General features: G+C 39.4%; 112 protein-coding genes, 5 tRNA genes and 2 riboswitches (2 of these 119 running past the window's edge). Of the genes, 91 read left to right on the top strand and 26 right to left on the bottom strand.

Translation table 11 applies throughout. The features are described from left to right. A riboswitch (M-box (ykoK) riboswitch) is annotated at nt 1-14 on the bottom strand; it reaches 145 nt to the left of the window's first position. A gap of 219 nt (nt 15-233) precedes the next feature. Further along, on the bottom strand, nt 234-1331 hold the full coding sequence (locus FZC40_RS04000; RefSeq protein ID WP_207706697.1) for an LCP family protein: 1098 nt from the start codon (nt 1329-1331) through the stop codon (nt 234-236). A 120-nt stretch (nt 1332-1451) separates the two neighbouring features. Further along, nucleotides 1452-2627, bottom strand: coding sequence for an LCP family protein (locus FZC40_RS03995; RefSeq protein ID WP_148602617.1), 1176 nt, complete (start codon nt 2625-2627; stop codon nt 1452-1454). Between the two features lie 476 nt (nt 2628-3103). Here FZC40_RS03995 and FZC40_RS03990 point away from each other — a divergent pair, with 476 nt between their 5' ends. The 22 genes from FZC40_RS03990 to FZC40_RS03885 all read left to right on the top strand — a co-directional run bounded on the left by FZC40_RS03990 (nt 3104) and on the right by FZC40_RS03885 (nt 26166). Further along, nucleotides 3104-3592, top strand: coding sequence for a hypothetical protein (locus FZC40_RS03990; RefSeq protein WP_207724216.1), 489 nt, complete (start codon nt 3104-3106; stop codon nt 3590-3592). A 274-nt stretch (nt 3593-3866) separates the two neighbouring features. Beyond that, complete coding sequence (locus FZC40_RS03985; protein WP_148602616.1) at nt 3867-4646, top strand: COG4705 family protein; 780 nt, start codon at nt 3867-3869, stop codon at nt 4644-4646. A 186-nt stretch (nt 4647-4832) separates the two neighbouring features. Beyond that, the gene (locus FZC40_RS03980; protein WP_148602615.1) at nt 4833-6554 is read left to right on the top strand and encodes a bifunctional lysylphosphatidylglycerol flippase/synthetase MprF; all 1722 of its coding nucleotides are present in this window, start codon (nt 4833-4835) and stop codon (nt 6552-6554) included. A 118-nt stretch (nt 6555-6672) separates the two neighbouring features. Beyond that, a riboswitch (cobalamin riboswitch) is annotated at nt 6673-6853 on the top strand. 270 nt (nt 6854-7123) lie between these two features. Continuing rightward, nucleotides 7124-7891 carry an energy-coupling factor ABC transporter permease gene (locus FZC40_RS03975; protein ID WP_148602614.1) on the top strand — a complete coding sequence of 256 codons (768 nt, stop codon included), beginning with the start codon at nt 7124-7126 and terminating at the stop codon, nt 7889-7891. Beyond that, nucleotides 7875-8225, top strand: a complete 351-nt coding sequence (locus FZC40_RS03970) for an energy-coupling factor ABC transporter substrate-binding protein (protein WP_148602613.1) — start codon at nt 7875-7877, stop codon at nt 8223-8225. Before FZC40_RS03975 ends, FZC40_RS03970 begins: the two co-directional genes overlap by 17 nt. A 250-nt stretch (nt 8226-8475) precedes the next feature. Next, nucleotides 8476-9309, top strand: coding sequence for an energy-coupling factor ABC transporter ATP-binding protein (locus FZC40_RS03965; protein ID WP_148602612.1), 834 nt, complete (start codon nt 8476-8478; stop codon nt 9307-9309). 98 nt (nt 9310-9407) lie between these two features. After that, entirely contained in the window at nt 9408-10250 is an 843-nt protein-coding gene (gene cbiQ, locus FZC40_RS03960; RefSeq protein ID WP_243135752.1) for a cobalt ECF transporter T component CbiQ, read from the top strand. Between the two features lie 38 nt (nt 10251-10288). After that, complete coding sequence (hemA, locus tag FZC40_RS03955; protein WP_148602610.1) at nt 10289-11557, top strand: glutamyl-tRNA reductase; 1269 nt, start codon at nt 10289-10291, stop codon at nt 11555-11557. Next, complete coding sequence (locus FZC40_RS03950) at nt 11554-12195, top strand: precorrin-2 dehydrogenase/sirohydrochlorin ferrochelatase family protein (RefSeq protein ID WP_148602609.1); 642 nt, start codon at nt 11554-11556, stop codon at nt 12193-12195. The genes hemA and FZC40_RS03950 overlap by 4 nt, the downstream gene beginning before the upstream one ends. After that, complete coding sequence (hemC, locus tag FZC40_RS03945) at nt 12192-14609, top strand: hydroxymethylbilane synthase (protein ID WP_148602608.1); 2418 nt, start codon at nt 12192-12194, stop codon at nt 14607-14609. Before FZC40_RS03950 ends, hemC begins: the two co-directional genes overlap by 4 nt. A gap of 18 nt (nt 14610-14627) precedes the next feature. Further along, nucleotides 14628-15593: a porphobilinogen synthase gene (gene hemB, locus FZC40_RS03940; RefSeq protein ID WP_148602607.1), complete on the top strand. Its 966-nt coding sequence runs from the start codon at nt 14628-14630 to the stop codon at nt 15591-15593. A 147-nt stretch (nt 15594-15740) separates the two neighbouring features. After that, on the top strand, nt 15741-17030 hold the full coding sequence (hemL, locus tag FZC40_RS03935; protein ID WP_148602606.1) for a glutamate-1-semialdehyde 2,1-aminomutase: 1290 nt from the start codon (nt 15741-15743) through the stop codon (nt 17028-17030). A 26-nt stretch (nt 17031-17056) separates the two neighbouring features. Beyond that, nucleotides 17057-17848: a sirohydrochlorin cobaltochelatase gene (locus FZC40_RS03930; RefSeq protein WP_148602605.1), complete on the top strand. Its 792-nt coding sequence runs from the start codon at nt 17057-17059 to the stop codon at nt 17846-17848. Between the two features lie 30 nt (nt 17849-17878). Next, nucleotides 17879-18637, top strand: coding sequence for a precorrin-4 C(11)-methyltransferase (gene cobM / locus FZC40_RS03925; protein WP_148602604.1), 759 nt, complete (start codon nt 17879-17881; stop codon nt 18635-18637). Continuing rightward, nucleotides 18570-19712 (top strand): cobalt-precorrin 5A hydrolase, encoded by a 1143-nt coding sequence (locus tag FZC40_RS03920; RefSeq protein WP_243135745.1) that lies wholly within the window; start codon nt 18570-18572, stop codon nt 19710-19712. Before cobM ends, FZC40_RS03920 begins: the two co-directional genes overlap by 68 nt. A gap of 41 nt (nt 19713-19753) precedes the next feature. After that, nucleotides 19754-20491 (top strand): precorrin-3B C(17)-methyltransferase, encoded by a 738-nt coding sequence (gene cobJ, locus FZC40_RS03915; RefSeq protein ID WP_148602603.1) that lies wholly within the window; start codon nt 19754-19756, stop codon nt 20489-20491. Continuing rightward, nucleotides 20488-21264: a precorrin-6A reductase gene (gene cobK / locus FZC40_RS03910; RefSeq protein WP_148602602.1), complete on the top strand. Its 777-nt coding sequence runs from the start codon at nt 20488-20490 to the stop codon at nt 21262-21264. The genes cobJ and cobK overlap by 4 nt, the downstream gene beginning before the upstream one ends. Nucleotides 21265-21286: 22 nt before the next feature. Beyond that, entirely contained in the window at nt 21287-22780 is a 1494-nt protein-coding gene (locus tag FZC40_RS03905; RefSeq protein WP_148602601.1) for a cobyric acid synthase, read from the top strand. A gap of 4 nt (nt 22781-22784) precedes the next feature. Further along, nucleotides 22785-23798: an adenosylcobinamide-phosphate synthase CbiB gene (cbiB, locus tag FZC40_RS03900; RefSeq protein WP_243135744.1), complete on the top strand. Its 1014-nt coding sequence runs from the start codon at nt 22785-22787 to the stop codon at nt 23796-23798. Between the two features lie 35 nt (nt 23799-23833). Continuing rightward, nucleotides 23834-24877 (top strand): pyridoxal phosphate-dependent aminotransferase, encoded by a 1044-nt coding sequence (locus FZC40_RS03895; protein ID WP_148602600.1) that lies wholly within the window; start codon nt 23834-23836, stop codon nt 24875-24877. Nucleotide 24878: 1 nt separating this feature from the next. After that, nucleotides 24879-25430 (top strand): bifunctional adenosylcobinamide kinase/adenosylcobinamide-phosphate guanylyltransferase, encoded by a 552-nt coding sequence (gene cobU / locus FZC40_RS03890; RefSeq protein WP_148602599.1) that lies wholly within the window; start codon nt 24879-24881, stop codon nt 25428-25430. A gap of 34 nt (nt 25431-25464) precedes the next feature. Next, a complete protein-coding gene (locus tag FZC40_RS03885) occupies nt 25465-26166 on the top strand; it encodes a DNA alkylation repair protein (RefSeq protein WP_148602688.1) in 702 nt (233 codons plus the stop codon). A 7-nt stretch (nt 26167-26173) separates the two neighbouring features. Here the strand turns inward: FZC40_RS03885 and FZC40_RS03880 are convergent, their stop codons facing one another. Continuing rightward, nucleotides 26174-27232, bottom strand: a complete 1059-nt coding sequence (locus FZC40_RS03880) for a sensor histidine kinase (RefSeq protein ID WP_148602598.1) — start codon at nt 27230-27232, stop codon at nt 26174-26176. Nucleotides 27233-27387: 155 nt separating this feature from the next. Here FZC40_RS03880 and FZC40_RS03875 point away from each other — a divergent pair, with 155 nt between their 5' ends. After that, nucleotides 27388-27888, top strand: coding sequence for an SEC-C metal-binding domain-containing protein (locus tag FZC40_RS03875; RefSeq protein ID WP_148565484.1), 501 nt, complete (start codon nt 27388-27390; stop codon nt 27886-27888). Nucleotides 27889-27917: 29 nt separating this feature from the next. On the opposite strand, the gene FZC40_RS03870 is transcribed toward FZC40_RS03875, so the two are convergent. The 5 genes from FZC40_RS03870 to murC all read right to left on the bottom strand — a co-directional run bounded on the left by FZC40_RS03870 (nt 27918) and on the right by murC (nt 32846). Continuing rightward, nucleotides 27918-29243: a patatin-like phospholipase family protein gene (locus FZC40_RS03870; protein WP_148602597.1), complete on the bottom strand. Its 1326-nt coding sequence runs from the start codon at nt 29241-29243 to the stop codon at nt 27918-27920. 51 nt (nt 29244-29294) lie between these two features. After that, nucleotides 29295-30158 carry a DUF4190 domain-containing protein gene (locus FZC40_RS03865; protein ID WP_186843642.1) on the bottom strand — a complete coding sequence of 288 codons (864 nt, stop codon included), beginning with the start codon at nt 30156-30158 and terminating at the stop codon, nt 29295-29297. A gap of 60 nt (nt 30159-30218) precedes the next feature. Next, nucleotides 30219-30989, bottom strand: a complete 771-nt coding sequence (locus FZC40_RS03860) for a prolipoprotein diacylglyceryl transferase (protein ID WP_148602595.1) — start codon at nt 30987-30989, stop codon at nt 30219-30221. A gap of 93 nt (nt 30990-31082) precedes the next feature. Continuing rightward, nucleotides 31083-31367, bottom strand: coding sequence for a DUF4190 domain-containing protein (locus FZC40_RS03855; RefSeq protein WP_148602594.1), 285 nt, complete (start codon nt 31365-31367; stop codon nt 31083-31085). Between the two features lie 60 nt (nt 31368-31427). Continuing rightward, a complete protein-coding gene (gene murC / locus FZC40_RS03850; RefSeq protein WP_148602593.1) occupies nt 31428-32846 on the bottom strand; it encodes a UDP-N-acetylmuramate--L-alanine ligase in 1419 nt (472 codons plus the stop codon). 265 nt (nt 32847-33111) lie between these two features. Between murC and purR the strand changes: the two genes are divergently transcribed. The 30 genes from purR to FZC40_RS03705 all read left to right on the top strand — a co-directional run bounded on the left by purR (nt 33112) and on the right by FZC40_RS03705 (nt 59451). Further along, entirely contained in the window at nt 33112-33918 is an 807-nt protein-coding gene (gene purR, locus FZC40_RS03845) for a pur operon repressor (RefSeq protein ID WP_148565490.1), read from the top strand. Nucleotides 33919-34268: 350 nt separating this feature from the next. Further along, nucleotides 34269-34592 carry a septation regulator SpoVG gene (gene spoVG / locus FZC40_RS03840; RefSeq protein ID WP_148565491.1) on the top strand — a complete coding sequence of 108 codons (324 nt, stop codon included), beginning with the start codon at nt 34269-34271 and terminating at the stop codon, nt 34590-34592. A gap of 75 nt (nt 34593-34667) precedes the next feature. Further along, nucleotides 34668-36029 carry a bifunctional UDP-N-acetylglucosamine diphosphorylase/glucosamine-1-phosphate N-acetyltransferase GlmU gene (glmU, locus tag FZC40_RS03835; protein WP_148602592.1) on the top strand — a complete coding sequence of 454 codons (1362 nt, stop codon included), beginning with the start codon at nt 34668-34670 and terminating at the stop codon, nt 36027-36029. A gap of 53 nt (nt 36030-36082) precedes the next feature. Then, a complete protein-coding gene (locus tag FZC40_RS03830; RefSeq protein ID WP_148602591.1) occupies nt 36083-37042 on the top strand; it encodes a ribose-phosphate diphosphokinase in 960 nt (319 codons plus the stop codon). 10 nt (nt 37043-37052) lie between these two features. After that, a complete protein-coding gene (gene pth / locus FZC40_RS03825; RefSeq protein WP_148602590.1) occupies nt 37053-37649 on the top strand; it encodes an aminoacyl-tRNA hydrolase in 597 nt (198 codons plus the stop codon). Nucleotides 37650-37743: 94 nt separating this feature from the next. Then, on the top strand, nt 37744-41175 hold the full coding sequence (mfd, locus tag FZC40_RS03820) for a transcription-repair coupling factor (protein WP_148602589.1): 3432 nt from the start codon (nt 37744-37746) through the stop codon (nt 41173-41175). A gap of 63 nt (nt 41176-41238) precedes the next feature. Continuing rightward, nucleotides 41239-42732, top strand: coding sequence for a SurA N-terminal domain-containing protein (locus FZC40_RS03815; protein ID WP_148602588.1), 1494 nt, complete (start codon nt 41239-41241; stop codon nt 42730-42732). 216 nt (nt 42733-42948) lie between these two features. Beyond that, the gene (locus FZC40_RS03810) at nt 42949-44586 is read left to right on the top strand and encodes a putative polysaccharide biosynthesis protein (RefSeq protein ID WP_148602587.1); all 1638 of its coding nucleotides are present in this window, start codon (nt 42949-42951) and stop codon (nt 44584-44586) included. Nucleotides 44587-44606: 20 nt separating this feature from the next. Then, nucleotides 44607-46085, top strand: a complete 1479-nt coding sequence (yabN, locus tag FZC40_RS03805) for a bifunctional methyltransferase/pyrophosphohydrolase YabN (RefSeq protein WP_148602586.1) — start codon at nt 44607-44609, stop codon at nt 46083-46085. A gap of 91 nt (nt 46086-46176) precedes the next feature. Next, entirely contained in the window at nt 46177-46476 is a 300-nt protein-coding gene (locus FZC40_RS03800) for an HU family DNA-binding protein (protein WP_311135680.1), read from the top strand. 85 nt (nt 46477-46561) lie between these two features. Beyond that, the gene (locus FZC40_RS03795; protein ID WP_279233308.1) at nt 46562-46813 is read left to right on the top strand and encodes an RNA-binding S4 domain-containing protein; all 252 of its coding nucleotides are present in this window, start codon (nt 46562-46564) and stop codon (nt 46811-46813) included. A 29-nt stretch (nt 46814-46842) separates the two neighbouring features. Continuing rightward, entirely contained in the window at nt 46843-47136 is a 294-nt protein-coding gene (locus FZC40_RS03790; RefSeq protein ID WP_148602584.1) for an FtsB family cell division protein, read from the top strand. Between the two features lie 29 nt (nt 47137-47165). Then, the gene (locus tag FZC40_RS03785; RefSeq protein ID WP_243135743.1) at nt 47166-48131 is read left to right on the top strand and encodes a Ppx/GppA phosphatase family protein; all 966 of its coding nucleotides are present in this window, start codon (nt 47166-47168) and stop codon (nt 48129-48131) included. A 99-nt stretch (nt 48132-48230) separates the two neighbouring features. Further along, nucleotides 48231-48318: transfer RNA gene (locus tag FZC40_RS03780), tRNA-Leu, on the top strand. Nucleotides 48319-48343: 25 nt separating this feature from the next. Next, nucleotides 48344-48420 (top strand) — tRNA-Met (locus FZC40_RS03775). A gap of 21 nt (nt 48421-48441) precedes the next feature. Continuing rightward, nucleotides 48442-48518 (top strand) — tRNA-Met (locus tag FZC40_RS03770). Nucleotides 48519-48545: 27 nt separating this feature from the next. Next, nucleotides 48546-48620, top strand: a tRNA-Glu gene (locus tag FZC40_RS03765). Between the two features lie 63 nt (nt 48621-48683). Further along, nucleotides 48684-48759, top strand: a tRNA-Val gene (locus tag FZC40_RS03760). Nucleotides 48760-48798: 39 nt separating this feature from the next. Next, nucleotides 48799-50208, top strand: a complete 1410-nt coding sequence (gene tilS / locus FZC40_RS03755) for a tRNA lysidine(34) synthetase TilS (RefSeq protein WP_148602583.1) — start codon at nt 48799-48801, stop codon at nt 50206-50208. 9 nt (nt 50209-50217) lie between these two features. Continuing rightward, complete coding sequence (gene hpt / locus FZC40_RS03750; protein ID WP_243135742.1) at nt 50218-50757, top strand: hypoxanthine phosphoribosyltransferase; 540 nt, start codon at nt 50218-50220, stop codon at nt 50755-50757. 48 nt (nt 50758-50805) lie between these two features. Continuing rightward, nucleotides 50806-52650, top strand: coding sequence for an ATP-dependent zinc metalloprotease FtsH (gene ftsH / locus FZC40_RS03745; protein ID WP_420534731.1), 1845 nt, complete (start codon nt 50806-50808; stop codon nt 52648-52650). Nucleotides 52651-52852: 202 nt separating this feature from the next. Beyond that, nucleotides 52853-53254, top strand: a complete 402-nt coding sequence (locus tag FZC40_RS03740; RefSeq protein WP_148602582.1) for a thioesterase family protein — start codon at nt 52853-52855, stop codon at nt 53252-53254. Between the two features lie 9 nt (nt 53255-53263). Further along, nucleotides 53264-54034, top strand: a complete 771-nt coding sequence (locus FZC40_RS03735; protein WP_148602581.1) for a type III pantothenate kinase — start codon at nt 53264-53266, stop codon at nt 54032-54034. Between the two features lie 9 nt (nt 54035-54043). Then, complete coding sequence (gene dusB / locus FZC40_RS03730) at nt 54044-55048, top strand: tRNA dihydrouridine synthase DusB (RefSeq protein ID WP_148602580.1); 1005 nt, start codon at nt 54044-54046, stop codon at nt 55046-55048. Between the two features lie 513 nt (nt 55049-55561). Continuing rightward, entirely contained in the window at nt 55562-55762 is a 201-nt protein-coding gene (locus tag FZC40_RS03725) for a hypothetical protein (RefSeq protein ID WP_148602579.1), read from the top strand. A 17-nt stretch (nt 55763-55779) separates the two neighbouring features. Further along, a complete protein-coding gene (locus FZC40_RS03720) occupies nt 55780-56091 on the top strand; it encodes a hypothetical protein (protein WP_148602578.1) in 312 nt (103 codons plus the stop codon). Between the two features lie 54 nt (nt 56092-56145). Beyond that, nucleotides 56146-56292 (top strand): hypothetical protein, encoded by a 147-nt coding sequence (locus FZC40_RS17030; RefSeq protein WP_186843641.1) that lies wholly within the window; start codon nt 56146-56148, stop codon nt 56290-56292. A 105-nt stretch (nt 56293-56397) separates the two neighbouring features. Beyond that, nucleotides 56398-56823 carry an EAL domain-containing protein gene (locus FZC40_RS03715; protein WP_148602577.1) on the top strand — a complete coding sequence of 142 codons (426 nt, stop codon included), beginning with the start codon at nt 56398-56400 and terminating at the stop codon, nt 56821-56823. 293 nt (nt 56824-57116) lie between these two features. Then, nucleotides 57117-58670 carry an FGGY-family carbohydrate kinase gene (locus FZC40_RS03710; protein WP_148602576.1) on the top strand — a complete coding sequence of 518 codons (1554 nt, stop codon included), beginning with the start codon at nt 57117-57119 and terminating at the stop codon, nt 58668-58670. Between the two features lie 298 nt (nt 58671-58968). After that, on the top strand, nt 58969-59451 hold the full coding sequence (locus FZC40_RS03705) for a transposase (protein WP_148602575.1): 483 nt from the start codon (nt 58969-58971) through the stop codon (nt 59449-59451). A gap of 285 nt (nt 59452-59736) precedes the next feature. Here the strand turns inward: FZC40_RS03705 and FZC40_RS03700 are convergent, their stop codons facing one another. Together FZC40_RS03700 and FZC40_RS03695 are read right to left on the bottom strand one after the other, a co-directional pair. Further along, nucleotides 59737-61035, bottom strand: coding sequence for a bifunctional folylpolyglutamate synthase/dihydrofolate synthase (locus tag FZC40_RS03700; RefSeq protein WP_148602574.1), 1299 nt, complete (start codon nt 61033-61035; stop codon nt 59737-59739). A gap of 5 nt (nt 61036-61040) precedes the next feature. Beyond that, nucleotides 61041-61613 carry a 5-formyltetrahydrofolate cyclo-ligase gene (locus tag FZC40_RS03695; RefSeq protein ID WP_148602573.1) on the bottom strand — a complete coding sequence of 191 codons (573 nt, stop codon included), beginning with the start codon at nt 61611-61613 and terminating at the stop codon, nt 61041-61043. Nucleotides 61614-61815: 202 nt separating this feature from the next. Here FZC40_RS03695 and FZC40_RS03690 point away from each other — a divergent pair, with 202 nt between their 5' ends. Next, nucleotides 61816-62487 (top strand): DUF1638 domain-containing protein, encoded by a 672-nt coding sequence (locus FZC40_RS03690; protein WP_148602572.1) that lies wholly within the window; start codon nt 61816-61818, stop codon nt 62485-62487. Between the two features lie 4 nt (nt 62488-62491). Here the strand turns inward: FZC40_RS03690 and FZC40_RS03685 are convergent, their stop codons facing one another. Further along, complete coding sequence (locus FZC40_RS03685) at nt 62492-63076, bottom strand: DUF1836 domain-containing protein (RefSeq protein ID WP_148602571.1); 585 nt, start codon at nt 63074-63076, stop codon at nt 62492-62494. Between the two features lie 150 nt (nt 63077-63226). Between FZC40_RS03685 and trhA the strand changes: the two genes are divergently transcribed. The 3 genes from trhA (at nt 63227) to FZC40_RS03670 (ending at nt 67967) form a co-directional block, all read left to right on the top strand. Beyond that, complete coding sequence (gene trhA / locus FZC40_RS03680) at nt 63227-63871, top strand: PAQR family membrane homeostasis protein TrhA (RefSeq protein ID WP_186843640.1); 645 nt, start codon at nt 63227-63229, stop codon at nt 63869-63871. Between the two features lie 183 nt (nt 63872-64054). Next, nucleotides 64055-65659, top strand: a complete 1605-nt coding sequence (locus tag FZC40_RS03675; protein WP_148602570.1) for a CTP synthase — start codon at nt 64055-64057, stop codon at nt 65657-65659. Nucleotides 65660-66014: 355 nt separating this feature from the next. Further along, nucleotides 66015-67967: an NAD(+) synthase gene (locus FZC40_RS03670; protein ID WP_148602569.1), complete on the top strand. Its 1953-nt coding sequence runs from the start codon at nt 66015-66017 to the stop codon at nt 67965-67967. 41 nt (nt 67968-68008) lie between these two features. Here FZC40_RS03670 and FZC40_RS03665 read toward each other — a convergent pair whose 3' ends face one another. Further along, nucleotides 68009-68419: a helix-turn-helix domain-containing protein gene (locus FZC40_RS03665; protein WP_148565511.1), complete on the bottom strand. Its 411-nt coding sequence runs from the start codon at nt 68417-68419 to the stop codon at nt 68009-68011. 253 nt (nt 68420-68672) lie between these two features. On the opposite strand from FZC40_RS03665, the gene FZC40_RS03660 reads away from it, so the two are divergent. Both FZC40_RS03660 and FZC40_RS03655 read left to right on the top strand, forming a co-directional pair. Further along, nucleotides 68673-70355: a DEAD/DEAH box helicase gene (locus FZC40_RS03660; protein WP_148602568.1), complete on the top strand. Its 1683-nt coding sequence runs from the start codon at nt 68673-68675 to the stop codon at nt 70353-70355. Between the two features lie 180 nt (nt 70356-70535). Continuing rightward, nucleotides 70536-71930 carry an MATE family efflux transporter gene (locus FZC40_RS03655; RefSeq protein WP_243135741.1) on the top strand — a complete coding sequence of 465 codons (1395 nt, stop codon included), beginning with the start codon at nt 70536-70538 and terminating at the stop codon, nt 71928-71930. 57 nt (nt 71931-71987) lie between these two features. On the opposite strand, the gene FZC40_RS03650 is transcribed toward FZC40_RS03655, so the two are convergent. Both FZC40_RS03650 and cysS read right to left on the bottom strand, forming a co-directional pair. Further along, nucleotides 71988-72443, bottom strand: coding sequence for a Mini-ribonuclease 3 (locus FZC40_RS03650; RefSeq protein ID WP_148602567.1), 456 nt, complete (start codon nt 72441-72443; stop codon nt 71988-71990). Continuing rightward, nucleotides 72428-73825 carry a cysteine--tRNA ligase gene (gene cysS, locus FZC40_RS03645; RefSeq protein ID WP_148602566.1) on the bottom strand — a complete coding sequence of 466 codons (1398 nt, stop codon included), beginning with the start codon at nt 73823-73825 and terminating at the stop codon, nt 72428-72430. The genes FZC40_RS03650 and cysS overlap by 16 nt, the downstream gene beginning before the upstream one ends. Nucleotides 73826-73967: 142 nt before the next feature. Here cysS and FZC40_RS03640 point away from each other — a divergent pair, with 142 nt between their 5' ends. The 10 genes from FZC40_RS03640 to guaA all read left to right on the top strand — a co-directional run bounded on the left by FZC40_RS03640 (nt 73968) and on the right by guaA (nt 83905). Beyond that, entirely contained in the window at nt 73968-74252 is a 285-nt protein-coding gene (locus tag FZC40_RS03640) for a YerC/YecD family TrpR-related protein (RefSeq protein WP_148565515.1), read from the top strand. A 55-nt stretch (nt 74253-74307) separates the two neighbouring features. After that, nucleotides 74308-75525 carry a pyridoxal phosphate-dependent aminotransferase gene (locus tag FZC40_RS03635; protein ID WP_148602683.1) on the top strand — a complete coding sequence of 406 codons (1218 nt, stop codon included), beginning with the start codon at nt 74308-74310 and terminating at the stop codon, nt 75523-75525. A 44-nt stretch (nt 75526-75569) separates the two neighbouring features. Continuing rightward, on the top strand, nt 75570-75902 hold the full coding sequence (locus tag FZC40_RS03630; RefSeq protein WP_148602565.1) for a PspC domain-containing protein: 333 nt from the start codon (nt 75570-75572) through the stop codon (nt 75900-75902). Then, nucleotides 75902-76363, top strand: a complete 462-nt coding sequence (gene tsaE, locus FZC40_RS03625) for a tRNA (adenosine(37)-N6)-threonylcarbamoyltransferase complex ATPase subunit type 1 TsaE (protein ID WP_148602564.1) — start codon at nt 75902-75904, stop codon at nt 76361-76363. The genes FZC40_RS03630 and tsaE overlap by 1 nt, the downstream gene beginning before the upstream one ends. 1 nt (nt 76364) lies before the next feature. After that, nucleotides 76365-77078, top strand: a complete 714-nt coding sequence (gene ispD / locus FZC40_RS03620) for a 2-C-methyl-D-erythritol 4-phosphate cytidylyltransferase (RefSeq protein WP_148602563.1) — start codon at nt 76365-76367, stop codon at nt 77076-77078. 271 nt (nt 77079-77349) lie between these two features. After that, entirely contained in the window at nt 77350-78312 is a 963-nt protein-coding gene (locus FZC40_RS03615; RefSeq protein ID WP_243135740.1) for a thiamine pyrophosphate-dependent dehydrogenase E1 component subunit alpha, read from the top strand. Nucleotides 78313-78337: 25 nt separating this feature from the next. After that, nucleotides 78338-79324: a pyruvate dehydrogenase complex E1 component subunit beta gene (locus FZC40_RS03610; RefSeq protein WP_148602682.1), complete on the top strand. Its 987-nt coding sequence runs from the start codon at nt 78338-78340 to the stop codon at nt 79322-79324. Between the two features lie 14 nt (nt 79325-79338). After that, the gene (locus FZC40_RS03605) at nt 79339-80706 is read left to right on the top strand and encodes a dihydrolipoamide acetyltransferase family protein (RefSeq protein ID WP_148602561.1); all 1368 of its coding nucleotides are present in this window, start codon (nt 79339-79341) and stop codon (nt 80704-80706) included. A 184-nt stretch (nt 80707-80890) separates the two neighbouring features. Then, nucleotides 80891-82348, top strand: coding sequence for an IMP dehydrogenase (gene guaB, locus FZC40_RS03600; protein WP_148602560.1), 1458 nt, complete (start codon nt 80891-80893; stop codon nt 82346-82348). 24 nt (nt 82349-82372) lie between these two features. After that, nucleotides 82373-83905 carry a glutamine-hydrolyzing GMP synthase gene (gene guaA / locus FZC40_RS03595; RefSeq protein ID WP_279233307.1) on the top strand — a complete coding sequence of 511 codons (1533 nt, stop codon included), beginning with the start codon at nt 82373-82375 and terminating at the stop codon, nt 83903-83905. Nucleotides 83906-84397: 492 nt separating this feature from the next. Here the strand turns inward: guaA and FZC40_RS03590 are convergent, their stop codons facing one another. Together FZC40_RS03590 and FZC40_RS03585 are read right to left on the bottom strand one after the other, a co-directional pair. Continuing rightward, a complete protein-coding gene (locus tag FZC40_RS03590; protein ID WP_243135738.1) occupies nt 84398-84742 on the bottom strand; it encodes a hypothetical protein in 345 nt (114 codons plus the stop codon). Beyond that, the gene (locus tag FZC40_RS03585) at nt 84729-84962 is read right to left on the bottom strand and encodes a helix-turn-helix transcriptional regulator (RefSeq protein ID WP_148602558.1); all 234 of its coding nucleotides are present in this window, start codon (nt 84960-84962) and stop codon (nt 84729-84731) included. The genes FZC40_RS03590 and FZC40_RS03585 overlap by 14 nt, the downstream gene beginning before the upstream one ends. 399 nt (nt 84963-85361) lie before the next feature. Between FZC40_RS03585 and FZC40_RS17025 the strand changes: the two genes are divergently transcribed. The 15 genes from FZC40_RS17025 to FZC40_RS03515 all read left to right on the top strand — a co-directional run bounded on the left by FZC40_RS17025 (nt 85362) and on the right by FZC40_RS03515 (nt 99111). Continuing rightward, nucleotides 85362-85511, top strand: coding sequence for a hypothetical protein (locus FZC40_RS17025; RefSeq protein ID WP_170253793.1), 150 nt, complete (start codon nt 85362-85364; stop codon nt 85509-85511). A gap of 780 nt (nt 85512-86291) precedes the next feature. Continuing rightward, entirely contained in the window at nt 86292-87677 is a 1386-nt protein-coding gene (locus FZC40_RS03580) for a sensor domain-containing diguanylate cyclase (RefSeq protein WP_148602557.1), read from the top strand. Further along, entirely contained in the window at nt 87667-88956 is a 1290-nt protein-coding gene (locus tag FZC40_RS03575; RefSeq protein WP_148602556.1) for a WS/DGAT domain-containing protein, read from the top strand. The genes FZC40_RS03580 and FZC40_RS03575 overlap by 11 nt, the downstream gene beginning before the upstream one ends. Nucleotides 88957-88985: 29 nt before the next feature. After that, entirely contained in the window at nt 88986-90002 is a 1017-nt protein-coding gene (locus FZC40_RS03570) for a DUF3089 domain-containing protein (protein ID WP_243135737.1), read from the top strand. Between the two features lie 184 nt (nt 90003-90186). Beyond that, a complete protein-coding gene (locus tag FZC40_RS03565) occupies nt 90187-90846 on the top strand; it encodes a cobalamin B12-binding domain-containing protein (RefSeq protein ID WP_148602555.1) in 660 nt (219 codons plus the stop codon). Next, nucleotides 90839-91564 carry a GntR family transcriptional regulator gene (locus FZC40_RS03560; RefSeq protein WP_148602554.1) on the top strand — a complete coding sequence of 242 codons (726 nt, stop codon included), beginning with the start codon at nt 90839-90841 and terminating at the stop codon, nt 91562-91564. The genes FZC40_RS03565 and FZC40_RS03560 overlap by 8 nt, the downstream gene beginning before the upstream one ends. 124 nt (nt 91565-91688) lie before the next feature. Continuing rightward, nucleotides 91689-92279 (top strand): CobW family GTP-binding protein, encoded by a 591-nt coding sequence (locus FZC40_RS03555; protein ID WP_148602553.1) that lies wholly within the window; start codon nt 91689-91691, stop codon nt 92277-92279. Nucleotides 92280-92301: 22 nt separating this feature from the next. Continuing rightward, entirely contained in the window at nt 92302-92787 is a 486-nt protein-coding gene (locus tag FZC40_RS03550; protein WP_148602552.1) for a hypothetical protein, read from the top strand. Between the two features lie 314 nt (nt 92788-93101). Then, nucleotides 93102-93719, top strand: coding sequence for a cobalamin B12-binding domain-containing protein (locus FZC40_RS03545; RefSeq protein WP_148602551.1), 618 nt, complete (start codon nt 93102-93104; stop codon nt 93717-93719). Between the two features lies 1 nt (nt 93720). Continuing rightward, the gene (locus FZC40_RS03540) at nt 93721-94848 is read left to right on the top strand and encodes a uroporphyrinogen decarboxylase family protein (RefSeq protein ID WP_148602550.1); all 1128 of its coding nucleotides are present in this window, start codon (nt 93721-93723) and stop codon (nt 94846-94848) included. A gap of 17 nt (nt 94849-94865) precedes the next feature. Then, nucleotides 94866-95669, top strand: a complete 804-nt coding sequence (locus FZC40_RS03535; protein WP_148602549.1) for a dihydropteroate synthase — start codon at nt 94866-94868, stop codon at nt 95667-95669. A gap of 114 nt (nt 95670-95783) precedes the next feature. Further along, complete coding sequence (locus FZC40_RS03530; RefSeq protein WP_148602548.1) at nt 95784-96311, top strand: DUF2284 domain-containing protein; 528 nt, start codon at nt 95784-95786, stop codon at nt 96309-96311. Nucleotides 96312-96664: 353 nt separating this feature from the next. Continuing rightward, on the top strand, nt 96665-97102 hold the full coding sequence (locus tag FZC40_RS03525) for a MarR family winged helix-turn-helix transcriptional regulator (protein ID WP_148602547.1): 438 nt from the start codon (nt 96665-96667) through the stop codon (nt 97100-97102). 30 nt (nt 97103-97132) lie between these two features. After that, on the top strand, nt 97133-98572 hold the full coding sequence (locus tag FZC40_RS03520) for an MFS transporter (protein ID WP_148602546.1): 1440 nt from the start codon (nt 97133-97135) through the stop codon (nt 98570-98572). Nucleotides 98573-98610: 38 nt separating this feature from the next. Further along, the gene (locus FZC40_RS03515; RefSeq protein WP_148602545.1) at nt 98611-99111 is read left to right on the top strand and encodes a leucine-rich repeat domain-containing protein; all 501 of its coding nucleotides are present in this window, start codon (nt 98611-98613) and stop codon (nt 99109-99111) included. Between the two features lie 125 nt (nt 99112-99236). Here the strand turns inward: FZC40_RS03515 and FZC40_RS03510 are convergent, their stop codons facing one another. From FZC40_RS03510 to FZC40_RS03495, 4 genes are all read right to left on the bottom strand, one after another. Further along, complete coding sequence (locus tag FZC40_RS03510; RefSeq protein WP_148602544.1) at nt 99237-100220, bottom strand: linear amide C-N hydrolase; 984 nt, start codon at nt 100218-100220, stop codon at nt 99237-99239. A 76-nt stretch (nt 100221-100296) separates the two neighbouring features. Further along, the gene (locus FZC40_RS03505) at nt 100297-101082 is read right to left on the bottom strand and encodes a hypothetical protein (protein ID WP_148602543.1); all 786 of its coding nucleotides are present in this window, start codon (nt 101080-101082) and stop codon (nt 100297-100299) included. Between the two features lie 4 nt (nt 101083-101086). Continuing rightward, entirely contained in the window at nt 101087-101941 is an 855-nt protein-coding gene (locus tag FZC40_RS03500; protein WP_148602542.1) for an ATP-binding cassette domain-containing protein, read from the bottom strand. Further along, nucleotides 101938-102306: a GntR family transcriptional regulator gene (locus FZC40_RS03495; RefSeq protein WP_148602541.1), complete on the bottom strand. Its 369-nt coding sequence runs from the start codon at nt 102304-102306 to the stop codon at nt 101938-101940. Before FZC40_RS03495 ends, FZC40_RS03500 begins: the two co-directional genes overlap by 4 nt. Before the next feature lie 215 nt (nt 102307-102521). Between FZC40_RS03495 and FZC40_RS17895 the strand changes: the two genes are divergently transcribed. Together FZC40_RS17895 and FZC40_RS03490 are read left to right on the top strand one after the other, a co-directional pair. Then, nucleotides 102522-102698 (top strand): WCX domain-containing protein, encoded by a 177-nt coding sequence (locus tag FZC40_RS17895; protein WP_475638840.1) that lies wholly within the window; start codon nt 102522-102524, stop codon nt 102696-102698. A gap of 875 nt (nt 102699-103573) precedes the next feature. Further along, complete coding sequence (locus FZC40_RS03490) at nt 103574-104356, top strand: arylamine N-acetyltransferase family protein (protein WP_148602540.1); 783 nt, start codon at nt 103574-103576, stop codon at nt 104354-104356. 78 nt (nt 104357-104434) lie between these two features. On the opposite strand, the gene FZC40_RS03485 is transcribed toward FZC40_RS03490, so the two are convergent. Next, nucleotides 104435-106846, bottom strand: a complete 2412-nt coding sequence (locus FZC40_RS03485; protein WP_148602539.1) for an EAL domain-containing protein — start codon at nt 106844-106846, stop codon at nt 104435-104437. 483 nt (nt 106847-107329) lie between these two features. Between FZC40_RS03485 and FZC40_RS03480 the strand changes: the two genes are divergently transcribed. The 3 genes from FZC40_RS03480 to FZC40_RS03470 are packed head-to-tail and all read left to right on the top strand — an operon-like array spanning nt 107330 to nt 109769. Then, the gene (locus tag FZC40_RS03480) at nt 107330-108505 is read left to right on the top strand and encodes a GGDEF domain-containing protein (protein ID WP_148602538.1); all 1176 of its coding nucleotides are present in this window, start codon (nt 107330-107332) and stop codon (nt 108503-108505) included. Between the two features lie 57 nt (nt 108506-108562). After that, a complete protein-coding gene (locus FZC40_RS03475) occupies nt 108563-109117 on the top strand; it encodes a GNAT family N-acetyltransferase (protein ID WP_148602537.1) in 555 nt (184 codons plus the stop codon). 55 nt (nt 109118-109172) lie between these two features. After that, on the top strand, nt 109173-109769 hold the full coding sequence (locus tag FZC40_RS03470; protein ID WP_148602536.1) for a hypothetical protein: 597 nt from the start codon (nt 109173-109175) through the stop codon (nt 109767-109769). A 124-nt stretch (nt 109770-109893) separates the two neighbouring features. Here the strand turns inward: FZC40_RS03470 and FZC40_RS03465 are convergent, their stop codons facing one another. From FZC40_RS03465 to FZC40_RS03455, 3 genes are all read right to left on the bottom strand, one after another. Continuing rightward, nucleotides 109894-110136, bottom strand: coding sequence for a hypothetical protein (locus FZC40_RS03465; protein WP_148602535.1), 243 nt, complete (start codon nt 110134-110136; stop codon nt 109894-109896). 447 nt (nt 110137-110583) lie between these two features. Next, nucleotides 110584-111267 carry an FMN-binding protein gene (locus tag FZC40_RS03460; RefSeq protein WP_243135736.1) on the bottom strand — a complete coding sequence of 228 codons (684 nt, stop codon included), beginning with the start codon at nt 111265-111267 and terminating at the stop codon, nt 110584-110586. 16 nt (nt 111268-111283) lie between these two features. Then, nucleotides 111284-111916, bottom strand: a complete 633-nt coding sequence (locus FZC40_RS03455) for a TetR/AcrR family transcriptional regulator (protein WP_148602534.1) — start codon at nt 111914-111916, stop codon at nt 111284-111286. Between the two features lie 378 nt (nt 111917-112294). Here FZC40_RS03455 and FZC40_RS03450 point away from each other — a divergent pair, with 378 nt between their 5' ends. Continuing rightward, nucleotides 112295-112894: a dienelactone hydrolase family protein gene (locus FZC40_RS03450; RefSeq protein ID WP_148602533.1), complete on the top strand. Its 600-nt coding sequence runs from the start codon at nt 112295-112297 to the stop codon at nt 112892-112894. Nucleotides 112895-112917: 23 nt separating this feature from the next. Further along, a complete protein-coding gene (locus tag FZC40_RS03445) occupies nt 112918-113640 on the top strand; it encodes an NAD-dependent protein deacylase (protein WP_148602532.1) in 723 nt (240 codons plus the stop codon). Between the two features lie 173 nt (nt 113641-113813). Here FZC40_RS03445 and FZC40_RS03440 read toward each other — a convergent pair whose 3' ends face one another. After that, a complete protein-coding gene (locus FZC40_RS03440; protein ID WP_148565554.1) occupies nt 113814-114896 on the bottom strand; it encodes a putative NPN-dependent ornithine cyclodeaminase in 1083 nt (360 codons plus the stop codon). A 163-nt stretch (nt 114897-115059) separates the two neighbouring features. Continuing rightward, nucleotides 115060-115343: the 3' end of a PFL family protein gene (locus FZC40_RS03435; protein ID WP_148602531.1), read on the bottom strand. It continues 1075 nt past the right edge of the window; only the last 284 of its 1359 coding nucleotides appear in the window; its start codon lies beyond the right edge, outside the window; its stop codon occupies nt 115060-115062.

Raw genomic sequence — 115343 nt, 5'->3', positions numbered from 1 at the left:
TACCGTATTTATCCTATATCTTTGATGAGAATATCACTTATTAACGGCGATGTCAACCTGCAAGTGTAAATTTAACATATTTCAAATATGAACTTTGTGATAATGATTGATATCATTATCTGTGATAGCTTAGAAGTTTTCATGTGCGACTTGCTATAAATCACGCTGTTATGTTTTAAACGAATTAATTAGAAGAAAGAGGGATCGTGGTTTTTAAAAAGACTGTAATTTCTTTAGTAGCCAACATACGATGAAATAGCGGCACTGATTTTAAGAAGTCCATCCGTTGGTACATAAGGTGTATCAGTACTAGTTGAACTGTTGGTATTGCTCGTAATATTCGTACTGCTACTATTATCGGGACTTGATGTGGTTCCATCGGTTGGTGTGGTTTGTTGAGAACCATAAATAAATGAATGAAGTGCAATCGCATTATCTGCCAGACTGGTTGGTACCACATAGGAAACACTGTTAATCATGTCATCGCGAACAAATTGATCTGTAGGTACACGGAACTCCAAGAATTGCTTGTTCGTTGATGCTAAGTAAGCCTTGGTATAAGTAGTGATTTCTTTAACGGAAAGGGTTGTTTTAATATAGGGGTAAACCTTGGTTAAGAGGTTTACGTCTGTAAGTATGTCAACATTAAAAGCTTTTTTAACTATTTGTTCAACAACCTCACGTTGACGTTGGGTACGTTCATAATCATTATCACTATAGCGATTTCTTGCATAAGCCAGCGCCTGTACACCGGTAACGGTTTGGGGACCAATAGCAGTAAGGTAGGGATCTTTTCTTCCAACTTTATCATTGACATCATCAATATATTTATTAGTCCAGTCGAGGACTTCCTGGTTTTTGACATTAATTTCAACACCGCCAAGGGTATCTACTATATCCACCATGGCATCAAAATTAACAACTACATAGTCGGTGATGTTTAGATCAAAGTTTTGGTTTAATGTTTTAACAGTCAGCTCTGGGCCACCATAGGAGTAAGAAGCATTGATTTTATCAAATGATTGATTGGTATTATTGGTTGCAGGAATCTGAACCAACAAGTCTCGCATGACGGAGGTAACTTTTATAGAGCCGTCTTTAAAATCCAATGAAACAATCATAATAGTATCTGATCGATCACCTTCGATATCACTTCTACCATCAATGCCAAAAACGGCAATATTGACAGTATCGAGATTTAAATTATTATTTGTATTTAGATTGGTTGTATCCGGTTCAGGTGCCGAAACCATCTCACTCGCTTGGATAATGGTGTTAAAGCCATAAATCAATCCAGTGCCAACGAGTAAGAATGCCAGAAAGAGGGTCACAAAAACTATTTTTTGCTTCATAAATATTCCTTTCGACTTATGAGTTCCATCTACTCAAGTAGAATCATACAAATTTTAACGTATTTGTATCAAGTGTCATGTTATTGTGGTCCATCTGGATTAATTACTTGAACTTTTAAGTGTGACAGCAATTTTTTTACTGATGTTATTGGCTGTGGTTGAAGGGGTATAGTTAGTTTCATAGATAAATGAGTAGAAGGCTTTGATGTTGTCAACCAGAGTATTTGGGATAACATAAGAAACACCATCAATATTTTCCAGCGCATTTGCATCATCGGTTGGCAGTCGATTCTGTTCAATATTCTTATTTGGCATCAGGGCAAGATTTGCGGCATATTTAATGAGTTCAGGTGTTGTCAATGAAGTTTTTATATAGGGAAGTGTTCCCATAAGAAGCTTATATTGATCGATCAAATTAAGGTCAAATGCTTTTGATAAAACCTGCTCAAAGACTGTCCGTTGCCGAAGCGTTCGATCAAAGTCACCATCACCGACATAACGTACTCGACAGTAGGCCAGGGCTTGTGAGCCATCTACTACTTGAGATCCTGTATTTTTTAATGGGGGTGAGGCAGTGTTTACTTTGTCGTTGACATCAATCAGATATTCGTTAACCCAATCCAGTTCATCCTGAGATTCAATATCAATGGTGATTCCTCCAACAGCATTTACCATGAAGACCATGGCAGTAAAATCAATGGTAACATAGTCAGTAATGGCGGTGTCATAATTCTGATTAATGGTTTGCATGGCCAGTGTTGGCCCACCATAAGAATAGGCAGCATTGATTTTATCATAGCCATATTGATCGTTCACATAAACATAAGTGTCACGCATTAGAGAGGTCACTTTAATTTTACTATGTTCGTAGTCGGCTGAGGCAATCATAATGGTGTCGGTACGATTACCTTGAACATCATCACGACCATCAACACCAAAAACAGCAACATTGACAATTTTGTGTTGCTTGGCCATGGTAGCTGCTTCAGAGCTGATGCCATAATTACTGAGATTTCCAGGAAGATCATCAACAGATCCCAGGAAAAATGCATTAACACCAAAACAAGTCCCAACAAAGATGAAAGCAATTATAACAATCGTTTTAAAGAATTTTTTAAAACCACCTTTTCGTTTGGTCTTTTTATTATTTTTAAGACTGACCGGAGGTCTCACAACAGATTGAGAAATTTTCTTTTGATTTGAAGACTCTCTTTTTTGAGGCAGGGGTGAGCTGTTGCGCCTGTTTTCAATAACACTTTTTTTTCGTTTGTTCAATATTGATACCTCACTTGGAAATATTTAACAATAAGCTAAATTTTATAAAGCGGTGTAGATTTGCAAATATTATGAAATGGGGATAGTATAAAGTTGCAAATAAATATGAAAATGATTTCATCATGCTCGGAATATTTAATTGCAATTTGCTGATTATAACATATTTCTCAATAATGTACATAAAATATTTTCAAAATTGGAATTTCGATAACATTTTGATGTAATAATTCAACATGATTATTCTGAAAATTAATAATGATGGTTTAAAATAATAGATTATTAAATTTAAAATATATTGTAAAATAAACAAATAATAAATAAAGTGCTTGTATAATCAAATTGAGAAGAGTAGAAAAATGATTTCGACTGAAAATGATTGGATAAGTATGAAGAGTAAACAATATTTAGCGAAATATTGTTCAATGATTGCAAATTTCTGAAATCGATTCAAGAATAGAATCAAAGGGGGAATTACTGTGAAAACAATAAAAAAAAACAGCCATTTAACCAATCCGAAAATTAAAAATTTAGGGTGTAAACCAGATTCCATTAGAAAATTCAAGAAACATCCCCATGTCATTCATCCAAATGACATAATAAGCAAGGATCGAAAAGGCCTAGCTAAGTTCAATTTTTGGCTGGCAGTGAAAATTACCAATGGTGTTGGCACGATGTGGTGCGCCTATGCTTTCTTTCTTCTTGACCTGTTAATGCTGCCACCCGTTCTTCAGGCTAACAATATAATGATTTGGGTGACCTATATTGCCCAAACGGTTCTGCAATTGGTGCTTTTGCCCATCATCATGGTGGGGCAGAATGTGATCCAGGCTCAAAATGAAGCGAAAGCCGATACTGACCACAAAACATTGACTTACCTAAGTATTTTACAGGATGAGCAGATGCAGGAACTAAAAAATCAAACTAAAATTTTGCTGGATCTTCAAGAAGTTTTATCAAAGAAATAGTCATAATTGGAAAGATAAACATGTGTAGAAACAGAATTCAAAAAACCTGATAGATTATAATTGAATTGAGAATGATAAGACTTAAGCGTCTGGGAATCGTGCCATTAAACTGTTTGATCGTTTTTTATACTTTATATAAGAACTTACTAACTAAGTAAAACAACTGTGTAATGGCAGGAAGTTCAGCAATATGGTGAAAAGGGGCACAAAACGAAAACGAAATCAAAAAACAAAAGAAATGTCGACCTAATATTACTATAAATGAGAAGTGAGTATGAATAAAAATGTATTTCACCCAAAATATGAAGCAAAACCAATCTTAAATAAAGTTCCGGAGATTACATTATTCTTTTGGATAATTAAAATTTTGACTACGGGAATGGGTGAAGTAACATCGGATTACTTAGCTACCCATATTGATCCAGTGATAGCAGTAGCTGTTACTGGACTTTGTCTAATATCAGCATTGGCAGTACAATTATCAATACGTAAATATGTAGCTTGGATTTACTGGTTGAATGTAGTCATGGTAAGTATTTTCGGTACGATGGCTGCAGATGTTTTACATGTAGGTTTCGGAATACCATATTTAGTGTCAACAATGTTTTTTGTGATCGCACTGACAATTATTTTTATCACCTGGTATGTGAGCGAGAAGACCCTGTCCATACATAGCATTTTCACTCGTCGTCGTGAGCTTTTTTACTGGGCAACAGTATTGACCACTTTCGCACTTGGCACTGCGGCCGGAGATATGACGGCCACAACCATGAATTTAGGCTATTTCTTCTCTGGAGTGATTTTTGCTAGTTTGATCGCAATACCAGCTATAGGCTATTGGAAGTTTGGTTTAAATGAGATATTTGCTTTCTGGTTCGCATACATTCTTACCCGACCATTAGGTGCTTCATTTGCAGACTGGATGGGGGTTCCAGTTAGTCGCGGTGGTCTTGGAATTGGTACTGGTGTAGTCAGTTTAGGATTAACAATAATAATATTTTGTCTTGTTGGATACATGGCTCTTACACGTAAAGATATTAAGGAAAATGAATAAAAATCAATGCCGAGGGCAGCTTGAATTTCAAAGAAAAAGATTTAAGACGAGAAATGTACTTTATATGGTATTATTATTTTCGAAATAATTTATCCGAGAAGTGTGGGGAATCCCCACACTTTTCGTTTGCAAATTGGATTTAACCGATTTAGTTTAACCGGTAAGGTTTGAAGGGGTATTAAAAATATGAATACATTCATCAGAAGACAAATTCAAAATTTTGCTATTTTTCTTTTAGTAATCATTGGATTTGGAAATTTGCTTGCAGCATTGCCTTTGAAATTTGCTAAAGCGTTTGAACATTTATATGGCAATGTGATCGATCCGAATGCTGCCGCAATTCACGGAGTATTGTCTTTTTTACTCGGAGCGCTGATGCTTCTGCTGGCTTACAGTTTGTATAAAAGGGTTCGTAATGCCTGGATTCTTGAGGTCATTGTTATTTTTGCAGCTTTGGTTTTAGAGATTGGACATTTTCATAAATTTTCGGTTCCGATTGTTATTATCGAGTTATTTGTTCTGTTTGTGTTAGTGTTTTCTTATAAGGACTTTTCTAGATTACCCAACCGAGTAACCCTGAAATGGGCTTTTATATTTGTTGGGATTTCGTTTGTGTTACTGATTGCAAATGCTTCGCTTGGTTTGTATATCATGAGACCGCATATTAATGATGTGCATACCATTTATAACGCTTTGTTGGGTTCAGTGAATTTACTGATTTTTATGGATACTTCGGTATTGGATATAAAGAATAATGTGGGGCAAATATATGCGGATTCTTTAATAAGTATAAACTGGATTTGCATTTTTGCTTCGGCATTGCTTCTTATGAAGCCGCTGGTATATGATTATATCCATGATAAACATGATAAGGAAAGGGTCCGGAAAATTGTGCTTAAACATGGACAAAACCCGATGTCTTATCTGTCTCTTGAAAATGATAAACGTTATTTTTTCAGTAAAGATGTTAAAGGCGTTTGTTCCTATACCATTGTGGGCAAGGTTTTAGTGTGTTGTGGAGATATTATCTGTGACAAAAAAGATGGCTTCATTTTTTTGACTGAACTGATAACATTTGCCAGGCAAAACGGTCTCGATATTTTATTCCTCAATGTGACTGAGTATTTTCTTGATTTATATAAAACGGCTCAGTTTGGCATTGTAAAATATGGAGAAGATGCCTGTTTTAATCTGTCTGAATACAGTCTTGCGGGAGGAAAAGTGGCAAAGGTCAGGGCCGCAATAAACCATGCTAATAAGGCGGGAATTACGGTTACGGAATATCAACCGAAAATAGCGCATAATCTTGAAATAGAAAAGGAAATATTTGAAATATCCGAAGAATGGTTTAGGAGCAAAAAGATTTCGGAAATGACTTTTATGCTTGGCGGCATTGGGCTTGACGATCCCCTTGACCGACGATATTTCTATGCCCGGGACGCACAAGGAAAAATGCTTGGGTTTGCGGTCTTCTTACCGTATTTAAATGGATCCAGTTATTTAGTTGATGTTACCAGAAGAAAAAGCGATGCGCCGCAAGGGGTTTTGGAAAAAATTAATTACGAGGCATTTATGGTATTTAAAGGTGAAGGGGTGCAATTAGTCAATATGGGCCTGTCACCTCTCTACAATGTGGCATCAGGAGATAAAATAACGATCAATGAAAAACTTTTCGCCTATGTTTACGACAATATGAATGACTCATATGACTTTAAAGCGCTCCATCATGCAAAAGAAAAGTATGCACCTTCTTATTGGGAAGAGCGATATATTGCCTATTCGCCAAAGCCTTTTTCGCCGCAATATGCTTATGCCATTGTAAAAGTTCAAAATCCCGATAATATTTCTAAACTCGTATTGAACCAACTAAAAACGAAGAAAGAGGAGAAGGACAAAAGTAACAAATAGGTTTTGCACAAAAGATCAAACTTCATATATTTTAGCAGTAAATGATGGGATGTTTTGAAAAAAAATAATTCTGTACATTCAAATAAATCATGTTATAATATATTCATAATTGAATAAGAAATGTATAAATTCATTTAGGATGAATAATTTCATTGAGGAAATCTGGTTAGAATCCAGAACGATCCGGTCACTGTAATTAGTTACGTCTCCTTAATATGTCACTGAGCACGTATTGCTTCGGGAAGGCAAGGAGAATAAAAGCTATAAGTCAGGAAACCTACTAAATTGAAGTGCTGAAGTATCCTTCCAGGGAAAAGGGGAATTAGTAACGTTAATAGAAGTTGATTTTTTGATGTCTTAAATTTATAAATCAATTGATAACTGATAATCAAACCTCTTTTTCTGTAGGAATATAGAAAAAGAGGTTTTTTTTCGAGGTGGCACTCAATTGGTTCAAACAGATTAATCGAATAGATCATAGCGTGATATTGAAATGGACAACATGGAATTCTATATTTTGAGGTTGATAAAAAACATTCGGGGGAAAAAGATGAAAAAAGGTATGAATTATGAAGTTAAGTGAAAAGAGAATCATCACATTAGTTGCAGCCTTTGCATTGGTATTCGGAGTTTATCCAGTTGCCAATGCAATGCACATCATGGAAGGATACCTTCCAGTACAATACTGTATCGTATGGGGTGTTGTCTGTCTGCCATTTCTCGTAAGAGGTTATTTTTCCATCAAAAAAGTAGTTTCGCAGAATCGTAAATCTATTACTTTATTTGCAATGGTTGGAGCGTATATATTCATTATATCATCATTAAAGATTCCATCGGTTACGGGAAGCTGTTCGCATATGACCGGAACTGGATTGGGGGCAATTTTATTTGGACCAACTGCAGTCAGTATTTTAGGTCTGATCGTACTTATCTTTCAAGCAATTTTGTTGGCCCATGGGGGTCTTACAACACTGGGGGCCAATACATTTTCAATGGCCATTGCCGGTCCTTTAGTATCTTATGGAATATATATCTTATGTAAGAAGGTGAAGGTGAATAAGCGTGTGGGTATTTTCCTGGCTGCTTCAATTGGAGATTTGTTTACATATTGTGTGACCAGTTTTCAGTTGGCGGCCGCTTATCCATCCGATAATGGCGGAATAACAGCGTCTTTCCTGAAGTTTCTGGGAGTATTCGCGCCGACTCAGATTCCCCTGGCGATTATTGAAGGGATTCTGACGGTTGTGATTATGATTATGCTGGAGTCTTACGCAACATCGGAACTGATTGATATTGGATATCTGAAAGGGGAAATAAATAATGTCAAAGTCAAATAAAAAGACGATTATTGTTTTATTGTTAATTGTTGTAGTGATTGCAATGGTCCCGTTATTTACATTAAAAGGAGCTGAGTTTGGTGGTTCCGACGATGCGGGAAGTCAAGCAATTTCAGAAATTACAGGAACGGATTACCAGCCATGGTTTACCCCAGTTTTAGAAACATGGATTGGCGGAAAATTACCAGCAGAAGTTGAAAGTCTGATGTTCTCCTTACAGACGGGCCTCGGTGCAGGAGTTTTGTTCTTTTTCCTGGGCAGATATGTAGAAAGAAATAAATGGCAAAAAAAGATCCGTGATAAAGAAGAAGAAACTTATGACTCCCTGAATTGATATAAGGTGAACTGTTGTTTGCTTCACATCAGGATATAACGGTCCGAGCTAATCGTACAGATAGCGGGTATAGAAGTCCAATGTTGAATTCCAATCGGATAGTTATGAAATTATCAGATTGGAATTTTCATGCTCATTACAGGAGCTTTCAACTTTTGGTAGAAATGAGATGAACAACAGTTTCATTTAAATAAAAATAGAAAAATAATCAGTACTTACAAATTGGTACTTGATATAAAGAGGATAGGTTATGAAAGAACCAATTTTAAGGGTCCGTGATTTATACTATGTCTATGGAAATGGACAGATAGGACTGGACGGGGTTAATATTGATATCAATGAAGGTGAAAAGATTGCGGTTATCGGTTCAAATGGAGCTGGTAAATCGACGTTTTTTTTAAATGTGAATGGTGTTTTGAAAGCGGAAAGCGGTGAAATTAGTTATCGGGGGACAATGATTAACAAAAAGAATCTGAAGGAACTGCGGAAAAACATCGGAATTGTTTTTCAGGATGCGGACAATCAGATCATCGCCTCAACCGTTCGGGCCGAGGTCGCATTCGGACCAATGAATTTAAAACTGCCAAAAGAAGAAGTTATAAAAAGGGTTGATGAAGCATTGACCTATATGGATATTATGGATTTCAAAGACCGACCACCCCATTATTTAAGTGGCGGTGAAAAGAAAAAAGTCAGTATTGCAGATATTATTGCGATGAAGTCGGAAATTATAATTTTCGATGAGCCCACGGTGGCATTAGATCCATTAAATGCCGAGATGCTTGAGGTGGTTTTATCCAAATTAAGTCGGGAAGAAAAAACAATCCTGATTTCTACACATGATGTGGATTTTGCCTATCGTTGGGCGGAAAGAATTATTGTGTTCTGCCAGGGGAAGATTATTGCAGATGGATCGCCACTGGAAATCTTTCAAAATGAAGAAGTGCTGAAAAGGTCGAATTTGAAGCAACCCATGTTATTGAATGTGTATGAATCTCTGGTCGAGAAACATCTTATCGCGGATGAAAAAATATATCCCCGAAGTATTGAGGTGTTTCAAAAAATGATTCAAGCGATAAAATAGAAGTATGAAAGATCCACAAAATATAGTAAGAAGGGAGGTTTTGTATGAGGGAAATTATTTTATTCGTGCTGGGTGTTCTTGCGGTGGTTGTTTTGCTGATGGCAGTGGTTGGTCAGCACCATTCACAAGATGGCAAGCACCACCATCATAAAATTGGTCATAAACATGGAGAAGGCTTTGTCATTGATATGCATGCTTATGCTTCAAAAATAAGAGGATGGAATCCCACATTTAAAGTTTCTCTGGCGACAGTGTTGCTGATTTTATGCATCGCTCTGAATAACCCCTATGTATCCGTTGCCGTTTTAATTGCCATGGCATACCTGACGATGGTAAAGGGGGGGCTTTCGGTAAATGAATATCTATCGGTCCTGATGATTCCGATTGCCTTTATACTCTTAGGGACGTTGGCAATTGCCATTGAATTTTCTTTTGATCCAATCGGACAGTACCATTTGCACTGTGGCTTTTTCTATATTTACACGTCTCAGGAGAAGCTCAAGGAAATGATTTTCTTGATTTTAAAAGTATTTGCAGCGGTTAGCGCGTTACAGATGATGACATTATCGACGCCATCTTCAGAAATTATTTCAGTGATGCGAAAAGCCCATGTCCCAAAACTGATTATCGAACTGATGAATATTATTTACCGTTATATTTTTATTTTGCTGGATGTCTATTCTAAAATGAAAAATTCTGCAGATTCACGACAGGGATATTGTGACTTCAAGACTTCCTGCTATACATTCGGAGGAATTGCTGGTAATATGCTGATTATCTCACTGAAAAAGGCGAATGCGTATTATGATGCCATGGAGGCCAGGTGTTATGATGGCGAAATAATATTTTTGGAAGAAGAAAAAAAGTTTGAGATAAACCAGATCATTATGGCCGTAATATTTGTTGCCGTTTTATTTCTACTCTGGGGATTTACAAAATAGAAAAAGCATCAAAGAACAGAAGAAGGAGGAATTAACGAATGAAACTAGTGGTAGTCGGTATTAATCATAAAGATACCCCCTTGGAAATTAGAGAAAAGGGATCTTTTATCCATCGAACTCTCAATGAGGGGATTCGAACACTTTTGAATGAGAATGATATTGCTGAAGTGATTATTCTTTCGACTTGTAATCGAAGTGAGATCTATGTGGCCACCCGGAATGTCGATGCCGCCGGAGAAATTTTAAAAGGATTTTATCTCAGCGAAAAATCTGATCAGTTGGAACCCTATCTTTTTATAAAAAAAGAGAGAGCAGCCATGGTACACCTTTATGAGGTGGTCACCGGTCTGGACTCAATGATATTAGGGGAAGATCAGATATTAGGACAGGTAAAGGATGCTCTGGAAAAGTCCCAGGCGATTAAAGGCTGTGGAAAATATTTGACAAAAATGTTCCGTGAAGCGATTACCTTTTCCAAAAAAGTTAAAACAGTATATAAGATTTCGGAAACCCCGTTGTCGTTAAGTTCAACGGCAATTAAGCATATAAAACGGCAGTATCCTGAAAATTATGGAGATAAGAAAATACTCATTATCGGGTCTGGAAAAATGGGGGAGTTGGCGCTGCGCTATATGAAGGCAGAAGGCTTTCAAAACCCATACATGACGAATCGAACCTTTCATAATATGGATAAATGTGAAGCCATCCATGAAAATGTAAAAATGATTCATTATGAAAATCGTTATCAAGTGATACCGGAGATGGATGTTATCATTTCGGCAACGGCATCACCCCATGTCATTTTAAAAGCGGCAGAAATGCCCCGGTTAAATAAACCCCTTATTGTTATTGATTTAGCCCTGCCCCGGGATGTGGAGGAAGCGGTGGGAAATATTCCGGGAACGGAGTTATTGACCATTGATGATTTTAAAGAGATCATTGATGAGACCATGGTGTATCGCATGAAAGTTGCAGAAAAAATTGCCGGGGAAATTCAAGAGGAAATCGACGGACTTATTTTATGGGTTACCCATGCAAAGGTTGATAACATGGTTCAGGATCTTAACGAAACCTCGCGAAAATTAGCGGAAGAGACCATTGAAAATCTTTGTGGTCGGTTAAGTCTTACCGAAAAAGAAGAAACTTATCTTGCAAAGATCGTCCGGTCAAAATTCCGGGAAATGGTAATGCCACCGATTAAACAATTAAAATCACTGGATACGGAAGAAGAAATAATCCGCATGGAAAAAACCGTTGCCTATCTTTTTTCAGGAGTGCAGGAAGTGGCTTTGGGAGATCAAAAATGATGACACCACTGCTGTTTAATTTAAATAATAAAATGGTGCTGGTTGTTGGCGGCGGACAGGTAGCACTTAGACGAATCCGTACGCTCTTGGCAAACGGCGCTCAGGTTGTCTGTGTCAGTCCGGCAATTTCTGAGAATCTTTGCAATATAAAAGAAGCTCGGTTAACTTTGATTCATGAAAATTATGGGAAAGAACAGCTGACCAACATTGATTTAGTCATCGCTGCAACAAACAGTAGGGCGTTAAACCGGCAGATAAAAACAGACTGTCAGTCCCAGAAAATTTGGTGTAATCGGGTGGACGATCCGGATGATTCTGATTTTATTTTTCCCAGTGTGATCAGGAGAGGGGATTTAACCTTATCGGTATGCACCGAAGGGGCCAGTCCTTTTTTAACTAAAAAAATTGTTGCGGATTTAGCCGCAGAGTATGACGAAAGCTATGTAGAAAGAACCGCATTATTACGAGTGCTGCGTAAAAAAAATTTAGCTGGCACGGCATCAAAACAGGAAAATACTGAAAAACTAAAAGCGTTGTCGTTATGCTCCGTTGCGGAGTTGAGGAAAAAACTCGCAGAAATTGAGAGCTCAGTTACGGATGATGAAGCGACAATCGATGAATTGGAGAAAAATAAATGAATATAAAAGTCGGAACCCGAGGAAGTACTCTGGCCAGGATTCAAAGCCAATGGCTAATAGATGTATTGGCTAAGGCCCATCCCCAGATTAATTTTGAAATGGTCATTATAAAAACAAAAGGGGACTTAATCCAAAACAAGCCTCTCGATAAAATTGGCGATAAGGGCTTGTTTACCAAGGAATTGGAAGAAGCTTTGTTAGCGGGCGAAATACAAATGGCCATCCACAGTATGAAGGATATGCCGTCGAGATTGCCGGCGGGGTTGTTACTGACAGTACCGACAAGACGGGAAGATCCAAGGGACGTGTTGCTGACGCTGCATAAAATCAAATCCTTAGCGGAACTGCCTAAAAACGCCGTGGTGGCAACCGGGAGTAAACGCCGAATTTATCAGCTGCAGAAGCTCAGACCTGATGTTGAGATAGTGGGCATCCGGGGAAACATCGATACCCGTATTCGAAAAATGCAAGAACAAAAACTGGACGGCATTATTCTGGCCGCGGCAGGACTGAAACGCATTGGCCGTTTCGAAGATCCCGATTATCAAACGGTAACCTTGCCTGAAACTACTTTTATTCCGGCCCCTGCCCAGGGGATTCTGGCAGTGGAAATCCGAGCGGATAATGAGCTGGCAAAAGATTTAATGGGAGCCATCTGTGATGCGAATACCCTTGTTCAAATGAAGGGGGAACGTAGTTTCCTCAAAGCACTTGATGGAAGTTGCCATATTCCCATTGGTGCTTATTGCGAAATAAAAGAAGCGACCATTAAATTATACGGGCTTTATGGTTTAGAAGACGGTAGCCAGGCAGTTGTACAGACAATTGAAGGTCTAGCGGAGGAGGCAGAAATTTTGGGTGAAAAATTGGCAACAATGTGTTATCAAGAATTGTACAAGAAACCGGGTAAGGTTTATTTGGCCGGAGGCGGCTGCGGAGATCCTGGGCTGTTAACGGTTAAAGCTAAGGAGATTCTGCAAAAAGCGGATGTTGTCGTTTATGATGCCCTGGTAAATGATGTCTTTTTAAACGATGCAAAAGATAAGGCAGAAATCATCTACGTGGGCAAGCGGGCAGGAAATCATGCGATGCCTCAGGAAGAAATCAATGCGTTGCTGGTCCGAAAAGGACAGGAAGGAAAACTCGTTCTTCGTCTCAAGGGCGGCGATCCCTATGTATTTGGCCGCGGCGGCGAAGAGGGCGAGGATCTTTATGATGCCGGCGTACCCTTTGAAGTGATACCGGGGATTACTTCGGTTATCGGCGGCCTGGCCTATGCCGGCATTCCGATTACCCATCGGGATTGTGTTTCCTCTTTTCATGTCATCACCGGACACTTGAAATCCAACGCCTACGACGGTTCCTCAGATTTGGACTGGCCGGTGCTGGGAAAACTCAAAGGCACGATTGTTTTTTTAATGGGGGTTAAAAATTTAAAAAAAATCTGCGAAGAACTGGTCAAAAACGGAATGAATCCGCAAATGCCGGCAGCTGTTGTTTACCGGGCATCGACCCCATATCAGCGGGTGGTGACGGGAAATTTAGAAACGATTTATGACATCGCCACGGAAGCAAAAATAACCGCCCCCAGTTTGATTGTGGTCGGCGAAGTAGTGAATAAACGGGAAAAACTTCGCTTCTTTGATGAAAAGCCATTGTTTGGGAAAAACATCATCGTGACGCGATCCCGGGAACAAAGTTCACAGATGGTTGAAAAAATCGCGGAGCTGGGCGGCAATGCCATTGAGTTCCCAACGATCCGGATTGCACCCATCAATGGAGCGGCCTGCGATGACAAGGTGAAGAAACTGAAAGAATATACCCATATCATCTTTACGAGCATCAACGGCGTTGAAATCTTCTTTGATTCATTGAAACGATGCGGCAAGGATGCCAGAGCCTTTGGAAATATTCATATTACAGCCATTGGCGAAGGAACCAGAAAAGCTTTGTCAGACCGAGGTCTGCAGGCTGATTTTGTGCCGGATAAATATGTGGGCGAAGAATTGGTGAAGGGCTTACTGCCGCTTATCAATAAAGATTCCAAAATTCTGATTCCACGGTCAAAAAACGCCCGGATTTATGTCGTGGAAGAATTATCCAAGGTCTGCCTAGTGGATGAGGTGCAAACCTATGAAACCGTCCGAGAAGATCACATCACCGTGAATCCTCTGGAAATGCTTGAAAACAAAGAGATTGACTACATTACCTTTACAAGCTCCACCACCGTTCAGTTTTTCGTGGAGAAAATAGGCGCGGAACACATCGAAGCAATCAATACAGCCAAATGTGTATCCATTGGACCTCAGACTTCCAAAAAATGTGTGGAATTGGGAATCAACGTGGATATTGAAGCAGAAAAATATACCATTCAGGGAATGGTGGATGCCATTCTGAAGGATGCAGAAAAATAAATTAAGGAGAATAACAATATGTTGCCAACACGATTAAGAAAAAATATAGGCATTCGAAATTTAGTGAGAGAAACACAGCTTTCCATGAATGATGTGGTTTATCCATTGTTCGTCGTGGACGGACAGGGAATTCGCAGGGAAATCGGCGCGATGAAAGACCAGTACCATTTGTCTCTGGATATGCTGGGGGCGGAAATTCTGGCGCTTAAAGAACTGGGAATCCGCTATGTGATTCTTTTCGGCGTGCCGGATGAAAAAGACGGCGAAGCAACGCCGGCTTTTGTCGAAAATGGTCTGGTTCAGGAAGCGATCCGGATTATTAAAAAGACAGATCCCGGGATGTATATCATCACAGATGTCTGTTTATGCGAGTATAAAAGCGATGGTCATTGTTGTTTCTTTGAAGACGATGGCGATATCAAACGAGGAAAAACACTGGAAACTTTAAGCAAAACAGCCCTGAGTCACGCCGAGGCCGGAGCCGATATGGTAGCGCCGTCGGATATGATGGATGGCCGGATCGGTCACATGCGGGAAACCCTGGATCGCGCCGGCTACGAGTCGATTCCGATTATGGCTTATTCAGCAAAATATGCATCAAGCTTTTACGGTCCTTTCAGGGAAGCGGCCAACTCCGCTCCGGCTTTTGGAGATCGAAAAAGCTATCAGATGGACCCGGCCAATTCAAAGGAAGCATTGAAGGAAATCATGTTGGATATTGACGAGGGCGCAGACATTGTCATGGTTAAACCGGCGATGCCTTATCTGGATATCATCGCCCAGGGCAAGGAACTGTCTTATCTGCCGATGGCCGCTTACCAGGTCAGTGGGGAATACGCCATGATCAAGACTGCCGTCGATACAGGCTTAATGGATTCCCGCGTGATTTTTGAGAGCCTGCTCAGCATCAAACGTGCGGGCGCAGATATCATCATCACTTATTTTGCAAAAGAGCTGCAGGCCATGCTGAAGGATTATCAATGACGCTTTTACCCAAATTTTTTTTAAATTTGGTAAGTCACTAAGCGTGAGCGTGTGGCTGGTGTAAAAGCTAACGTAATTTTGGGCTGAATTCATCCTTGTGAAAATCAGGAATTCAGACGAAAAATATGATCATTATTGGAGATAGAGATGAATCGAGAAAAGTCAGAAAAATTATTTATTGAAGCGGAAAAATATATTCCCGGTGGGGTGAACAGCCCAGTTCGGGCGTTTAAATCTGTGGACATGCCGCCGGTTTTTGTTGACCGTGGCAAGGGTGCCAAGATTTATGATGTGGATGGGAATGAATATACGGATTATATTTGTTCCTGGGGACCGCTTATTTTAGGTCATGCTTCACCGGTTTATTATGAAGGCATTCAGGAGGCGTTAGAAAAAGGAACAACCTTCGGCGCTCCCACGGCGATTGAAGTTGAAATAGCCAAGCTGATTACCGAAGCCTATCCTTCCATGGAAATGGTCCGGATGGTAAGTTCCGGAACAGAAGCAACCATGAGCGCCCTGCGGGTGGCCAGAGGCTTTACCAGTCGGGACAAGATCATCAAATTTGAAGGCTGCTATCATGGCCACAGTGACGGACTTCTGGTGAAATCCGGTTCCGGCACCCTGACCTTTGGCGTGCCCACGAGTTCGGGAGTCACGCCCGGTACCGCAAAGGATACGCTGGTGGCGACTTACAACGATATTGAAAGTGTGAAAGCGCTTTTTGCCGAAAATCCCGGAGAAATTGCGGCCGTAATTGTCGAGCCGGTAGCAGGAAATATGGGCGTCGTGCCACCGGATTTGGATTTCATGAAAGGCTTGCGGAAAATCACTGAGTCTGAAGGAACCGTTTTGATTTTCGATGAAGTCATCACTGGCTTCCGGTTAGCTTACGGCGGCGCTCAGGAAGTTTTGGGGATCAAACCGGATATGACCACCCTAGGTAAAATCATCGGTGGTGGGATGCCGGTAGGTGCCTTCGGCGGACGGCGGGAGATTATGGAAATGGTAGCGCCTTTAGGCGGCGTTTATCAGGCGGGAACCCTATCCGGAAATCCCATTGCCATGAAAATGGGCTTAAACACCTTGACTTATTTAAGGGATCATCCCGAAGTTTATGAAGGGCTGGAAGAGAAGGCCAAACGCCTGGAAGCCGGGTTCAAGGCCAACATTGAAAAAACCGGCGTTAAAGCGCAAATGGTTCGCTTCAAGGGAATGACCTGTCTGTTCTTCACCGATCAGCCGATTGACAGCTATGCCGCCGTCATGACCTCCGATACCAAGGCGTATACGCAATATTTCAAAGCCATGCTGGAGGCCGGCAACTTCCTGCCGCCAGCACAGTATGAGGCGATTTTCATTTCCGACGCCCACACGCTCCAGGATATTGAAAAAACCATTGAAGACAATTATCAGGCATTGAAGAAGTTAAAATAAATTAGTCAAAACATAGGAGACGCACGATGGAGAAAAAAGCACTGCTGGTCATCAGTTTTGGAACATCCTACGCTGAAACCCGGACAAAAACCATAGCGGCTACGGAGCAATGCTTGCAGAAAGCATTCCCAGACCATGACTTTTACCGAGCCTTTACTTCACGGATGATCATTAACAAACTGAAGAAACGGGACAATGAAATTGTGGATGTGCCGCGCGATGTATTGAAAAAACTCAAAGAAGCTGGATATACCCATGTTCGCTGTCAAACCACCCATATCATCAATGGTCACGAGTATGAAATCACCTTAAAAGAACTAAAAGCTTTTGAAAATGATTTTGAGTTTCTGACATTGGGAAGACCATTGTTAACCACAGTGGAAGATTACGAAGAAACAGTGGATGTCGTGATGGGTAAAATGCCGAAGCTCAAAAAAGGGGAAGCCCTGGTCTATATGGGACACGGTACCGATCATCAGGCCAATGCCACTTACCCATGCCTGGATTATATGTTTAAGATGAAGGGCTATGAGGATGTCTATGTCGGTACAGTAGAGGGCTTTCCGGAGTTGGAAAACATCGTGCCGCTGCTGCAGGATAAAAAATATAAAAAGATTTATTTGGCACCCTTTATGTTGGTTGCCGGTGACCATGCGCGCAATGACATGGCGAGTGATGATGAAGCGTCATGGAAAACCGTTTTAGAGGAAGAACAATTCAAAGTAGAATGCATTTTGGAAGGTCTGGGGGAATATCCCGGTATTCAGAACATGTTTGTAGAACATTTAAAAAAAGCACAGCCCGTTACAGAAATGTAGGGACATTATAAAGTTTAGGAGAAATTATTTATGAATACTGTTTATTTAGTGGGTGCAGGTCCTGGAGATCCAGAGCTGATTACGGTTAAAGGTCAACGGATTGTCAATGAAGCGGATATTATTATTTACGCCGGTTCACTTGTGAATAAAGCCATTATTGGCGGACACAAACCGGATGCTGAGATTTTCAATTCTGCGTCTATGACTTTGGATGAGGTCATTGCGGTGATTAAAAGAGGAACCGATGAAGGCCAGAAAATTGCCCGGGTACACACTGGAGACCCCTCCATCTATGGCGCCATTCGGGAGCAGATGGACCGTTTAGAGAAACTAGGCATCCCCTATGAAGTTGTTCCAGGGGTCAGTTCATTCGTGGCTTCTGCGGCAGCACTTAAAAAAGAATTCACCCTTCCGGATGTATCCCAAACTGTTATTTTGACACGATTAGAGGGAAGAACGCCAGTTCCGGAAAAAGAAAAATTAGAGAATTTGGCATCTCATCAGGCATCCATGTGTATATTTTTGTCTGTACAAATGATCGATGACGTGGTAAAACAATTAATGACACATTATCCATCGACGACTCCGATTGCCGTGATTCAGCGGGCAACTTGGGAAGATCAGAAAATCGTGATGGGAACACTGGAAACCATTGCCCAGAAAGTTAAAGAAGAAAAAATAACAAAAACGGCGCAAATATTAGTTGGTGATTTTTTAGGGGATGAATACAGCTTATCCAAACTGTATGATCCTTCCTTTAGCCACGAATATCGTCAAGGGGTTGAATAATAAAGTGAACAAAGAAACATGGGCCATTGTCACCTTATCTCAGGATGGCGTTGCTTTGGCAGAACGGCTTGCCCAGCATTTGGAGGATAAGACGTGCAATATTTACACCAGGGAAAAATATGCCAAGAAAACAATACAGGTTTTTGAGTCCGATATTACGACCTTTATGGGGCGCATTATGGGCGAATATGATATTATTTGTTGTATCATGGCTTCAGGCATTGTGGTCAGAGCGATTGCGCCGAATCTGGGGCATAAGTCAACGGATCCGGGAATTCTGGTGATGGATACAAAAGGGGAATATGTTATCAGTTTATTGTCCGGTCATTTAGGCGGAGCCAATGATGCGGCGCGACTGGTGGCAAAACGTCTGGATGCCCAGGTCGTGATTACCACCGGCACGGATGTCAAGGGAACCATGGCAGTGGATGTGCTGGCGGAAAAGTTAAACTGCGTGATTGATAACTTTACTGATGCTAAGGATATTACCGCATTAATTTTAAATAATGAGTCCATCGGCCTGATCAATCTGGAAAATTGCGAATTGGATGCGGTGATACTCCCCCCCAATATAGAGCTTTTAAAAACACTGAGTGAGTTCGAAAAAGGCAATACCGAAAAATATGCCGGCCTGATACTGACTTCATTGAATACAGAAAAGCCAATATTGAACACTCCCTGGGTGCAGCTTATCCCCCAAAAGTTGGTCTTGGGTATTGGATGTCGCCGGGATACACCGGGAGAAAAAATAATTGCCGCGGTTCAGTTGACCCTGGAATCACTAAAATTGAGCAACAAAGGCATTAAAGCCTTGGCAACCATTGGTTTGAAGGAAAATGAATTAGGAATTGATGCAGCCTGCAGCTATTTTAAAGCTAGAAAAGTGATTGTTCCCAATGAAATGGTCCAAATGGTCCAAAGCCGTTTCGAAGGATCAGAGTTTGTTTACCAAACAACGGGACTATATTGTGTCTCTGAACCCTGCGGGTACATTGCCTCGAGCTTTGGAAAATGTCTCTTGGAAAAACAGAAAATGAATGGCATCACCCTTTCGGTGTGGCTGGCAGAAAAATAGAGTAAGAAATTAAAGATGGAATCAGAAGAAGGAGTTGGAAAATGAGTAAAATATACGTTACTGGTATTGGACCTGGACTTTATGAGCATATGACTGAGGCGGCTAAAGCGAGTTTAGCCGATGCCGACATCATTATTGGTTATAAAACCTATATTGATATTATTGCGGATCTGATTGGCGATAAGGAAGTGCTATCATCTGGGATGCGTCGGGAAATTGACCGCTGCGAAAAAGCCTTGGAACTGGCGCAACAGGGCAAAAACATTTGTCTGGTAAGCAGCGGAGATGCCGGCGTTTTTGGAATGGCCGGGATTATGCTCGAAGTGGTTGAATCAAAGCACAGCGATATTGAGGTCGATATTATCCCCGGAATTTCTGCCGCGAATGCAGCGGCAGCAACTTTAGGTGCCCCACTGATGCATGACTACGCCGTTATCAGTCTGAGTGATCTTCTCACTGATTGGGAAGTGATTGAAAAACGGCTCCATTGTGCCGGAGAAGGAGATTTTGTGATCAGTCTTTATAACCCAAAAAGCAAAGGTCGACCGCATAATATTGAAATGGCGCAGGAAATTCTATTAAAATACAAAGCCCCGGAAACGCCCGTTGGGATTGTTCGAAATGCCAAACGCCACGATGAATCGTATGTAATCACCACCTTAAAAAAAATGAATGAGGCAGAGATTGACATGTTTTCGATGGTCATCATCGGCAATTCAAAAACGTATGTTACAAGAGATCAATTAAAAATGATCACACCAAGGGGGTATCAGCTGTGATTCTGGTACTTGGAGGAACGATTGATGGTCGCGAACTGACTGAAGCTTTGCTTGAAAAAGGTAAAGAGGTTTGCTATTCATCGCTCACTGATATTGCCACTGAGAGCATTCAGGAAAAGCCTGGATTGACAAAGATTTCCGGACAATTAGACGGCAGTACCCTGCGGGAAACGCTGACGATTTACAGCATTGATCTTTGCATTGATGCGACCCATCCTTATGCCCGGGAAATATCGGAAAATGCAATTTGGGCCTGCGATGCGATGAATGTTAAATACGTTCGACTGGAAAGACCTTCGCATATTGATGAAGGGGAAGATGTCCTGGCTTATGACACTTATGAAGAGGTCAGAGACTATTTAAATGGTGCGATGGGTAATAATGATAGCAATATTTTATTAACCACCGGAAGCCGACAGTTGGAAATATTTGAAGACCTTCCCAGAGAACGAACCTATGTAAGAGTATTGCCAACCCCAGGGGTGCTGCAAAAATGTCAAAATCTGGGCTATAAAACCAGTAATATTATCGCCATGCAGGGGCCGTTTTCAGTGGAACTGAATGCTGCTATTATGGCAGAATACAATATCGGTTTTGTGGTAACAAAGGATAGCGGGGATGTCGGCGGTGTTGGTGAAAAGGTTGAGGCCGCCCGAAAAGTCGGTGCCAAGGTTTTATTTATCCGTCGACCGGTGGTTGCCTATCCCAAAGTTGTTTCGTCGGCTGACGAAGCAGTGGCTTTGGCAACGGAAGATATCAAGATTTCGGTTTAATGGAAAACGAAAAGGAGAAACAATGGCAAAAAATATTATGTTTATGGGTACTGGCTCTTCGGTTGGAAAAAGTCTTCTGACGGCGGCATTATGTCGAATATTAAATAATAACGGCTATATGGTGGCACCCTATAAATCCCAGAATATGGCGCTTAATTCTTTTATAACCAAGGACGGCAAGGAAATGGGCCGAGCTCAGGTTGTTCAGGCAGAATGTGCCAGAATAGAGCCACAGGTGGAAATGAACCCGGTGTTGTTAAAACCCAATTCGGATATGGGTGCTCAGGTCATTCTGATGGGAAAAGCGGCATTCAATATGGATGCGATGGATTATCATGCCCATAAGCCGAAATTAGTGGATATTGTTGTTTCGGCCTATGATTCATTGGCCGAAGGAAAAGATATCATTGTTATTGAAGGGGCCGGAAGTCCCGCGGAAATCAATTTAAGAGATAATGACATTGTGAATATGGGCTTGGCAGAGCTTGTGGATGCTCCGGTGATACTGATCGGAGATATTGACAAGGGTGGCGTTTTTGCATCCATTTATGGTACAATTATGCTGTTGGAGCCGGAAGAGAAAAAGCGAATCAAAGGCTTTGTCATTAACAAATTTCGCGGTGATGTTGAATTATTAAAACCGGGGATTGAAATGATTGAAGAGAAAATCAATATTCCCTGCCTCGGGGTTATTCCCTACAAACGTTTTGTCATCGATGACGAAGATAGCGTCACCGAACGATTTGACAATCAAAGTGAAGGTTTGATTACCATTGGTGTGGTTTATCTGCCGCATCTTTCTAATTTTACCGATTGCACAGCTTTTGAAATGCATCCGGATGTGAAGGTGGAATATTATCGGAATCAACGGGAATTGCAACTGGCGAATCCTGATTTGCTGGTGATTCCCGGAACTAAAAATACGATTGATGATACCGGTCATCTCATTGAAAGCAAAATGGCAGATGAAATTCGCCGCATGCACGATTGCGGAGTCCCCATTGTCGGAATCTGCGGCGGCTATCAGCTGCTCGGCAAAGAAATTCGCGATCCGCTTGGCATCGAGTCAAACAAAGGAAGCATCGAAGGATTGGGATTATTAAATATCGTGACCACCATTGGTGAAGAAAAACGTACGGTTCGGACAACTGGAAAAGTTCAGGGAAATTTCATGGGAATGGAATTGCTTGATATGATCGTGGAAGGTTATGAAATTCATATGGGGGATAGTAAAGCTTTGGGGAAAGCAAAAGGCTTTGCAATCCTGGAAGACGGTACTGTCGACGGTGTCATTGCTGAGGATGGAACCGTTATGGGGACTTATCTTCATGGTATTTTCGATAATGACGATTTCAGAGAAAAAATTATTGAGGCCATCCGTGCTAAAAAGAATTTGGAAGCCGGGCCGGTTGCTTTCGATTTCAAGGCTTTTAAGGAAGAACAGTACGATCTTCTGGCGGAAACAGTGGAAGCTAATCTGAACATGAAAAAAATAATGGAAATATTGGAGAAATAGAAAATTGAATTTAATTGAAGGACTTCCCCAGGGTTTAGGGGGCGGCTTTTGGTTTTTGCTCATACTATTTGGGGTTGTCCTGGATTGGTTAATTGGCGATCCATCCTGGCTGCCTCATCCCATTGTGGGAATGGGGAAAACCATCAGCTTTTTAAACAAGAAATTAAATCGTGGTAAACATAGAAAAGCAAAAGGTTTTTTGCTTTTATTTTTGGTGCTCGCATTAACCGGGATCATTGTTTTTACGCTGCAATGGATATGTTATAAGGTCAATATCTTTCTATATATCATTTTCAACTTATATCTTATCGTTACTTCTCTGGCAGCAAAAACCCTGGCAACTGAAGTGGAAAAAGTAATGAATGCTTTAAAAGGCGGAGATATCGAAGTTTCTCGTATTCAGGTAGGATACCTGGTGGGGCGGGATACCACAGAACTCAAAGAAAAAGAAATTATCCGCGCCACCGTGGAAACCACTGCAGAAAATACGATTGATGGTGTTCTGGCACCGCTTTTCTACCTGCTGCTCGGAGCACTGCTTCCCGTTCCCTGGCTTAATCCGGCAATGCTGGTGATGCTGTATAAAGCGACCAATACGCTGGATTCCATGGTTGGATATATTCAGGAACCCTATAAAGATTTTGGCTATGCTGCGGCAAAATTTGATGATATTATCAATTTTATTCCGGCCCGAATGGGAAGCTTTTTTATGCTGATTGCGGGGATGTTTTTAGGTTATCCATTTAAAGACGGATGTCGCATCTTTAAACGGGATCGTTTAAATCATAAGAGCCCCAACTCGGCACACCCGGAGTCAGTCGTGGCCGGGCTTTTAGGCATTCAATTGGGTGGAACCAACCAATATTTTGGAGAAATTTTAAAAAAACCAACAATTGGAGAGGCCAAAACACCTTTGGAAATAATGGATATTAGAGAAACCATCACAATTATGTATGGGAGTGAAGTTGCGGTTATGATTATCAGTATCATCGCAGCAGTACTCATATTTTCATTTTAACAAAGCAGATTGATTATAATAATTGGGAGCATAAAATGAACAAACATGGCGGATATATCGGAAAAAACATCGAGATGATTGATTTTAGTGTAAACATCAACCCTTTGGGGATTCCCGAAACAATTAAGAAAAAACTCATTGATGGAATCGATGAGCTCGTGAAATACCCTGAAATAACAGGAAGATCGGCACTCATAAAGATTTCTCAGGATTTGGGCGTGTTTCCGGAGAATGTGATTCTCGGAAATGGCGCCATTGAACTGATCTATTTATTTTCACGAAGCAATGGACCAGGGAAAGCTTTAATTATTCAGCCAACTTTTAATGAATATGAACGAGCTTTAAAGCTGTACGGTTGGGACGTTGACTATTATGTATTGAAGGAAGAAAATGATTTTTCGATTGATCCCGTTGAATTGGAGCAGGTCATTGAAAAAACGAAACCTCAGGCGGTTTTTTTATGCAACCCCAACAACCCCACCGGTCGTGTTTATTCAATTGAGTTTATCACAAAACTGATTGAAAAATCAGCGCAGGCAATCACCTGGTTTTTGGATGAATCGTTTATGGATTTTGCCAATGAAAGTGGCGGACTTACATTGGTTAAAGATACGGATTATCCGATATTTATATTAAAATCCCTGACTAAATTTTATGCGTTGCCGGGTCTTAGAATCGGGTATGGTGTCGGAAATCCAGCCGTAATAAAAAAAATGGAGAGCTTTAAAGAACCATGGACTATTAATGGGTTGGGGCTGATTGCAGCAACCGCTGTTTATGACGAAATAGACTACGCCAAACAAACCAAGGCGTACATAGAACAGGAACGGCAGCGTATTTATGAGGAACTAAAAAAAATAGAAACGATAAAAGTTTATCAAAGCGGAACGGATTTTCATCTCTGCCGCCTTCTTAAGGCAACTGCATCAGAATTGAAAAGTGCGATCGAATCAGAAGATATGTCGATTCGAACCTGTGAGGACTTTGTCGGTTTGGATGAGTCATATTTTCGGATTGCCATTAAGAAGAGCGAAGAAAACAACCGACTGTTGACATTTATTAAAGATTGGAGAGCTTAGAATGAGCTTAATATTTATTACCGGAGGTGCCCGGAGTGGCAAGAGTAGTTATGCAGAACATTTGGCAAAGGAGTTGTCAAAACCAGTGGTTTATATTGCCACCGCCATTGCCTTTGATGATGGCATGAAGGACCGGATTGCCAAACACCAGGCTCAGCGTTCTGAGAATTGGGGTACGATTGAACAATATAATAATTTTGAAACACTGAAGGATAATCCGACATTTCAAAAAACGGATGTCGTGCTTTTTGATTGTCTCACCGTGATGACCACCAATAATATGCTGGATTTTCAGGTAGACTATGATACCTGCACCATGGATACGGTGTCCGAAGTTGAAGCGTCCATCAAGTGCGAAGTAGAAAGACTTTTGGATGTATGCAAGGATAAAACCCTGATTATGGTGTCCAACGAGGTTGGCTTGGGTTTGGTGCCATCCTATAAACTGGGAAGTTATTTCAGGGATATTGCCGGACGGATGAATCAGTTGGTGGCGAGTCGTGCCGATGAAGTTTATTTCACGGTTTCCGGGATTCCCATGAAATTGAAATAGAAATACCTGGATAGCTTTAGTAGAGGACAAAATGATGGAAATAACTGGAGTAAGTGTAAAAAAAGAGCTTTTAGATTTACGCGATGAACAATATCAGAAGTTTTCGCGTTCATTGCTGCCGGGCACTGACAATATGATTGGCGTGAGATTGCCGGTGCTTCGAAAACTGGCTAAAGAGATAATAAAAAAAGACTGGGAAAATTATTTGAACACGGCCGAAGATGAGTATTTTGAAGAGGTGATGTTACAGGGAATCGTGATTGGGTTAGTAGATGTTTCTTTAGACAAACGTTTTTCATTGATTGCCGATTTCATGCCGAAGATAAATAACTGGTCGACCTGTGACAGTTTTATCACCGGTTTGAAATTCACCAAGAAGAATGAAAAAGAAGTATGGCAGTTTTTGCAGCCATACTTCCGGTCAAAGCGGACTTATGAAATCCGCTTTGGGGTGGTTATGATCAATTCCTATTTTGTCAAACCGGATTATATAAAATCCGCCTTTGCTATTTTTGATGTTTTAAACCACGAGAATTATTATGCGAAAATGGCAGTAGCCTGGGCTATTTCGACTTTCTATATTCATTATCCCAATGAAACTCGGGATTATTTGCACAACAACAAGCTCGATGCTTTTACCTTTAATAAGGCGTTGCAGAAGATCACCGAGTCGCGACGAATCGATTCAGATACCAAAACAATGATTCGCGGTTTGAAAAGAAAGAATTGCAATTGACTCGTTGCTACTGGTGAATCGGAAGGGTTAGTTCAACCTTAAACATTTGATTGAGTTGATAATAATCGATTCGGCCTTGATGACGCGCAATGATTTTTTTGCAGGAATCCAAGCTGGAACCATCAGTTTCAATGACGGTTTTTCCGGAATTTTCAGAATCAGAGATGGTTTTATTTCGCTGAACAATACATAATTCATTTTTATTGAGGATCAATCCAAAATCCACTGGTTTGTCAGGATCGGCATATTTAATGATGTTCGAAACCAGATTGTCAAAAATGCGTTGAATCTGTTCCAGGTCAACCCACAATGAAAAATCCTGATCGAGACAGTTCTCTAGAACGACATTGAATCCACCTTCTTCCAATGCTTGGGTGGTGGTGTCAATAATTCGATTGAGAAGGGGCTTTCCGTTGTATATTTTGAATTGATAGTATCCTTTGCCATCATCAGTAAAAGCATGCTCAAAAAGTTCATCAATGAAATTCTTCATCAGGTAGGCTTTTTTCAAGGCGGTATTCAAATAAGCTTCCTTTTTCAAGAAATTGTGTTCTTTTTCATTTTGAATCCGTTCAAGGTAACCGATCACTCCGGTTAGCGGCGAATGAATTTTTTTGGAAACAGAGGTGATGATATGGTGGTTCTCCAATTTAACAAGATTTTCGGCTTTGCTTTTTCTTTCATATAACTGATGAAGGATGTTGATGTTTTCGGCGATCGCTGTCAATTCATCCTTTCCCTGAATGGAAACAGAGCCTTCAAAAATTTCTGCTTTAAGCATTTGCGTTTCATTTCGGATTTCTTTGATATAGCTTATTTTCTTACTGAAAAACACGGTAAAAACAATGATTATAAAAAAATTAGGGATTAAGTTTAATAGAATCGTTAACCATAAACCAGAAGCACTGAAAAATGGGATGATGATCAGTGTTAATATAAGATTTAATCCGACAGCTCCCAAAAAAGCGAGGACTAAATATTTAAGGAAGACAGAACTTAATCCTTTATAGGAGGTAGCTTTTAAATTTTTAGTTTCATTTGTTTTGCTTTGCTTGTTGTTTTTCATGGGTATTCCTCTCAAAATATTCTAATACAATTATTGTAAACTGGAATCATATTTAAATCAACTGCAGGATTAAATCTCCTTAAATAAAGAAAGTTGTTTTACTCTGAGTGAATTTACGATATAATAATAGTTAGATTATGATGAGGAGAAATTGAATGAGTTTATATGAAGAATGGAAAAATTATATAGAAGAGAATTGCAGTAACGAAGAGGAACAAAATGTGTTCTGGGAAAAATATTGTTCTGATGAAAAAGTCCTGTATCAAAAGATATTAGGAAGTAAAACCAAAACGATTGAAGGTAAGGTGGAAGACCTTGCTAAAGAAAGTAATATGGTTCCGGCTCAATATATGGGTTTTATCGATGGCATCAGCGAGAGCCTGGTGACGCCAATTGATCTTGAGGCCGTAGAATTGGATACTGAAATAAAGCTGGATGTTGATTTCTCGAAGCTTTACAAAAACATGCTGGGAGTTCCGGCAGAATGGCTGTATACCTTAGAAGAATGGAATAATATTTTTAGCGAAGAAGAGCGGGACGTGCTGACAAAAGAATATAAACGTTCAAAAACAGTCGTCAACGAGATTAAGGTCGGTCGAAATGATCCATGTCCTTGCGGTTCCGGGAAAAAATATAAAAAATGCTGCGGACGTTAACCAATAAAAAAAGAGCGAAAGCTCTTTTTTTATTGGTTAAGCGTTTCATGAATATAAAGAATGGTGATCATCGAAAGTGATACTTCCGGAGTGAATTTACTTAAAAAAGTCGATTCGTTTTCATGACTTAAATCTCCTTGGATGCTTAAAAAAACGATATAGAAGGTAATGAAGTTAAACAGAATAAATTTATTGCTGTTGGGTGTTAAAAAGGTTTTAATAATTCCGGGATTTTCAAGCAATGTGAGATTTTCCTTTAAAAGCTGATTAAGCCGTTTTAAAAGAGCCTGAAAGAAATAATCAATGGGATAGTTTTCTAATTGGGGCACACCTAAGTTTTTGCCGGCAATCTCAAGCAGGGAAAGGGGTAAGGGATGATTCTTATACGAAGTTTTTTTCAATAAGTTTTCCAACGAAGCCAATATTTGAGTTTGATCAGAATCCCTTGGCAAATTAAGTAATGACAGCATTTTTTTATGCTGCCTGGGACTGGAAAGCGGCAGGCCTAATTGGGCTTGAAATTTTTTGTAAATCGCATTGCTTTTTTGAGTGTTTAAATAAAAGTATTTTCCCTCTACCGCATCAAAAACTTTCAGTGCATCTAAATAACCCAGTTGAATATTTTGTTGAATTCTAGCAGAATCGAAATCCAAGGTTCCGCCTAATAACTGAGAGTTGTTGACAGTAATGATTTCAACATTTTTCTCCCGAACCCATTTGCGCATTCCAATCGCTGGAAATTCAACAGAGATGATTCTTTTAAAATTCTGCTCAATCATAAAATTTATCGGAACATTGTCAAAAAAACCGCCATCAAGATAGGTTCTTCCGTCAATCTCCTGTTTCTGGAAAACCGGAAGAGCGGAACTGGCAAGTAAATAATCGATGAGCTGTCCTTCAGGGATATCTTCAATCATTAATTGTTTTGGTCTGAGACTGGTCAGATCGACAGTAACTAAACCCAAACGAATGGGCGATTTTCGAATGGCATCTTCAGAGATCAAATGGTTGAGGTTGTTTCGCAAAGGGGTAATATCCAAACCATCAGAAAAAAGGATGTTTAAAAAGCTGTTTCTAAATGCATCAAAATTTCCTTTTGACCATTCATTTACGTAGGTATTGGTTATTTCCTGATTAAGATCTAAAACCTGGTTAACAGTGAGATTTGACCAAAATTCCATGGCAATATCAAAATCATCCTGCGCAATCACGGCGGCGTTCAGCGCCCCTACCGAGGTGCCAATAACGGCTCCCAGAGAATAATCGCATTCTCTAAGCGCTTTCCATACACCCATTTCAAAGGCGCCTTTCGCACCACCGCCACTAAGAACCAAACCATATTTTAATTGAGACATGTTTCATTTACCTCGCTATGCTAAGAAATGTTAACGATGAGCTGGATTTGTTTAATGGATGTTGTTTAGAAGACCGCCAAGGATACCAGTAGCTCCCACACCAATGCAAACCACACAGGCGAACAAAATAAGAATCGTGAAGGCAATGCCGACAATTGAGCAGATCAATCCAGCCAATGCCATTCCGGTTGGTTTATTTTGTGATTTTAGCTCTTTCATGGCAATGATTCCAAAAATAATACCAACAGCACCTGATATTAAACCAGTTCCCATCAATGTGAAGAAACTGACAATAGAATAAATACCCAGACTCAATGCGATAATAGATTTAGAATCATAGTTGACTTCAACAATTTCTTCAGGATGTCGTTCATCCACAGCATCCCTATTTCGAATGACAAATGTAAAAATTGGGCCTAAGAAAGGGAAAATAATGCTTAGTACCAGATAAACCACACGATGGTCTTTGTCATAGATGCTAAAAAGCCAGAACTGCGCAGTGTAATAATAAAAGCCAACGGCCAAAGATAAAACAAGGCCAAAGAAAACACCAATATATGGAATAAACCCAAGAATTGAAATGACCAAAGAGACCGCAAATCCGATCAATGGCAAAAATATTTTGGCGAAAGGAATATGCCATGAACCGATGGAGACATCATCATTAATAAGAGAACCCTTGAGGTAATTACTGGCAATGGGAATCCAGGCCAACCAGGCATGGTCCAAGTTTCTTTTTCTGGCCATAGAATACAGACCAATGGCATTAAAGACATAACAGGTGATACAAAGGATCAGGGCAATAACCAGAATTACGCCGAGAATAGACATAACAATAGGCATAATGGCCCAAAAGTTATCTGATTGGGAAGCATAGGGAGCCGCATCTTCAAAAAGATATTCAAAATCATTCATAATAAAACCTCCTAAATTAATTTTAATCATAGTAATTATACCCCAAACCCATTAAATTAACTAGCTTTTCAGATGATATCCATAAAGTCGTTGAGGTATTTTAAATATAAACAGAAGCCCGAGAGTAATAACAAAAAGGCTGAGTACCTGGGATGTTGAAAGGAATAAAATTGATCCTCTGGGATCTGAACGAAAAAACTCGTTAATAAACCGGAAAATGCCGTAAGAAACGAGGTAGAACCCGGTGGTAAAGCCGGGCGTTTTACTTTTTGATAAGATGAAGATGAGAACCGGCGTTAAGATAAAAAGAAAAAATGACTCAGTTAATTGGGAGGGAAAAAGGCCGATGCCGGATGGTGGATAGGATCCAACGGGATAATATACAGCCCCAAATCCTTCATAGGGAATGCCATAACAGCAGCCGTTGAAAAAGCAGCCAATCCGTCCGAAAGCTTGGGCGAGAGCGAGACAGGGGACGGCTATGTCAAAATATTTGATGGCATGAAGATGATAAATATGAGTGTAAAGAAATCCGCCCAGGATACCGCCAATAAGCCCGCCATAGAAAACGGCGCCTCCGGTGGTTAGTTTAATCAAAGCTGTTTCGGGGTTGGTAATGAAACTGGGAAGTTCGACAAGAAGATAGAGAATTTTTGCGCCTAAAATACCACCAATGATTGCAAAAAGACCAAAAAACATCGCATCCATGGTGGGAAGATCATACTTTTTAGCGGTCAAAATAGCAACTAAAAATCCGGCCCCCGTGCCAATAAGAAATAAAATACCAAAAGTTGGGATAGTGTAGTTTAAGATGTGAATAATGGGATACATAAGACTCCTTCCATTATAGCCAATTATAGCCAATGATATGAGGCATGATGATAAAAAAAATAGACGATTGAAATCGTCTATCCTTGGTGCGTTTTATAGATAAGCGGCAGTACTTATACAACCAACACAAGCCACACACGCAATAAAAGCAACTGCGCATAATGATAGTCCGATAATATTGAGAACTAAACCAGCTGTAGCCATACCACTTGGGGTAAAGCCTTCTTCTTGAGATGCCTTACGAATTTGAATTCCAAAAACCAAACCGATAATCGCGCAGACAACACCGACCAGTGCCGAATAGCCAAACCAAATACAAACCAAAGAGATGATTCCCAGTACGAGGGAAGCTGTGGCTTTGTTGCTATACTGCTCCATAAAATAGCCTCCTAAAAAAAATATAACTTGGCTTCAGAATACCCTAATTAGGAAAAAATGTCAAGAATTATGCATTTCTTTTAACTTGTCAATGAGGTCAAAAGCAACGTGATTAATGGTTTGTGAACCGGCAACGAGGACTAGATCATTTTCACATAAATGGCTGGTGAGATAGTCGACGATATCTTTAAAAGCCGAAATAGTCACGGTTGGAATATGGTACTTTTCCTCAATAGCTTTTTGAAGATCTTCCGAATGAATGTTCCAATCATTGCCTTCACGATCTGAATAAATATCATTGAGAATGACATAATCAGCTTTTGCAAAAGCATCGACGAAGTCATCAAAGAAAGAGTAGGTTCTCGAGTAAGTGTGGGGTTGAAATACAACCCAAAGTTTATTATGAACATAGTTCAGAGCTGCATCGATCACAACCTTTAACTCAGTAGGATGATGGGCATAGTCTTCAAAGACATTGATCCCATTGACTTCACCGCGGAATTCAAACCGGCGTTTGGCACCATGAAAGCGAGCCATAGCAGCGATAGACGTTTCAACGGGAATGGCCAGGAAGTCTCCGCAGATAATAGCGGCCAGGGCATCCAGGACATTGTGTTCGCCGGGAATCATCAGTTCATAATGACCATAAAATGATTTGCCTTTATAAACATCAAAGTTTGGTTTGCCGACCTTGTCGTATTGAATATTTTCAGGATGCCAGTCATTCCGGGGATTTAAACCGTAGGTAATAATTGGACAGGCCAAACCTTTAACAACATCCAATACATCCTGAGAATCGCCATAGGCGATCATAAGACCATCAGAGGGTAAAATGCATCCGAATTTATGAAAGGATTCCTTGATTTGAGGAAGGCCATTTTTAAAATAATCCAGATGATCCTCTTCAATATTCGTAATAACCCCGATGGAGTGGGAAGTCGTTAGAAAGCTATCCACATATTCACAAGCTTCAACGACAAAATATTCCTTCGAGTCGATGATTGCGTTTCCCCCGAATTCGTCAAGTTTTCCACCGATGCTTAAACTTGGTCTCAATTCAGCATATTGCAGCATGCATGCGATCATGGATGAGGTGGTCGTCTTGCCGTGGGTACCGGAAATGGCAATGGTTTTGTTGAAAATATGGGAAAAAAGCCCTAAAAAATTCGAGCGTTCAATTTTGGGAATGTTCAAATCGGTGGCTTTAATCATATCCGGGTTATCCTCATGGATAGCGGCAGAGTAAACAACACAATCTGTGTCAGCCGGGATGTTTTCATAATTGTGTCCGATGTGTACCTTAATGCCCAGACTCTCTAATTTTTCAACATAAGACGAGGTTATCATATCAGAACCTTCAATAGAAAAACCCTGAGATAAAGACATAGAGGCGAGACCGCTCATACTGCTTCCACCAATTCCAATAAAGAATAATTTATTAATTGGTCGATTGAATTTTTTTTCAAGTTGAGATTTCAAATAATCAGCTCCTTTATTAATGGTAAAATCTTAATTATTTCTTAATGATAAATCTTAAAGTGTACATTTATTCTCAATGAATGGGTATAAAATAATCAAAAATACCATTCCAATAGCCAGAAAAACACTTTACGAAAAATTATAACACAGGTGTTTGACTTGAGTAAAGATTAAAAAAAACTTGCGCTTTTATTGAAATACGAATAAAATTATGAATATTGAGAAAAATGTTCGGATTTTAAGAAAAAATCATCATAGGTGAGAAATGAAGAAAAATGAAAGAATTAGTATCATTACAAAAGTATTGTCAGACCACCCCAGTAAGGTGTTTAGTTATAGTTATTTTACTGATCTGTTAGAAGTTGGAAAATCAAGCGTGTGTGAAGATGTCGCCATCGTAAAAAGTGCGATTGAAATGTCGGGATCAGGCTGCGTTGAAACTTATTCAGGGGCATCAGGGGGCGTTGTTTATCATCCCATGGTAACGAAAACCGAAGAAGAAGCGATTCTTAAAGAGATTGCTGAAATGCTTCAAGAACCTTCCCGAAAAATTCAGGGTGGTTTTTTATATTACAGTGATATCCTATCAAATCCCCGCTATTCTAAAAATATTGGGCGTATTATTGCTTCCAAATATGGCGATAAGGATATTGAATATGTTATAACAACAGAAACAAAGGGAATTCCAGCTGCTCTGGAAACAGCGCATTATCTGAATGTACCAATGGGCATTATCAGACGATCAAACCGTGTGACTGAAGGGGCAACGACCAGTGTCAATTATATTTCAGGGTCATCCAATAAAATAAAAACAATGTATTTAAGCAGACGTATTGATTTGACGCACAAGAAAGTCTTGATTATTGATGATTTCATGAAAGGCGGTGGAACGGCGAAGGGAATGGCTAATCTGATGGAAGAGGTTGGTGCCGAAGTAATGGGAATCTGTGTTATATTTGTCACCCGATTTCCCTTTGAAAAACTTGTCGATCATTTTAAACCGCTGATTTGGATGGATGATGAGGATACCGAAGGAACTGGAATAGGCGTTTCGCTGTATTCAGAATCTTGAAAAATGATTTGAATTAAAATCGCTGCAAATCTGAATGCCAATGACAATCTGATTATTTCTGATGAGATCCACAACCAAATAAATGCAGTTATGAAATAAACCGCGTGGATTCGTACCACGGTGATGTCTACAAACCTGATCAAATCACGCTTTTTTAATAAAAAAACAAAAATTGGTATTTCGTCTTTAGAAATTAAGATGCAAAAATTCGTCATTCTTTTTAAACCCTTTTTAAGAATGGTAGGATATGGAAAAAAGTTAAGGTTTTTGTTTTAATATTGTTGAATTTGTGGTAGTATATAGGTGTGAAATTAGACATGTGACTTTATTTCAAAGGGGGAGCTTACGAGATGGAAATAACAGACGTAAGAGTACGGAAAACGTATCCAGATGGTAAAATGAGAGCGATTGTCTCGGTTACTTTTGATGATCAATTCGTTGTTCATGATATTAAGGTAATTGAGGGGCAAAGCGGATTTTTTATTGCGATGCCCAGCCGGAAAACACCGGATGGCGAATTTAAAGACATTGCACATCCCATAAATATGGGTACCCGTCGTGAAATGCAGGAATGTGTCCTGCGTGCTTACGAAAAGGCCATAGCAGAGGATAACCAGAAAACCAATGAAGAAGAAGCAGAAGTTGAACTAGAAGTAGATTACGAAGAAGAATAAAAGTTAAAATAAAAAAGGGAGGGTGTGCTTCCCTTTTTTTGTTGTTAACTATTAATTTATATTTGGAGGCCAAAAATGAACAAATCAAAAACAATAATCTTAGCGGCCGGCCAGGGAACACGGATGCACTCACAAAAGCCAAAGGTATTGCATCAGGTATGCGGAAAAAATATTTTGGATTATGTGGTCGAGGCAAGCAAAGAGTGTGGAATCAATGATATTGGAGTGATTGTCGGTTTTCAGGCCGAGACAGTCAAGGACAGCCTGCCTTCCGAAATCGCGACAATCCTTCAAAAAGAACAGTTGGGTACCGGACATGCTGTTTTACAAGCACTGCCGTTTTTTGATGAATTCCAGGGAAATCTGATCGTGCTGGTAGGAGACGCGCCCTTAATTAGACCGGAAACAATCAAAAGTCTCATGTCGGTGCATGAAACAAATGGCTACAGCGTTACGGTTTTAACTGCAGAATTTGATGAGCCCACCGGATATGGTCGGATGATAAAAAACTCAGCAGCGGAGCTGATTAAAATTGTGGAAGAAAAGGATGCCTCGTCGGAAGAAAAAAAAGTAAAGGAAATCAATTCAGGGATGTACTGTTTTGATGCTCAAACGCTTATTTTTGCACTTAAAGAGCTCCAAACAAATAATGTTCAGGGTGAATATTATCTAACTGACATTATCGAAATTATGAGAAAAATGGGAAAAACTGCCGGGACTTATACGACTCCGGATTATGAAGACATTCAGGCAATTAATTCGAAAAGTCAACTTGCTGAGGCTGAAGCCGTTATGCGAAGACGAATTAATCGAAAACTGATGGATTCTGGTGTGACCATGATTGATCCGGCAACCACCTATATCAGCAGTCAATCGATAGTGGGTCAAGACACCATTCTATATCCCGGGGTAATCCTTGAGGGAGAGACCGCTATCGGCAGAGATTGTACAATTGGCGCAAACAGCCGTTTGGTGAATGCAAAAATCGGAAACAGCGTGTCGATTCAGCACGCCACTATTTTGGATAGTGACGTGGATGATGATACAAATGTTGGTCCTTATGCCTATATTCGTCCCGGCAGTCATATCGGCAAACATTGCAAGGTTGGAGATTTTGTAGAAGTTAAAAATTCCACCATGGCGGACGGCGCAAAAGCCGCTCATTTAACCTATATTGGAGATGGTGACGTGGGGGAGAATGTAAACCTTGGCTGCGGAACTGTTTTTGTGAACTATGACGGAAAGAAAAAATACCGAACGGTTATTGAAAAGGGTGCTTTCGTGGGGTGCAACACCAACCTCATTGCTCCGGTAACCGTCAAAGAAGGGGCATACATCGCGGCAGGATCGACCATTACTGATGATGTCCCGGAAGAAAGCCTGGCGATCGCCAGAGCCAGACAGGTTAATAAGGTTGGCTATTTAAAAAATAAGTAGACACCATAAAAAAAATATAGAAAAAGAGAAAATTAAGAAGAGGTATGAAACGTATGGATGGAAAGTATAGTGGAATTAAGATTATTGCCGGAAACTCAAATCTTGCACTGGCCAAGGAAATTGCCGAGTATCTGGAGATACAATTATGTAATGCTGAGGTTATCAGATTCAGTGACGGCGAAATTTCAATCAATGTTAATGAATCGGTTCGTGGTGCGGATGTCTTTATTATTCAATCGACCGGAACGCCTGTTAACGAAAATTTAATGGAATTGCTAATTCTGATTGATTCGATGAAGCGTGCTTCGGCCGGGCGAATTAATGCGGTAATGCCGTATTATGGGTATGCCAGGCAGGATCGCAAGGCAAAATCAAGAGATCCGATTACGGCAAAATTAGTGGCAAATCTGTTGACAACGGCTGGAGCGGATCGCGTTATCACCATGGATCTTCACTCAAACCAAATTCAGGGATTCTTCGATATTCCGTTGGATCATTTGTCAGGGAGTGGACTGATTACAGAATACTACCGAGACAAAAATTTGGAGAATATGGTAGTCGTATCACCGGATGCCGGAAGTGTTAAGCGTTCACGAAAATTGGCCAGAGCCTTAAATTGTTCATTTGCGATTATTGATAAAGAACGTCCCCGTCCTAATGAAACAGCGGTTATGAATGTTATCGGAGATATTAAAGGGAAAAACTGTATCTTAATCGATGATATGATTGACACTGCCGGAACCATAACAAGTGGGGCCAATGCCTTGGTTGAACTTGGTGCTAATTCCGTATTTGCCGCTTGCAGCCATGGCGTGTTTTCGGGCCCGGCTATTCAGCGGATCCAGGATTCAGCCATTGAAGAATTAGTAACCCTGAATACCCTGGTTATTCCAAAGGAAAAACAGATTGAAAAAATCAAAATTTTATCCACCGGAACGCTTTTTGGCCGTGCCATTGATTATGTACATTTTGGACGTTCTTTAAGTAAGCTTTTTGTGGGAAGATACGCTTAGGATAAAAACCATGTATCTGATTGCGGGACTGGGAAACATCGGCAAAGAATATGATGGGACCCGACATAATATTGGTTTTGAAGTCATTGATTATCTCAGCGAAAAAAAAGGCATACTAGTAAAAAAGAAAGAACAGAATGGTCTGACCGGTGTTTATCGCGAGTTTGGAGAAAAGATCCTGCTGGCCAAACCGACGACATTCATGAACAACAGTGGGCTTTGTATCGCCGGTCTGGTGAATTTCTACCAAGTGCCTTTAGAAAATCTGCTTATCATTTACGATGATATTGATTTGGCAATTGGGGATGTGCGAATAAGGCAGCGGGGCAGTGCCGGAACCCATAATGGCATGCGTTCCATTATCCAGAGCTTGGGAAGTCAGGATTTTCCGAGAATTCGGATTGGTACCGGCAGACCAAAAGAAGGTGCCGATTTAGTTCATTTTGTGTTAGGGCATTTTGCAAAAAGCGAAATCCCATTAATGGAAAGTGCCGTGCTGGAAGCGGTTAAAGGGATCGACTATTTTGTAAAGGACGGCGTTGACCTGGCAATGAATCAGGTCAACGTTCGCAGAAAAAAAGAAGAAACGGATCGTTTGGAAAATTGAAAATAATGAAGAACGCGTAAAAGATATCGGACAGTCATGGGCCCGGGTTGAGAAACCTGGGCTATCCGTGTTTTATGAATGAGAGAAGTGACAAATGGAATTACTTTATCAAAACCTTATGAAGGTAGAAAAAATACAAAGAATCATCAATCACCTGTCTTCCGGAGAAATAATTAATCTTTCCAATATGAACGGTGGTTTTAAAGAAGTTCTTACCGGCCAGATTTTTCACCATGCCAGTGAGCGGATTCTTTATGTAACAGCAACAGACTATCAGGCCCAAAAAGTGACTCAGGAGTTGGAAACAATTCTGCCGCAAAAAGTGTTGTATTTTCCCATGGAACCCATCCATGATTATTTTGCTGATGTTCACAGCCGCGAGATTAGTCATCAACGATTGAAAGTGTTTGAAAAAATACTGTCCGACGAAAAATTTGTGGTGGTAGTGGGTGCCGAAACACTTTTGAAAAAATTGATGCCCCGGAAAGAATTTGAAGCGCTGGGCTTTTCCTTGTCTTTGGAGGAAACTTGTGATCCGGTGGAATTAACAAACCGTCTTTTTGAGCTGGGATATGAAGCCGTTTCTCAAGTTGAAGCAAAGGGACAGGTTGCTCGCCGCGGTGGGATTATTGATGTTTTTCCGCCAACCGGGGTTCAAGCCTATCGGATTGATTTTTTTGGGGATACCGTTGAATCAATTCGAAGTTTCGATCCGGAAACGCAATTGTCAACGCATAACCTTGAGGAAGTAAGAATACTTCCCGGAAGGGAAATTATTCTCAAAGAGGATGAACGAAATAAGGCGTTAAAACAAATCAAAAAAAGTTATCACGAGAATGTTGAATATATCGGGTTGGTTGAACGGATTAATGAGGATCCAACTGGACATGATGAAACGTTATTTTCTTTTGCGAAAACGGATGCGTCGCTGCTGGATTATTTGGAAGAGTGTCTTGTTATTTGGGATGAACCACCCAGGATAAAAGAAGCCCAGGGAATTTTTCAAAAAAAATTACAAAGCGATCTCGAAATTTTGATGCGGGATTATTTGATGTTTCCGGAAGAAAAGAATAAATTTTATTCATTTTCAAAAATTGAGAAATCGTTGGAAAAACAAACCCAATTAAAATACCATTTGTTTGCATCCCGGGGCAAAAAAGGAATATCTCTGGACATGGGCGTGAAAGACAATGACTCATTTTTAGGGCAGCTGCCACTGTTTATTGAATTCATTAAAAAACAGCTGGATAAGGATGCAATCATTAATTTACGGGCTCGGGATGCGGCGGGTTTGGAAAAACTAAAACAATTATTCGCAGAGGCAGAGATTTATCGCTTTACCAATGATGTTTTACCCGGCATTCAGCTATCAATCGGGGAAATAAGCGGTGGATTTGAACTCCCTGAAGAGAATTTGGTTTGTATCAATCAAAGTGAAATAATAAAGAAATCCGGCCGGGATAAGAAGCGTCGACGGAAAAAAGGCAGAAAAATAGATTCGTTTACGCAGCTTAACCAGGGCGATTTTGTGGTTCATGATACGCATGGGATTGGAATTTACCGCGGCATTGAGCAATTAAAAATTGATGAAACCATTAAAGATCTGATGGTCATTGAATATGCCAATGATGCCCGCTTTTATTGTCCGGTGGACCAAATGGATGCTATTCAGGTTTATGTGGGAACAGGCGAGAAGAAACCTAAGATTAATCAACTGGGAACCAATGATTGGGGCAAATCAAAATCCCGGGTAAAGGCGGCTGTCGCAGAGATGGCGGATGAATTGATTGCTTTGTATGCCAAAAGACAAAGCTTGACGGGATATGCCTTTGGCCCTGACTCCAGTTGGCAAAGGGAGTTTGAGGAGTCTTTTCCGCATGAGGAAACCAATGACCAGCTTCAGGCAGTGGAAGAAATTAAGGCCGATATGGAATCGACACGTCCCATGGATCGTTTGCTTTGCGGAGACGTGGGCTACGGAAAAACCGAGGTAGCGCTTCGAGCTGTTTTCAAGGCGGTTATGGAAGGCAAACAAGTGGCTTTTTTAGTACCGACAACCATTCTGGCGCAACAGCATTATCAAACCGTCATGGATCGATTTAAAAAGTATCCGGTGAATGTTGGAGTCCTCAGTCGTTTTAGAACAAAAACGGAACAGGAGAAGACCATCAAGGAATTGGCGGTGGGGCAAATTGATTTGGTTATCGGAACCCATCGTCTTTTATCAAAAGATGTGAAGTTCAAGGATTTGGGATTACTTGTGGTTGACGAAGAACAACGTTTCGGAGTGGGACATAAAGAACGCATTAAGCAACTAAAAGAAAATGTTGATGTCCTAACCCTGAGTGCGACACCCATTCCCAGAACCTTGCACATGTCGATGATCGGGGTAAGGGATATGAGTGTCATCGATGAACCGCCAGCCGGCCGGCGGCCGGTTTTAACTTATGTGATGGAATTTAATGAGGCGATTGTTAAAGATGCCATCGAAAGGGAACTGGGGAGAAAGGGGCAGGTATATTTTGTCCATAACCGAATTCATGATATTTTTGAAGTGGCCAGAAAAATTCAAAAATTAGTCCCGGAAGCTCGAATTGCGGTGGCCCATGGACGGATGACGGGATCTGAACTGGAAGACATTATGATGGACTTTCTCGAGTATCATTATGATGTTCTGGTGACAACCACGATTATCGAGTCGGGATTGGATATTAAGAACGCCAATACCCTTATTATCGATAATGGAGATTATATGGGCCTTTCACAATTGTATCAATTAAGAGGCCGTGTTGGCCGGTCTGATGTTCAAGGTTATACGTATGTGACTCATCGACCCAAGGTGCTTTCAGAACTGTCTCAGAAGCGTTTGAAAGCAATCAAGGATTTTACGGCTTTTGGTTCGGGATTTAAAATTGCTCTTCGTGATTTAGAAATCAGGGGAGCTGGCAATATTTTGGGATCAGCTCAATCAGGCAACCTTGCAACCATTGGTTATGAACTTTATTGTAGGATTCTGGATGAAGCCGTCAATGAGCGTTTGGGCAATGAACCAGAGTACCCGGTCAGCGAATTGATTATCAATTTAAATGTCAGTAGCTATATTCCAGAGAATTTTATTTCGGATGAAGAGCTTAAGTATGATATCTATAAAAAATTATCCTATGTTAAATCGGCAGAAGATTATGAGGACTTGGAAGATGAACTGTTAGATCGCTTTGGAGAAATTCCCGATGGAGTCTACAATCTTATGGCCCTGGCGATGATTAAACACTTAGGAAAATCGCTAGGAATAACTGAAATTAGGGAAAGAGGAAATAGTGTTTTATTCACTTTCGATAATAACCGGGATATACCAATTCCGGATCCTGAATTAATAAAACAGCTTTTTGAAAAATATAATATAAAATTCAATGCGGGAAAAAAGGACCAGGTACGCTGGAAGATCTTATTAAAACACGAAAAGGATCAGACCTATTTAAGTGAGCTTGGCAAATTTCTTTCAATTGCTGCGGCAGCAAAGAATTAAGGTAAAAAGCTGTTGTTTTATGTTAAACTGTCCAAGATTATTAATAATATTAAGGAGAATTATATGGAAAAGAAAAGATTTAGAAGCGTATCCCTGCTGCTGATTGGGGTTGTCCTTATCGGTATACTGGCTAGCGGATGCAGCTTAGTTAAAGTGGATCCCGAAAAGGATAAAAAACAGGTTGTAGCGGAAGTCGATGGAACACCAATATTAAAAGAAAGCTTTAACAATTATATGGCCTATTATCAAATGTATTATGATGCAAGCAGCAAGACTTTTCCGACTGGGGCTGACTTGAAGACTTTAAGAACGGATATTTTGAATGATCTGGTTCGGGTCAACACGTTGACTGCTCAGGCAAAAAAGGATGGCGTCACGATTGATGAAGCCACGATCTCTGCCAATTCAGATAGCATGATAAGCAGTTTAAAAACATCTCTTGGCGATGCTAAATATGCTTCTGAGCTGGCAGCTTACAACACCGACGCAACTTCCTTTGAAGCTTTTATGAAGGATTTTCTGATCGATTATAGCTATTCAAGCACTCAGGAAACAAATTATGAGAATGCTTTGAAAGCTGATCCCAGTAAAGAGCTAAATACTGTCGTTGGAAAAATTGGTGATGATGATGTAAAAAAAGATATTTATAACTATCGTTTAGCCAATGAAGAATTAACAACCTATTATCAGACTCAGAAAGCTTTGGCAACGGATGCGGCAACAATGAAGACGACCAACCAGACGATTTTTAATACGATTGCGGAACAAAAAGCCATGATGAAATATGCCGAGGAAAACAAAATCACTCCAAATCAAGCTGATATTGATAATTACATCACGACTCAGGATGCTTTCTTAAATTATATGCTCTCAGGAGATGCCAATTTACAGTCATTCCTGGACGCAAAATATCTCACCGTCGCTCAGTTCCGCGACTTTGAAAAACAGGAGGCCACTGCTTCAGCGACTGTCATGGCCATCCAGGCAAGTTTGAAAGACTCCATAAAAGTGACAGACAAGGAAATTCAAACGTATTACGATGATAATAAGAAGTCGTATGATACCAGTACGGTTTCAGCAAAACATATTTTAACCACCGACCAGGCACTGGCAGATCAGATTTATGCAGAAGCAAAAGATGTCAAAACACCAGAAGAATTTGATGCAATTATGGCAAAATACAAGGGCACAGATGGCGTTCAGGATGCTTCAGATTTAGGCGCATTTACTTATGGCTCGATGGTATCAGAGTTTTCGAATGCCGCCTTTAATATGGATGTCAACACCGTTAGTGAGCCGGTAAAATCAAGTTACGGCTACCATGTTATTTTTGTCTACGGCAAAACACAAGGTACAGTAGCATCAATAGAAGATAAAAAAGACGAAATAACAGCAGCACTTAAAAGTGAAAAGGTCACAGATGAATACACAAAACTTAAGGATAAACTTGTTGCTAAAACAAAAATCACTATCTATGACATCATATCACCGGCAGATGCCTATGTTAATCAGCTTAAAACAGATTTAAACGTAAAAGTTTATGAAAAAAGAATTTAAATAAGCACATTGATAAACTCGTCCTGGAGACAATGATTTACGATTGTCTCCAGGACTTGCTTTTGCATTTTGTCGACAGTCTAAAAGTACTTATCCCAGCACTGATATTCAGTGCTTTTTCATTGCGCTGCTACAGCGAAAAGGATATAATAAAAAAATCTGCAAAGACAAAGGTCAATCATTGGGTTGTGCAGAAAAAAATAAAGAGGTTTATTTATGTCTGAGAAAAAATCAAGTTATTTAAAAGGCGCTACTATTTTAGCGGCAGCAGGTATCTTATCTAGGCTGCTGGGCCTTTTTTTTAAAATTCCATTGTATCAATTGGTTGGAAGTTATGGGAATGGAATCTATGGAAATGTTACCAATATATATAATTTATTATTAATGGTATCAACGGTTGGTTTTCCGATGGCAATCTCAAAAATGGTTTCTGAAAATATAGCCAAGAAGGAGTATGCAACAGCTCATCGGGTGTTTAAACTTTCAATGATGGCACTGGTAATATTAGGCGGTGCTTCGACATTGTTCTTATTTTTTGGCGCCGAGTGGATTGTTAAAACGGCACACTGGACATCGGAAAGTTACCCGGCAATTGTAGCGATTGCCTTATCACCTTTCTTTATATCCATTTGCTCTGCTTACAGAGGCTTTTTTCAAGGTTTTCAAATTATGACGCCAACAGCTATTTCACAAATTGTCGAACAGATTATCCGCGTCTTCTTAGGCGTGATTTTATGTTGGCTTTTAGTCAGCAATTTTGGTATCGGTCTGGGGGTCGGAGGAGCCGTATTTGGAGCCACGGCAGGAGGAATTGTCGCCACCGCCTTTTTAAGCTATCTTTATCATAGTTTTGCAACAAAAAACAAACGTCTTTTAAAAACGCGAACAAGAAGGCGACAGCGTTCCAATCGATGGCTTTTTAAAAGATTGGTTATCATTTCTATTCCAGTTACATTAACATCTGCTTTAGTTTCACTGTTTTCAACCATTGACTCATTTATTTATGTTTCACGTTTAGGGGTAGCGGGCTTTAATGAAGTGACTGCCACCATGATGTTTGGAGATTTCACTAATGCCGAGCAGCTCATTAACATCCCGTTGATTTTAAGTGGAACGTTGGCTGTGGCCATGATCCCGACGATTTCCGAATCATTTGTTCGTCGTGACCATAAAGAAGTGAATCAGAAGATAATGCTGTCTATTCGCATTATTTTATTACTGGCATTTCCTTGCTGTATTGGTTTATCGGTGCTTTCATATGGCATATTTGACTTGCTTTTCCCGGGGGCTCCTTATGGCGGAGCCATTCTGAGCACTTTTTCCTATGCAACTATTTTCATGATGCTGTCGAATACCTTTCAGAGTGTCCTTCAGTCCATAGATCGCTTTCGGATCCCCCTTATTAACCTGGGCGTGGCCATCATCATTCGTTTTATTACCGGGTGGATATTTCTTTCTATTCCGGCGTTTAACATCCAGGGCATCGTTATCAGCAGTATGATAACCTTTGGTTATTTAACTGTGGCAAACTTTCTTTCAGTAAAACGCTTTACTGGAGTAAAAATTGATTTCTTCCATATGCTCATTAAGCCTTTGTTCGCTGCTGTTATCATGGGATTTATAACACATTTGGCTTATACGGGAGTAGCAATGATTTTGGGCAGATTTATGGGGATCTTAGTTGCTCTGATTGTTGGGGCGCTGGTTTATTCTGTTATTATGATTTTAATAAATGGAATTACAGAAGAGGAAATTAGATACCTTCCTGGAAGTCAGAAATTGCTGGTTGTGTACAATCGTATTAATGGGCTTATCCCGGGAAGAAAAAACAATCATATTCATAACCGGAGATGATTAAGAAAGGATGTTTTGAGATGCCACAAATTGATATTGTGGGCTTAGGCCCCGGAAATCCAGGTCATATGACGCTGGAAACACTAAAACTATTAAAAAATAAAAATCGAAATTTCTTCAGAACAGAAATCCATCCGGTGATGGATTTTATTCGGGAAGAAGGAATTGTTTATGAAAGTTTTGACCATTATTATGAAACTGAAGATTCTTTTGAGGCTGTTTATAATAAGATTGTTAATGAACTTTTGTCAGTGGTGAGAACCGGTGAAAAGATTGTTTATGCGGTCCCGGGAAATCCTCTGTTTGGCGAAAAAACAGTGGTAAAACTGATTGAAACAGCAAAAATTCAGGGAATTGATTATCGCATTTATCCCGGAGTTAGTTTTGTAGATGTAACCATGAATGCTCTGGAAGAGGATCCGATCCAGGGGATCGAAATTTTAGATGCCGTTGATTGTATCAAGAGTCCTCCGGACCCACAGAAGGGTATTTTGGTGACGCAGGTGTATGATAACCATATCGCATCCGAGTTGAAGCTTGGATTAATGGAACAGTATGATCCCGAAAAAAAGGTGATTCTGCTAATTAATTCGGGAATTCCGGGCAAGGAAATAGCTCGGGAAATCTGTCTTTATGAGCTGGATCGAATGGATGCCATCAATCATCTTACCAGCCTCTATATACCAGCGGAAAAAGATGCTTATTTGGGGTTTAACGGGACTCTTGATATGATGAAAACCCTGCGAAGTGAGGAAGGCTGTTCCTGGGATCGGGCTCAAACACATGAAAGTTTAAAAAGTTACCTGCTTGAGGAAAGTTACGAAGTTTTAGAAGCCATCGACAATGAAGACTGGGATAATTTAGCTGAAGAATTAGGGGATGTGCTATTTCAAATCGTCTTTCATGCCGAAATTGCCAGTGAAAAAAATCGCTTTTCGATGAATCAGGTGATTAGCGGAATTAATCAAAAAATGATCAGAAGACATCCCCATGTTTTTATGGATAAAATGGAATTTGATCCTGACGAAGTTGAAACGAACTGGGATGCCATTAAACGCTTGGAAAAAGGAGAAACTGATCTTTCAGGAGAAGCGGATAGCGATAAAATTTCTTCAGAAATGAAAAGCATACCGAAAACATTTCCGGCGCTAATGGAGGCATATAAGGTTCAGAAAAAAGCGGCGAAAATCGGATTCGATTGGGAAACGGCATCCCTGGCATTGGAAAAAGTTGATGAAGAAATGGAAGAATTGCGAGAAGCGCTAGAGGAAAATCGGCAAGAGAATATTGAAGAAGAACTGGGCGATTTGCTTTTTTCGATCGTAAATGTCGCCCGACTGCTTAGAATTCAGCCGGAGATTGTCTTAAGAAATGCGACGCAAAAATTTATTCATCGTTTTGAAAAGATGGAAATAATCGCAAGTCAAGAGAAAAAAACCTTAAAAAACTGTAATTTTGATCAGTTGGATGCTATTTGGAACCGGGTAAAAGGGCTTTGAGAGTGGAAAAAGTCGAAAAAAGCAAAAAATACTTGTGTTTTACGTATGAACGAGCTTATAATATATCACATAGAATACTGGAAACTATCAGATGGAGGAAAAAATGAACAAATCAGAATTAATTGCCCAAATGGCAGAGAAGTCAGGTTTATCAAAAAAAGATTCAGAGAAGGCCCTGGGTGCTTTTCTAGACACTGTTGTTGAAACCTTGAAAAATGGAGACAAGGTATCATTGGTTGGATTTGGAACTTTTGAGGTAAGAGAACGTGCGGCTCGCACAGGTCTTAATCCACGAACAAAAGAACCCATCGAAATAGCCGCCTCTAAAGCCCCTGGCTTTAAAGCAGGTAAAGGCTTTAAAGATGAAGTTAACAATAAGAACAATAAGTAAGTAACGATACAGAAGCCAGGGCCTTGCTCTGGCTTTTTGTTTTTTTCGCGAAAGCAAACGAAGCTTTTTGATTTCGGAGGAAATAATAGAGGAACATATGAGACTTGATAAATTTTTAAAGAATGCAAGAATAATTAAACGAAGGACTGTTGGTAAAGATGCCTGTGACGGCGGACGCGTTTCCATTAACGGCAAAGTTGCGAAACCGGGAGATCAGGTGTCGCCAGGAGATATTATTACCATCCGTTATGGAGATGGTGAGCAGAAGGTGGAAGTTTTGGAGATATTAGAACATGCTCCTAAGGAACACGCTGCCGATATGTATCGGGAATTATAAATGGCGGCAATTAAAATGGAGAACGGAATATGAACGAAAAAACAAAAAGAGTTATTCAAAAACGTCTTCTAAGGATACTGATCATCGTATGTATAGTGGGTTTTACAATATATCTTTTTGCCAGCAATGCGGCGACGCTATATGATCTAGAACAACAAAAAACCCAAATTGCACAACAAATTGAAGATGAAAAAGTTCGAAGCAATCAATTAGATGTACAGGTTAAACAAATGGGCAGCAAATTTTATGTAGAGTATTTTGCGCGCAAATATCTGGGTTTATACTATCCAGATGAAACGATCATAATTGTGGATACACAGTAAAGAAGCTTCAGAAAGTGATGGGCTAACGGTTGAATAGTGATATTAAAAATACGAAAAAAAAACAGATAAATGAAAAACAACATTTGGCAGTTATTGATATTGGAACTAATTCTACGAGAATGCTTATTTTCAGAAATTGCGAAGGCAAATTGATTCGCGTAAATAAGTCAGTCCGATATACAAGAATGGGACAAGCCGTGAACCAGACCGGCCGATTACATCCAGATGCGGAAAAGCGAAATTTCGAAGCGCTGGAAGAATTTCAAAATATCGCCAAAGATTATCGGGTTAAAGATTTTTATCTATTCGGTACCAGCGCCATGCGGGATGCTGAAAACACCGAAAATTACACGGCTTATATAAGAGAAAAGCTGGGACTAAATATTGAGGTTATCTCAGGAGAAGCTGAAGCTGAACTTGGATTTGTCGGTGTATCCCAATGTTTTGATGAAAAAATACTAATTTTTGATATTGGCGGAGGAAGCACAGAATTTATTTATGGAGAAAATAATGAAATAAAAGAAATGATGAGTCTAAATTTAGGCTGTGTCCGATGTACCGAAGAATATTTATTTTCCGATCCACCGACTGTTCAGGAATTGGAACAAATGAATGAACGGATTTATTCGGAATTTGTAAAAAGAACTAAAGATTTTCTGCCGACAAAACCATATAAACTGATCGGCATTGGCGGTACCGCCACAAGTCTTTCAACCATTAAGCAGGAACTAAAGATCTATGACAGTGAGAAGGTTCATAAGAGCACGATTACCAAAGACGAGCTGGAAGTCATGATTGACAATTTGTCCGGTAAAACCATCCAAGAACGACAAAATATTGTAGGGCTAGAGGCGAAAAGAGCTGACATTATTCTTGCCGGCGCATTATTATTGTTAAATATTTTTAAAATCACCGGAGAAAACAGTTTCACAGTCTGTGATTATGACAATCTTGAAGGCGCCGCATACCGCCATTTTGTTATGAAAATGAAATAAGTAAAAAACATTTTAAAAAAGCTTGACTTTGTATTTCTGTGGGAGTATAATAACACTTGTCCCTTGAACGAGGGAACAAACGAAAAAAAAGAAAAATATGCCGGGGTGGCGGAACTGGCAGACGCACAGGACTTAAAATCCTGCGATCCCTTCGATCGTACCGGTTCGATTCCGGTCCTCGGCACCACTTAATTTTCGTTTAATTTAATCATCGCGGGATGGAGCAGTTTGGTAGCTCGTCGGGCTCATAACCCGGAGGTCGTAGGTTCAAATCCTGCTCCCGCAACCAATTAAAAAAATTACTTTTCATGGCGGCGTAGCTCAGTTGGCTAGAGCACGCGGTTCATACCCGCGGTGTCAGCGGTTCGACTCCGTTCGCCGCTACCATAGAAAAATTTTAAAATATAAATAAATGGCCCCTTGGTCAAGTGGTTAAGACACCGCCCTTTCACGGCGGTAACAGGGGTCCGAGTCCCCTAGGGGTCACCACTAAAATTGCAGTGGATTTGTATTAGAATCATAAAGAAATAATCCAGTATAACATTTTAGCGTGGTCGCTTAGCTCAGCTGGGAGAGCACCTGCCTTACAAGCAGGGGGTCACAGGTTCGAGCCCTGTAGCGACCACCATTTTTTATTTCAAGAGAATTTTACTGAAGTGGTGAGTCCATGGAGAAAAAAGTAAATAATTATATTGAAGAAGAGGGAATTTTAGAGGCTGGCGATCATATTCTCATCGGCGTATCCGGTGGAGCTGATTCGCTGGCTTTATTATATTTTTTGGATAAATTCAAAGCGGTATTTAATGTTTCCATTGGCGTGGCACATCTTCACCATGGTCTTCGTGGCGAAGCAGCCGATGCGGATGAAGAGTTTGTCAAAAATTTTTGCCAAGAGAAAGAGATCCCATTTTATTCGAGACAACGAAATATTCCGGAAATAGCTTTGAATGAAAAAATTTCGATTGAAGAAGCCGGAAGAAACGAACGGTATGATTTTTTTCGAACTGTGGCGCAGGAGAACGGGTACAATCGTATTGCCTTGGGGCATCATATTAACGACCAGGCGGAAACCATGCTCATGCGGCTCATTCGCGGAACCGGTGTAAAAGGCGTTTCAGGGATTAAATCGAACCGAAATAATTTTTATATCCGTCCGTTTTTATGCTTGGAGAAAAAGGAAATTGTTACGTATTGCGAGAAAAATCATTTAGCCTATCGTACCGATGCAACTAACTTCCAAAAAGATTATACCCGTAACAAAATACGTTTAGATATTATGCCGATGATCTTGGAGATCAACCCCAAGGCGGAAATTCATTTTAATGAGTTTACAAAAATCGCGAATGAGTATGAGGCGTTTTTTGAAAAATATGTTGATCGAGTTCAGAAACAGTTGGTTTCCCAAAAAGATGACGTGGTGTATCTTGATCGTGAATTGTGGCTTTGTGAAGAGCCGGTGGTTCAAAAAGAAATATTACGCCGTTTAATTTTTGAATTTAAGGGAAGTTTAAAGGAAATTGAGTACAATCACATCACTGCGTTATATCATCTGCTAAAAACTGATAAAACGACATGGGAAATTCATTTTCCCCATGACATTCTGCTAATGCGGCGTTATGATCGAGTGATGGTGACAAATAGACAAAAAGATATGAATAAAGCAGTCGTATCTCCGAAGCTAATTATTCCCGATAAAACCTGGATATTTTCCAGGGAAGGGATAATCCTGGAGTCAAAGATTATGACTCAAGATGAGTTTAGAAAAAAAATGTCTTTTTTTTCAAAAGAATTGGAAAATCATAGTGAAAAATATTTTGATTATGATAAAATGAATGACAACATATATTTGCGCAGTCGAAAGTCTGGGGATTTTTTTTATCCAACCGGTATTTCAGGAAAAAAAACGATCAAGAAATATTATATCGACAAGAAGATTGATCGAAATTTGCGAGATGGAATTCCTCTTTTAGCAATGAATTCCGAAGTGTTGTGGATTATTGGTTATGCTATCAATGGACGCTGTTTAGCAGATTTCAATACAAAAAATATATTAAAGGTGAATGTGACCTTATGTTAGGAGAAAAGTGTGATATCCGATATTCAGGGAATTTTGGTGGATGAAAAAGCAATCGAAAAACGCGTCAGTGAACTTGGTAAACAAATTACCAAAGATTATCAAGGAAAGTATCCTATTCTTGTTTGTGTCTTAAAAGGAAGTTCGGTTTTTTTCTCGGATTTAATTCGTAGAATAAGCATTCCAATTGAGATTGAATTTTTAAAAGCTTCCAGTTATGGCTGCGAGGCGCAGAGTTCTGGTGAAATTGAACTAAAGGGAGATCTTTCCATGGAGGTTCAGGGACGTCATATTTTATTAGTTGAAGACATTGTCGATACTGGAAACACATTGAAATTTCTACTGAACCGTTTTGAAGGTTTAGGGGCAAAAGATGTTAAGGTATGTTCCCTTCTTGATAAACCACACCGTCGGGAGCAGCTGGTTGTTGCTGATTATATCGGATTTCAAATTCCCAATGAGTTTGTGGTCGGTTATGGATTGGATTATGCCCAAAAATATCGCAATTTGCCTTATATCGGGATTTTAAAAAAAGAAATATATGAAAAATAATTTTACAAAAAGAAATCAACTATTATATTTAGAGAGGAGTGATGCGTTTTGAATAAATACCTTAAGATGATTGGATTCTATTTAGTGATTTTAGTAGTCATTATTGTCGCGGTAACCTTTTTAAACCCCATGAAAGATGAGGTTAAGACCGTTGTTTACAGTGAACTGCTGACTGAGCTTAATAATAATCAGGTAGCAGAAATTGAAATAAACAATTCCAATGTGACGGGTGTCCTGCGAAGTGGCGAAAAATTTGAAGCAGTGGTGCCGCAATATGTTATTGATGAACAAGTATCTTCGTATATTTTACAAAATGACATAAAAGTAACGATTACGAAGCAACAGGATTCCTGGTGGATCTCGTTAATACCTTCAGTGGTGCTGATTGTATTAATGGTCGTCTTTTTTCTGGTCTTTAGCCAACAGGCTGGCGGCGGCGGCGGTAAAGTTATGTCCTTTGGAAAGAGTCGGGCAAAACTTCATGTTGAAGGTGAGACAAAGGTTACATTTAAAGATGTGGCTGGTGCTGATGAGGAAAAAGAGGAACTTGAAGAAGTTGTCGATTTTTTAAAAGCCCCTGAGCGTTATCGAAAACTGGGAGCGCGGATACCAAAGGGAATCCTTTTAGTGGGCCCTCCAGGTACCGGGAAAACCTTATTGGCGCGAGCAGTTGCTGGAGAAGCGGCGGTTCCATTTTTCACAATTAGTGGTTCTGATTTTGTCGAAATGTTTGTTGGTGTCGGGGCTTCCCGAGTAAGAGATCTTTTTGAAAATGCCAAAAAGAACGCACCCTGTATCATATTCATTGATGAAATTGATGCAGTGGGTCGTCATCGTGGTGCAGGTCTTGGCGGCGGACATGATGAAAGAGAACAAACACTTAACCAATTGCTTGTTGAAATGGATGGATTTGGGGTCAATGAAGGAATTATTATTATTGCCGCCACCAATCGACAGGATATTTTAGACCCAGCTTTGCTGCGACCAGGTCGTTTTGACCGACAGATCACAGTTGGAGTACCAGATGTTAAAGGACGAGAAGAAATTCTTAATGTCCATAAAAAGAATAAACCATTGGCACCTGAAGTTGATTTAGGCGTCGTTGCCAAAGGGACGCCGGGATTTACCGGAGCAGATTTGGAAAATCTGATGAATGAAGCAGCGATCTTGACAGCAAGACACAATGGTCAACTCATTTCTATGACGGAGTTGGAAGAAGCAATCAAACGCGTTATTGCCGGTCCGGAAAAGAAAAGTAAGGTGGTGAATGAGGATGATTTACATATTACCGCATATCATGAAGCAGGGCATGCCATTGTGATGCATCTTTTACCACATTGTGATTCGGTTCATGAAATTTCAATTATTCCTCGTGGTATGGCGGCAGGCTATACCCTGTCACTGCCGGATAATGATAGTCAGCATATGAGCAAGAACAAACTATTGGAAATGATCTGCGGTCTGCTTGGCGGGCGAGCGGCTGAAAAGATTGCGCTGGATGATATTTGTACCGGGGCAAGCAATGATATCGAACGCGCTACCGGCATAGCCCGAAGCATGGTCACGGAATGGGGAATGAGCGAACATCTTGGACCCATGACATTTGGTCATCCGGATAGTGGCGAAGTCTTCTTAGGACGCGATTTGGGACGATCTCGCAACTACAGTGAAGAGGTTGCGTCAGTCATTGACAAAGAAATTCGAACCATTGTCGAAAATGCCTATGAACGTGCTTGTTCAATCCTAGAAACACAACGTGATAAACTAGAGGAAATTGCAACTCGGCTTTTACGAGACAAAACAGTAACAGGCGATGAGTTCAGAGCATTGTTTGAAGAAAAAAAAGATGATGAAAAAATTGTGAAAATTGAAGTAGATGCTCAAATCGAATAAACAGTATTATCCGAAAGCCGTTATTTTATAACGGCTTTCAAACTGTTAAAGAACGGTTATGCTGACAATCGTTAATCAGTTGTCGGTATGATTTCTGAGCAAACTGATTGTCTATCCACCCAGTCGTTATGTTATAATGGCTTTCTTTAAGATAATAAATAAGATACCATCAAATTTGAAATAGTTGGAGGAAATTTGAAATATGGATGAAATTAAAATAGGAACCTGCTATGAAAAAAAATTCTTTGTCAATGAAGAAGATACGGCCTTGGCTTTAGGCAGCGGTGGCGAAGCAGTATTGGCCACACCACGTTTGGTAGCCTGGATGGAGAATACCGCATTTGAAGGATCAGACCTGACGCTGTCCGAAGAAAATACAACGGTCGGGGTTCAGATCAATTTAAAACACATGGCGGCTTCTCCTGTGGGGATGGAAATTAAGGTTAAAGTAACGTTGATGAGTCAGGAAAAAAGAGCTTTGAATTTTAAAATTGAAGCATGGGATAGAATAGAAAAAATAGGGGAAGCGACCCACCAACGCGTTATAGTTGACAAGAGCCGATTTATGAAAAAAGCGATGAAAAAGATTAAAGAGAACCTTTAGGAGGAAAAAATGATTTTAGCTATTGATGTTGGCAATACGAATACAGAATTAGCAGTGCTTCAGGGAGATGAAATTCTTTGTTCCTGGCGTTTTGTTACAAAAACGCCCAGAACATCAGATGAATATGGGGTCTTGATTCAATCGTTTTTTTCAAATTCCAGGGTGTCGCTTGATAAAATAAGCAGTGTCATCGTAGCTTCTGTTGTACCCAATATAATGTATTCTTTAAATAACGGCATTAAGAAATTCATTGGTCTGGAATCAATGGTGGTGGGACCAGGAATAAAAACAGGTATGCCAATTAACACCGCTGACCCATCAGAAATTGGGGCGGATCGCGTTGTCGATGCAGTGGCAGCTTATACTATTTATGGCGGCCCCGTTCTCGTGATTGATTTTGGAACGGCCACCACCTTTGATTATATTACCGCCGAGGGTGTTTTTTCGGCTGGGGTTACGTCGCCGGGAATTCAGATTTCAATTGACGCTTTATGGAAAAGCGCAGCAAAATTACCAAATATTGAAATAAAAAAACCAGCTTCAATATTGGCAAAAGATACCGTCACCAGCATGCAGGCGGGCCTGGTTTATGGATATATCGGACAGGTAGAATATATTATTAAGCAATTTAAGAAGGAAACCGGGCTGAAAAATATGAAGGTGGTAGCAACTGGCGGATATGGTCGCCTGTTTTATCAGGAAACAGATACGATCGATGTTTATGATCCCCAGCTTTCCCTTAAAGGGTTAAAGATCATTCATGACAAAAATATACGTTAGGGATGAAAGATGAAGGAAGATTTTTCGACGAAAATGATGCATGCAGAATTTAAAATTGGCGATATTTTAATAACAAACCCTCTTTTTCTGGCACCTTTGGCAGGCTATACCAATCTACCCTTTCGATTGATTTCAAAAGAATATGGAGCCGGTGTAACTTTTACGGAGATGATCAGCGGGAAGGGTCTTTATTATAAGGATCATAAGACCGCCGAACTGATGATCACCGCTAAAGAGGAGACGCCTGCCGGCATCCAAATATTTGGGTCTGAACCAGATATTTTAAGTGAAGTGGTTGAAAATTATATTAATGAAACAGACTATACCTTTTTAGATTTTAATGCCGGCTGTCCCGCCCCGAAAATAACGAAAAACGGAGAGGGATCAGCTTTGCTGAAAACACCGGAGTTATTATTTAAAGTGGTAAAAGCTTTGGCGGTGGCTTCTAAAAAACCGCTGATTGTAAAAACAAGGATCGGCTGGGATGATGAAACCATCAATATTCGAGAAATTGCCGAAGGTATTGAAGAAGCCGGAGCAGCCGCTCTGACCATTCATGGAAGAACCCGAGAAGCTTATTATGCCGGGAAAGCTAATTGGAATATTATCGGCGAAGTGAAGAAAAATGCCGGGATACCCATTATATTAAACGGCGATATCAACAGCGGAGAAGCGGCCAAAAAAGCGATCGAAACGACCGGAGCGGATGGCTTAATGATTGGCCGAGCGGCCATTGGCAATCCGTTTGTATTTCGAGAAATAAATCATTATTTGAAAACCGGTCAAGAAGCTGAAAAACCAACACCCCAGGAAAAAATAAAAGTGGCACTGAAAAATATTGAGTTATTATGTCTTTTGAAAAATGAAGAAGCCGGTCTTCGAGAAATGCGAAAGCATCTGGCGGCCTACACCAAAGGGCTTAAGCACGCGACCGTATTAAGGAATGAGCTGTTTAGAGCGGCTGATAAGGATACCGTGATTGCGCTCCTAAACGGCGAAATAGAACGCGACTAATCGCAGCAACAAAGACAAAAAGTAAGTCTCTCCAGGACGATTTTGCTGACAACCTCTGACAAACCATTAAGGTTTGTCTTTTTAGTTTACGAGGCATGTTGCCGAGCTAATGGTCTGAAAGAAGAGCTGTCACCTGACTAATTGGGAAGATAAGCTGTAAGCAAGGGTGTTTCCGGCATGGTGTTTTTCTTCCACCGAGCCAATTTTAAAGCCGATATTCTGGGGTACGATTTAACTTTGTAAAAAAAATTGTAACTCGGACACTTCATATACAGACATTTCTTCAAATTTTCCTTCGTTTTTGGTATGACCGAAAAATATAATCAGAGACAAGAGAAATGCATTGACCAAATCAGAAGCAACGAAAATTTCGGCAATTCAAGGCGGGGAAAGAATTGATAAGATCAGTCTTTAATATCAAATTTTTCATCTTTGCCAACCTCCGTTGCTATTACTTTACCCAGTTTGGGGTATAAATAAAATGAAATGATTGACAAAATCTAAAGTAAAGGAATGAGATTTATCAAAATTGCAATTTTGCCAAAAACAAGGTTAGGAAAAAGTGCCATTGCCATCACTGTACTTTTCATTATCCTCATACTGTTGAAAATGCTGCCGATGGGGATTCCCGTGCCAACTTTTGGAATTGTTTTTCTGGGTATTCTGGGATTTATAACTGCCATTATGGCGGTCATAAAAAAGATCATTCTGTAGTCGCCTATTTTTCAATTTTGGTAGGGCTGGGGATTCTTTTTGTTCTGGCCCATAATGGAATATCATCCCTCGGTCTTTTCAAGGACTTCAAAGTTGCCAATCAGCTGACAGCGGAAGAAGCAGGAAATCCTGCCGGCATTTTGATGAACCTGGGTTGGATTTATCAAAGTGATGATCGTGTCTATTATGTGACAGAAGGACAGCTTGTTAGGATAAAAAACGATTGGACAGAACGCACCGTGGTTACGGAAAATACGGTTGCTTTTATTTTTATTTCCCGTGAAATATCAGCTGCCGGAATTCAGGAAGGCCGGAACAGCCAGTGCTGATGGCGATTTGTTATATTACGGTACAGCGCTGAAGGGGGGCTGAACCGCGTCGGAATGGATGGCACAGAAAGTGAAAAAGTCAACGGCATTGATATCTGGCAGTTGGATGGTGTATCCGGTAACTTTATGATAATCACCGATTATGGAGGCCCGAAATTCAGAGTAAGTGTTGACGGTTCAGTGGGGACACGTATTGAATGACTTGTTTGTATAGGCAAATCCTGGTTGAAAATTTATGGAGCACACCCATTTTAATTTATAGATGGCAGATTATTTGATGTATTAATTGTTAATTAATGCAGGATTATGGGACTCAGAAGGAGACCGGCCAAGCGGCTATATTTCTCCAATAAAACCGTTTATGAATCAACACAAGAATGTATCAACGAATTAAAGGATCTTGGCATCATGATTGTATTGGATGATTTTGGAAAAGGTTACTCATCACTGGGCATCGTCAGCAAACTGCCGTTTGATTTCATCAAAATAGACAAGGCCTTCATTCAGAATTCCGTGTTGGAAGAAAAAAACAGTCTCGCAACCACCATATTGACAATGGCTGAAAAACTCAATATGCAGGCTATCTGTGAAGGAATCGAAACCCATGAACAGCTTGAATATTTTCTTAAAAATGGAGCCGCGATTTTTCAGGGATTCTTTTTTAGCAAACCGCTGGAAAAAGAGAGGTATATCAATTTGTACCAGAAAAATGGGCTGTCTGAAAAGAAATAAAACACTTAAACATGAAAATATTTTCGATTTCAATAAGAGTGAAAATATTTTCACTGTTGCTTTTTGCTTGATTTAGTCATTACAATGTACTCAAATAGCATTTGAAGATCGATCAAGTCATTGATTCAGACAGGCAACAATAATCCGCCGCTCTTTAAGATTCTGTATTTTTTTGCGTTCCTAAAAGGTATCTGTTGATTCCTTATTTATATTGGGAAGCCGAATGCATCATTTTTGTACATCCGGTACTTTTAATTTTTCTATTCAATATTATATTGCTTTAGGAGGTAAATATGATGACGAAACCTTGTTTTATCGGATTTGATTGTGGAACAATGGGAACAAAAGTGGCATTATACGACGTTGACGGGATTTGCATGGCAGAAGCTTTCGCTGAAAATGAATTCTCATATCCTCATCCCGGCTGGGTGGAAATGAATGCAATGAAGTATTTCGAAAATATTGTAAACGGTATCACCGAGTGTCTGCAAAAGTCAGGTGTGCCAGGCGAAGCGATCAAGGGAATATCTTCCAGCGGGATTGTCGACGGAACTGTTCCCGTTGACGAAGATTTTAATCCGGTCGGGCCTTTTATTCCATATCTCGATATGCGTGCCCAGGAAGAGGCGGCTCAAATCCGGGAAAACTGCGAACCCATCTGGGTACAGGAAAGCGGAAAAACCGGGATAGGCCCGGACTGTGTACCGATGGTCATGCGATGGCTATACAAGAATAAAATACCATACGTTGAAAAAGCAAAAAAATTCGTAAATATTTCGCCATTCGTTACCGGAAAATTAGGCGGATTTAAAGCAAAAGACGCGTATGTTGATTGGTCCATGGCTTCAGGTTGGCTCGTTGGGTTTGATCTTGAAAAAAATACCTGGTCCGAACGCCAGTTTAAAATGTTTGAAGTGCCGACTGATATCCTGCCAAAAATTGTTGCGCCGTGGGAAGTGGTTGGTGGTGTTTGCGAAGAGGTAGCACGACGGACTGGATTGAAGGTAGGTACGCCTCTTATTGCCGGAGCCGGCGATCTGATGGTTTCAACGCTGGGAGCTGGCGTTGTCGGATCCGGACAGGCATTTGACGTGGCTGGCACCGCATCAATCATGACCTTTATCACGACCGACATCCAGGCAGCTGTCAACAATAAAGTACTGGTTACAAGCAAACATATATTCCCGGATGAACTATGTCTCTGGGGCTGTCTATCATCTGGTGGATTTTCTCGTGGCTGGTATCGCGATGGTATCTTGAACTTAAAAGGAATTTCTCCCGCCTATCCGATGATGGACGCTCTCGCTGATGCGGTCCCTGCCGGAGCACTGAACCTGCTTTTTGCCCCCTATCTTACAGGTACGATGACACCTTCCTGGCCGGATGCAAAAGGAACTTTTATGGGATTGACTCCCAGCCACAATCAGGCTCATCTGTGGCGTTCAATGATGGAATCGGTTGCTTACGAATACCTGCTTTTCCTCAAATCATTAGAAGAACAGGGCGTGTATTATGATCGTGTTATTGGAGTTGGCGGTGGAGCAAAATCGCCGATATGGAATCAGATCAAATCCGATATGCTGAACGTACCGTATACTGTCATTTCCACTCAGGATACCGGAGCTTTAGGAAATTGCGTTATTGCCGCTCACGGAACCGGCTATGTATCTGATATGATCCAGACTGTTAAAAAATGGTCTCAGGAAACCCGGACCTTTACACCACAAGCTGAATACAATGATTTCTATAATAAAGTCTTTGAAGTGCGTCAGGAAATATTCAATGGACCGCTTGATGAAATATTTAAACTCTGGTCTAAGATCGAGGCGATTCAACCGCCTAAATAAGCAGCGTAAATATTTTAATCCTTGTTTTTTCAAAAGCACCGTATTGCGGTGCTCTTTTTAGTTTGCGAGGCATGTTGCCGAGCTAATGGTCTGAAAGAAGACCTGTCACCTGGTTAATTGGGAAGACAAACTGTAAGCAAGGGCGTTTCCGGCAACGGGAAGGTCTTGATGGCGGTTGTTGGAGCGGAACATAAGTGAACCAGTACTTTGAAGACCTGGGACTCATCGATGTGGAAACAGTCAACGATATTAACGACGAAAATCAACTATCAAATATGGCACTAAAACGAAAAGTCTTTTGAAGAAAAGAAAAATGATGGTTGTCGTGGATACCGGCTATTATAATGCTTCAGAAATAAAGCAATGTGTAGATAAGAAACTGACGATATTTATTAAACGGTCAAAAGCAAATAATAAAACAAAAAACAATGAATATCGAAAAGATAGATTTCTCTACGATACCGATCAGGATATTTATCAGTGTCCAGAAAGAAAGAAGTTATATTTTTTCGAGAATACCTCAAAAAATGGGATGAAATATAAACGATATAAATGTGCTGACTGTGATAATTGTCCTAAAAGATCAGCATGTACAACGTCTGTTACGGGCATAAGTGTTCAAAGATGGGAACACGAAGAAATACTGGATAAAGTTGCAGAGAACACCCATCTGAATAATGAGATCTACAAACAAAGGCGTTGTATCGTGGAATATCCATTTGGAACCATTAAACGAACCCTGGGCTACACTTATTTTCTGAGAAAGGGATTGATTCAGTAAATGCTGAATCCGCATCCATGTTTATCGCTTATAATCTTAAGCGTTTGTTTAGCAAGTTCCCGGTACTAGACTTGATACTAAAATTTAAAAGTTTGGCATGAAAATATAGGGTGTTCATCGAATTATGCAGATGAACGACACGTTTTTCTAGCAAATGTTAATTGTAGACGGTATTAATTGACTTGAAAATATTATTTTTATCTATTTGCTAGACAGTCTGAAGCACGGTTCTGTGAGAGCAAAGAAATCCGGATTAATTATCCGGATTTCTAGCTACTCGATTGATTACATTAAATTCTTGCGAATCAAAGTTCGGGCTTCTCCAATCATATAGAGAGAACCGACAAAAACATTGACTTCATCTTTTTTAGTCAGGTCGATGCTTTTGACCGCCGCATCCATCGTGTCATAAAAATCAACGGTTTTTCCGTAGCTATCATGAATGAGAGCAGCCATTGTTTCTGCCGGCATCGCTCGATCGCTGTTGGGAGTCAGAGTATGAATAGTGGTGGCAATGGGAACCAAGAATGACAAGGAGACTTCAATATCTTTATCTGCCAGCATTCCGAAATACAGGTTGATTGTTTTTCCGGGGAAGTATTGGTTCATATTTTTGACAAAGGCCTGAATCCCATTGCTGTTATGCGCACCATCAATAAGCACAACCGGGGATTCTAAAAATATTTCGAAACGTCCGGGGAAAGTAACCGCAGATAATGCCGCTTTAATGTGATCGGAATTGATGTGATAACCCTTTTTAATCAGCAATGCAATCACTTCAAGAGCAGTAAGACAATTAAGGGATTGATGACTGCCTAATAGTTTTAGCTGAAAAGTATCCAGATCCAAATGGTCGCCCAGATATTTCAAGGTTTGGGAATGGCCGTCAAAACTTTCAATGGAAATGTCCTTAGGATCTGCCAGTATCACGGATGCATTTTTTGATTTGGCGAAATCAAGAATGACCTTTAACGCTTCAGGATCCTGAGGATAAACAACCACATCGGAGCCTTCCTTAATAATGGAAGCTTTTTCGAAGGCAACTTCAGCGACGGTTTCACCGAGATAATCGGTGTGGTCCAGACTGATGCTCATGATGACGACAGCGACCGGATCTTTAATAATATTGGTGGCATCAAGGCGGCCTCCCAAGCCGACTTCAAGCACCACGATGTCGGTGCGTTTTTCATAAAAATACTGGAGTCCGACCGCGGTGACCATTTCAAATTCCGTCGGATGGGGCTCGCCCTGAGCGAGCAGAACTTCGATTCGTTCTTTTACAAAGCTGGTGGCAGCAACAAGACTTTCGTCATCGATGGGTACATTATTCAGCTGAATGCGTTCATTAAACTTTTCCAAAAAAGGTGAAGTAAAAAGACCAGTGTTGTAACCGGCATTTTTTAATGTGGCGGCAATCATGGCTGATGTGGAACCTTTTCCGTTTGTCCCGGCAACGTGGATGAATTTAAGTTTGTCTTGCGGATTACCCATTTCAGCAAGCAGGTTTTTCATGCTTTCAAGTCCCAGTCGGGTGCCGAACTTGTGCGTAGCTTCGATATAGTTGATGGCTTCGGTTATGTTCATTTTTATTAGTCCTCCTGAGTGGCACAACAGGTCTGACATTTTTCAGTAACCATGAAGTTGACGCTTTTATCATGTTCTTCCATGGGAATTTCAGCGAAAATAAAATCTTCCCGGATGAGCGCAACAGTAACACAATCATCGTTGATGGTTTCTAAAAACCGGTCATAATAACCGCCGCCAAAACCCATCCGGTGTCCGCAAGGGCTGAATGCACAACCAGGGACCATAACCAGATCAAGTTGTTTGGCATCGACAATCCGTAGGCAATCTTTACGCACTTCCAAGATGCCGTAATGACCTTCTTCCAGATCTGCGGGAAAGTTAACAATTTCTGATAAGGTGAGGGTATGATCAGGATTGCAAATGGGCACCACGATGTGTTTGCCATCAGCCAGGGCTTTTTTTATAAAATCATGCGTATAGATTTCTGTTCCAAAACTGACATAAGCCATGATCCAGTCAGCGTTTTTATAAAGATCGCTGGCTAAAAAATTATTGATGATTTTGGTATCGGTATCGGCGGAATAAATTTCTTTTCGCCGTGTTAATATTTCTTTTCGAAATAATGTTTTATCCATTTTTTTCTCCTCGTACTATAGATTTATTGACGATGCCATTATAACACAAAGTTCTGCATGGACAAAAAAATATCAAGAGGAAATTTTATCATAATATTGTCTTGAAAACAAAGAAAAGATGGTTATACTTGATGTTATAGAAGAAAAAAATTTCTTTATTAATGCTTTCGAAAAAGCTAACAGAAAAAGGTGCAAAATTTATATGAAAAGACTATTAATCGTTTGTGAAACCATACGTGATGAGGTTGAATTGGCAATGAAAAAGCAGGGTGTTGAGATGGAAACCGTTTGGATGCCAAATAATCTTCATGACTCTCCAGAGCGATTAAGAGATGCGCTACAGGTAGAAATAAATAAGGCCGAAGGGTATTATGATGAGCTTTTGTTCGCTTATGGCAACTGTGGCAATGGACTTTTAGGTTTAAAAAGTGAAAAAGCAACGATCATCATACCCAGGTACGGAGATTGTATTGATATTCTCTTGAGTGAAAAAGCTAACCTTGAGCGGATCCGGACGAACACATATTTTTTAACTCAGGGATGGCTGCGGGGTGATAAATCTTTAGATAAAGAGTACGAACATAACCTTAAAAAATATGGTGAAAAACGCGCAAAAATGGTTACGAACATTATGTTTAAGAATTACAAGAATCTGATGCTGATTGATACCGGTGCCTATGATGTTAAAGAGACTCTGCCACGGGTTAATGATATTGGAAAATTGATTGGACTAGAGGTGGTCATTAGCCAGGGAAATATTTCACCGTTAGAAAAACTTGTTTCGGGACAATGGGATGACGAATTTTGCGTGGTTTTGCCAGGGCGTCCAACCAGTAAAGATGATTTTGACGGAGTCGCCATAAGAAAAGCATAAGTATTTATTTGAGTAATTCATCGATTATTTTTTCGCCAAGCCGTTTATAATGAACCCCTGTTTGAAAAAGTAAAAGCGCCGTGAGAAGGGTATTCGTTTTTTCAATATCTTCTTCATTTAGCCACTCTCCAGAAATTGAAGGGGTGGTTTTTTCTTTGACAGCGGAAAAAATAGACTGCACCTCGGCGGGAAAGTCGGCGAGAAGTTGATCGTCACAGTCTAAATAAGTTTGATACAAGGCGTCAAGATATTGCGGGTCTTCCTGAACCGGGATCATTGAGAAAAGGGCCTCGATGTCGTCCATACTGGAAATCTGTTTTAGTTCATAGAGCAACACCATGAGAATAATATGATCCCGGGTATATTTCTTTTTTTCAGCAGGTTTTAGAAGCTTGTTTTTAGTATAATTATTGATCATTGTCTTTGTGAGGAGTTTGTCTTCCAGATGACGTTTTTTATGGGAAAGGTTTTGATCAAAAAGGGTGGTAAGCTGATCCATATATAAGCTGATGTTTGGAATACTGCTGAGTTCCATATGTTTTGTCAGTTCGAGTTCTGCTATTGCGGCTTTTAGCCATTGTTCGTTCATGATAGCTCCTTTGTAAGCGTTTCTTATTATAATAAACGAATAATACAAAAAAAACAATAGGCAAATTCATTTGACAGTTATTGCGCACATATGATATATTTAAAAAATAATATTACATGGTTATTGAAACTATGTATGAAAGGACGTATTATGAATCGATTTCGTGATCCGATTAATGCTTTAACCCATCTTATCGGGGGAATACTATCAGTGATAGGCATTATTGCCATGTTTTGGCTGATTATAGCAGAAAATAATGTGACTCCGCTGACCGTGACTTCAGTTCTTGCTTTTGGTCTCGGACTGATCTGTTTATATTTTACAAGTTTTACCTACCATGCCTCCCTTGGCAGTGAGGAGAAGGTCTTGCGTTTAAGAAAACTGGATCATTCCATGGTTTTTATTCTCATCGCAGGCAGTTACACACCATTTTGTCTGCTTTGTCTGACCGGGACCATGCGGATGGTAATGATGATCGCAATTTGGGGCGTGGCGATCCTTGGGATTGTACTCAAAGTGGCCTGGATTCAAATGCCTCGCTGGTTAGGGACGGCTTTATATATTTTCCTGGGATGGTTTGCATTATTTGTGTTAGTGCCTCTTTATTATGCCCTTTCCCTCGCTGGCTTTTTACTGTTAATTGGGGGTGGTGTGATGTACACGGTTGGCGGGGTTATCTATGCCATGAAAAAGCCGAATTTGTCAAAAGACTTTGGATTTCATGAATTATTTCATATTTTTGTAATTTTAGGATCGCTTTGTCATTTTATTTGCGTTTTTTTCTTTATTCTTTAGAAAAAAAATGCTATAATCAATGAGTAATTTAATTATGTAAGCAAATTCTTATTGTGATTTTATAAAAAGTTAGAATAGAATAATGTTATTAATTGCATCACTGCAAAAAAAAAACTCAATTTTTTGTGGTGATTTTTTATTGTAGAATAAAGAAAATGTAAAAGAAAAAGGAGCATGGAATTAATGCAAACAAAGTATATTTTTGTCACGGGTGGGGTAGTATCTTCGCTTGGAAAGGGTATTACAAGTGCCTCATTGGGACGACTGCTTAAAGCAAGAGGGCTTAAGGTATCCATTCAAAAATTCGATCCCTATTTGAATTTTGATCCCGGAACCATGAGTCCCTATCAGCATGGGGAAGTATTCGTTACCGATGACGGGGCGGAAACCGATTTGGATTTGGGACACTATGAACGTTTTACCGATGAAAATCTTTCCAAGTTCAGCAATGTAACGACAGGAAAAGTATATTGGAATGTTATTTCAAAAGAACGCCGCGGTGATTATCTGGGCGGAACGGTTCAAGTAATCCCGCACATTACGGACGAAATTAAAGATGGCATTCTCCGCGTAACGGAGTATAGTCATCCGGATGTGGTTATTACTGAAATTGGTGGAACCGTTGGGGACATTGAAAGTCTTCCATACCTGGAGGCCATTCGTCAGTTCCAGGGAGACCTGGGAGCCGAGAATGTATTGTATATTCATGTGACCCTGTTGCCTTACCTCAAAATGGCTGGAGAACTAAAAACGAAACCAACCCAGCATTCGGTAAAAGAACTGCGAAGCATTGGGATTCAACCGGATATTATCGTTCTTCGATCTGAAAAGGAAGTGGATGACAGCTTAAAAGGAAAGATATCGCTCTTCTGTAATGTTGATAAAAAATCGGTGGTTACCAATATCGATGCTGCTGAACTGTATGAAGTACCATTAATCCTTGAAAAAGAAGGTTTGGCACAATTGGTTTGTCAAAAACTGCATATCGAGTGCGGTGAACCGGATTTAAGAGAATGGAAAGATTTGGTTAAAAAAGCAAAAAGCCTTGAAAACAAAGTTACCATTGGCTTAGTCGGAAAATATGTTGAGCTGCATGACGCCTACCTGTCTGTTGCAGAAGCATTGCGCCACGGCGGTATTGGCAATAATTCTGAGGTTGTCATAAAATGGATTCATTCAGAAGACATCAATGAAGAAAATGTTGCCCGGATGTTAAAGGATTTAGACGGTATTCTGGTGCCGGGGGGCTTCGGTCATCGCGGTGTGGAAGGAAAGATTCATGCAATCCAGTACGCCCGTGAAAATAAGATTCCTTTTTTAGGCCTTTGTTTAGGGCTTCAGCTCGCAGTTGTTGAGTTTGCCAGAAATGTGGCAGGGCTTAAAGGGGCTCATAGTATTGAATTGGATCCAGAAACGCCTTATCCAGTGATTAATTTGATGGAAGAGCAAAAAAAGGTTATCAATATGGGTGGAACCATGCGCCTGGGATCTTATCCCTGTGAACTATTGGAAGGCTCTAAGGCCATGGAAGCCTATGGAGAGAAAAACATCAATGAGCGACATCGACATCGTTATGAAGTGAATGATGAATATCTTGAGATTCTTAGTGAAAAAGGCCTTGTTTTCTCCGGAATGTCACCTGATCGGGTTCTTGTTGAAATGATAGAAATTAAAGATCACCCTTGGTTTGTTGCAACCCAGGCACATCCAGAGTTCAAATCACGCCCAAACAAGCCACATCCGCTGTTCAAAAGCTTTATCAAAGCGGCCTTAGCAGCAAAAAAATAACGAACAAAAAAATCAAGATCCTAGATCTTGATTTTTTTTATGGCCAAAAACACAAGATGTATAAGTAAGATAAACTGTGGATAACTTTAATTCTGTTGATAAAAAGCGGGGGATATTGTGGACAACTCGCACTTTGCCTGTGGATACTGTTGATAAATCTGTTTAAAAGGTTTCAAAAGAACCAATAGAGCCAAAGTATGGGCGAAATATAGGAACACAAAACTGTGTATAAAAAAACAAGAATTAAGCACAGGCTGTGGAAAATAAAATAAGATTGTCATGAATCATAAATGGGGATATAATGAAAGACATTGATTGATATTCAATGAGAAATAAAAAATAAAAGGTGAAACAAATGCATAAATATGGTTTTGTCCGAACAGCTTGTGCTGTTCCTAAATTAAAATTGGCAGATTGTGAATATAATGTTGGTGAAATAATTTCATTGGCAACAACGGCCTTTAATCAAGGCATTGAGGTTTTGCTGTTTCCTGAACTTTGCCTCACCGGTTATACCTGCGGTGATTTGTTTTTCCAACGGGAGCTTCAAAAAAATGCGCTAAACGCTTTGGATCATTTATGCCGATGGTCAGACGGAAAAAAAATACTCATTGTGGTGGGGCTGCCATTAGTCATCGCCGGCAGTTTATACAATTGTTCGGCAGCCGTTAATGATGGCAGAATATTGGGAATTGTCCCTAAGACCTATATTCCCAATCATCAGGAATTTTATGAAAAACGTTGGTTTGCTTCTTCAAAAGCACTCATGCAAAGGGAAGTCACCATTGGTTCACAGACTGTTCCAATTGGTACAGACTTGCTGTTTAAAAATGCGCAGATGGAAGAATTTGTGATTGGAATAGAAATTTGCGAGGATTTATGGATGCCGATTCCGCCCGGGAGTTTTCATGCCTTAGCAGGTGCAACAGTTATATTGAATCCATCCGCCAGCAATGAAATTGTCGGGAAAAGTGATTATCGACGAGAATTAATTCGTTCTCAGTCGGGCCGATGTAATCTAGCATATTTGTATACGTCGGCTGGATTTGGAGAATCGACAAGCGATTTGGTTTTCGGCGGAAATGCCATCATTTGCGAGAAAGGCGTGTTACTTAAAGAACTGCCAAAATTTAATCTTGGAAATGAAATTTTAGTGGCAGACATTGATATTGAGTCGTTAATCCACGACCGCCAATCACAACATACTCTTTTAGATTCGATGGATTTAATTAAAGAGAAGCCTTATCGCAGCATCATCTTCGAAACGCAAGATCCAGAAGATTTTGAGGGAGACGTCAATCCTCATCCCTTTGTTCCCAGAGATCCAAATCGGCGCAGTGAACGATGCGAAGAAATATTTAATATCCAAACCATGGGATTAGCCAGTCGCCTAAAGCATATTGGAAATGCCCCCATGATCGTGGGGATATCAGGTGGCCTGGATTCCACGATGGCACTGCTGGTCTGTGTCAGTGTCTGTGATCGATTTAATATTTCCAGAGAAAAAATTCATGCGGTCACCATGCCGGGTTTTGGAACCACCGATCGAACTTACGATAATGCGGTTGCCTTAATTAAGGGGCTGGGAGCAACTTTTCATGAAATTTCCATTGTGGAGGCTTGCAAAGCACATTTTAAAGATATTGGACAGCCGATAACATTACACAATGTTACTTACGAAAATGCTCAGGCCAGAGAACGAACTCAAATTCTGATGGATTTATCAAACAAATTAGGTGGAATTGTCATTGGGACGGGAGATCTCTCGGAGTTGGCTCTTGGCTGGGCAACCTATAATGGCGATCACATGTCGATGTACAATGTGAATGCCAGTGTTCCTAAAACGCTCATTCGCTATTTGGTGGAATGGGTAGCCGAGCACTCTAAAGAAACTGAAATTCAAAAAATATTATATGATGTATTGGACACGCCGGTTTCACCGGAACTGTTGCCGCCGGATGAGAACGGCAAAATTGCCCAAAAAACTGAAGAAACCGTCGGTCCCTATGAATTGCACGATTTTTTCATTTTTCAAGTGGTGAGATATGGATTTTCACCAGAAAAAGTGTATTTTTTAGCCGGTAAAGCATTTGCAGGCGTTTATGAGGAAAAAATAATTTTTAAATGGTTGAAAAATTTTTATCAACGTTTTTTCAGCCAGCAGTTTAAACGATCGTGTTCGCCGGATGGTCCGAAGGTTGGATCAGTATCCTTTTCACCCCGGGGAGATTGGCGCATGCCTTCCGATGCCAGTGTAACCCAATGGCTGGGGAGTTTGAAGAAAATGGAGACAACAATCAAAAATTAGCAAAAAAAAGAGGCTGTTTTACAACAGTCTCTTCTAAATGTCTATTCCGTTTCTTTTTTTGAATAATGCTGAACCAGAACTTCGTGTTTGAAATTGATGAAATCCAAAATTTCCTTTTTTCCTTCGGCACTAACCATAGCATAACCGAAAAGTCCCAGCAGATCTTTCATCTCCATTGGTTTTGTCAGTTGCTCTGTCGAATTCAAAGAGCCTTCAGATTTAAGTTTTGCATCATTTAATGATGTGGGATTGTCGGTGCGGCAAAGAAGATAATCAACCGATACATCAAAATAATCTGCAATTTCAACAAGCAATTGATTTTCAGGAAGGTTTTTATCCTTCTCATACTTAGAAATTGAACTTTTGTTTAAATCAAAATGCTCAGCAAAATCCTGCTGGGTCATATCCCTGTTAATACGCAGTCGTTTTAATCGTGTTCCGAAAGTTGACATTGACTTCCTCCAATAATAATTATAGTTTTTAGATAAAAAACAAGTCACTCTTATTGAGATTGTTTCTTAAGCAGAGTATACACCATGTGTCTATCTTATGAATAGTATTTTTATTTGAATGTGCCAAACGAGAAACTAATTAAAATCCAATATGAATCAGAATCATTATTCCTTAAGTATAACAAAGCATTGCTTGTTCTTTTGTTTTGTTTGATGTATAATTAGACGTTATATATTCGAGAAAGGATACTAAATGAAATTTACAGAATTAGAGATTAATGAACAACTACTGCAAGGCATCGAAGCAATGGGCTTTGTAGACATGAGCGAAATCCAAGAGCAAGCGATACCGAAATTAATGATGGGAGGAGACCTCATTGGAAAATCGCAGACAGGAACAGGAAAAACTGTTGCGTTTGCTATTCCAGCCATTACAAAGCTTGACCCTACTATAAAAAAAGTACAAGTTTTAGTTCTTTGCCCAACCCGAGAGTTGGCGGTACAGGTCTCAGACGAATTTAAAAAAGTTTTAAAATTCCAAAAAGGTGTCAAGGTTTTACCTATTTATGGGGGAGCTTCGATTGAAGCACAACTTAGAGATCTTAAATCCGGAGTACAAATTGTCGTTGGTACACCAGGACGTGTAATGGACCATATGCGACGAAAGACATTAAAACTTAATGATATATCAATGGTTATTTTGGATGAAGCAGACGAAATGTTAAACATGGGATTCAGAGAGGATATTGAATTAATTCTTGATGAAATAGCACATGATATCCAGACCGCATTGTTTTCAGCAACAATGCCAAAACCGATTTTAAAAATTGCTGAAAAATATTTAAAGAATCCGACCCTGATTGAAATATCGCCTAAAAACATGGTTGCCCCAGGCATTGAACAAAAATACTTCAATATTAGCGACCATAATAAGTTTGAGGCATTGACTCGACTTTTAGAAGTGTATAAACCAAAACGATCACTGATCTTTTGCAACACCAAAAAATATGTCGATGACATCACTGACGATTTGAAAAAACTGGGTTACTCGGTCGATAAAATCCATGGTGATATGAGGCAGGTGTCCCGTATGGCAGTTCTGAAGCAGTTCAGCCGAGGACAAATTGAAATCCTGGTTGCGACTGATGTGGCGGCCCGAGGAATCGACGTTGATGATGTTGATATTGTATTCAATTATGACGTGCCGGACAATGAAGAGTATTATGTGCATCGTATTGGTCGAACCGGCCGGGCCGGGAAAAGCGGAATATCGTTAACCCTTGCCAGATCTCGTGACCAATTCAGACTCAAGAAAATTACGGACTACACGAAGAAAAGCATTGAACGCGGCCTGATTCCAACCAGCGAAGTCATCAATGATATTAAGATCGCTCATTTCCATGAACGATTTACAATACGCGCTGAAAAAGGCAATGGCAATAAAGGGACCTTAGATGTTTATGTTAAAATAGTTGAGGACCTTAAGGAAAAAGGCTACACGCCAGAAACCATTGCGGCGGTATTGCTTCAGTCACAATTGCCATTATCCGAAGCCGAAGATCTTAATGCCGTGGAAAGACGTCCAAGACGTTCTGAAAGCAGTCCGCGAAGAGATGGACGTGACAGCAGAGACGGTCGTGTTCGTCGTGAAGGCGGATCCCGAGAAGGTGGTTCTCACCGATCGGGTCCTGAAAAAACGAAACGTCTGTTTATCAGCGTAGGCGAAAAAGATAAGGCTCAGAAACGTGATATCTTAGGCGCTATCTGTGGAGAATGCGGTATTTCATCCTCTTCGGTTGGCAACATTGATATGTACGATAAATTTACATTTGTCGATGTCGATGAAGAACTGGCCAAAAAAGTTGAAAAAAAATTAAACGGTAAAATAATCAAAGACCGTAAGGTTAAAGTAGAAATATCTAAAAAGAAGAAATAAATTAGATTAATTAGATTGCAGACAAACTTTAGTTAAGGCTCATTTCTTATTGTTGTGTGTCTATCATGACGAACAGGGTTTCCCTGTTCGCTGTGAGGGATACAATATAGAAGAATATCATCCTTGAAAAGTTTGTCTTTTTACTTTCTATGTGGTCTCAATAAATATTTAGGAGGCTCAATGAGTCAAATGAAAGACACTCAAGTTAAAAAAGAAAATAAGCTGGGAGTCGTTCCCATTCCCCGGCTGCTTTTTTTAATGTCATTACCAGCAATTATTTCCATGCTTATTCAAGCCATGTACAATGTAGTAGACAGTATCTTTGTGGCACAAGTGGGGGAAGAAGCCTTAACCGCCGTTTCTCTTGCCTTTCCAGTCCAAATGATCATTATTTCCTGTTGTGTCGGAATGGGAGTCGGGATCAATTCGGCAATTTCAAGACGTTTGGGTGAGAAAAAAAATGATGAGGCTGCAAATGTAGCCGAACACGGATTTATTATTGCCATTATTCTATCACTAATCATCGTGGTGCTCGGCTTTTTTATTTCAGAAACGTTTATCAGTTTGTTTACGAATAACGAACTGATTATTTCGCAGGGGCGGGATTATCTTTTAATTGTTACGATGTTAAGTTTTGGAAGCATCATTACCCAGGCTGCTTTTGCGATGCTCCAGGGCTGTGGCGATATGATTAAACCGATGATCGGACAAATCCTCGGGGCGGTATTAAATACTATTCTCAATCCGATTCTTGTTTTTGGCTTGATTGGATTCCCAGCCTTAGGGGTAAGAGGTTCTGCGATTGCAACGGTAGTTGGACAGATTATAGGAATGATTTATATGCTTTTCGTCGTTTTCAAAGGCAAAAACAATTTGTTGAAACTGGATTTCAGATCATTTCATTATGATGGAAGCATTATCAAAGTTATCTTAAAGGTTGGTTTACCATCGGCGATTATGCAAGGTTTGGCATCCGTTATGATAACGTGTTATAATCTGATCCTAGCGACTTTTGGGATGTCGGCAGTGGCTGTTTTCGGTATTTATTTCAAGGTTCAGTCCTTCATTTTTATGCCAATATTCGGGTTGGCACAAGGTGCAATGCCTATTTTCGGATTTAATTTCGGAGCGAAAAATGAAAAGCGGTATCGGGAAACACTTAAGGTAGCAGCAACAATTGCACTGACTTTTATGTGTATTGGAACACTGGCTTTCTGGATTTTTCCGGCTCAAATCATGTCAGCCTTTAATCCTTCGGAAGAGATGATGACAATTGGCATTCATTGTCTCAGAACGATCAGCCTGGGGTTTCCGGTGGCTGGTGTGTCGATTATGATTGGCACAAGTTTTCAGGCCATTGGCAAGGCACATGTGAGTATGATCGCATCCTTTATCCGACAAATGATTTTTCTTTTGCCGGTTTCGTATTTGTTAGCTCATATCGGCGGGCTGAATCTGGTCTGGTATGGTTTTATTATGTCGGAAATTGTATGCTTGACTTACACCCTTTATATGTATCGACATTATCAAAGGACCATATTCAGTACCTGGGATCCAGTGGCTGCGATTTCATAAATAAGAAAAGAGCAATAAAAAGATCGCTTAAAAGAGAATTCTCTTTTAAGCGATCTTTTATTTTTTAGCAGCCAGCTGCCGATTAACGAGTTCGATGCTTTGGATAATCAAAGCATCGAGACGATCGGTTTCGCCGCTGAGATAAAGGTAACCGATTAGGGCTTCAAAACCGGTTGCATAACGATAATCAGACGCTTTGGCGTTTTTCGGAACCTGGGAGCTGGTGTTCCGACCGCGTTTAACGATCCGGTGTTCCGCTTCAGTCAGTTCGGGGATAAGGGCATGAATGACCAATGACTGGGCACTGGCTCTTACATATTTTACCGAGGTCTTGGTCATGAAATTTACATTCTGGTGGCCGCATCCAATTAGGTATTTTCGAATCGCATCCGAATAAATACCATCGCCAATGTAAGCCAAAGCCAAAGGATTCATGGCCGATGCCTGGGCATTGGTAAATGATTTATCCAGGGCTGATTTTATTGTTTCCAGGACGGTCAGGCTTTTTTCCATTTAACACCTTCACGCGTATCTTCAAGGACAATTCCCTTGGCCAGGAGTTCATCTCTGATTTCATCCGATCGTTTAAAATCTTTGGCTTTTCTGGCAGCCTGACGTTGTTCAATCAGCGCGGCAACCTCAGCATCAAGGTTTGTTTCTTTATCCTTAACCGCAAGTCCTAAAACATCGGTGAGTTCCCTAAAAATCGTTTGGCCGGCGAGAAGGGCTGGCTTCGACGAATGCTCATCAAGTGAAGAATTGAGATCTCGGACCAATTCGAAAATGACTGAAATGGCATCGGCCGTATTGATGTCATCTTCCATGGTTTCGATAAAGGCTTTTTTGTATTGATCCAGAGTGGCGATCCAAAGTTTTTCAGCTTCAGAAACCATGTTATTGGCGGCTTTTTCCAAAAGGAAAACCATTTGATATTTAGCGGTATAGAGCCGTTCAAGAGCCGTGGCGGCCTGTTGTAACAAGGCTTTGCTGAAATTGACCGGGCTTCGATAGTGGGCCATCAATAAAAACATTCTCACCGCTTCCAGGTCAAAGGTTTTGGCAATATCCCGGACCGTGAAAAAATTGCCTTTGGATTTTGACATTTTTTCATTGTCAATATTAATATAGCCATTATGCACCCAGTAGTTGGCAAATGGTTTGCCACAGGAACCTTCTGATTGGGCAATTTCATTTTCATGGTGGGGAAAAATCAGATCCTGACCGCCACCGTGGATATCAATGGTTTCACCCAAAAGTTTTTTAGACATGGCTGAACATTCAATATGCCAGCCTGGCCGGCCCTGGCCCCAAGGGCTTTCCCAGTAAGGTTCGCCTGCTTTTTTCTTTTTCCAAAGAGCAAAATCCAGAGGGCTTTTCTTTTCATCGTTGATATCAATGCGGGCACCCGATTTCAAATCATCAATGGATTGCTTTGAGAGTTTTCCGTATGCTTTAAACTGATCGACATGATAGTAGACATTGCCGTCAATATTGTAGGCGAGTCCTTTTTCTTCAAGGGTTTTGATCATGTCGATGATTTCAGGGATATGCTCGCTGACTTTAGGATGGGCCGATGCTCGATGGATGCCGAGAGCATCGGCATCCACAAAATATTCATGAATATATTTTTCTGAAACTTCTTTAGGAGTGATGCCTTCTTCATGGCTGCGATTGATAATTTTATCGTCAACATCGGTAAAGTTTTGAATAAAGGTCACCTCATAGCCGGTATATTCTAAAAAGCGGCGAAGGACATCAAATACGATAAACGGTCGGGCATTGCCAATATGAAAATAATTATATACGGTTGGGCCGCAGGCGTACATTCGCACCTTTCCCTTTTCGATCGGAATAAACGTTTCTTTTTTTTGTGTTAGGGTATTATATAATTTCATAAATTTTAACCTTTCATTTCATTTCTTAACTTGATTGTGTTATGATAATACATTATACACTAAAGATAAGATTAAGTGTCAATGGATAAAATTTTTTAGGAAGAAAATTTCTTTAATGATTAGGAAATGAAGAGGATGTTCCATGGAAGAAAAGACAAAGAGACATGTTTTGACACAGGCAATATTAGCTCTTGAAACTGAAGAAGAATGCAATCTGCTCTTTGAGGATCTCTGCACCATCAAAGAAATTGAAGATATGGCGCATCGTTTTGAGATCGCCTATTTATTGTCTCAGGGAAAAACTTTTATTGATGTGGAAAAAATTACCGGAGCAAGTTCGGCCACGATTAGCCGGGTAAACCGTTGTTTAAAACACGGGAAGGGTTATCGGAATGTCATTGAAAAAATGAAAAACATTGAAAAATAGTGTGTGTTGAAGTAATCTTATTTTAAATTTAATATTGAAGGAGTTGAGTGTAGTGATGAAAGCTGTAAAGAAGTCGAAGAAGTTGGACAACGTTTGTTATGATATTAGAGGACCGGTGGTTGACGAGGCGGACCGTATGGAACGGGCAGGCATTGACATTATTATGCTCAATACCGGGAACACCGCACCCTTTAATTTAATGGCACCGGATGAAATTATCAATGATTTGAAATATAACGTTAAAGATGCCGAAGGATATTCCAATTCTCAGGGGATTTTTTCTGCCCGTAAGGCCGTGGTTCATTATTATCAGACCAAGGGAATCATGGATTTAACCGTGGATGATGTGTTCTTGGGAAATGGGGCCAGTGAGCTGATTCTGTTTTGTATGCAGGCGCTTTTGAACAACGGCGATGAAGTATTGGTGCCCTGTCCGGATTATCCTTTATGGTCGGCTGCGGTCAACATCTCGGGAGGAACCGCCGTTTATTATACGTGTGATGAAGAATCAAAATGGTATCCCGATCTTGAAGATATGAAAAGCAAGATTACCCCAAACACCAAAGGGATTGTCGTGATCAATCCCAACAATCCCACCGGGGCTCTATATCCCAAAGAAATTTTGGAAGGGATTGTCAAACTGGCAGTTGAAAATGATTTGATCATTTTTGCCGATGAAGTCTATGATCGCATTCTTTATGATGAAGCAGTCCATATACCCTTGGCAACGCTGACGGATGAAGTCCTGGTTGTTACCCTTAATAGTCTATCAAAATCCCACCGCATTCCTGGGTTTAGAGTCGGCTGGATGATATTAACAGGGAACAAAGAAAATGCCAAAGATTATATTGAAGGGATAAAAATGCTTTCAAATATGCGGCTGTGTTCTAATGTGCCGGGACAGCATGTGATTCAGACCGCGCTGGGTGGGTATCAAAGCATGCAAGCCCTGCTTAAGCCCGGCGGACGTCTTTATGAACAGCGAAAGATTGTCTACGAACGGGTCAATGCCATTCCGGGTTTGTCCTGTACCAAGCCGGAAGCCGGCTTTTATACCTTCCCTAAAATTGATATCGCAAAATTCAACATTACCAGCGACACCCAATTCGCCGTGGATTTCTTAAAAGAAGAGCGCGTACTGATGGTTCAGGGATCTGGGTTTAATTGGCCCAATCAGGATCATTTTAGAATTGTCTTTTTACCGCATCCGGAACAGTTAACCGAAACAATGGATCGACTGGAACGATTCCTGGCCTCTTATAAACAGAAATAGGAATCATTTTTATAGAAAGAAAAGTTTGATAGATAGGAAGAAATATGAAAAAAAAGCGTTTGATGAGAAATAAAGAAAGTGGAATTATCGCCGGTGTTTGTGCGGGAATTGGTGACTATTGTCATGTTTCCCCATGGATATTCAGGATCCTGTTTATTCTGCCGGTGCTGCCGTTTATTTTTACCTTTATGGCTGGCATTTTCAGTATCGTTATTTATGTTCTTCTTGCTATTCTGCTCCCGGATAAACAACGGATTGAAGAACAGAATGTGGTTGAAGTTGAGTACGAAATAATTGATGACAACGACAACGATGAGGCTAAGGTTGAGGATGCAGAGGATTTTAGTGATGAACCATCAGAAAAGGATCAACAGTAATGCTAACCAAAACAATTAAAACAAAATCAAGCCAGGAAACCTATGATTTTGGGAAACATTTGGGGGAAGCACTCGGCTTCCCCCTGGTTATTTTTTTACGCGGTGAAATGGGCGCTGGGAAAACGGTTTTTGCCAAAGGCTTTGTTAAGGGAATGGGAATCGATGATGAAGTCACTAGTCCAACCTATACCATTGTAAATGAGTATGGAGATCCGCCCCGAGTTTTTCATTTTGATTTGTACCGACTTCAAGATGGCGGAGAACTTTATGAAATGGGCTTTGAAGATTACCTCAATCAGGAGGGAACCCTTATTTTGGAGTGGCCGGATTTGCTGCTTGATGATTCGTTTGAACACAAGCTGGAGATTACCTTAAAATCCGATTTTCGTTCCCCAGATGATAGAGAAATTATTTTAGCGACAAGTGATGCTAAAATAGAACAACTTTTAAGTGACTGCTGAGATGGCAAATAAGGAAAGACTTTTTACCAGCGTCATCATTCCGGCGGCAGGTCAGGGGCGCCGGATGAACGCGACGATAAATAAGCCGTATTTAGCAATCAATGGCAAACCAATTTTAGCCTACACCTTGGATGTTTTTGAGAAATGTCCGCTGATTGATGAAATTATCGTCGTTATTAATAAAGACGAGTTTGAAATTTGCCGGCAGGAGGTTTTGAAACCCTTTCATTATAAGAAAATTAAGCTGGTTGAAGGCGGAACAACCAGACAAAAATCGGTTTATAATGGGCTGCTGGCAGTCAATCCCCAAACCGGTATTGTCATGACTCATGATGGCGCCAGACCGATGATAGAAGAGTCGGTTATTGTTAAGAGTATTCATGACACCATGGAATATAAGGCAACAGTGGTGGGGGTTCCAGCGAAGAACACCATCAAAGTGATTAACGCTGAAGGCTTTGTGGAATACACCCCAAACAGAGATTATCTGGTGGAAATACAAACACCTCAGACTTTTGCATATGCCCTATTAAAAGAAGCTCATGAAAGAGCCATTGAATTAGGCATCGAAGGAACAGACGATGCTTTTCTGGTTGAACACCTTAATTGCCCGGTAAAAATTGTGATCGGGCATTACACCAATATCAAAATTACCACACCAGAAGACTTAATCATTGCAGAAGCGATCATCAAACGATTTCAAAAAGATGTCTGATCAAACCGGAAAAATTAAGAGTTTATTAAACAAATAAAAGAATGAGTCTAAAATAGTCATTATTTGACATAGTTTTGGCTTCATTCTTTATTTATTGGAAAAAAAAAGCTATAATGAACCTAGGTTAGTTACCGCAGAAAATCGACAAATCTAAGTTTTATGGCTGGCATTACATGTTAAGATTAGGTTTGGTATTTTACCCTGTCGACAATCACTAATAAATAAAAATGATTCACCATTTTGAACAGATTGTGAAAATATGGAGGAAACCATGATTGAACTATCAGAAGAGATTCTATTAAGAATGTATTATAAAATGAACCAGGCCCGATTTTTTGAAGAAAAAGTTGAGGATCTTTTTGAAAAAGGACTTATTTATGAAACAACCTATCTTTCGAAAGGGGAAGAAGCAACCGGTGTTGTTTCCTGTTTAGCGCTTGAAAAAGGAGATTTAACATCTTTGACCCATCGCGGACATTCTCAAGCGATTGGTTTTGGCCTGGATGTTAACATGATGATGGCAGAGCTGCTGGGAAAATCTACCGGTTATTGTAAGGGCAAGGGTGGCTCTCTGCATATTGCTGATGTGGAAAACGGAAACATTGGTGCCAATGGTATTGTTGGAGGTGGATTCACTTTGTCGTGCGGTGCGGCATTGACCCAGAAATACAAAAAAACGGGAAAAGTTGTTTTGTGTTTTGCTGGTGATGGTGCTACAAATGAAGGAAGTTTTCACGAAGCCCTGAATCTTGCATCGGTTTGGAAACTGCCGATTGTATTTTTGATTGAAAACAATCTTTACGGGATGTCGATGCCGGTCTCAAAACATATGAATATTGAGAATATTTCAGATCGAAGTGCAAGTTATAATATTCCCGGACTGACAATTGATGGAACTGATTTTCTGGAGATTTACGATGTCATGACAAAATCTTTGCGCTATGCCCGAGCAGGCCGAGGACCGGTGCTGGTTGAAGCAAAAACATATCGTTACAATGGCCATTCGAGCAGTGATGCCCAGGTGTATCGAAACAAAGAAGAGGTTCAGAAATGGCAGAAAAAAGATCCACTGATTAGATTCGTAAACTATCTCCACGAAAATCGAGTCTTTACGGATAAGCAGATACAAACTATCGAAGATGAAGCGAAAACCTCCATTGAACATGCGGTAGAATTTGCAATGGAAAGTCCAGAACCTGAGATTACAACAGTTTTAGAAGACATATATGCGTGAGGGGTTAGTAATGGAAATAAATGAAATGAAAAAAATGACTTATCGCGACGCGATCCGGTTGGGTATGACTGAAGAAATGCGGCGAGATGATGATGTCATCTTTTTAGGTGAGGACATTGGTCTTTATGGCGGGGCTTTTGGTTTATCCGAAGGCATGCTTGATGAGTTTGGAGAAGCGCGAGTTATGGATACCCCGATAACAGAAGCCGCCATTGTCGGTACTGCCGTTGGGGCAGCAGCAACAGGATTAAGACCGGTTTGTGAAATGATGTTTATGGACTTTGTCACCATGGGCATGGATGCTTTGGTCAACCAGGGCGCTAAGATGCATTATATGTTTGGGGGACAAGCAGCGGTTCCCATGGTTTTGCGGTTACCGGCCGGTTCAGGAAGCGGGGCTGGAGCTCAGCACTCGCAGAGTCTGGAAGCCTGGTTGTGCCATGTCCCGGGCTTAAAGGTGGTAACACCGTCCACACCGGCCCAGGCAAAAGGTTTGATCAAAGCGGCTATTCGGGATAATAACCCCGTCTGTTTTATCGAGCATAAGATGCTTTATAAAATGGAGGGCTTGGTTCCGGTGGATGATGAGTTTACAATTGAGATCGGAAAAACGTTTATTGAACGGCCGGGCAAGGATGTGACGATTGTCACTTATGGGACACTTCTTCACAAAGCCATTGAGGCCGCTGAGTTTTTGGCGGAAGAAGGGATTGAAGTGGAAATCATAAATCCAGTCACCCTTTATCCCATGGATATGAAGCCGATTGTCGAATCGGTGATCAAAACAGGGCGTTTAATCGTGGCCCATGAAGCATCAAAAACAGGTGGAGTTGGCGGAGAAATTGTGGCTAGAGTTGTTGAAAGTGAAGCTTTCGACTATCTGAATGCCCCAATTATTCGACTCGGTGGATTAGACGTTCCGATTCCCTATAACAAAGAATTAGAGGCAGCAGTGGTACCACAAAGAAATGATTTTGTTCATGGGGTATATCGCCTGCTTAATCGGGAATAGGGAGTAAGAATATTATGGAAAAAGAAGTAATATTACCGATTGAAAAATCAAGTAGTTCAGAAATTATTGCCGAAAAACCTATAGAAGCGGTGGCAGCCAATATTACGGGGGAACCAGAGGCAGCAGAAAAATCAGCAAAAGAATTACTGCCAAATCCGAATCAAGCGCAAATCCAAGATGAAATAGAGCTAAAACCGGAAACTGATCCGAGATTGGAAAAAGTAAGGGCGACGCCGGCGGCCCGACGAGTGGCAAGAGAACATCATATCGACATTCAAACGATTCCGGGTTCGGGACCGAATGGGCGGATTCAAATCGAAGATGTCAAAAGGATGGTGGTTTTTTCTCCCGGCCATTCCGGCTACAGTTCCCCGGAAACGGCGGTTATCGGCACCGCATTGGAAGAAATCATCGGGAATCCTGAAAATGTATTTTCAGATCCTGTAAAGGAAGAGATAAAAGAAGATAAATCTGAAAAGAGGGAAACTAAAATCAAGAAACCAGTAGCTATGAAACCAGCGGCCAGGAATAATAAATCCGAAATGATTCCAAATCCGGAACTGGATTTTGTCCCATTCGTGGAAGGTGAGGTTGAACCGTTACGAGAAGAGATTATTGTAAAATCGGTGCCCCTGAGTTCTCTTGAAAAAACGTCTTTCGAAAAAACTGTTCCTGAAAAAAATGAAAAGCAACTGGAAAATAAAACGATCCTTACTGAAATACGGAAGGATATCGCCGAGCGAATGGTTAGAAGCAATTTAGAAACGGCCGTTATTACGCTTACCACCGAAATAGATATGACGGAAGTCAAAGATCTCAGAAAGAAGATCTCAAAGAAAATTGAATCGCAGGCTCACTTTCGTTGTACCTATACCGATTTTCTGTTAATGGCAACGGCCCGGGCATTAATGAAACAGCCAATTATTAACAGCAGTTTTGAAAATGATGAGATCATTCCTCATGCTTATGTGAATTTGGGATTTGCTGTTGATACGGATGACGAAATGATTATTCCGGTGATTAAAAATGCCCAAGATATGAGTTTTGTTGAAATGGTGAAGCATCGTGGCGAAACGTTAAAGTCTATAAAGAATAAGTATTACACCCCGGAAGATCTCGAAGGCAGCACGTTCACGATCACGAATCTTGGCATGTATGGCATCCTGGAGTTCAGCGCTATTATCAATCAACCCAACGGCGCCATTCTCAGTGTCGGCGAGGTGGTTCAACGGGTGCGTGTGCATCAGGGCGAGGCCGTAATCCGATCGGTAATGAAAATCAGCCTGAATCTTGATCGCCGCGTAGCCGACGGGATGGCGGGTGCAAAATTTTTGCAGGATGTTAAAGCGGATATGGAAAATCCATCACTGTTATTGTTTTAGAATGCAAGATGAGAAAAGATAACGTTACCAGAAAAATAATCATTGTCACATTTAAGCCAGTTGTGTTAGACTAAAAACAGAATATAAGATTACTGAAGATACGCGAAGCAGATGAAAAGCATGGCCAATTGTCTGCTTTTTTTGCATCTAAACGAAAGTTTGAATTTGAAAGGAGTTACACAGTTTGGAGAAAATATTAAAAGAAGGAATCACATTTGATGATGTCCTGTTGATCCCTGCAAAATCAGAAGTGTTACCAAGTGATGTAAACACCGGCACCCGACTTACAAAGAATATTTCATTGAATATTCCCATTATGAGTGCCGGAATGGACACCGTTACAGAAGCACGATTGGCGATAGCCATGGCCAGAGAAGGCGGAATCGGAATTATTCATAAGAACATGACGATTAAAGCGCAGGCGTTTGAGATAGACCAAGTTAAACGTTCAGAAAATGGCGTCATCGTCGATCCGTTTTATCTATCGCCAGAGCACTGCATTGGCGATGCATTGGAGCTGATGGCCCGCTATCGGATTTCCGGAGTTCCCATCACGGTAGAAGGTAAACTGGTCGGGATTATTACAAACCGGGATTTGCGCTTTGAAAATGACCCCACAAAGAAGATCAAAGATGCCATGACGAAAGATAAACTGATAACAGCGGAAGAAGGTACGACCCTCGAAAAAGCTGAAGCTATTTTAAAACAATACAAAATTGAAAAACTTCCAATCGTGGATGAAGACAACAATCTTAAAGGTCTGATCACCATTAAAGATATCGAAAAGAGCATTAAATATCCAAACGCCGCAAAGGATTCCCGCGGACGCTTGCTGGTTGGCGGTGCAGTTGGCGTTACCGGTAACACCTTTGAACGAGTGGAAGCGCTGGTTAATGCGCAAGTTGATGTCATCGTTGTTGATACGGCTCACGGACATTCTGCCGGGGTTGTCAGAACCGTTAAGCAAATTAAAAATAAATTCCCGGAGCTGCAACTGATTGTTGGAAATATTGCCACTGGAGCAGCGGCCAAAGATCTTATCGAAGCAGGCGTAGATGCTCTCAAAGTGGGGATTGGACCTGGTTCCATCTGTACAACCCGTGTGGTTGCCGGGATTGGTGTTCCTCAGATTACGGCTATTATAGACGTTGTTGAGGTTGCTAATGAGTATGGCATTCCGGTTATTGCCGATGGCGGGATAAAATATTCGGGCGATGTTGTAAAAGCGATTGGTGCAGGTGCCGACGTGGTTATGATTGGCAGTCTGTTTGCCGGTACCGATGAAAGTCCGGGAGAAACCATCATTTATCAAGGCAGATCCTTTAAAACCTACCGTGGTATGGGGTCTCTTGGGGCGATGAAAGACGGCAGTTCTGATCGATACTTCCAGGAAGGTGCAAAGAAATTGGTGCCTGAAGGGGTTGAAGGTAAGGTTCCTTATAAAGGCAGCCTTGCCGATACCGTCTTTCAATTAGTTGGCGGATTGCGTTCCGGGATGGGATATTGTGGCGCTGCAACCATCAAAGATTTGCGAGAAAAATCACAATTTGTAAAAATTACCAGTGCCGGACTGATTGAAAGTCATCCCCATGATATATCGATTACTAAAGAATCACCAAATTATAATAGCGCTCAAGTTTAAGGAGTATTTATGAAAAAAAAGCAAGTGCACAGTGAAGTTATTCTCATTGTAGATTTTGGAGCACAGTACAATCAGCTTATTGCCAGACGAGTTCGAGAAGCCAGAGTTTACTCTGAAGTGGTTCCTTATGATATAACCCCGGAAGCAATTCTGGCAAAAAATCCCAAGGGCATTATTTTCACAGGTGGACCATCGAGTGTCCACGAACCGGGTGCACCTGAATGTGATCCCAGAATTTATGAACTCGGCATTCCGATTCTAGGAATTTGCTACGGAGCTCAGTTAATGGTTGAACAACTAAAAGGGCATACCGAAGGCGCAGATATAAGAGAATATGGAAAGAAAGCACTCACTATAAACGAAAACAGCCTTCTTTTTAAAGATATTCCCAATCAGTCAACCTGTTGGATGAGTCATACCAATTATATCAAAGAAATTCCAGCAGGATTTACCATTACGGCGACCACCGAAACGTGTCCTACCGGAGCCTTGGAATGTCAGAAACGAAAGCTCTATGCCGTTCAGTTTCATCCGGAAGTTGAACATACCCAATACGGAAAAGAAGTCTTGAACAATTTTGTTTATGATATTTGCGGATGTCAGGGACTCTGGACTATGGAAAACTTTGCCCAGGAACAGATCGAAGCGATAAAAGAACAGGTTGGAGATCGACGGGTTCTCTGTGCACTCAGCGGCGGCGTTGATTCATCGGTTGCGGCAACCCTGGTATACAAAGCCATTGGTGATAAGCTCACCTGTATTTTTGTTGATCATGGCTTGCTAAGAAAGGATGAAGGGGATCAGGTCGAAACGATTTTCAAAAATCGTTTCAATATGAACTTTATCCGCGTGAATTGCGAAGATCGATTCCTTGAGAAATTGGCAGGCGTCAGCGATCCGGAGAAAAAAAGAAAAATCATTGGAGAAGAATTTATCCGGGTGTTCGAGGAAGAATCAAGTAAGCTTAATGATATTGATTTTCTGCTCCAGGGAACCATTTATCCAGATGTCATTGAAAGCGGCACTAAAAATGCCGCCGTGATCAAGAGTCATCACAACGTCGGCGGACTGCCAGACGATGTGGATTTTGAACTCATCGAACCGCTGAGAAATCTATTCAAAGACGAAGTCCGAGCCGTTGGTGAAGAACTGGGCCTGGATCATGATTTGGTCTGGCGTCAGCCTTTTCCGGGACCGGGACTTGCCATTCGGATCATTGGAGATGTGACCAAAGAAAAGCTGAATATTTTAAAAGAAGCCGATTATGTCTTCCGTGATGAAATTGCCAAAGTCGGTTTGAACGAAAAAATCTGGCAATACTTTGCTGTACTCCCGGGAAACCGAAGCGTTGGTGTTATGGGAGATGAACGGACCTACGATTATACCATTGGTTTAAGAGCGGTTACCTCAGTTGATGGAATGACCTCCGACTGGGCCAGAATCCCTTTTGACGTGCTGGAAAGCATCTCGAACCGGATTGTCAACGAGGTTAAACATGTGAATCGTATTGTTTATGACATCACTTCAAAACCGCCTAGTACGATCGAGTGGGAGTGATAGGGATTGTTAAAGGGCAATATACTTTATCCTTAAAAGGGCAAAAAAGTATATCGTCAACAACTAAATAAAAAGTAGCAGAGACCATAAGATGAGTCCAAATATTCCTCATCTTACGGTCTCTTTTATTTTTATTTCATAGTAGCCGAAAGCCTTGTAAAGTCAACGCTTTTAATGATTATTGAATACACGAACCTAAGAGCTTAATCATGGCTTTTGTTGGTCAAGGGCAAAGACCTGAATCCCCAAGCAGAAGATAAAGAGAATTGCCTTTTCGAGGATGAAGGGATTTACCCTTGAACAGGAAAGACAACAAAACACTTTTCTAACCAGATTGCAATGGTTAGAAAAGTGTTTATTTTTTGCCAATTGAGTTTAGTTTAGGTGCAAACATTTATTTGATTATTATGGAAGCAGCTGTTATTCAAGTCAGTCACATCATTCAAACTAAATTACAACATAATGAATATTCTAATGGAAGAAACTGAACAATCAATATTTGACGCTTGTAATCATAAAGGTAATTAGAGCACAAAGACTTATAAAAACCATAAGGAAAAGAAGGCTTTTAGATTTAGATTCAGAGTTGAAAATAACTCTGTTTTTGACTTGATAAACAGTAGAGATAATACTTCCGATAATTACGATAAGCATCAAATCCCAATTTGAATCTAAAAATGGAATATTTAGATTTAATCCTCGAATGAAAACATCAATTAGTACTGCAAACAACATAAAACGTCCTGTATATGCATCACCTTGATATACTACAGCTTTGGTTCTTTCATCAACAACACCATACATAGGGATATCTTTTCCTTGTTTATTGTTTTTCATTATTATCATCCTCCTCAAGATAGAATAAGTCCTCAACTTTTTTCTGTAAGCATTTTGAAAGAATTAAAGAAAGTTTAGTTGTTGGACAGTATTGACCAGTTTCAATGGAACCTATTGTTTGTCTAGATACACCAGCCAATTTTGCAAGTTGTTCTTGCGAGATATTAATTTCAGCACGTGAAACTTTCAATCGATTTTTAAACTTTATATTATCATTCAAGAAAATACCTCCTTCATTAATTTGAGTATAGCATAGAAGAAATTGGATGTCAAGTGTACTTTGCATTATGCAAAGTGTAGTTGCCATTTACAGCTGCCCATTGAATTAATTGTTGGAGAACTTTTATTGTGATTATTTACGTAACACTGGTAAAAAACGATAACGTAGGTGGTAAGAATATTGAATTGGTTCTGGAAAAACGTGCTTTGAAATATCGGAAAGCGCGCAACTATTTAAATAGGATATTCACATAGCAGAGAGGGCCATTGTTATTCGGCTTTTCTGCAAGAATCCCTTAAAACAGACCCGGAATAGCTAACAATTGAAAACAACGTTGCCAAATATAACACAATTCGCTAGGGATATGATATCATTTAGTGATTGAAAGGAAGTGATAAAATGAAAATCAGTAAAGAAGATAAAATCAGAATAATAATTGAAGACTTAGAAGAAATCATAACGATTCCCACAAATAAAGAGGACCAGGTGAAGGATGTCCTTCGGAAATCTTTGAGAACCATCGAAGACAAAGAAAACAAAGAGATTTAAAAAAACTGATTTTTGAACAATCATAGCTACTTATTTATTTGAGAGAAGGGAAAATTACGATAGACCGAGACCGTTTCAAAATTCGTGTCAACCTCCAAACTGATGTAGCATAAAATCAGTTTGGAGGTATTTTATGAAGAAGAGCTGAAAGTCCTGAGAAGCAGCGAAAAAAGGCTTAAAATATATTTAGTAAATATGTTCTAGTTAATTTAAATCTTGAATGTAAAAAAAGCAGCATAAGACGGTATCTGATGTTTCGGTTCTCTGATGGATATTGATAACCTTACACATCTCTTTACATTTTCAGATTTTTATAATATAGAAAATTTTGAAATACGCTGTAATTCTTTATTTATAAGGAGTGACAGTTTTTTGTAATAATTTTATAGAAATATAGGTTACACGGAATAGATTTGCTTGGTTATGATTCAAGTCTCGTATTGAGACAATCATAACCATTTTTTATTTTTGGGAAGATGATATGAAAAACGGCTGGAAAGCAAATGGCAAAAAAATTGATTAAAAAAGAATGGTACTTAAAGAAGAACGTTCTCAAAAAACAGTTTGCCAAAATTCAATTTAAATGATTAAATATTACTCAAATGTGAGTATCAAAATATAATTTTGATTCAACCAGATTCTTCGTCGAGGAACAATATTTACTGCGTATTTATTGAATTCGAATAACACTCGATTTTCAAAAATGTTTATAACCATGTCATTTTCTCCTGTGGCGAGAAAATGATTAAGTGATTCTTCAAAGAAGGAGAGGTTAAAGAAATGAATATGGAAAAATTCAAAAGGATTATTTTAGATAATGAAGACATTCTTATGGAAAAATCTTTGAAATATGGAAAAGAAAGAAATTATACAAAATATACGTCAACGTTAAAAGAAGCATGGCGGCTGTCAATAGCAGGTCTATCGCAAGCATTAGTAAAAGTCATTGAAAAGAATGATATACCGGAGATGGGACCGGATGATGATTTTACAAAAAGTGAAGTTGCTGAATTTGGCATAATTGAAGCACAAAAACATCGATCACGTGGTGTTACATTAGGCATGTTTCTGGGTTTTATGAAATATTATCAACAGGCATATGAAGATTTGATTTTTGAGAGCGATTTTTTACCAGAAGAAAAAAAATATTGTTCTTTGTATATCAAACGGTATTTTGATCAAGTGGAATTGGGCTTTGCAATAGAATGGTCTGGGTTATCAGAAAATCATGAGTTAACAGATCTTCAGGAAGTGAACAGAGTCATGACAAATGAAAAAAATAAATACCTCACAATTTTCGAAAGTATTTATGATCCAATTATTCTCGTGGATGAGGATAACAATATCGAAAATATTAATTATAAAGCAGCGGAAGTCTTCTTTGATGTTGTTGTTTCGGGAATGAAATATTACCGAAATATCAATAATGAAAAAGAGTTGAGCTGGCTAATTGGAGAACTCAATAAATTTACTGATTTAAATGAAAAAGAAGTTTTACTTGAAAAAACAATTGAAACAAAAGAGGGCCAAAAAACATATTTGATAAAATTCAAAAAAATGTTAGATGTTAGCGAAAAATATAGAGGAACAGTAATTTTATTCAATGACATAACTGAAAGACAAAAAATGGACCAAATATTAAAAAGGCAGAATGAAAAGCTCGAATATTATGCTTTTACTGATCCAATGACAGGGGTTTCAAACCGGAGAACAGGACTGATGATATTGGAAAAAGAACTGGCTTTTGAACATAGGACAGGATTACCTTTATCTATCTGCTTTCTTGATATTGATGGCCTCAAGATGGTAAACGATACCTTTGGTCATGAAGAGGGAGATAATTTAATTAATTGTATTACAACAATCATTAAATCAACCTTACGAGAGATTGATACAATTAGCCGAATAGGCGGTGATGAATTTCTTGTCATTTTTCCTGGCTGTTTTCAATTGGATGTTGAAAAAGTAATCACACGAATCAACGATGAATTGCAAGAATATGATAAGAAAAGCGAAAAAATGTATCAACATGCTTTTAGTTACGGAATAATAGAATTAACAGAAAATAACAAATTAAGTGTCAACGATGTGATTAATGCAGCAGATAAAAAGATGTATGCTAATAAACTGAAAAAAAAGAATCGAGAAGAAATTCATGAATTTTAAGGCTGAAGTTTTTGATAAATTTCAATATTTATCGGAGGTAAATAAATTTAATGACCATACCCTCCATGGGGTAATAAGATTTGAAGATAAACTTAATATACGCGCTATGGAGCAGGCAATGCGGTTATTGTTAAAAGTTGTTCCTATTTTGTCCAGTGTATATAGAGAGGAAAACGGAAGCTTTTACTGGGAAAGTGTTGACTATTTAGAAGTCAAAGACAATTTTATTATCGTTGATAATGAAGGTGATTTTAATGGCTTTATTACAGAAAAGATAAACGAAATGACTGGTCCGCAGATAAAAGCTTGCTTATTTACAGCAAATGAAGATTCTCTTGCAATTGTTATGAATCATATGATTTGCGACGCTGCCGGTTTTAAGCAAAGCTTATATCTGCTGGGCAGTTTTTATTCTGAGCTGCTTGAAAATTTTGATTATTCTCCTGAATTTGTGATTAATGGGGATCGCGGCTTCAAAAAAATCATTGCTGAATTTAGTTTAATGGATCGATTAAAGGCGCTTTTATTTCAACGTAAAGATAGCAATCAAAATAGCAGTTATAAATTTCCAATGAGTGAAGAAAAAAAGGTTACTCCGTTTTTTCTTACTCATGAAATATCACAGAATCAATTTGCTGAAATTAGAAAATACTGTAAAATCAATAAGGTTACCGTGAATGATATTATCCTTGCGGCATATTATCGAGTTCTTTATCGAATATTAATTATTACTACTGAGCCACTCAATATCCCAATCATGGTCGATATGCGCAGAAACTTGAAAAACAAAGATTTTATGGCGCTTTCAAATCTATCTTCCACCGTGATTACAAATTTAAATCTTGTTCAGAGAGAAAATTTTTATGATACGGTAACAAAAATCAATCAGATGATGAATATTAAAAAAGCAAAAAATATTGGCTTGAATGGGTTTGTGAAACTCGATTTACTTGCGAAAATCTTTAGCGATAAAACAGGCTATAAAATGACCAAACGCGGTTTTAAAAACCCATTGATTTGTATGACCAATATAGGGGTATTGGATTCAACGTTATTGAAATTTAAGGGCGCATCAATTAATAATGCATTTATGTTTGGCTCAGTAAAATACCGCCCCTATTTTCAATTGGCGCTAAGTAGTTTTGCTGATAAAATAACCTTTACATGTAATTTATATGGTAGCCACGAAGATCGTAATAAAATCACAAGCTTTTTCTCCTTACTTGACAAAGAGCTATCTTATGTTATAAATGATCGTGTATGGGTAGAAATGGAATAATCATAAATAATGAGGAGGAAGAACAGAAAATGAAAATGAAAAGGGAAAAGATTGCTTTGGCAGTTGCAATTCTTAGTCTAAGCATATTATTAACGGCTTGTGGCAATAAGAAGGATGTAACCGATTATTCAAAAACTGAGAACTGGTTGAACATACCTACCACCACAGATAAAGAGGTGGATGTGTTTTACCTTTATCCCACGTCGTATTTACCTGCTGATGAGACAGATCCAAGTATTAGCACAATCGATGATGCCGGGATGGTGCAAGGTGCAAAAACAGCCTATGGCAGACAGGCCACTGCTTTTGAAACCGTCGGAAATATTTATGCCCCCTACTATAGACAGGACAATTTATCAGCGGTTGATCGTGAAGAAACCATTGCCGGGATACCCACTACAGATGCTACAGCAGCGTTTGATTACTACATTAAACATTATAATAATGGCCGTCCTTTTATTTTAGTTGGTCATTCACAAGGCTCTGATGTAATGAGTAATCTATTATCCGGGTATTTAAAAGATCATCCGGATGTTTATAAGCGAATGGTTGTCGCCTATGTCATTGGCTTTACCGTTACAAATGATTATCTTACGGCTAATCCGCATTTGAAATTTGCCGAAGGTCCGGATGATACCGGCGTTATTGTTTCTTACAATACAGAAGCAGAAACGGTTCTCGATCCAGGTAATCCTGTTGTTACTGAAGGCGCTCTTGTTATTAATCCAATCAATTGGAAGCGTGATGAAACTCTCGCAACGGCAGCTGAAAACTTAGGTTCTATTGCACTCAATCGTGATGGCTCTGCGGTTTTAAATGCTGAAGGGAAAATTGAGCCAGTGATGAATTTTGCGGATGCCCAGATTAATTTAGCAAAAGGGGTGCTGATTTGTAGCACGGCGAATGTTGATTTATTATCGCCTGGTAATGCAACGTTTGGAAAAGGCGTATATCATACCTTTGACTATCCATTCTATTATTTTAATCTCCGGGAAAATGCGGAGAATCGCACCAATAAGTATTTTGAAAAAAATGGCACAAAGTAAAAGTAACCGACAGATGCTGATTTAAAATTGTAAAACATCGATTAAAAAACTGAAGATTTTCAGATTTTTGATCGATTGTTTTCTTTTTTTTTGAGAATAATACGTTAAGAATATTCTGTAATTAGATAATTGAATGTGCTATACTGATAATATACAGATATGTACGTAAGAGTTGAGGTGGAAAATGAAGGATAAATTGATCGAACTCATTGCTGACCTAAAGGTGGATGAAGCGGAAGCTTTTGCCAGTGAATTAATTCATAGCGGAATAGACTATAAAGTTCTTTTTGAAAGAGTTATGGCAGGTTTGGCGGAGATAGGAAAGAAGTATGAAAATGAACAGTGTTTCATAGCGGACCTTATCGTCTCGGGGATGATGGCTAAGAATATTTTTGCCGAGGCCAATTTATATCAAGAAAACCAGGAGCCACCAAACACCTTGGGAATGGTTGTCATGGGAACAATCTATGATGATATTCATGATATTGGAAAGGATTTAATGATAGATGCGCTTGAAAATAAGGGGATAAAAGTTATTGATCTGGGAGTCGATGTCAGAGTAGAAAAATATATTGATGCGGTCAGACAAAATGACCCAGATATTATTGCAGTAAGCTGTGTTATGGTTAATTCAATTTCATATGTGGAAGAATTGGGCATTGCATTACAAAGGGAAAATCTTCTTGAAAATCGTCGATTTATTTTAGGTGGAGCCAGCGTGGATAATGATTATATTAGAATCCCTCAAGTTGATTTTATGTCAAACAATTTTTACGAAGGCGTAAATTACTGTGAGTCGTTTCTTCGGGAAAAATATAAAGGGAGAAACGAAGTAAATGAGTGATGTTTTATATCTTGCTATTGTAGCCAGTTTAAAAGAAAAAATTATCAAAGGTCGACTTAAACCGGGCGATATGCTTAATTCAGAAAGTTCACTTATGAAAGAATATTCAGTTGGCCGAATGACCATTCGAAAAAGCTTATCCCTCTTATCAAATGAAGGTTATATTTATTCAGTCCCGGGAAAAGGAAACTTTGTTTGTAAACCGGAAGTTGATATTTTTCAATTTAAATTTAATAAATACGATGGCTTAAACACTCATATTGATCGAGTAAAATTACTGTCGGTTAAAGTGAAGATTCCCACAAAGCAGATTGATCGCATCTTAAATATGGATGAAAATCAAAAAGTGGTGGAAGCAACTCGAATTTTGTGTTCGGATGATAAGGAAATAGCGATGGAAGTAATCTATTTACCTTATGTGCAAAATCAGCCTGTTATCGAAGATATGTTGAAATTTGCGAACTATCTAAAACCAATTGAAGAAAAACTGGCTTTTGTTTTAGATAAAACAATTAATATTTCAGTTACAATGCCAACAAAAGAAATGAGTGAACGTCTTAATATAAATCAAAATGAACCGATTTTTGAAATCATTGAAACGATTAAAAATGGCGCGGCACATGAAAGTTTGCAGGTTAGCTGGTTTTATGTGAGTCCGAAGTACTTAACAATAAAAGCGGCTACGCCGAAAGATTCGGTCGATAAGAGAATATTTTAAGATCAAGTACGAATTTAAACTTGGTCTTTTTTTATTTAAGCTATTGACAAAACGTTTACATAAGGGTATATTATATTTGTACAGACTTGTACGTATATGTTGAAAAAAATATGGGAGATAAAAGATGAATGATCCAAAATTATTGCTTTTTACAGGATTCCTGGGATCTGGAAAGACATCATTGCTTTTGGAAATAGCCCGGAAGTTATCACAAAATAAGAAACGTTGTGCAATTATTGTTAATGAGGTTGGCGAAATTGGTATCGATAATTTACAGATGAAAAAAATGGGGTATGATGTCTGGGAAATATTCGGGGGGTGTATTTGCTGCACACTGGCCATCAGTTTGGAAGATACGATGCATCAACTTTTGGGTAATTATGAAATCGATTATATTCTTATGGAGCCTTCAGGGGTCGCTGATCCGTCAGCATTGTACCAGCCAATAAAACATAGTGGTTTTCCTGATGAAAAGGTAAAAAATGTGTTTATTTTGGATCCAACTCGGATTTGCATGTTCGAAGAAGTTCTGGAACCCTATCTTCAATCAGCCATCCCTTTGGCTGATGTTACGGTAATCAATAAAATTGATATAGCCACTGCTGAAGAAATGGCTGAGTCGGAAAAGGTTATTAGAAAATATAATAAAGAAATTATGATATTAAAAATAAATGTAAATGAACTTGAAGAAAAACAGATAAGACAACTTATTTGAGAGTCTGAATGGAGATGAGCGTATGTATCAGAATACTTTTGAAGCACTGGCGATTAACACAAAATTGATTTCGAGAAACAAAATTTCAAATGAAAAATGGCGAGAAATAGGATGCTTTTTTATTCAGAATTATGTTGAACAATTAGGAAAAGCAGAAAAAGTGGTCATAGGTCATATTAAAGTTCTGATTGAATTGGAAGATAACAGCTTTATCAAGTTAAGTTGTGTTAGTCAGGATCGGCCAACTAATTGTGAAATTGTTAATACTGAGGGACACAGCCTGGAAGCGGGTTTAACTTTTAATTCCATTATTAGTGAGGTATTAAAAGTTAAGAATATTCAGTATTTTCATATGGCATTAGAGCGAACTTGCAGTGTGTATGGATTAATGACGGATTATAAAGAGATCTTGCCCAGGGAGTCGAAAACAGCAGAACAAGAAGCTGAAACATGCCCAGTCTATCATGAACATCATCACCATAATGAAAAATATGAACACAATCATTAAGTGATAGTAATCAATGAATACATTGGTGTTATAAAATAAATTTGGAGGTGATAAAGATGTATAAAACATAAAAAGAGACTCCTGAAAATTCCAGTAGTACAGGCGTTACGGGCCACAGATAAGTACAAAGGAAAAGTTAAAGGAAATCTCATCAAAATTCTAACACAAATTCAAATAAATGATAAGACCCTTTTTATTTATTTCAAAAAAATATTATATTCCTCAGTTTTGATGAAGTTTCTTTGCGGTGAAGATGTCCGGCACAAAAGACAAAATAAAAAATGTAATCAAAAGAAAACATGGAGGATGAAGAAATGGCTAAAATTAGTGAATTATTAGCGAATCTTGAAATGGATGAGTTAATGGAAGTTGTTCAAAAAGAATTAGCGGCAGGAACAGATCCTATTGGCATTCTCAAAGAATGTGAAGCGGGAATGGTAAAAGTAGGGGAAATGTTTAGCAGCGGAGACTACTTTGTATCTGATCTGATGATGTCTGGGGAAATGTTCAAGGAAGTCGGCGAGATGCTGGCACCTTATTTAGATGGTAAAACCGGAGATATCCTGGCCAAGGTTGTATTGGGAACGGTTGAAGGCGATATCCATGATATCGGAAAAGATCTGGTCTATGTTATGCTGAAATCTGGTGGGTTTGAGGTCATTGATGTGGGCGTAGATGCCAAACCGGAAGTGTTTGTGAAGGCACTAAAAGAATCTGGCGCTCCGATTCTGGCATTATCCTGTTTATTAACGACCGCCTATGATTCTATTTCAAACACCGTCAAAGCTGTTGAGGAAGCCGGGTTGAGAGACCGGGTTAAGATTATCATCGGTGGGGGACCCACAGACGAATCAGTTGTCAGATACACCGGAGCTGATGCATTTGGAGACGATGCCCAGTCAGCAGTAAGATTATGTAAGGAGATGTTATAAAATGGCAAGTAAATTATATGACGAAAGAGCCCAGAAGATAAAAGATACGGTTAATTTTAAAAATGAAAGTGTAACGACCTGTTTTATGGGACAAGCAGCACCAGCAGCTCATATGGGGGTGAAAATGAAAGATTTTGCCCTAAACCCGGACATCATGATTAAAATGACACTGGATTATATCAATGAAATCAATGCTATCACATCAGTTGATTGTCTGAACACCGGAGTGAATGGCATGCGCTCCGATCATAGTTTGCCAATGGCTTGGCTGTCAAAGGTTAAGATGCCGGGAATAGAATTGCCGGATGATTCATTATGGCAGGTCGTTGAAACGAGTATCTTCAAGCCTGAAGATTATGATGTGATCATTGAGCAGGGATTTGATACGGTATTTAATCGGATTTTCCCGCAACTTGTGAATATGAAAGAATTCCAGGAAAGTATCGCATATCAAGAGGAAAATGGGCAGAAAAATGTTGAATTATTTATTAATAATGATTTCCCTTCAGTTAACAGTGGAGTAGCCAGTCCACCATTTGAAGTATTGTGCGGCGGACGTTCCATGTCTCAGTTTTTTATGGACTGTTATAAAATCCCGGATAAAATTGAAAAAGCCATCGAAGTCATGCTACCCGGTTCGATTCACAGCATGCTGGCAAGCGTAAACCCAGTGAGTGGTAGCGGTGCCTGGGTTGGCGGATGGCGCGGCGCCAGTGCGCTGGTTTCACCTAAAATATGGAATCGTCTGGTTTGGCCGGGAATGAAAGCCATGGGATTGGCACTGATCGAAAACAATGATATCGCTACTTTCCATCTGGATCAATGCTGGGATCGCGATATTGAACGTTTTTTGGAAATTCCCGAAAAAAAATCAATCATCAACACGGACGGCATGACTGATCTGAGAAAAGCACGAAAAATACTAGGGGAACATGTTGCCATTATGGGTGATGTACCAGCCCCATTGCTGGCAACCGGAACAACACAGGAAGTAAAAGATTATGTAACCAAACTGATTGATGACATCGGACCCAAAGGATTGTTTGTCACCGCAGGCTGCGATGCGCCAGCCAATACAAAATTTGAAAATATGGTTGCAATGTTCCAGGCAGCCAATGACTGGAAATAATTTTTAAGGAGACATCAATGATATTTATCGGAGAAAAAATTAATGGTACACGTAAAATTATTCAGGAGGCCATTCTTAGCCGGGACGCAGAATTCATCAAAAAAACAGCTCTGGAACAGGCTCAGGCAGGTGCTGATTATCTGGATGTCAATGCCGGTACCGATCCATCACGGGAAAAAGGGGATATGTTATGGTTATTGCAGATCATTCAATCGGTAACGGATACGCCTATTTGCATTGACAGTTCGACACCTGAGGTTATAAAAGAAGCGATACATGCGGTAAAGGCAACACCCATGATCAATTCGATAAATGGAGATCCAAAACGGCTGAAAAGCTTTATTCCATTTATAAAGGAAAGAGACTGCAATGTGATTGCACTGGCAATGGATGAGTCACAATCCGGAATGCCGAAAACAGTGAATGAGCGAATGACTGTATTGGAAAGAATTTTCAAAGCGACAAGAAATGCCGGTATCGCAGACAGTAAAGTTTTTATTGATCCGTTAATCATGGCGGTTGCCACGGATCAAACAGCCGGACTGATCGCTTTTGAATCGATCCGGACCATTCGTAAAACTTATCCGGAAGCCCATATTACCGGTGGATTAAGCAATATTTCGTTTGGTTTGCCAAACAGAGCATTAGTCAATCGAACGTTTTTAACCTTGGCTGTTGAGGCCGGCATGGATTCGGCTGTTGTTAATCCCGAGAATGTGCCTTTGATAGAATCTCTAAAAGCCTCAGAAATGCTTCTTGGCAGAGATCGGTTTTGTCGAAAATATACGGTTGCTGCAAAAATAGATTTTACCAAGAAGTGATGTTGAATTTAACGATAATAGCCCTTTCCTTGGCAAATGTCAGGTTGAGGGCTATGTTTATATTAGAAATTCAGGCAGAATTAATCGAAAAACGATTAATAGAGGAGCAGATAAATGAAAGAATTACTCGAATCAGGTAAATTTTCTGAAATAATGGATATTGATGTCGATTTGATTCAGATCACCCAGGAAATCAGAGATCGCTGTGCCGATAATTATTGCGGTTTCTATGGTAAAAACCATATGTGTCCTCCTGCAGTGGGAGGTTTGCAAGAATATCGTGAAATAATACGAAAATATGAAAAAGGTTTGCTTTTCTCAAAAGTATATGCGTTGAAAAACAAATATGATTATAAGCGGATGGTTGAGTCGGGAGTTGAATTTCGAAATGAAATTCAAAAAATCAAGAATGAAATGAAATCAAAAAATTTAGATTGTCTCTTTTTTTCAGCTGGAACCTGTTCCCTTTGTCAAAAGTGTGCAATTCTAACAGATGAACCCTGTCGCTTCCCGGATGATGCAATCCCTTCGTTGGAGGCTACAGGAATCGATGTGGTTCGATTAAGTCGTGATTATGGAATGACCTATAATAGCGGAGAAAATAACGTGACTTACTTTGGTTTGCTTATCTATAACAATTAAAGAATAGCATAAGAGCATTGAGAAGGAAAAACTAAAACATTAGTGTGGTTGCAGAGCTACAATGAAGTGGTAACCCGCTGACCGAATAGATATAATATCTAAAAGGAAATATTATTAAAAATAGAAATTAGTAAGTGTTTATGATAAAAGTCATATTTAGTGACAATCATAACCACTTATTTTTATTTTTTGGGAAAAATATTATGAAAAAAATGATAAACAAACGAAAAAAAATCTACAAATTAGTTGACTTGTCAATTAACATAGGCTATAATTTAGTTGACAAGTCAATTGAGAACACATTCAATTTCAACGGATGTAACAAAAAATTAGTAATTTAGGGAGGATCCGTCTTGCAACAAGAAGAAATTATGCATTTGCTTAAGCTTAATAATAAGATTTTTAGAACCACACAAGTGTATTTGGATAAGGTTCTGAAGAAATATGAATTAAGCAGTGGTTCGTACCCGTATTTACTCATGTTAAAGCACCAGGACGGCATCAATCAAAATAAGATCAGTGAAAAATTGGGTTACGATAAGGCAATGACAACGCGAACCGTCACAAAACTGATCAAACTTGGTTATTTGGAAAGAAATAAAGATGAGACCGATCATCGCGCCAATAATATCTATTTAACTGAAAAAGCCAATGTTGTCATTGAAAATATTCTGGATGAAATTCATCAATTGATTCAATTGATGACAAAAGGGATGGATGATGAAGAGAAGATCAACACCGTCAAATCGTTACAAAAGCTTCTAACTAATATGAGAGAACTCAACATATAAGACATTGTCAATTAAAAACAAGGAGAAAAAATGGATCAGGAAATTAATAATTACAAAAACAGGTGGCTTATTTTATTTGTCGTCGTGATGGTTACGTTTATGGCTACACTGGATAGCAGCATCGTAAATGTCGCATTACCAGACATGTCAAAAGTTTTAGATGTCACATCATCGGGTATTCAATTGGTCGTAACCAGTTATTTAATTGCCATTGCAGCGACAATTCTGGTATTTGGAAGGTTGGGGGATATTCTGGGCAAGGTGCGCGTTTTCAAGTTTGGGCTCGTCCTATTCACATTGGGGTCTTTATTTTGTGGTATCACCAGTTCACTCCCCATTCTGGTTTTAGCCAGAACCATACAAGCAATCGGCGCCTCCGGCTGCATGGCGAATAATCAGGGAATTATCACAGCCGTATTCCCTGCAAATGAAAGAGGCAAAGCCCTGGGAACAACCGGTACGTTTGTGGCGTTAGGCGCTTTGATCGGCCCGCCGTTGGGAGGCTTCATCGTTGATGCGTTTAGTTGGGAATACATCTTTTTAATTAATGTCCCTGTCGGTATCGTCATGTTCTTTTTAGCACTTAAGTTACTTCCCAAAAGCAATCGAATGGCTGCAGGAAAATTGGACATCGTTGGAGCGCTATTGTTTATGCTTGCCATTGTTCCTTTGTTTGCCGCCATTGGTAAAGGTCAGGAAATCGGATTTACTCAACCGATAATTATATTTGGTTTTTTGATTTCAATATTTTCTTTTATTGTTTTTATTATTGTTGAAAAGAAGAAGGATGAACCCTTGCTGGATCTGGAAATATTTAAAAATAAATTGTTTTCATTGAGTCTGTTTTGTGGATTTTTATCTTTTGTTGCGATGTTTTGCACCAATATTATTCAGCCGTTCTATTTACAGGATGTGTTGGCATATTCACCTTCTTTTGCTGGTTTAGTCTTGATGATATCACCAATTGTTTTGGCGGTGGTGGCACCATTCAGCGGCCATTTATCAGATAAAATCGGGTCGGAAATTTTGACGTTTGCTGGATTATTGGTAACAAGTCTGGCTTTATTGTTCATGTCAACTTTAAATGAGCATTCTTCGCTAATAAGCATTGTGATTTATATCGCTATTTTATCGGTTGGAAATGGCTTGTTTCAATCACCCAATAATTCTCTGATCATGTCCACGGTATCAAAGGATAAACTGGGTATTGCCGGGAGTACCAATGCGTTAATCCGAAATCTGGGAATGATCTGCGGTATCGCCCTGTCTACCACCTTGTTATATAATCGAATGAGTGACAAGATTGGCTATCCAGTAACGGATTATGTTGTTGGTAGAAACGATGCTTTTGTATATGGTATGAGCATTGTTTATATTGTTGCTGCTGTTATTTGTATGATTGGTGCCATTTTAACAGCCTATAGATTATTTAACAAAAAAGACCGATTGGAAGATAGCCAGTGTGATTAAAGAATTTAAAAAGTAATGTTGGAGAAGGAGAATAAGAGATGTACGAATACTATTATAAAACCCAAGATTTTGGTATGTGCCTGATGAGTTGTGAAGGGGAGGGCGAGGAAGCCATTATTCCAACGGATAGAGACATTCTGATTGTTGCGGATGATCTGTTTAAAGGACACCAAGAATTGGTGCGGGTGGAATTTCCGGATTCAATCATTGAAATCGGCGGATTTTTATTTGATGGGTGTGAAAACCTGAAGGAAGTGAAACTGCCTGCGAACCTCAAAGATTTTTGGCAATATTCAATGACTAGATGCGGCATCGAGGAAATTGAAATTCCGGGAAGTGTGGACCGGATCGCTTCCTTCACCTTTAACCAGTGCGATCAACTGAATACGGTCAGGATTAATGAAGGAACCAGGAAAATCCTGCCCTGGGCATTTAAAGACTGTGCTAATTTAACAGACGTATATCTGCCGTCAACAATTAAAGAAATCAGTGATAAAGCGTTTGAAGGCTGCCCGAATGTAGTGCTTCATCGAAAATAAATGAAATTAAGTGGTTATGAGTTAAGTCCGGTTCGAGGACAGTCATAGCCACTTATTTTTTGAACGGAGGGGAACGCAAAGTTGAAGAAATAAAGAAACTGGAACAGCTAAAATGAGTTTGTTTTTTATGCTAAACGACCGTATTGCTGTGTTTGCGGAATTTTCCAAACCTTAAGTTCTGAAGCATCTAAATCTTCATCAAAAAGACATGCCCGGGTTATTTGGTTATTATCGTAGGTTTTCACGTAATAAGTACCGGTGTTGCAAACCATACAGGCGGTGTATTGAGTATAATCAACACCTTCATCGGTGATGACGCTTCCTTTTGGAATATCAACTGATGCTAAAATATGAAAGGCCGCTTTAACTCCTTCATCTTCATTATCTAATTCATTGATGGCCTCTTTTCCAAAAAGTGCGCGCATAAATCGTGATGGCGGCGTATAATCACCCGGTAAACCAATTGCCCTTGCACCATTGCCAAATGGTGAAAAGGTGAGACCATTTAATTTTAGTGGTTCTATTTTACAGGGATTAATGCCAATGTAATTGCGAATATTGGTCAAATGCCAATTAAAATCAGGACTGTTGGACATTACCCCAAGAGGATTATCGTGAATGACGAGTCCACTCTTCATGGGCTCAATGACAATGGTATTGCCGTTTTTGTCGGTTACAATCCAGTGAAGCGGGGTCACAATTCCAAAAAGTGTAGCTGGCGTATTGACAACATTTAATTGGGAAATAGCTTCTTTAACTTCATCGATGGTTGAAAAATTAGATAAAAGCCATCCCACGACCTCATAGGAGGCAAGGTTGGTTTTATCAGCAACGATCTCTTTACTGTATTCTGCATAGCCTGGGAAATACAACGTGGCACAGGCGAGTCCTACTTCATTCACCCCATCAGTAAAAGTGCAAGTTTCCTGTTGCTGGCCAATGCCCATTAAGGCGTATTTTGCTGACCGTTCAGGCCCATCCATTTCAAAGATAAGGGGATATTTCCGGGGGATGAAAATAAGTTCTGGTTCAAGAATAAAAGCGAAATCCATCGTTCTGGCGAGCAGGTTTAATCGATCGTTGGTCTTTAATGTTATACTTGTACACACAGTTGCTACCTTCTTTCTACATTTGCCTAATTATATATGATTTTGCACCAATAGTAAACAATCGGTTTTATGTCGCTTAATTTTTGATACCCGTTTTTCTAACGAGAAGCCAGGTTAAACTGCGCATGATGATGCTGATTATTAAAAGTGAAATCATGGCGATGTAAGGGTTCTGGGCTGAAACTCCCATGATGGCATATAAAAACCTGAGCAGCACTTCAGAAATCTGAACACTGAAAATCCCCAATTTATATAACAGCTCATCAATGAGGGGGAAAGCAACGAAAGCCAGAATATAAAAACCGAAGCTATAAGCGAATTTTTGCTTCTTATTCATACGATAGAATGCCACGGAGATAAAATAGCCGATTGATAAGAAAGCAGCAAATAAAAAGATGTAGAATAAAAAATTTTCTAGATATAGCATTAATCCATTTGGATGTCCCGCATATCGCAAGTCGTAAATTTTCTCCAATATGCTCGAGTACTGAATCGTGTTGAAAAAAGAGGCCATTGATTTTCCGATGAACAAAAAAATCTGATTAAGCAGGGACATGCCCACAGCGAGAGTTAAGTCAACGGCTATCTGATTAATGAATAGAGTTTTTCGGGATATCCCATTTTGCAGAGACATTTGAAAATTTTCTTTAAAGGCATTCAGGCCGTAAACAAAAAGAAAAATGGCAGGGGCCAGATCGATACCGGTAACCTGAATTGAAAAGGCACTTTGGCTTGAAATCAGTCCGGAAACAGCATTAGTTGCAAAGACGAAGGCAAGAGTTGCAATTATGACAAGATAAAAAACAATAATCGATCTCTTGTGTTCCGCTAACTGAAATTTGTAAATTGCGCTTAATTTCATTTTTCTACTCCTCGTTTGTAAGTTTAATAAAGAATTTTTGCAGATCAAGACCCGTCATTTCAAGGCCGAGGGGGATGGTGTTTTTATCAACAGCTCCGATGATTGTCGCTGTTTTTAGTCCGCCCAGAGCGTCAATACTGATAACCTCTTTGCCCATAATAAAAGCATCAATCTGTTTTGCCGTTCCCGACACGGAATAGCCGCTTTTGAGCAGGGTTTCACAGGATTCATTGATCAATAGTTCACCATTTTTGATAATCATGACATTCTCAAGCATCATCGCGACTTCTTCAATTAAATGTGTTGATATGATCGCCGTAAATGGGGAAAGACTGTACTTTTTAATTAATAATTTATAAAACATTTCGCGGTGGTTTGCGTCGAGCCCTAAAATAGGTTCATCAAACAAAACGTAGGGGGTATTGACGGATAAAGCGATCACAATTTTAAAAATAGACGAAAATCCGGTAGAAAGGGTTTTGATCTTTTTATTAATATCCAAACCGAACTGCTTGGCTAGTTCCATCGCATATTCCAAATCAAAGTTCGGGTAAAACATCCGGCTCCATTTAAACACCTCCCGGCAACTCATGCTGTCTGGGTATAAATTCTTTTCAGACATCAAATAGACCTTGTTTTGCGCCTCATCATTTTCGGCACTGGCCAAGCCTTCAATCTTAATATCGCCTTCATCCGGAAAGAGACGATTGGTGATAATGTTTAACAGTGTCGATTTTCCGGCACCATTTCGGCCCAATAATCCGTAAATTTTGTTAGGTTCAAATTTTAGCGATACCTGATTTAGTGCCAGCGTATCGCCAAATCTTTTGGTGATGTTATTTACTTCAATTCCGTTCATTCTTCATAACCTCTCTCTACCATATCCAGTATTTCTGCAGTGGTAATTCCTAATTTATTTGCTTCTTCAATGAGCCGTTTAATATAATGTTCATAAAATAATTCTTTTCGTTTATCCCGCAGTTTCAAAACCGACCCTTGGGCAACGAACATGCCAATCCCCCGTTTCTTAAAAATGATTCCCTCATCCACCAGGATCGAGATCCCTTTGAGAGCGGTCGCCGGGTTGATCTTATAATTTACCGACAATTCAGTTATGGAAGGAATCTGTTCTTCTTCAGCAAAGGCACCGGTTAATATCGCATCTTCAATACCTTCGGCAATTTGCATGAAAATCGGGCGTTCATCTTCAAAATTTATTTGCAAAGAAACACTCCCTTTATGTTTATTTGTTAGTTGGTTGACTAACTAACCATAACGCTATTGTAAGACATTGTCTCTTTACTGTCAAGACAAAATTAAAGATATCTCAAAAATTTATAAAAGAGATGAGATTAAATTAAATAATATAAAAACTGGAGATGTGTTAAAATAAAGAAAAAAGAGATGAATTCTAAAGAGGTAATGATGGCAGATATTAAATTAAAATTACTGAAAGTATTGACGGCTTTGAATACTACATTCAGGTGATGGATAGTAAAGGCCTCATTTATTGGTTGATGCAGCATGGAAAACAAGTCAAGGTTCTCTCGTCTGATTGTGTCAGAGATGAATTGATGGAGAGCCTAAGAGCAACCCTGAATCAGTATAACCAATAAAACGGTAAAAAAACGGATCCAAAAAACGCTAAAGCCGATTCTACATTTTACCTGCAGAACCGGCTTTAGCTTACAATCTCAGATGTCATCCTGTTGGATTCACCCCTTTCGATTTTCATCAAAAATCTTCTTTTTTCTTTTCTAACATAAACTCATCACTTAAGGATCAGGAACTATCTTACTTTTTCGATTGGGATTCTTTTCCCAATGTCATTAATTTCAGAGGAACTTGTTCTTTCGTTCAAATATTTTCCTGGCTGACTTTAATCATCACTTGTTTTTGAGACTATGTTTCATTCTTGATTTATTATTCTTTATTATGGATGCCTTCCCTTTATAAATAATTAAATGAGATGTGTTTTCCATAATACCAATACCAATCTTAAACTAATACTCCCAATTCCCGATTGCTTTTTATACTTGTTTTGCATATCGGAAGTTAATGATAGATAAAATCAATTTTATGAAGTGGGTAGTTGATACTCATTCTTTTCCGCTTCTTTTTTAATCTTATCGGTCAGTTAAGCGTTTGTTTACTTTTCAATGATCAAAATCATTCAACTTAGAAAAAGATTTAGGTTGATCTTTGATTCAATTTTATTATAACACCTATTTCGCAGAAGTAAATAGATATTTTGTAAACGTTTGTAATAAATTTGTGTACACGATAGAATGCTACTTTAAGGCGTTATGGGTGGAATTAGCATAAAAATAGGGGGAGGTTTTCTTTATCTGTTTTTCCTCAAGAACGATTGCCCCAAACAGTGCTCAATTAAGTTGCAATATTTTTTGAAAATCGATTGTCAGTTTTCATGAAAAGGTTTAATATTAAGGTTAGATTTATATTTACTGACAGCAGAGTAGGAGAAAATTGTATGAGTAATGAATTATTTGACATCATGGCATATTTCAAAAGAATTGAATATAGTGGACCGACGGATGTTACCATTGAAACATTAAGAGGTCTGCATATCGCCCAGGTGATGAAGGTTCCTTTTGAAAACCTCGACATATTGAATCAAAAACCGATTTCCCTTGAGATCGACGATTTGTTTAAAAAAATTGTAACGAACAAACGAGGCGGCTATTGTTTTGAGATGAACAGGCTGTTTTCTTTTGTGCTGAAAAAACTGGGATTTCGGGTAGAAAATCTTTTAGCCAGAGTATGGAAGGATGGGTTTGAATCTTCGGGAAAAACACATCAGGTTATGCTTGTTGAAATTGATGGTCAAAACTGGCTTTGTGACGTTGGTTTTGGCGGCAATGGTCCAGTTTCCCCAATTTTGTTAGAGGAGGGATTCGAGCAGGAGGACTTTATGAGGCGTTATCGAATCACCAGAGATCCGATCTACGGTTACATCCTTCAGTTTAAGATAAAGGATGTATTTCAGGCTGTATATGCGTTTACCTTAGACGAATGTTACCCTCAGGATTATGCAATCGCTAATTATTATACATCAACATACCCCTCTTCCTTTTTCAGACAGGCGCTAATCTGTACCAAGCCGACTGAAGATGGGCGGGTCACTTTGTTTGATCATCAGTTGAAGATTGCCGGGAAGGAATCGGAAACGGAGATTGCATTCGACAGCGATGAAGAAATCCAGGAGGCCCTTCAAAATCATTTCGGAATCCATGAGCAGTTCAAGTCAAAATAGGCGAGATGATAAAGAATGGAATTTCAAATTGCATTCTTTATATAAGGCAGAAGGTCTGAAATTTATCATAATAACAGCTTATTGGTATTGACTGAGTACCAGAGGCAGCTCTGCTTCTGGTACTGGTTTTGAAAAATAGTATCCCTGTATCTTATGACAGCGCAGGCTTTTTAATATCTGAAGCTGCTCATTTGTTTCGACACCTTCCACTACTATTATTAGTCCGATGCTTCTGGCAATTTGGATAACATTATCTACAATGCCAAAAGAAATAGCATTAAAAGCAATGTCATCGACAAATGATTTATCAAGTTTTACAGTTGTGATCGGCAGTGATTTTAAATAAGTCAGGGAGGAATAGCCGGTTCCGAAATCATCCAAGGCGATATTGATATTTTTCTCTTTGAAAAATTTAAGCTTTTCATAAGCGGTATCCATTGAGTTCATAAATACAGTCTCGGTAATTTCCAGTTCAAGATAAGCCGGATTCAGTCCGGTTGATTCAAGAATACTCAAAACAGTTTTTTCAAAATTCTCGTTTAGAAGCTGGATCGTTGATACATTGACGGAGACACAATACTCTGAATGGTGGGTTCGGTTATATTCCATGATAAAGCGACAGGACTTTTCCAGGATCCAGGTGCCTAATTCGATGATAAGATTGGATTCTTCGGCGATTTTAATAAATTCAAAGGGCGGTATAAATCCTCGTACGGGATGATTCCACCTTACCAATGCTTCCATGCCATCGTAATGGTTCAGTTCCAGATCAAATTTCGGCTGATAATAAAGCTCTAATTCCTTGTTTTTCATGGCAAGTTTCAAATCCTGCTCCAAAGAGGCCTTTCGTTGTATATCTTCGTTCATTGAAGGATCAAATAGCATAAAATCATTTTTACCATTCAGCTTGACCCGATTCATGGCAAGTTCCGCTTTCTTCAAAAGCATCTCTAAATCATCCTTGCATTTTTCCGTGCAGATTTCACATCGTGTACCGTTACAAGAGTCGTTATAGGAGATTCCGATACTGACACTTGCGCTGATACTTTGTTCATTGATGATGAAGGCTTTTTCAAAAACGGAAAGGATCAATTTGGACAAATTTGTTACCGCATCGCGGTTATAATAACCTTCTTTACAGATTGCAAATTCATCCCCCGAAATGCGGTATATTTCATATTCTGGAAGTTCCCTGAGCAAACCTTTTAAAACATTTCCCATTTGTATCAACAAACCATCGCCGACACGATGGCCAAATAAATTGTTGATATATTTCAAATTATCCACATCAAGATAATATACAACAGATAAAGCGTTTTGTTCTTTAATAAGTGAAGCGGCGTTATATTTTTTATAAAGAAATACGCGATTCGGTAAACCGGTAATTGAATCAATATATGCTACAGTTTCCAGCTTTTTCTGTCCGGCTATCAGTTTTGCAACCATTGTTAGCATGGTGGTCTGAAGAATATCGATTTTCTCGTTTTGGGCTGTGGGCATATTTTCCACAATGCTATATTCATTCTCGGAAATTGTTTTCATCGCATCAGCAACCCAACGGATGGGATGGGTGACATTTTTTTTCAGCCAGTGATTGGAGAAGGTATAAAATATAAAAAACAATAGAGCTCCTAAAATTGACATTAATAAAACAATATGGTTTCGCATGGTATAAATTGAGAGCATTGATTTTCCCAAAAATAAGGCACCAACCGGTTGATTGTTCGAATTAAAAACAGGAACGTAAGCGACCATGTAAGGTTCGCCTAATATCGTGGATTTTCCATAATATTCTTGTCCTTGATCCAGAACTGTGGAAGCAACGGAGGCATCCAGCGTTGTTCCGATCTGATTAACATCGTTCTTCATAATGGTGGTTGCAATGCGTTTGTTTCCAGCAAAAATAGTAGCATCTAGAGCGGAAGTCTTTTTGATATATTCAACAGCGGTCTGATTTGCAATCGGCAACCCCACCAAAACGGTGCCGATCTGATTTTTGTTGGAATCAACGATGGGATAGCTGCAGAATAAATGCAATCCTATTTCGGCACTGCCATCTACCCATAAAGTCGGTTCTTTATTATTTATAGTTGTGTTTTGGGAAGCTAAATCTAAAACACTCTGGTCACAGACGAGTTCTTTATATGCGACTGTACTAGAATCGCTTATCTCAACAAATTCAATTCCGATAGTATTTGCGTAGTCGATATATTTTTGTAAGGTCTGTTCAGTAGTGGTATCTTTTTGTAAAAGCAGTTGATCAGATTGATCAACTAATCCCGTTGTAAATGAAAGAAGCTCTGCTTTATGATGATCAATCGCAACTTCTCTAAATTGAGAAATGCCGGTTGAAATGTTCTCGATTACATCTGCTTCATAGATCGAAAAAAATATGGCGATGGCGATAAAGAACCCGATGGTAACAATTAAAAAAATAATGCTGAGAATGAACAGATTCAACTTAAAATGAAGGGTGTTTTTATTAAACATTATTTTCTCCTGTTCCCGGGGCAAGAATATTTGCAAGCATACACGGTCTAAACGTTTTCCTTGATAAATATTATAACGCTTCGTTTAGTTCGTTACAACTGAATCTTATGTACTCTTTCTTTTAAATTCAGAGATTCATCATAAGTTGAAAACAATGCAAAAGAAATTAAATAGATAAACTTATATAAAAAAAGTGACCTTCAAAAAGTTTTTCAGGGCGATCGCTGCCAATTTTTTTATTTTTTTATCCATAATTTTATTGAAAAGAGGAGCAGGGTAATCTAAAATTAGAAGAACTCTCATTCAAAATACAAAAAAATAAAAATGAATCCCGATCATAAGATGAAATAGGTTATAAATAAAAAATTTAATGAAGCGAAGAGGTTGGATAAATGGAAATTACAATTCGACAATATTTGGATATCGCAATTAATTTTGAACATGATATTTCTAAGTTGAATCGGAACTGGGGAAAATGCAAATTTGTCAGATAATTTAAAAAGCAATAAAAGATTGATGATTTTAATTACGGCGTTTATGATCGGTTTTATTTTATTTGCAATTGTTGGTTATAAAACAATCATAAACATCAAGATCAATGGAGAAATGTATAATGAAATAATGTCTGGAAAAGAGCTTGTGGCTGATGTGTTACCACCACCAGGATATATTATTGAATCCTATCTTGTCACACTTCAGTTATTAAAAGAAACGGACACAGCTAAAATTGAAGAACTTATTAGCGAAGAAGCACAGCTGAAAAAAGATTATATGGCGTGTCATGATCTCTGGGAGAGTCATTTGCCTGTAGGAGATTTGAAAGCGAATATGGTGGAAAATGCTTATCAGCCAGCAATGGAATTTTATGAAGTATTTGAAAATGAATTCATTCCGGCAATTAGAAGTGGCGATCAGGTAAAGGCAAATGAAATAGTAACGGTTAAATTAGAACCATTGTATACAGAGCATCGGCACTATATTGATCAGGTAGTTTCAATAGCCAATAATGAAAATTCAATGCTTGAAGACAGGGCCGGTAAAATGCTGGAATTCAATACTTTTATACTCATTATCTTGGCAATGGCAGTGTTGGTCACGGTCATTATTTATTGTGTTGCTATTATCGGAAATGAAAAACTGAAAAAAATGTCATTGTTTGATGGGTTGACTAGTACAGCAAACCGCCGGTATTTTGATCAGGTATTAATTCAGGAAATTGGTCAGGCTAAACGAGATAAAAATCCGTTGTCTTTGATTTTGATCGATGTTGACTATTATAAAGAGTATAATGATATGTATGGACATACCAAGGGAGATGATTGCCTTAGGAGAGTGACAACAACCGTTAAAATGAATTTGAGGCGTCCCGGTGATTTTCTGGCACGTTATGGAGGGGATGAGTTTGTTTTGGTTCTTCCCAATACAAACGAAGCAGGTTCGGCCCTGGTTGCAGAAAGATTACGGGCTGGTGTTGAAAAATTGTGTATTGATCATGTCAATTCCTTTTGTTCGGATTATGTCACGTTGAGCATTGGCGTTGTAACGGCATCTCAGGAGGAAATTTTAGTGCCGGACGATCTAATTTCCGCAGCGGATAGAGCGCTGTATCAGTCCAAAATTGATGGCCGCAACCGGGTTAGTGTGGGAAGTCTGAAATAGGCTGATGGTGTTATTATTGATGGCTTGAATTGAGTAGCCAGACGGGAGACAGTAAAAATGAATAATGAATTAATAACAATCCGTATGGCAACTGCGGCGGATACAGAAGAAATATTGGGTATTTATGGGCCTTACGTCACGGATACAGCCATTACATTTGAATATGAGGTTCCCACAGTTGAGGAATTTGCAGAGCGGATCAAACACATACTGATGAAATACCCCTATCTGGTTGCAATATTAGATAAGAAAATTGTGGGTTATGCTTATGCATCAACCTTCAAGGATCGGGCTGCTTATGCTTGGGCTGTTGAAATGACGGTTTATGTCAAGGTGGACTGCAAAGCAAAGGGGCTAGGAAAAAAGCTTTACATCGCTTTGGAAGAAAAGCTGGAAAAGCAGAATATCATCAATCTAAACGCCTGTATTGCCTATCCGAATCCGGTGAGTATCGGCTTTCACCAGCATATGGGGTACAAAACGGTGGGACATTTTACAAAATGCGGGTATAAATTTGAAACCTGGTATGATATGGTTTGGATGGAGAAAATGATCGGTAAGCATCCAGTTCCACCCAACGAAGTCATCCCGATTACGCAGTTGAAAAAGTAATGGAATAAAATTTGATATAATAGCTAATGATTAAGTAAAAAGAGGAGGCAGAGAAATGAACTGTAAAATTTTTATGAATTTCCCTTATGAGCTGAGTATGGATATCTTAAACGAAGAACTCAATCTCCAGGGTAGAGAAAGCATGCTGGAAATAGTTGCGCCGCTATTTGAGATGACTCAAAAAATTGCCAAACCGAAGGCCATTTATTTTAAAGCTGAGATCACGGACAAGCATGAAAAAAGTGTGACGGTTGATAATGAAATCTTTGAAAGTCAGTTGTTTGGGGGAACCGTTGAAAAAGGTGACATGGTGTTCCCGTATATTGTCACAGTCGGTACAGAGCTTGATGATTATGCAAAAACATTAACGGATGCCATGGACCAGTTCATGATTGATGAAATGATGAATCTTCTGGTTAATATTGGAAAAGTCTTTGTGGCTAATGAGGTTCAAAAAGAAGCCGGATGGGAAAAAACTCAGGACTATGTTCCAGGAAACGGAGAAGAATGGTCCACCGAGGAACAAACCCGACTGTTTTATATGTTTGGAGATGATACCAAAAAAATCGGAGTATCGTTGGGCGAACACGCTTTTGTATTGCCGGGGCGTTCGACGATTGGTATTTTGTCCCAAAAGAAACAGGCTTTTTAACAGTTCTTGAAAATCTCTAATGCGATGGTTCTTTTTTCGCCGGTGACCGGTTTATTGGTATTTCTGTCGGAAAGATTTAGTCGACCAGTCACTGGCTGTTAAAAGGACGATTTGGCTTTTGGGTCTAGATATACTGGAGATTGGAATGGGTGCGATTAATATACATCAATGCCACTTCAATTTTTAATTCAACGCATTGTTCTAAATAGGCATATTTATCAGATCTAAGCTTCTTTTCAAAATTTGAATCTATTTTTGCCGAAAGCTCAGGTATTGCTGTGAATTTTATTTTTTCATTGTGCGCTTTAGAAAGAACGTGACGCTCCGGATGATTCTTATAATAGGTAGCAAATCGTGATTCTATCATAGCAAATTACCTTTCAGTTAAAAAAATATTTACAATTTGATACGGTGTCCATCTCGATGTTTCTTATTGAGACCGGAAGGAATATCAAATTATCTAATATTGAGTATAACGTTGTGATGTTAAGGCAATTTGAACAAAATGTTAAATCTGTGTATCGTTTTAAAAATCTTTTGAGAATATTTGCGAAATTGTTAAACTTCTGTGTAAGTCGTAGGGAAGTTCAGGTATTTCATTGCTAGTGACTTTTTCATGCGATTCAATCAGCCCCTCTTGCTGTTGATTGAATCGCGTTCATAATTATTCATAAAGTTCCTCTTTTTATTTCATAATGTTTATGTATGATAGTTTACATAAGATAAAGAAATGGAAAGAGGAATTTTTTATGGGGAAGAGAGAAAATCCGCCCTTTTTATTAGTGCTTAAAATTATTCGATGGTCTAATAAAAATTAAGTAGTTTTTTGACAGTCAGCTAATGCATTTTCGATGGCTTTTTTAATAACTTTACTGGAATTGGTCGCACCACTGATCGTATCGACATCAATTTTCTGATTTTCGATCACATCATTAACAATACTTTCTGCCGCTGCTCCTTTTTCATTACGATGCTCCAGCAGATTGATGCTTGTTATCTTTCCATTCGAGACAGTGACATTCACCTTTGCATAAATGTATTTAACATCGCATTCCCCGATATAGGTTCCGTCAGGTGTTTTTCCCACATCGATTTCGGTAATTTCAATACTGCTCACGTTTCTTTGATAACTGATGACACTGTAAAAATACATGCCGACATGAGAAAGTAACAGCAAACAGAGGATAAGTGCAGCCAGTCTGTGAATGATAAGCCAGTTTTTTTTCAAGGACTTTCGACACCAATAGCTGATGGCTGTCAAGAGTATGCAGACAAGCATTAAGATACCTAATAGGTATAAATATACAGGGCGGGAATTAAATACATAAAACGAAAATAGCATATGAATCGTCGCTGAGATTACGAGCAAATAACCAAGTTTGCAATGAATTTTACCCAGTACTTTGTCGGCCTTATCTAAATGGAGATGTTTTGTGATAAATTTACTAAGTACAACCAGTAATACTGCAAGTGATATGATTGAAAATATGAATGTCATATTATTTCCTTCCAAATTATTTAATAATCGACTGAAGCAGTGTTTTAAAACTGTAGTTTAAAAACATGGTCTTATCCATGCCAACTCTCATTTTAAGATATTTTTGTTTTTGATTTGCCAACAGTATAATACCGCTGATGCTTGACCAAAGATAAAATACAGTGGGGATCAGTTCAAGATCTTCTCGCAGACAGTTGTGCTCGATTCCTGATTTCAAGAGTTCACCGATGATATCATTTATTTGCTCGCCTACTTTGTAAATATCAGCAAGCAAACCAGGCTGCTGGATTTTTTCCTGCTCAACGTCAATCTCGCTTAATAGACTTTCGAAATACAATGGATATTGTTCTTGAAAGTCAACTAAGGTATTGCAAATGGCATAATAACTTCTTTCAAAATCTTTATTGTCAGGAGTGCATTCCTGCAAAGCATTTCTTAACAAAACCATATGTTCATAGACAATATAGTTTATGATTTCGTCTTTATTTTTAAAATAAACATATATCGTTGATTTGCTGCAATCCGCTTCCCTGGCGATCTCGTCCATACTCGTTCGGTTAATGCCACTAAGCTGGAATAACTTCCGAGCCGATGCTAAAATAATATCCCGATTAAACTGAATTAATATATCCTTTTTTTTAGCGCCCATTATTGTACCTCCCTTAAAATCATACTATTGTACTAAATATTAAACCGTCATTTCTATTATTGTACTTGCAGTATGATTAACTGTCAATGAAAATTTTAAAATAAATAAGGAGGATAGCATTCTCAGAATCAGGAAAGCATAAAGCATGCTTTTATAACGCGCATGAAAGGTGGTATTCTGGTCACAATAATTTGACCTGGTTTTCTACAGCGGCTTATCCATCGGCTGGATAAAGCCATCGAGATTTGATATAATTATAAATAATAGGTGAATTGCTAAGGTGTGTCTTAAAATATTTGATGTTATTTGCCAGGAATCAAAATAATAAGAGTGCGCCTTAATGGATCTTATTTAGCAATAGATTATGAGGAGAAAACGATGGTTGTTAAAAAAAACGGATCAGAAAGAGCAGTTATAATCCTGCATGAAATATATGGGATCAATCAATATATCATGGAACTTGCAGATTTTTTTTATGAACAAGGCTATGATACCTATTGCCTGAATTTAAACCATCGAGAAAACTGTTTTTCCTATTCTGAACAGGAAGAAGCTTATGCTTATTTTAAAACAAAAATAGGTTTTGAAGTCGATAAAGAAGTGGAAAGTTTTATAAAAAAACTGGGTAGTGAATACAATCATGTCATTGTCTTTGGATCAAGCGTCGGGGCAACCATTGCCTGGCGACTATCTAAAAATCGCTATTGTAGTGGGATGATCGGTTTTTATGGCTCAAGAATAAGGGACTATCTTGAGGTCGACCCGGATTGCCCCTGCCTGCTCCTATTTGCTGAGGATGAAGAAGCCTTTTGTGTTGATGATATCGTTTTTCAGCTCCGGAAGAAAAAAGATGTTAGAGCCACGGTGCTGGAAGGCAAACATGGCTTTGCTGATCGATATGCAAAGAATTATCGTATTGATTTAAGTAAAATAGCTTTTGATATGGTAGAATGTTTTCTAAAAGAAATTGAAGAATAAGCAAAGGAGACAAAGAAGAAAAAATGACAGCAGAATTAAAAAAATTACAGGAAATTGTGAATCAGGCAAAAAACATTGTTTTTTTTGGTGGGGCTGGAGTCTCCACGGAAAGCGGTATTCCCGATTTTAGAAGTGTGGACGGCCTTTATAGTCAGAGTTATAAATATCCGCCGGAAACCATTCTTTCTCATGAATTTTTCATGGATAACACCGAGGAATTCTACCGGTTCTATCGTAACAAGATGTTATGTCCGGATGCCCGTCCGAATAAAGCGCATATCAAACTGGCAGAGCTTGAAACGGCGGGAAAACTAAAAGCGGTGATCACTCAGAACATTGATGGGCTGCATCAAATGGCCGGAAGTAAAAATGTACTGGAACTGCATGGATCGGTGCTGCGAAATTACTGCATGAAATGTCATCAGTTTTACGATGTTGAAACCATTGCCGAAGGTGAAGAGGTACCAAAGTGTTCCTGCGGAGGAACCATAAAACCGGATGTGGTTTTATATGGGGAAGGTTTGGATAGTGATGTCATGAATCGCTCGGTCGCTGCTATTACCAAGGCAGATGTTCTGATTATCGGGGGAACTTCATTAGCCGTTTACCCGGCCGCGGGTCTCATTAATTATTATCGGGGTAATCATCTGGTTTTAATCAATAAATCTTCGACACCCATGGACGCCATAGCAAATCTTGCGATTGATGGAAAAATCGGAGAAGTGCTGGGAGCCATTAAACTATAGAAAAAGTATCATATTGTAGAGGCGAGCCAGGATCTTCGTTGACGTTTATATAAAAGATCAACGTTTTCGGGCGATCATGGATCGCCCCTACAGGTCTGAAAAAAGGCGTTGCCTGATTTGGATCTGTCTGCATTATCAGAGCGGTTTCATTGAAACCGCTCTTTTTTCTGTAATTACTCAGGCAGATTTCGCTGAAGATTAACCATAAAATCCTGAACATTGGTGATAATGGCTTTAGAGCTGAGGCTGCCACGATCTTTTAGTTTGTTAACCACAAATTCGGAAATATCGACTGAATAAAAATAGACTGGCCGTACCACGCCGTCAACAACCTGGTAGGAAGGGGTCATATTCCCGGTGGCAATGGTATGAAGCTGAGTGGCGAGGCAAATCACGGTCGTGGCTTTTTTGGTATGTACGCGAAGAGCATCCTGAGCATCGTAGGCATTTGCATAAACACTGGGCAACGGCCCGTCATCCCGAATCGATCCGGCTAATACCATTGGTATTTTATTCTTGATACAGGCACTGATAATACCATCTTCAATTTTATATTTTTCAATTAAATTTTCAAATGAACCACAGTTTCGGGCGCGATTAATGGTTTCAATATGGTGATAATGCCCCATCGATATATTTTCTTTGGAATAAATATCCTGTCCTAAAGCAGTATTAAAAAAGTGAGATTCTAAATCATGGGTTGCCAGTGCATTGCCGGCGAAAAGCGCATCCACATAGCCTGAATTGACCAGGTGAGACATGGCGTTTCGTGAATCCTGATCAAAGGTTACGGCGGGACCGAGAACCCATAAGATATAGCCGTTTTCACGTTCGAATTCTAATAATTCATAGAGTCGGTCATAATCTCTGGAATAGGCGGTTTCTCTGGAATTGGAGGTTCTGAATGAAAAATTATCCCCTTTGTTTTGTTTTTTTGCAAAAGCGAAATGATCCACATAGACGCCGTTCTCAGCGCTTTCCTGTCGGCCCACAACAACGGAATCGCCTTTTTTAACATTTCTGAATTCAATGGCTTGAGGGAGATCATCCGTAATGACGACGACACAGTCCATCCGGCTTTCGGACATAAGCTGCCAGGTATCGTGAATTTTAAAATATTCGGGGTAGATCGTGGTGGCGTAAAAATTTTCTGGAACGACGCCGTCTAAGGGTGCGGGCATGGTCCGAACACTGGGAGCGTTTTTAAATAATGCTGCTGTGAAATCAGGAAAAATATAATCAGGTAATGTAAACATAAATGCACCTCGCTAAGCTGTTTTTTTTATTATAACATATTGGGATGTTCAAGGATGCCAAAATAGTATAAAGACAAAAAATTAAACAAAGGCCAACATTTATCGCGTTGCAGCATGCAACGATAATGTTGGCCTTTAAATATTAATTTACGGTTAATGAGTGTCAGTTTTTAAAACTGTGGATCGGTGCGGGAATATGTCCCCCGCGGTTGATGAAAATAGAACTGTCATTTTTATTAACCGCCATAATAGGAGCATGGCCAAGGAGCCCTCCAAATTCAGCGCTTTCGCCAACATCTTTTCCATAAACCGGAATGAGTCGAACACCGGTTGTTTTATTATTGATGACGCCAATTGCGGCTTCATCAGCGATGATGGCTGAAATGGTGGTCGCGGGTGTATCGCCGGGAATGGCAACCATATCAATGCCGACTGAACAAACACTGG

The organism is Acetobacterium tundrae, assembly GCF_008086615.1.
Taxonomy (GTDB): domain Bacteria; phylum Bacillota; class Clostridia; order Eubacteriales; family Eubacteriaceae; genus Acetobacterium; species Acetobacterium tundrae.
The sequence above is the reverse complement of the archived record's forward strand: the minus strand, read 5'-3'. Positions and strand labels throughout refer to the sequence as shown.

Bases quoted from the DNA above. Each gene is read 5' to 3' on its own strand.
- FZC40_RS03440 (WP_148565554.1), bottom strand. From the start codon at position 114,896: ATGTTTACATTACCTGATTATATTTTTCCTGATTTCACAGCAGCATTA.
- FZC40_RS03810 (WP_148602587.1), top strand. From the start codon at position 42,949: ATGTCTGAGAAAAAATCAAGTTATTTAAAAGGCGCTACTATTTTAGCG.
- FZC40_RS03710 (WP_148602576.1), top strand. From the start codon at position 57,117: ATGATGACGAAACCTTGTTTTATCGGATTTGATTGTGGAACAATGGGA.
- FZC40_RS03640 (WP_148565515.1), top strand. From the start codon at position 73,968: ATGGAAGAAAAGACAAAGAGACATGTTTTGACACAGGCAATATTAGCT.
- FZC40_RS03515 (WP_148602545.1), top strand. From the start codon at position 98,611: ATGTACGAATACTATTATAAAACCCAAGATTTTGGTATGTGCCTGATG.
- FZC40_RS03715 (WP_148602577.1), top strand. From the start codon at position 56,398: ATGGGACTCAGAAGGAGACCGGCCAAGCGGCTATATTTCTCCAATAAA.
- hemB (WP_148602607.1), top strand. From the start codon at position 14,628: ATGTTGCCAACACGATTAAGAAAAAATATAGGCATTCGAAATTTAGTG.
- FZC40_RS03975 (WP_148602614.1), top strand. From the start codon at position 7,124: ATGAAGTTAAGTGAAAAGAGAATCATCACATTAGTTGCAGCCTTTGCA.
- FZC40_RS03500 (WP_148602542.1), bottom strand. From the start codon at position 101,941: ATGAACGGAATTGAAGTAAATAACATCACCAAAAGATTTGGCGATACG.
- FZC40_RS03470 (WP_148602536.1), top strand. From the start codon at position 109,173: ATGAACTGTAAAATTTTTATGAATTTCCCTTATGAGCTGAGTATGGAT.
- FZC40_RS03570 (WP_243135737.1), top strand. From the start codon at position 88,986: ATGAAAATGAAAAGGGAAAAGATTGCTTTGGCAGTTGCAATTCTTAGT.
- FZC40_RS03830 (WP_148602591.1), top strand. From the start codon at position 36,083: ATGGATGGAAAGTATAGTGGAATTAAGATTATTGCCGGAAACTCAAAT.
- trhA (WP_186843640.1), top strand. From the start codon at position 63,227: ATGAATCGATTTCGTGATCCGATTAATGCTTTAACCCATCTTATCGGG.
- tsaE (WP_148602564.1), top strand. From the start codon at position 75,902: ATGCTAACCAAAACAATTAAAACAAAATCAAGCCAGGAAACCTATGAT.
- yabN (WP_148602586.1), top strand. From the start codon at position 44,607: ATGCCACAAATTGATATTGTGGGCTTAGGCCCCGGAAATCCAGGTCAT.
- FZC40_RS17025 (WP_170253793.1), top strand. From the start codon at position 85,362: ATGAAAATCAGTAAAGAAGATAAAATCAGAATAATAATTGAAGACTTA.
- cobJ (WP_148602603.1), top strand. From the start codon at position 19,754: ATGAGTAAAATATACGTTACTGGTATTGGACCTGGACTTTATGAGCAT.
- FZC40_RS03740 (WP_148602582.1), top strand. From the start codon at position 52,853: ATGGATGAAATTAAAATAGGAACCTGCTATGAAAAAAAATTCTTTGTC.
- FZC40_RS03535 (WP_148602549.1), top strand. From the start codon at position 94,866: ATGATATTTATCGGAGAAAAAATTAATGGTACACGTAAAATTATTCAG.
- FZC40_RS03580 (WP_148602557.1), top strand. From the start codon at position 86,292: ATGAATATGGAAAAATTCAAAAGGATTATTTTAGATAATGAAGACATT.
- FZC40_RS03875 (WP_148565484.1), top strand. From the start codon at position 27,388: ATGAGTTTATATGAAGAATGGAAAAATTATATAGAAGAGAATTGCAGT.
- FZC40_RS03895 (WP_148602600.1), top strand. From the start codon at position 23,834: ATGAACAAACATGGCGGATATATCGGAAAAAACATCGAGATGATTGAT.
- FZC40_RS03690 (WP_148602572.1), top strand. From the start codon at position 61,816: ATGAAAAGACTATTAATCGTTTGTGAAACCATACGTGATGAGGTTGAA.
- FZC40_RS03635 (WP_148602683.1), top strand. From the start codon at position 74,308: ATGAAAGCTGTAAAGAAGTCGAAGAAGTTGGACAACGTTTGTTATGAT.
- FZC40_RS03550 (WP_148602552.1), top strand. From the start codon at position 92,302: ATGTATCAGAATACTTTTGAAGCACTGGCGATTAACACAAAATTGATT.
- hemC (WP_148602608.1), top strand. From the start codon at position 12,192: ATGAATATAAAAGTCGGAACCCGAGGAAGTACTCTGGCCAGGATTCAA.
- mfd (WP_148602589.1), top strand. From the start codon at position 37,744: ATGGAATTACTTTATCAAAACCTTATGAAGGTAGAAAAAATACAAAGA.
- FZC40_RS03735 (WP_148602581.1), top strand. From the start codon at position 53,264: ATGATTTTAGCTATTGATGTTGGCAATACGAATACAGAATTAGCAGTG.
- FZC40_RS03970 (WP_148602613.1), top strand. From the start codon at position 7,875: ATGTCAAAGTCAAATAAAAAGACGATTATTGTTTTATTGTTAATTGTT.
- FZC40_RS03980 (WP_148602615.1), top strand. From the start codon at position 4,833: ATGAATACATTCATCAGAAGACAAATTCAAAATTTTGCTATTTTTCTT.
- FZC40_RS03675 (WP_148602570.1), top strand. From the start codon at position 64,055: ATGCAAACAAAGTATATTTTTGTCACGGGTGGGGTAGTATCTTCGCTT.
- glmU (WP_148602592.1), top strand. From the start codon at position 34,668: ATGAACAAATCAAAAACAATAATCTTAGCGGCCGGCCAGGGAACACGG.
- FZC40_RS03905 (WP_148602601.1), top strand. From the start codon at position 21,287: ATGGCAAAAAATATTATGTTTATGGGTACTGGCTCTTCGGTTGGAAAA.
- FZC40_RS03885 (WP_148602688.1), top strand. From the start codon at position 25,465: ATGGAAATAACTGGAGTAAGTGTAAAAAAAGAGCTTTTAGATTTACGC.
- FZC40_RS03605 (WP_148602561.1), top strand. From the start codon at position 79,339: ATGGAAAAAGAAGTAATATTACCGATTGAAAAATCAAGTAGTTCAGAA.
- FZC40_RS03460 (WP_243135736.1), bottom strand. From the start codon at position 111,267: ATGACATTCATATTTTCAATCATATCACTTGCAGTATTACTGGTTGTA.
- cysS (WP_148602566.1), bottom strand. From the start codon at position 73,825: ATGAAATTATATAATACCCTAACACAAAAAAAAGAAACGTTTATTCCG.
- FZC40_RS03965 (WP_148602612.1), top strand. From the start codon at position 8,476: ATGAAAGAACCAATTTTAAGGGTCCGTGATTTATACTATGTCTATGGA.
- FZC40_RS03590 (WP_243135738.1), bottom strand. From the start codon at position 84,742: ATGAAAAACAATAAACAAGGAAAAGATATCCCTATGTATGGTGTTGTT.
- FZC40_RS03490 (WP_148602540.1), top strand. From the start codon at position 103,574: ATGAGTAATGAATTATTTGACATCATGGCATATTTCAAAAGAATTGAA.
- cbiQ (WP_243135752.1), top strand. From the start codon at position 9,408: ATGGCAGTGGTTGGTCAGCACCATTCACAAGATGGCAAGCACCACCAT.
- FZC40_RS03920 (WP_243135745.1), top strand. From the start codon at position 18,570: ATGAATACAGCTTATCCAAACTGTATGATCCTTCCTTTAGCCACGAAT.
- FZC40_RS03455 (WP_148602534.1), bottom strand. From the start codon at position 111,916: ATGGGCGCTAAAAAAAAGGATATATTAATTCAGTTTAATCGGGATATT.
- FZC40_RS03725 (WP_148602579.1), top strand. From the start codon at position 55,562: ATGAGATTTATCAAAATTGCAATTTTGCCAAAAACAAGGTTAGGAAAA.
- dusB (WP_148602580.1), top strand. From the start codon at position 54,044: ATGAAGGAAGATTTTTCGACGAAAATGATGCATGCAGAATTTAAAATT.
- FZC40_RS03505 (WP_148602543.1), bottom strand. From the start codon at position 101,082: ATGAAATTAAGCGCAATTTACAAATTTCAGTTAGCGGAACACAAGAGA.
- ispD (WP_148602563.1), top strand. From the start codon at position 76,365: ATGGCAAATAAGGAAAGACTTTTTACCAGCGTCATCATTCCGGCGGCA.
- hemA (WP_148602610.1), top strand. From the start codon at position 10,289: ATGAAACTAGTGGTAGTCGGTATTAATCATAAAGATACCCCCTTGGAA.
- cobU (WP_148602599.1), top strand. From the start codon at position 24,879: ATGAGCTTAATATTTATTACCGGAGGTGCCCGGAGTGGCAAGAGTAGT.
- FZC40_RS03860 (WP_148602595.1), bottom strand. From the start codon at position 30,989: ATGTATCCCATTATTCACATCTTAAACTACACTATCCCAACTTTTGGT.
- FZC40_RS03560 (WP_148602554.1), top strand. From the start codon at position 90,839: ATGAGTGATGTTTTATATCTTGCTATTGTAGCCAGTTTAAAAGAAAAA.
- FZC40_RS03545 (WP_148602551.1), top strand. From the start codon at position 93,102: ATGGCTAAAATTAGTGAATTATTAGCGAATCTTGAAATGGATGAGTTA.
- FZC40_RS03465 (WP_148602535.1), bottom strand. From the start codon at position 110,136: ATGATAGAATCACGATTTGCTACCTATTATAAGAATCATCCGGAGCGT.
- FZC40_RS03475 (WP_148602537.1), top strand. From the start codon at position 108,563: ATGAATAATGAATTAATAACAATCCGTATGGCAACTGCGGCGGATACA.
- FZC40_RS03865 (WP_186843642.1), bottom strand. From the start codon at position 30,158: ATGAATGATTTTGAATATCTTTTTGAAGATGCGGCTCCCTATGCTTCC.
- FZC40_RS03445 (WP_148602532.1), top strand. From the start codon at position 112,918: ATGACAGCAGAATTAAAAAAATTACAGGAAATTGTGAATCAGGCAAAA.
- FZC40_RS03685 (WP_148602571.1), bottom strand. From the start codon at position 63,076: ATGAACGAACAATGGCTAAAAGCCGCAATAGCAGAACTCGAACTGACA.
- FZC40_RS03950 (WP_148602609.1), top strand. From the start codon at position 11,554: ATGATGACACCACTGCTGTTTAATTTAAATAATAAAATGGTGCTGGTT.
- FZC40_RS03880 (WP_148602598.1), bottom strand. From the start codon at position 27,232: ATGAAAAACAACAAGCAAAGCAAAACAAATGAAACTAAAAATTTAAAA.
- FZC40_RS03655 (WP_243135741.1), top strand. From the start codon at position 70,536: ATGAGTCAAATGAAAGACACTCAAGTTAAAAAAGAAAATAAGCTGGGA.
- FZC40_RS03695 (WP_148602573.1), bottom strand. From the start codon at position 61,613: ATGGATAAAACATTATTTCGAAAAGAAATATTAACACGGCGAAAAGAA.
- cobM (WP_148602604.1), top strand. From the start codon at position 17,879: ATGAATACTGTTTATTTAGTGGGTGCAGGTCCTGGAGATCCAGAGCTG.
- FZC40_RS03700 (WP_148602574.1), bottom strand. From the start codon at position 61,035: ATGAACATAACCGAAGCCATCAACTATATCGAAGCTACGCACAAGTTC.
- FZC40_RS03930 (WP_148602605.1), top strand. From the start codon at position 17,057: ATGGAGAAAAAAGCACTGCTGGTCATCAGTTTTGGAACATCCTACGCT.
- FZC40_RS03800 (WP_311135680.1), top strand. From the start codon at position 46,177: ATGGAGGAAAAAATGAACAAATCAGAATTAATTGCCCAAATGGCAGAG.
- FZC40_RS03530 (WP_148602548.1), top strand. From the start codon at position 95,784: ATGAAAGAATTACTCGAATCAGGTAAATTTTCTGAAATAATGGATATT.
- FZC40_RS03985 (WP_148602616.1), top strand. From the start codon at position 3,867: ATGAATAAAAATGTATTTCACCCAAAATATGAAGCAAAACCAATCTTA.
- FZC40_RS03815 (WP_148602588.1), top strand. From the start codon at position 41,239: ATGGAAAAGAAAAGATTTAGAAGCGTATCCCTGCTGCTGATTGGGGTT.
- spoVG (WP_148565491.1), top strand. From the start codon at position 34,269: ATGGAAATAACAGACGTAAGAGTACGGAAAACGTATCCAGATGGTAAA.
- pth (WP_148602590.1), top strand. From the start codon at position 37,053: ATGTATCTGATTGCGGGACTGGGAAACATCGGCAAAGAATATGATGGG.
- FZC40_RS03790 (WP_148602584.1), top strand. From the start codon at position 46,843: ATGAACGAAAAAACAAAAAGAGTTATTCAAAAACGTCTTCTAAGGATA.
- purR (WP_148565490.1), top strand. From the start codon at position 33,112: ATGAAGAAAAATGAAAGAATTAGTATCATTACAAAAGTATTGTCAGAC.
- FZC40_RS03855 (WP_148602594.1), bottom strand. From the start codon at position 31,367: ATGGAGCAGTATAGCAACAAAGCCACAGCTTCCCTCGTACTGGGAATC.
- hemL (WP_148602606.1), top strand. From the start codon at position 15,741: ATGAATCGAGAAAAGTCAGAAAAATTATTTATTGAAGCGGAAAAATAT.
- FZC40_RS03540 (WP_148602550.1), top strand. From the start codon at position 93,721: ATGGCAAGTAAATTATATGACGAAAGAGCCCAGAAGATAAAAGATACG.
- FZC40_RS03665 (WP_148565511.1), bottom strand. From the start codon at position 68,419: ATGTCAACTTTCGGAACACGATTAAAACGACTGCGTATTAACAGGGAT.
- FZC40_RS03660 (WP_148602568.1), top strand. From the start codon at position 68,673: ATGAAATTTACAGAATTAGAGATTAATGAACAACTACTGCAAGGCATC.
- FZC40_RS03485 (WP_148602539.1), bottom strand. From the start codon at position 106,846: ATGTTTAATAAAAACACCCTTCATTTTAAGTTGAATCTGTTCATTCTC.
- FZC40_RS03450 (WP_148602533.1), top strand. From the start codon at position 112,295: ATGGTTGTTAAAAAAAACGGATCAGAAAGAGCAGTTATAATCCTGCAT.
- FZC40_RS03610 (WP_148602682.1), top strand. From the start codon at position 78,338: ATGAAAAAAATGACTTATCGCGACGCGATCCGGTTGGGTATGACTGAA.
- FZC40_RS03565 (WP_148602555.1), top strand. From the start codon at position 90,187: ATGAAGGATAAATTGATCGAACTCATTGCTGACCTAAAGGTGGATGAA.
- FZC40_RS03650 (WP_148602567.1), bottom strand. From the start codon at position 72,443: ATGGAAAAAAGCCTGACCGTCCTGGAAACAATAAAATCAGCCCTGGAT.
- FZC40_RS03520 (WP_148602546.1), top strand. From the start codon at position 97,133: ATGGATCAGGAAATTAATAATTACAAAAACAGGTGGCTTATTTTATTT.
- FZC40_RS17030 (WP_186843641.1), top strand. From the start codon at position 56,146: ATGGATGGCACAGAAAGTGAAAAAGTCAACGGCATTGATATCTGGCAG.
- FZC40_RS03555 (WP_148602553.1), top strand. From the start codon at position 91,689: ATGAATGATCCAAAATTATTGCTTTTTACAGGATTCCTGGGATCTGGA.
- FZC40_RS03870 (WP_148602597.1), bottom strand. From the start codon at position 29,243: ATGTCTCAATTAAAATATGGTTTGGTTCTTAGTGGCGGTGGTGCGAAA.
- FZC40_RS03575 (WP_148602556.1), top strand. From the start codon at position 87,667: ATGAATTTTAAGGCTGAAGTTTTTGATAAATTTCAATATTTATCGGAG.
- FZC40_RS03615 (WP_243135740.1), top strand. From the start codon at position 77,350: ATGATTGAACTATCAGAAGAGATTCTATTAAGAATGTATTATAAAATG.
- FZC40_RS03630 (WP_148602565.1), top strand. From the start codon at position 75,570: ATGAAAAAAAAGCGTTTGATGAGAAATAAAGAAAGTGGAATTATCGCC.
- tilS (WP_148602583.1), top strand. From the start codon at position 48,799: ATGGAGAAAAAAGTAAATAATTATATTGAAGAAGAGGGAATTTTAGAG.
- FZC40_RS03670 (WP_148602569.1), top strand. From the start codon at position 66,015: ATGCATAAATATGGTTTTGTCCGAACAGCTTGTGCTGTTCCTAAATTA.